This is a genomic window from Streptomyces sp. NPDC058086 (assembly GCF_042885015.1).
In the GTDB taxonomy this organism is placed as follows: Bacteria; Actinomycetota; Actinomycetes; order Streptomycetales; family Streptomycetaceae; genus Streptomyces.
This window is the reverse complement of record NZ_JBHVST010000005.1, coordinates 114,563-207,486: the sequence shown is the minus strand read 5'-3', so window position 1 is coordinate 207,486 and position 92,924 is coordinate 114,563. Positions and strand designations below refer to the sequence as shown.

The window sequence follows — 92,924 nt, the reverse complement described above, 5'->3', positions numbered from 1 at the left end:
CCCTTCAAATTTGGGGGGCCGCTTCTTTTGTTTATACGACCCCGCACTGCCCCCGTTGCGGGGCGCCCCCCCCGGGGGCGGGGGGCCCCCCGCCCCCCGGGCACCCGCGGCGTTTTCGGAGGACCGGCGGCGCCCGCCCCGGCCCAGCGCCGGGTTCCTCTTTCGCTGCGTATATGTCCTGATGGCGGGGTAGTTGACGGTGCTCGGGGGCGGGTGCTGGGCGATGGCTTTACGGGCACGGCCGGGGCGTGACGAGGACGAACGGGCAGCCGTTCGCAGGTTGTCGCGGGCACGAAGGGCTCCACGGGGTTGAGGAACTCCACAACAGGCATGGGGGGCTGGGCCGCCGGGCGATGAGGCGGGGACGCGGTTGACCCGCAACGGACATCCCTCACAGCATCCTGAACATTGATCAGTTGCCCGCCAAGCCCTGGGAGGGGCGGGCGGCCTGTGCATCCGTGCCCACGGCGCCCGACGCGGTCAGCTGAAGAACGGGTCGTCCACGACGTGAACCCAGCCGCCGTCCGGCTGGCGTCGGAGGATCTCGGTGGTGGTGGAGACCACCGGCTCCGGTCCGACCCCGGTGAGGGTGGCGTTGTTCGACACCAGGGCGACGTCGTCGACCTGTCGGATCTCGCGCGGTTCGAGCTTGAGGCGGGCACCGCTGTCGACCATCTGCTGCATGGCCTTGCGGATGGCGTCCGTGCCCACCAGATGGGTTCCGGGAGTGGGGACGAAGTGGGCGTTCGGCTCGTAGAGCGACACCAAACCCTCGACGTCACCGGCCTCCAGGTACTCCATGAACAAGGTCCCCACCTGCTCGGGCGTCTCGGCACGGCGCCTGGCGGTGACGCCGACCGGCTTGTCGCCCCAGCCGGCCGCGGCGATCAGGTCGTACCAGCTGGGATAGGCACCGTAGGGCAGGTGGCGACGCAGCATGTCGCCCATGAAGGTCGTCGGGGACACCTTGTGGGGCTTGGTCTTGGCCTGGGTGATGATGGCGTCGCTGAACCCGTAGGCCAGGTCCTGACGCGGCAGCAGGGCGTGCACTTCGTCGGCGAGGCCGGGCGGAAGGCTCTCACGCTGGACTCCGAGGATGTCGGTGGCGATACCCGCCTGGGCCAGCGCCACCTCCGTGCCCTTCCGCGAGGCGATGCCGTCCGAGGTGTGCAGAGCGATGGCGTCCCAGACGACGGCGATACGCCGTTCCTCGACACCACGCTCGCGAAGGAATGCCGCTGCGATGTCGGCGCCGTCGACCTCGAAACGCTGGTCGCCGTTGCTGCCCTCCTCGCTCAGTCCCATGTCGTGCAGGACGCAGCTGACGAACACCAGCTCGTCGTCGTAGTCGGTACCGGCGCGCAGACCCTGTTTCTGGGCATGGGCGCGGGCGAAGACGTAGCTGCGGACGCAGTGATCGTGAATGTAGGCAGGCGTGGCCTGTGCCGCAAAGGCGTATGAGTCCCGGGCGAGGCTCGTGTCGGGGAGGTCGAGCTGCTCGAAGACGGACAGGTGTGCGTCGGTGGTCATGATGTGTCTCCTTCATTTGGGCCCCGGTCCGGGGCCCATCGGCACGGTGGCCGGGCGGCACGCTCACGCGTGCCGGGTATGGGGGGTGCGGCTGCACGGCACGTGGAGTGACAGCCGATCGCCACACGGGGGGGTGTGCGGCTGGAGTGCTGCGCTTACAGCTGGGCGGCGAACGCGCCGATCTGCGCGGCCACCTGATCGGGCACCTCAAGGGGAGAGAGGTGGCCGGTGTCCTTCAGGACGGTCAGCGTGGCGGTCGGGATCAGCGGCAGCAGGTGGTCGGCGAGCACGGTCGGCGGGTCGACCTTGTCGTGGCTGCCCGCGAGAACCAGCACCGGCACCTCGATGGCTGAGACGCCGGCCGACACGTCCTGGACCAGGCCCTGGCGCGGCCACTCGAGACGGGCCTCGTCGCCGCCGCGCAGACTGTCCTCGACCACCTGCCGGCGCAGCTCGGAAGTCAGCCCGCCGCGGGTCAGCATCAGGTCGATGCTCTGAAGAACCGCCTCCTCGTTGTCGTAGGCGTGGGAAACCGTCTCCTGCACCTGCTCGGTCACCCCGATCGGCGCGGGCGGCGCGGGCGCCACGAGGACGACTCCCCTCAGACCGGCGGGCTTGCGTGCGGCCAGCATCTGAGCCACCTTGCCACCCATGGAATGCCCGACCAGTACATAGCGGGAGTGTCCGAGCGCGTCGACGACCCGCTGCGCGTCGTCCGCGAGCTGCTCCAGGTCATAAGGTCCCGGCACGCCCGCGGAGTCGCCCCATCCACGCTGGTCGTAGGCCACGAAGCCCTGCCCGGGATCCAGACGCTGCAGCACCGGGATCCAGGTGCGCCGTGAGCCTCCCCAGTAGTGCAGGAAGATCAGCGCCGGGCCGTCACCCTCGCGGACGTGGGCGTACACCTGGCCGCCCTGCACGTCGAAGAAGCGGCCCACCACATTCTGCGAAGTCATTGCCAACTCCTCGTCCACGGCCGGGGCTCTCGGACCGCTCCACCGGTGTGTGGAGTCGGCTGCCCCGCGCTCGCTCTTCGATCCTGCTCCGGAACCTCCCTTCCAGACCACGGCTCATCTGCCAGCATGCGCATCTTTTGGGCCAGAACGTGCAGATGGATCCTTGCTTTCCGGCCACACGATCAGCGGCTTGATCAGGGGATTTATCCCGAGAGCATTCTTGAGTCAGGGCATGGCGGCTCCCTGACCCTCCCTGCGGCATTGATGTCGGACGTAATATTGCGGCCATGAACAAGCACCGGGTCATGGTCCTGGCGGTCGACGGCGTGCTGCCCATGGATCTGGGGATCCCCACGCAGATCTTCAACGCCCGTCCGAACACCCCCTACGAGCTCACCGTGTGCGGCGACACCGAGGAGGTCGTGACCACGAGCGCCGGTTTCACCCTCGGGCTGAGCGCGGGTCTCGAGGCGCTCGCCGAAGCGGACACGATCATCGTCCCGGGCTTCGAGGACTTCCGGCGCCCTCCGCACCCGCGGGTGAGGGCCGCTCTCAAGCTCGCCGGCCGCGCCGGGATACGCATCGCTTCCATCTGCACCGGCGCCTTCGCCGTCGCCTCGGCCGGACTGCTCGACGGCCGCACCGTCACCACCCATTGGGCCATGGCGGATGACCTCGAAGAGCTCTACCCCCGGCTGCGCGTCGACCGCAACGTCCTCTACATCGACAACGACACCATCCTGACCTCCGCGGGCGTCACGGCCGGCATCGACCTGTGTCTGCACCTGGTCCGCAAAGACCTCGGCGCAGCCGTCGCGAACGACATCGCCAGGGACATCGTCGCCGCCCCACACCGCGACGGCGGACAGGCCCAATACATCAACAGGACCCTCCCCACCCCCCAGGCCACCACGCTTGCCGACACCCGTGAACGGGCCCTGCTCCACCTCGAAGAAGACCTCACCATCCCCCACCTCGCCGACCATGCCGGCGTCTCCCCACGCACCCTGACCCGCCTATGGCGCCAGGAAACCGGCGTCAGCCCCCACCAATGGCTCCTGACCGCCCGCATCAACCGCGCGCGAGAACTCCTGGAGACCTCCGACCTCCAGGTGGAACAGATCGCCACCCGGTGCGGCCTCGGCAGCGGCGCCAACATGCGCGCCCGATTCCGTGACGCCCTCGGCATCACGCCCACGGCCTATCGCCGCACCTTCCAGCACCAGGCCGCCTGACGGCGAAGGCCGGACTGCGCGGTCACGGAGTCCTCCGACCCAGTCGCGCGTCCACCCCGGCAGTGTCCAGGGCGGAAAGATCGCCTCACGGCAGGGCGTCGAGGCCGTCCGGCCGATCCAGGACGCCATCGAACAACGGGTGCGCGGCCTGCTCGCCGAACTCGGCATCTCGGCATCTCGGCATCCGCATGACCGCAGCGCGGGGCACGGTCAGGCCACGAGGCTCATGCCGTCCGGTGAACCGACGCCACAGTGACCACCGGCGTGCGGTTGCGCCGTCACGCCTCGGTTTGCTGTGCCGTGGGGCGGTGGATGCGGCGCGTGTCAACTGGGCTTCCAGCAAGACGAGTTGGTTGCGCCAAGCCGCCGTGTTCGCCTCGGTCAAGGCGGAGTTGTTGCAGGCCAGGGGTCTGTACTCGGGCAGGGATGAAGCGGATCCGGTCGCCGAACTGCTCCAGCCGCCGAGGCCGGCGGCGAGGCCGGCTCGACGATCCGGCTGTTCGACGGCAACGGCACCGGACTGCATTGAGCCGCGAGAACCTACAGCGTTGCGCTCGCGGCCCTGGTCGCACGGTCGGGGCGCGGAGGAGGTCGCGGGCAGCCGCAAGGCGGGGCCGGATCAGGCGGGCGGTGGGGCGTTGGGCGGGGCTTGTTCGGTGGGCTGGTTCATTGCGGAGAGCTTCTGTTCCGTCCAGATGACCTTTCCGCCGGATGTGTAGCGAGTACCCCAGCGGTCGGCGAACTGGGCTACCAGGAAGAGTCCCCGGCCGCCTTCGTCCATGGTGGTGGCTCGGCGCAGGTGCGGAGAGACGCTGCTGCCGTCGGAGACCTCGCAGATGAGGCTGCGGTCACGGATCAGGCGCACACCGATGGGACCGGTTGCGTGCCGGATGGCATTGGTGACCAGCTCGCTGAGGATCAACTCCAGAGTGAACGCTTCCTCTTCCATGTCCCAGTCGCCCAGGAGCCGGGTGGCGGCAGCACGCACGCCGGCAACGGCCGAGGGGTCGGACGGTACGTCCCAGGACGCGGTGCGATTGCCGTCGAGCAGCCGAGTGCTGGCGACAATCAGGGCTACGTCGTCGCGTGGCGCTACGCGGACCATGGCATCCATCGCTGCCCGGCACACCTGGTCCGGCGTTTGCCCGGCGTGTGCAACAGCACGACGCAGGAGCTCGATGCCCTCATCGATGTCACGCTGCCGGTCTTCGATCAGGCCGTCGGTGTAGAGGACGATGGCGCTGCCCTCGGGCAGAAGTACCTCGGTCTTTTCGTAGGGCAGTCCTCCCAGCCCCAACGGCGGGCCGGCCGGTACGCCGGGCAGGTCCGCATGCCCGTCCGGGCGCACGATGATGGGTTCCAGGTGGCCCGCCCTGGCCATGGTGCAGAGACGGGAGATCGGGTCGTAGATCGCGTACAGGCAGGTGGCGCCCGTGAGTGTCGGTGTTTCACCGTCGCCGTCCCGGTCCTGGTCGATGCGGGTGACAAGTTCGTCCAGGTGCCAGAGCAGCTCGTCAGGTGGCAGGTCGAGCGTGGAGAAGTTGTGGACGGCGGTGCGCAGTTGTCCCATGGTGGCGGCGGCGTGCAGTCCGTGCCCCACAACGTCGCCCACCACGATGGCGACGCGCGCTCCGGAGAGGGGTATGACGTCGAACCAGTCGCCGCCGACACCACCGAGTCCTGCCCCTGCCGGAAGATAGCGGTGGGCCACGTCGACCGCGCTCTGGTCGGGGAGCGCGTGCGGCAGCAGGCTGCGTTGCAGCGTGACCGCCGTGGTGTGCTCGCGGGTGAAGCGACGGGCGTTCTCGATACTCACCGCCGCGCGGGCGACCAGTTCCTCCGCGAGCGAGAGGTCTTCCTGAGTAAACGGTGTCGGCTCCTTCGAACGCCAGAACGTCGCCATGCCGAGAATCACTCCGCCGGCTCGCAGGGGAGCAGCGATCATGGAGTGGATGCCGTATGCCACCAGTCTGCGAGCTCGGTCGGGGTCCTGTACCTGCCAGCCGGAGAAGGCTGCCAGGTCGGCCTCCAGCACGATCTGCCCGGAACCGAAGCCGGATGCCTGTGGTGTTGACGGGTCGAAATGGATGAGCTCACCGGGAGGGTAGAGCGGCGCATCCTTGCGTATGCCGTCCACCGCGACACGACGTAGTTCCGCTGCACGCAACGGGTTCGGTTCGTCGCCGCGCAGCACGGCATCGACCAGGTCGACGGTGACGTAGTCGGCGAACCTGGGCACGGCGAACGCCGCCAGTTCCTGAGCCGTGTGGGTCACGTCGAGAGTGGTGCCGATGCGTATACCGGCGTCGTACAGAAGTTTGAGCCGTTCCTGGACTACTTCCACCCGGCCCATCAGTGCGCTGAGTTCGGTTGTGTCACGCAGCGTGGCGACCCAGCCTCCCAGCCCGGGCTGCTGCGCCATGGGGCGTTGGCTGACGGCCAGGATCCGGTCGCCCACCTCGATGACCTCGTCCGTGGTCGCCCTGCCCGACAGGAGAAGCTGCTCGGCCTTCGGTTCGAGCCCCAGATCCGTGACGGGCCGCCCGTCCCCGTCGACCCTCAGCCCGAGCAGGCGCCGTGCTTCGTCATTGGCCAGCAACAGACGACCCTGGGAATCGACGATCAGAACACCCTCCCGTACCGTGTGCAGAACAGCATCGTGGTGCTCGTACATACGGGTCATCTGCGTCGGGCCGAGGCCGTGTGTCTGACGGCGCAGGCGCCTGCTGATCAGCGCTGTCCCGCCGGTGGCCGCCGAGAGCACCACGCCGGTTGCCCCCAGGACGAGTGGCACCTGCCGCTCGGCTGCCAGGCTCACTTGCTTGACCGTGATGCCCGCGGAGACGAGACCGATGACCCTCCCGTCACCTGTGGTGACGGGAACGACGGTGCGGACCGAGGGGCCCAGCGTCCCGGCAGTCGTCTCGGTGACAATCCCGCCGTGCTGCGCTGCCGCGATGCTGCCGATGTAGTGCCGGCCGATCTGCGCGGGGTTCGGATGGGTGTAGCGGATGCCCGTGGGACTCATCACGACGACGAAGTCCACGGCGGTGCGTCGGCGGGTTTCTTCGGCCTGCGGCTGAAGCACGGCGGTCGGATTCGGCTTGGACAACGCCTGTCGCACGGCGGGGGAGGCGGCGACTGCCGAGGCAACGGCCAGTGACCGGTTGCGGGCCTCGCGCTCGGCGTCGGCCCGGTACTGGAGCATCAGGGTGGCGACCGCCGCTGCCGCAAGGGCCAGGATCAAAACGGCCTGCAAGAGGAAGACCTGGCCCGCGACGGTGGGCAGCCGACGCCAGGACCGCATGCGTCCGATCAGCTGATGCATATGCCCATATAACATCGCGGATATGTCAATATCACCCCTAGGTGATACACAGCCTTACCAACGGTTCGGAACGTGCCCGGATGTGTACGCATAGTGAGTGCGAGTCCTACCCGATGTCGCCGTCGGCCCAGGTGAGCACCCGGATCCCCGTCTCCGTGCAGTCGGCGCGCTTGGCAGGAAGGGCGCCGTGCCGGGGCGAGCCCGTGCACCCGGGGTGCGAGAAGAAGGCGCAGGCCGTCACGGCAGACCGGTGGGAAGCGAAGCAGAAGGAGCGCCGAGGCCGTTGCGCGGGGTCGGGTCGACTGGTCCATGGTGAGCGTGGACTCCACCGTTCACCGCTCTCACCAGCATGCTGCTGGGGCTCCAAAGCAGGCACCGCGGATACCCGGCACGCGCAGTCGGCCTGCCCCACACCGCCCCGATGAAGCTCTCGGCCGCTCCCGCGGAGGGCTGAGCACGAAGATTCACCTGGCTGGTGAAGACGGGCTGCGACCTCTGGCTCTTCTCGCTACACCCGGTCAGTCGGGAAACGCTCCGCAGATGATGCCGGTCCTGGACCGAATCCGCGTTCCCCGCTCCTCAGGCGGGAGCCCGCGCGCCCGACCAGACCACCTGGGTGGTGACAAAGCGTACAGCTCCCGCCGCAACCGCCTTACCTGCGCCGTCGACCGATCAAGCACACCATTCCTGAACGCCGTGACCAGCGAGCGCACCACCGCAACCGCGGTAGCAAGGGTGGAAGTCGCCGCGATCCAGTTGTGGCTCCGGAGATGACCTGAGTCTGGCGGTTACGCCTCGCGCACGATGAAGAGCGGGAGCTGCCCGTGCAGCACGTCTGTCCGCGGCAGCCGCAACCGGAAGTGCTCCTCGATCGTCAGTACGCTCAATCGGCGGACCCGTTCGGCATCGGCTTCGCGGAGATCCGGCTGTGCCGGCAGGACTCCCACCTCGGTGAGAGCTGGGACCAGCACGTCAGGGCTGTGGCCCCACCGACGGGCTTCTTCCCCGATGCCGAACGAACAGATGTGGTTGCGGTCACGGTAGTAGGTGAACATCGACGGCGGCTGCCACGGAGTCAGGAGGAAGTTGACCGCCTCCACACCCTCGGCTGAGACAGCCCCCAAGCCGGTGGCGGTGGGGCCGACCGCATCGCCGTACTCGACGGCGAAGGACCAGTCGCCGGCGCGGCCCACCCTGGCAACGCTTTCGACGCCATCACCGGCGAGCAGATCTACCGCGTCGTCAGCAGAGGCGCGATGTGCAAGCTGACCTGGGCGTGCTCCCAGCCGAGATGCAAGGTCGACCGGATCGATGTCACGAGCAAACGTCACGCACTCGATCAGATAAGGCTCCAGAAACCACGCGATGCCGTCAGCCACACTCTCCCCCTCGACGCGAATGTAACTCGCATACTCTCCTGCGCCACTGACAGCTTCAGGCAGCCCCGCCCCCGCACAGCCTGACCCACCGGACACGGCCTGATGCAACGAGCTGCACAGCGTTGCCCTTCAAGCAGCCACCCGACCAATTCGCAGTGGCATGACTGGTGTTGGCGCTGCGGGGCTCACGGCCGAACCTGTGCTAGCTTTTTTCCGGACGTACAAAAGTCACGGTCCGGTGGGTAGTCCGGATGGCGGTCATGCGCTCGTACAGTGCCGTTGAGGCACGTCCGGTGCGTCCCTTTTCGTTTCATCTTCGAGAAGGGACACAGTTGTGTCGGATCTGCATGTCATCATCGCCGGAGGCGGGCTGGGCGGCCTGGCCCTCGCGCAGGGGCTTCGTCAGGCGGGGATCAGCGTCGCGGTGTATGAGAAGGACTCCACTGCGGCCTTCCGCAACCAGGGCTACCGCATCCGCATCAACTCCGACGGCATCACCGCGCTCAGGGCGGTGCTGACGCCGCAAGCCTATGAGGTGTTCGCGGCTACCGCCGCCACCCCCGGGTCACGCATGGACGCGTTCGACCACCAGCTGAACCTGCTGCACGCCCAGGAACTCCCGCCCGTCCCGGACCTGCCCGGCGGCGGGCACTTGGGGGTCAACCGCATGACCCTGCGGCAGATCCTGCTGTCCGGCCTGGACAAGGCGGTGCACTACGGTGCCCGGCTGACCCGCTACGACACCGACCGGTCGGGCTCGGTGACCGCGCACTTCGCGGACGGCACCAGCGCCACAGGCGATGTCCTGATCGGCGCTGACGGGGTCAACTCGGCCACCCGGAGGCAGTACCTGCCCCAGGCTCAGGTCGTCGACGCCGGACTGCGGCTGCTCTACGGCAAGGTCCCGTTCGCCGGTGACCAGGCACGAGCCCTGGTCCCGCCCGAACTGCTCGGACTGTGGACCACCGTCATCGGCCCGGGCAAGCGCTTCGTAGGACTCGCTCCCGTGCAGTACCGCGAGCCCCTGCACCAGGCGACGGCCCGACTGGCTTCCGACATCGAGCTCAGCGACGACAGCGACTACCTCGCGTGCGTCTTCGGCACCCGCCGCGAGCAGATTCCTTGCACGGACGAGGAGTTGTTCGCGATGAACGGCGCGGAACTAAAGGCACTCACGCTCTCCCTGGTGGAGGGATGGCACCCTGAACTGGTCGAGATCGTGTCCCGTCAGGACCTCGCCTCGATCTTCCCGGTCTCGGTGCGCACCAGCGTGCCCGTCGCGACGTGGGAGACCACCGCGGTCACCCTGTTGGGCGATGCCATCCACGTCATGAGCCCTGCCATCGGCGTTGGCGCGAACACCGCACTCCGTGACGCGCGGGTACTGACCGCTCGACTCGTTCAGGCCGCCGGTGGTCGGCCGTTGGCCGAGGCCCTGCACGCGTACGAGGAAGAGATGATCGACTACGGCTTCGACGCCGTGCGCGAATCGGCCGCCCGCGGGCACAACCTGGTGGGACAGGACCCGCTGCCCTCCACAGGGGTGTAGGCGTCTGCGTCTGGCGACCGCCCGCACACCGAACCGTGCGAACCCACTTCTGGCCTGCGAAGTGATCCAGATACGTTCGCGCCATAAGCGATCGGGCCGAAGCGAACCTGGACTCGCGGCCTCGTTCGCCAACGCCACGCGGTTGACCTTGGAAGGCCGCGCGTCAGGGGAGACGGCCCTTGAGGATCAACGGCCGGAAATCTGGCGCCGAGCCGGTGTTCGCACGTCGACGTCCTGCCCGTTGTAGGCGGTGTAGGCCCTCGACAGAAGTTCTTCCTCGGCGCTCACGACGGCCTCCTGGTCCTCGGATCGCCGGCCCGGCTCGTGCGCGGCTGCCGTCACAGGCTCAGCAGCAGGTCCCGGACCGCGGCGGGCTGGGACAGGAACGGGTGGTGGCCGGCCTCGAGTTCGACGACGCTGCCGGCCCGGCGGGCGAACTCGCGCTGTAGGCGCGGCGGGGTGCCGCGGTCCTGAGTGCAGACGAGGTACGTCGAGGGCGCCTGCTGCCATGCGGCCGCCCCGACCGGCTGCCCGGTCACCTGCACGCTCTGCCGGGCGAGGTGGTGCGCCGCCTGCGCCTGGACCTCAGGGTCGCAGTCCTGCAGGAATGTGTCCACGAGCAGTTCGGGGCGGACCCCGAACGTGCCGGCGTCGGGGTCGACGTCGAGGAACGGGGCGGGGCTGCCGTCCCCGAACTCCGACAGGCTCTGCCCGACCTCGGGCAGGTAGCTGGAGACCAGCAACAGGTGGCGTACCGACCCGATTCCCGCAGCGGCTTCCGCGGTGATGATGCCGCCGTAGCTGTGGGCGACCACGACGGTCGGCTCGTCGCCGGCCTGCAGCGCCTGTCGCACCGCGGCCACATCCTCGGACAGCCCCGGACCGCCGACGCCGCCGGGCAGGCCCGCCTCGCCGCAGCTCGGCAACGCCGGGGCCACGCTCGGCACCCCTCGCTCCTGCAGCAGCCCGGCGGTGCGGTGCCACCACCACGACCCGTCCCGCACGCACGCCCCATGCACGAACACGACCCTCATCGCTACCTCCATGTCTGCCCTGACCGCCTTTCGATCAACGGTAGACGTAGCCATCGTTACGTGAAAAAGTCGGGCCGTGGGCAGACGACCGCAACCGCACATCAAGGAGAGGCTGCTCGATGCCTGCGCTGATCACGCCCTCGCGCACGGCCTCCCCGACCGTCTCGAGCCGCTGGCCACCGCCACCGGCACCTCAGCCCGCATGCTGATCTATCACTTCGGCACCCGCGACGCCCTGCTGCGGGCCGTCCTCGGGCACGCGCGTCAACGCCAACTCGACACATTCGGCGACCTCCTGCGGGTGCGACCCGACGAGCCCTACACAGCCACCCTGAACCGCGCCTGGACCTCCATCACCGGCCCGGACGGGCGACCGTACCTGCGGATGTTCGGTCAGCTGCGCGAGAGTGCGGAGCAGCAGTTGTGGCCCGACTTCCGGCGCACCGCGACGACCGACTGGCTCGGGCCGCTCGAGGACGGCCTGCGCAGCATCGGTCGGCCGGATCTCGCGACGCTCGTGCTCGCTGTCATCCGTGGTCTCCTCATGGACCTCGACGCCACTGGCGACACCACCCGCACCGACCGGGCCTTCCTCGACTTCCTCGACACAGTCGAGCACCTGTCCAGCGGCTGCCGCTCAACCGCATACCGCTCCCAGGAGCGTTGTCAGAACCCGCAGACATCACCCTCCAGCGAAACCGGGCGCTTTCCACGCTGAGCAACAAACGCTCTCGGATGCCACTCACGGATCACCACCTCGGCCCCAGGGCGGCTCACGCCGGCGCCCGAGGTGGCAGGGCAGACCGCTCTGTGGGGCGACAGCCTGCGCGAACCCAACGGCAGCCCGCGGGCATGTCGACATGCGGGCAGCGGCCCGAGGCGAGGAAGCCTGGGGCCGCTGCTGTCGTACGGACAGGGCTAGCAGCTTCGCGATACGCCACTCGCTTCCGGCGTGCTGCAGTGTGAACGCGTAGAAGCCGGTCGTGATCACGGTCGGGCTCCCACCTGCGTTCGACGTCAGCATCAGGTGGGCCCACACCACTGCCGTGTCGGCGTCAGCACGGTGGAAGGCCACGCTGATCAGGTTGTGCCGTCGCTGCTCGGCCTGCGCCTCCGTTGTATCTCGTACCAAGTCGAGAATCGCCGCGCGTCCGCGGAGCTATCCGCCCCCCACGCCGACTCCGTCAACTCCTCGTCCCACCTCAAGATCAATTATCAGACGCGCCCGAGTGCTCTGCTGTGCGTCGTTGGCGATGGCCACGAGAGGCGGGGGGGCCCGCACGGGCGGTTCCGGGCCCGGCCGTCCACTCTCAGCCCGTGTGGACGCCGCCTTCGGTGCGGGAGGCGCCCTCGGTCGCCGCCATGTCCTGCGTGCCGATGACGCCGAGCAGCTCAAGCTGAGCGGCGCCCTCGGTACCGGGCGGGGCCGTGAACCACAGGAGGCGCTGGCGGCCGTCCTCGCTGAACAGACTGTGGCAGTCCAACTCGATGACGCCCAGCGCGGGGTGCACGATGCGCTTGTGATCAGTGCGGCGCAGGCCGACGTCGTGGGTGTCCCACAGGGCAGCGAACTCCGCGCTGCGCCGCCGCAGTGCGGCCGTCATCCCGGCGACCTCGGTGTCGCGGCCCCGGCGGGCGGCGACTGCCTGCAGGTCAGCGACGAAGACCCGTGAATGATGCGGATGGTCCTCGGGCGGGTAGACCGCGCGTGCGGCCGGATCCGTGAACCAGCGGTACGCGAAGCCGGTGGCGGGGCCGCGCGGCTCCGGAGCCCGGCCGAGCAGTGCCGCGGCCAGCTCGTTCTGGACGAGGGTCTCGTGCAGGTCGGTGATGACCTGGGCCGGGGTGGTGGCCAGCCGGTCCAGCAGCCCGAGCAGGGCGGGCTGGACGTGCCGCGCGCTCGCACCGTGCGCCGATGCGGGCAGCGGCCGGTCGGCGAGATGGAACAGGTGGTCGCGCTGGTCACCGCCCAGCCGCAGCGCCCGGGCGAGGGCGGCGAGTGTCTGGGACGAGGGCTGGGCGCCACGTCCGCGCTCCAGCTCGGTGTAGTAGTCGGCCGACAGGCCTGCCAGTTGCGCAACCTCCTCGCGCCGTAGGCCCGGCACCCGGCGCCGGGGCCCGGCGGGCAGGCCGACGTCGGCCGGCCGGATCCGGTCACGCCGGGACCTGAGGAACGCCGCAAGCTCGGGAAGGTTCACCCACTCATCGTCGCCTCTCCGGCGGGGTCCGAGCCAGGGGCTGGTGACCCCTGGGTGGGCTCAGCCCTGGCCGGAGCAGGTGACTCGGACGGATGGTTGCCCCATCGGGGTCGACCTCCTGCTCGTCGTGAGCAGCTCCGGTGCCCCCGCACGAAGAGAGATCACCATGCCATTCGCGAACTTCAAGGTCCCCGCCGGCGCCCTCACCGCAGAGCAGAAGGAGCAGATCATCACGCGCACCACCGACCTGTACGCCGAGATCTTCGGCGACCGCGCCCGGGCCACCACCCTCGTACTGGTCGAAGAGGTCGCCGACGCCGGATGGGGCATCGGCGGCGGCGTCCTGACGCTTGCCAAGATCCGGCAGACGCCGCAGGAGTGACAGCCTTGCCGGTCTCCGCCCCTGGCGATTCCGGGGGTGCTGACGCCGCCCAGTCACCGTCCGGGGCGGGCGAGGGCCCAGGTCAGATGTGCGGAGTCCCGCCGCCCAAGGGGTGACGAGTGCGGTAGGCCTCCCGGTACGCGGCCGGGGGCGAGCCCAGTTGGCGGCGGAAGTGACCGCGCAGAGCGGCGGTCTGTGTGAGGCATCAACCATGAAGGTGCAGGACTCAGCCGGCTCTCCTGCTGTCTGGGTCGAGGCCCACTCGTCGAAGTCCACCGCCGAGCGCATGCTCCGGCCCACGCTGTCCGCTTGCTCTGGAACCGTGTCAGTCATTCTCCAGAGACCTTCCCGGTTCGTGTCGCCGCGCGAACCTGGCACGAGCGGCGTCGTGGGCGCTGCGTAGAAGCTGCACGGCCGTGTCCGTTGCCCTCTCACCAGGATTGACGACGGAGATCCAGCCAAGTGCCCCGTATACCGGGTGCGGCATCACGCTGTCGGCGGCTGCGTAGTCGCGAGGTCGGGTGAGGCTGCGCGGCTCCTCCCCCGTGAGCTCCCGGAACGTCGCACGGTCGGCGTGGATGTTCACGCGCCAGCGGCCCGGAGGGTCAAGGTCGGAAGCGGCGTCGTCGGGGTAGTTCTTGATGACGATCGTTCCGTAAGGCTGGACGTTCTGAGGCATCTGACCGTCGGGGGCGTAGTAGAAGAACGCATCCCCCCATGCGAGCTCGGGGAAGTCGCCGCCCGGCTCCGGGATAACCACGAGCGCGCCGGCGAAGCCTCGCACGGTCGCGATGATCTGTTCCATACTCATGGTTCAAGCATCACCTTCAAGTGCTTATGTGGGGTTGGCTGATGGGCGAGCTGGTGAGCGGTTCACAACGGGTGCCGCTCCGAACCGCCGATGTCGCCATGGAGTCGGGGTACTCGGTGCAACAGGTTCGCGACCTGGAGCGGCTGGGAGTCATTCCCCCAGCCGCTCGATCGAGCAACGGTTACCGTTCCTACACACCGCTGCACGTGCACGCCCTTCGCGCCTATCGAGGACTCGCAGGTGCTGTTGGGCCTGTCACAGCCCGGCAGATGCTCGCGGAGCTGCGAACAGAGACGATCACGGAGGCAGCCTCAGCGATCAACACGGTCCATGTTCGGCTCGCGCGGGAACGGGAGGAGGCCCTGCGCGCTCAACAAGCGTTGCGTGCGATCCAGGCCGAAGCGAACACACCCGAGTTCGAGCAGGAGAGTGACGCGATGACGATCACAGAGCTCGCCGGAGCGCTCAATGTACGTCCCTCCACCCTGCGGTTCTGGGAGCAGGAAGGGCTTGTCACACCTGAGCGAGTGACGTCACTGCAAGCACGCCGCTACGGTCTTTCAGCCGCCGGAGCGGCCCGAATCGTTGCGGCCCTCCGCAGCACCGGTTACAGCATTCCAGCAGTGCGCGAGATCATGGGCTCCCTGCACCAACTCGACGGCCCGGGAGAGACCCAACGCATCCTGCAACAGCGTCTTGACCAGATCGCCACACGGTCCGTGGCGCTACTCCGAGCGGGCGCAGACCTGGCAGCCGTCGTCACGGCCGCCCAGGCACCGACGACCACCGAGGCCGTATCAGGCAGCGTTTGCCCCGGCGACCACGGCTCGTAGGCGCTGGTCGTCGGTGTGGCGGTTGGGTAGAGGGTGCGCAGGTAGCGGCAGAACTCCAGGAACCTCGACCGGTTCTTGACCTTCTTGATGTGGCCGTAGAGCTTGTCCTTGGCCAGAGTGCAGATCAGACAACTACCAGCCGATACAGACCGCCCCGGCCCCAAAGCTCCTGTCGTTGCGTCCCCAACGCGTCCTCGATGAGGTCCCCCAGGGGCCAGACCGAAGACATGGAGGACGATCGCACCAGCTCGGAACGGGGTCTCGAACCCGCCCGCAGCGGACTGCCCTGCCCACGCACGACGGCTCCACCCCAGGTACCGGGATGGAGCCTCCTGACCGCATGCCGGACCGGAGGCATTGCGCCTGGCTCTCACCGCGCCGACCGAATCGCTGGAACGACCTCTGCGACCACGTCCTGGAGACGCTGCTGCCCTCCTCCGACTCCTGCCCGGGAGAACCCCCATCAGGTGAAGCGCAGCAGCGGGCCGAGACACAAGTCCACGGGGCGTCACCGAAGGTTTCGGTGACGCCCCTGATGTGTCGATCGGCATACCTGCTTTCGCGTATCCCGCGCCTTGATCCACTGGTCGAGGGTGGGGCCGCCGCTCTTGCGTGAGGGCGGGCATCCCTCGTCGTCCGGTTCAGGCTGTGGACAGCGCGCACTTGCCGCGGTCGGCCTTCATCGGACCGGCCGCGGTCGGCCGGACGTCGAAGTCGAACATGGCGGTGGGTACGTACAGCGAGCAGCAGGCGTTGGGGATGTCGACGATGCCGCTGATGCGACCCTCTATGGGGGAGGAGCCGAGCAGCAGGTAGGCCTGCTCTCCGCTGTAGCCGAACTTCTTGAAGTACTCGACGGCGTTGAGGCAGGCCCGGCGGTAGGCCAGTGTCGCGTCCAGGTAGTAGTTCGTGTCCGTGTCGTGGTCGACGGAGATCCCGATGAAGGTGAGGAACTCTGTGTACCTCGGCTCGACGTTGCCCGGAATGAACACGGGGTTGGTGGAGATGCCGTACGTCTCCATGCCGCCCTTGATCAGGTCGACGTGGAAGTCGATGAAGCCGCCCATCTCGATGGCGCCGCAGAAGGTGATCTCTCCGTCGCCCTGGCTGAAGTGCAGGTCGCCTCCGGAGAGCTTCGCGTCCTTGACGTGTACGGGGTAGAAGACTCTCGATCCCCGGGTGAAGTTCTTGATGTCGTGGTTGCCTCCGTTCTCGCGGGCCGGCACCGTGCGTGCGCCTTCCTCGCCGATGCGCCGTGCGAGGTCTCCGGTGGCCGTGCCGGCGAGGGCGTTGGTGACGTCCGGCGGGACGGCGAGCGGGGGGACCCGGTTCGGGTCGGTGTCGATCAGCGCCTGCTCGCGGGCGTTCCAGCGGGCGAGCATCTCGGTGGAAGGGGCGGTTCCGAACAGCCCGGGGTGGGTGATTCCGGTGAAGCGGATCCCGGGAAGGTGGCGGGAGACGGCCTGCTGTCCGTGGAAGTCCCATACCGCCTTGTAGGCGTCCGGGAAGTAGTCGGTCAGGAAGCCTCCGCCGTTGGCCTTGGCGAAGATGCCGGTGTAGCCCCAGCCTTGTCCTGCCGCGTCCCCGGTCTGCTGCGGCACGGGGCCGAGGTCGAGGATGTCGACGACGAGCAGGTCGCCGGGTTCGGCGCCCTCCACGCCTATCGGGCCGCTGAGCATGTGAGGGATGGTCAGGTCGATGTCGCGTACGTCGTTGGCGGTGTCGTTGTTGCCGACCTGGCAGTCGGTCCAGTCGCGGCACTCTACGCGGAACTCCGCTCCTGGCTTGACCATGGCGACGGTGGGGATGTCCGGGTGCCACCTGTTGTGGCCGGGCACGGCCTGGTCGCGCATCGACTTGCTGTGGTCCACGCTGAAGAGATTTTCAGGCATGAGAACTCCTCGTTTTTGATCCGGTCACGTTGGTGCGCCCACACCTCCGGCCCGCGGGGCGGCTGAGGTCGGCCGGGGCGTTCTATGGGTGCGTGGCCACAGCCCCGCGAACACCACGACGCCGAAGACCCCCAGTGCGATGGCGGTCTCGGTGGGGTGCTTCCAGTAGCCGGAGAGCAGCAGCCCCGCGGGAATCACGCCGGTGACCCAGCCTTCGATCGCCGTGACCCAACCGGTATAGATCGTGAGGCTGTCCTTCTTGAGACCGAGCAGCAGGAAGAACAGGAACCACAGGTAGGCCCAGTAGAGCCAGATGACCCCGAAGGGGTAGTCCTTGAAGAGCCGGAAATTGACGAACGAGTATCCCAGGGCGGCAATTGCCACAAACAGCGAGTAGTAGCCGACGCCGGTGCTGTCGAGACCGGCGAGCAGGCCGATACCTACGTAGAGGTAGGTGAAGCCGAAGAGGTAGATGCCGGATGCCGCCAGGATCTTCATGGGGTCGCCGTTGGCGGTGAAGACGAGGTAGGTCGGCGTCAGTACTTGCAGTGCGCCTACGAAAAGGTTGAACACCGCTGCTGCCTTGGCATCGACCTTCCCGAGCAGCAGCAATCCATTCATGAAGAGCACCGCACCGACAAAGAGCAGTCCCACGTTTCCCACGGGGACACACCTCCTAAGTCCGCGTGGGGGGAGGAATCACGTGACGCCCGGGCCGCCGATCACCTGCCGAGGATACGATTCGGCTCCCGGCGCGCGTTCCGCGATTCCGAATTTCGCGCACCGCTACGGGAACGACGTCGTGTTCCGATGTCGAAACCCGCATGAGACGTTCTGCCTTGTCGACCACCGCCCTCAGAGACGCGGCAGCCGCGAGAGTGCGGGGTGCGGGTGCCGTGGCACCCTTCTGCGTGGCGGCACTTGGGAGACTACTGCCGGGGCCTCACGCGCCTGCTCCTCCGAGAGATGGAGGGCGGCGACCGCATTCGAGGTCAGCGAGAGACCGGGCGAGGAATACACACGTCTCGCAGTGCCTGCGCAAACAGGGCAACCGTAAGCCTTGGGCGCCGTCCCGATTTCCAACTTCACATCGAAGGGCCCACAGCGGCTGCATTGATATTCGTAGGTTGCCATCAGCAGCCTCCGGATGTCGGTGGACGCTGGCCAACCCGAGCGGGTGTGACGTGCCCGGATAGGCGTACGCCACAGCATGTTTCCTATGTTCAAGGAGACGTCTCGTAAATCCACGTGTCAAGTCCCCGACGGCTGTGCCTTCCCTTTCTCAGAACGACCCGATGGCGAGTCCCGCCGCTGCCGCCGACAGACCCACCACGAGGCTTGAAGTGCCGTACAGCAGGGACCTTCTGACCTGTCCCTTCTCGCGCAGGTGGACCAACTCGTAACTGAATGTGGAGAACGTTGTATAGGCGCCACAGAATCCGACACCGACAATGTGCACAGCCTGCTCCGACAGCCCGTGCCGTGCGGCGAGGCCCATCACAATGCCCAGCACGTACGACCCGGTGATATTGATCAGCCACGTGCCGCGCGGGAACAGGCCCGGGCGTCTGTACTGCACGTACTGGTCGAGTACGTAGCGTGCGACTGCCCCGACCGCGGCCGCGGCACAGACGGCGAGCAGGATGATCACCGGACCCACCAGCCGTACCGGCGGGCGCGGCCGTGCCGCGCGGTGAGCCGCACCCGCCGGGCCAGGGCCATCCTGCCGATCGCCAGGCCCAGAGCGGTCGCGGCCAGTCCGGCGAACAGGCTGCCGAAGACGTTGAACGCCGCGACTGCGTAGTGGCCGAGACCCAGAAGGCGATCGGTGTCGACCATCCACGTCGAGAAAGTGGTGAAGGCGCCGAGAAACCCGACGCCGACGAACGGTCGCACGTACCGGGTCGGCGGCCAGATCTCGAGCACATACATGAGCAGCAGCGCCAGCAGGAACGCACCGGACACGTTGATGGCGAACGTCGTCAACGGAAACGCCGCCTGAGGCGTGGGAAACGTCAGTCCAAGTACGTAACGGGCTGCCCCGCCCAGAACGCCGCCGAGCGCGACCGCCGCCAGGACGCCCTTGCGCAGACGTGAGCGGAACGGGTTCGCGTGACGGCGCGGGATCGCCTCCTGGCTCGGGCTCGGCTCGCGGCTCGGGCTCGGTACCGGAGATGTATGTAGGCTCCCGGGATTCCCTCTCGGGCCCGGATTCGTCCGCCCGCATCAGAAGCCTCCGCACAGAATACGGATCGGTACGCTCTGTCGCCCCAACTCCTGGCGCAGGCCCCATCGATATCCGCATCCTTATCCACTGGCGCACCCCCATGATATCTGCGGGGATTGCAGCGTCGACGCATGCTCAACTAAAATTCAAGATCATCGGTATCCGACCGGTTCAGCCGGTGCGGAGGCCCCACCGATGGAGGACGGCCATGGCAAAGATCCTTGCGGTGCTCTATCCCGACCCCGTGGGCGGATATCCTCCCGGTTACGCCCGCGACGAGATTCCGGCCATCACCGGATATCCGGGCGGTCAGACAACGCCGACTCCACACACCATAGATTTCACCCCGGGGCAGCTTCTCGGCTGCGTCTCGGGAGAACTGGGACTGCGCCGGTTCCTGGAGGACCGGGGCGACACCTATGTCGTCACCAGCGACAAGGAAGCACCCCACTCCACCCTGGACCGCGAGCTGCCCGACGCCGACGTGGTGATCTCCCAGCCCTTCTGGCCCGCCTATCTGACCCCCGAGCGGATCGCCTCCGCCCCCCGGCTCAAACTCGCGATCACGGCGGGGATCGGGTCGGACCACGTAGACCTGCCCAGCGCCATCGACCACGGCATGACGGTGGCGGAGGTGACCTACAGCAACAGCATCAGCGTGTCCGAGCACGCCGTCATGCAGATCCTCACCCTGGTGCACAACTACCTGCCGGCCCACGACTGGGTGACCGCCAAGAAGGGCTGGAACATCGCCGACAGCGTCTCGCGCGCCTACGACCTCGAAGGCATGAACGTCGGCGTCCTGGGCGCCGGCCGTATCGGCCAGGCGGTACTGCGCCGCCTGAAGCCGTTCGACGTCACGCTGCACTACAGCGACGTGCACCGGCTGCCCAAGCAGGTCGAGGAGGAACTGGAGCTGACCTGGCATCCCGACGCCCGCTCGCTGGCCTCCTCGGTCGACGTGCTGTCGATCCACACTCCGCTGCATCCGCAGACGCACCACCTCTTCGACGACGACCTGATCGGCGTCATGAAGCGCGGTTCGTACATCGTCAACACCGCACGCGCGCTCATCGTCGACCGGGACGCCGTGGTCCGGGCCCTCAGCAGCGGCCGGCTGGCCGGATACGCCGGTGACGTCTGGTATCCGCAGCCGCCACCGCCCGACCATCCCTGGCGCACCATGCCCCACGAGGCGATGACCCCGCACGTGTCCGGTTCGACCCTCTCGGCGCAGGCCCGCTACGCCGCCGGAACCCGGGAGATCCTGGAATGCTGGTTCGACGGACGCCCCATCCGCCCGGAGTACCTGATCGTCGACGGCGGCGGACTCGCCGGAACGGGAGCGCGCTCCTACACGGTCGCCGGATAACACACATCGAGCCGGAACGGCGCTGTTGCCGCCAAGCATGGCGACGCCTCTGGTCGGCGCCTTGCTGACAGGCGTCCTGACAATTCCGGCTCGATAACAGGCGGCGAACAAGAAATCAGCAGAAGATCCATTGGGACATACAGCCGAAGATCCACCACATGAGTGGGCAATGGACCTTCGGCTATGTCGTGCCTGTTGCGAGCCCATGTCTCCTGTGAGCCGACTCACCCCGAATTTGCTGGCGGGGTGCGGCCGAAACCCTTAGTTTGCTAAACAGACAGATTTTTCTATGCGGACGCACCGGCGCCGCGCATACTGTTTCGCAAGATAATCAAGGCGAACGCCGGGAAGGTGGATCAGTGAGCAGCATGGACGCCGTATGGGTCCGGGGCGTGAACGGCATTCAGTTGCATCACGTGACCGATCTTCAGGATGCCGGCCGGTTTTTGGGCAACGCAGCGATGGCACTGCGGGCCGCACACGTAAGGACCGGCGCCGACCGGTACTCCAGCATCGCCGCCGAGCTGAAGAGCCTGGTGGAGCGAGTGCGGGAACTGGAGGACGAGGCGCGGTCGGGCATGCACGACCTGCACTCCACCGACCCTGAGCGGTTCGCTCGCTGCCGGGACGGTCACGAGCCGTGGCCTGGTGAGATCCCGGCGGGATTCATCCCGCGCCACACCTGCAAGGACGAGTGCCTCTACCACGATCGTGAGGTCCTCGACGCCATCATGCAGTGCACCTGTGGCCGGCCGCCGTGCCGGGCATGCGAGATCGGCGGAAAGCTCTGAGAATCCCGAGCCTGAGCGGGTGCGGAGGAAGCAGCCCCCCAGCCCCCAAAGGCTCCGTAGGCTCCGTCCGCACTCGCTGACGTCGAACGGCGGCGTCCGTTCTGCGGTTGAAAAGGGGACACGAGCATGGGTTCGGTGCCGAACCTGCCGGTTCCCACGAAGGGGACCCACGCGCGTGTCCCGTCGAGGATCCCCGACTGAAGGGATCCGTCCCGAGATCGACACCCTTGTTCAGCGGCGACCGGTGCCGTCGGCCAACCACAGCCGGTGCCGGTCATAGGGCTCTCCGGATGAAGCGTGCCGGTTGCCCGGCAGGGGCCGGCCAACCACAACGACCCGCCGGGTATCGGCATCAATAACGACCTGATGGGCCGTGTCTGATCAGACCTGGTCACAGACGCCTGCCCGCTGCAAAAGCATGACCGCAGGTCAACGCACCCGACCCCGCGACAGCGGCGGGACTTCCGGAGCGGGCAGTGGGGCGCCCCCGTAGCCATGTACCTCGCCGAAGCGAGTCCCCTCCATCCAGTCCTTCCGGCCCTGTTCGATGCCCTGCCGGGAGCGCCCGATGAAGTTCCACCGCGCGACGATCCCCTCCACCGAATGCACCCCCGAGGGCTGCGGCCACCCTGCGCTCCGACCCCTCTCACGACATCTGGCAGCCAGCCAGAATTTCGGGGATGCTCGGTTCAGCGGGCCGCAGCAGACTTCTCCACCACCAGGCCCGCATGGAATGGGGAACACGCCGAGCCTGGGATCGAGACACGAAGTGCTTACTACACTCGCGCCGGAGCCCTCCGCGCCTCCGATGAACACTCCGTCGGACAGTGTCTCCACAGTCCACCCCGAGGGCGGGCTTCGCCCGGCAGCCGGACAGCCGCAGACGCTTCCGTTCGCATCCGCGCAGATGACCACCGCATCCCCGGCGCCGCCCCTTCCCGGAGCAGGCTTCTCGGGTCGATCCGCATCCATGCCAGCCACGTCGGACACCCTCGACACCCTGTCACCAAAGTCAGCAACAGGTCAGCATCAGCACCGCCAAAACCCGCTTCCGACCGGCATGAACCGCCAAGATCATTTGCGAGCTCAACGTGGTCTGACCTGCAAAAACAGGGGTCAGAGGCTCATCCGTTAGTCTCACCAGGAGGTACCCGTGAAGATGCTCATCAACGTGGCGGAGACAGTGGTCGCGGACGCGCTGCGGGGTATGGCGGCCGCGCATCCCGAGCTGACGGTGGATGTGGACAACCGGGTGATCGTACGGCGGGACGCGCCGGTGCCCGGCAGGGTGGGACTCGTCTCCGGCGGCGGGTCGGGGCACGAACCGCTGCACGGCGGTTTCGTGGGCCCCGGGATGCTGTCGGCGGCCTGCCCGGGCGAGGTCTTCACGTCACCGGTGCCTGACCAGATGCTGCGCGCGGCGGCGGCCGTGAACAGCGGCGCGGGCGTGCTGTTCATCGTGAAGAACTACACCGGGGACGTGCTCAACTTCGACATGGCGGCCGAGCTCGCCGAGGACGAGGGCATCCAGGTGGCGAAGGTCCTCGTCAACGACGACGTCGCCGTCACCGACAGTCTGTACACCGCCGGGCGGCGCGGCACCGGCGCGACCCTGTTCGTGGAGAAGATCGCGGGCGCCGCGGCCGAGGAGGGCGCCCCGCTGGAGCGAGTGCAGGCACTGGCCCGGCAGGTCAACGAGAACTCCCGCAGCTTCGGTGTCGCACTGAGCGCCTGCACCACGCCGGCCAAGGGCAGCCCCACCTTCGACCTCCCGCCCGGGGAGCTGGAGCTCGGCGTCGGCATCCACGGCGAGCCGGGCCGGGAGCGGCGCGCGATGATGACCTCGCACGAGATCGCCGACTTCTCGGTGCACGCGATCCTGGAGGACCTGAACCCGCGCAATCCCGTCCTGCTGCTGGTCAACGGCATGGGTGCGACGCCGCTCCTGGAGCTGTACGGGTTCCACGCGGAGGTGCAGCGGGTGCTCACCGAACGCGGGGTACCCGTGGCACGCACGCTGGTCGGGAACTACGTCACCTCGCTGGACATGGCGGGCTCCTCGGTGACGCTGTGCCAGGTGGACGAGGAGCTGCTGCGGCTGTGGGACGCGCCGGTGAAGACGCCCGCGTTGCGCTGGGGTGTGTGAACCCCGGCGGCATCGGCATCATGTCGGCGTTCCGCCCGGTCAACGTTCGTACCACGCAAGGAGATTCTGTGCTCGACGCCGAGTTCTTCCGCCGTTGGATGACGGCGGTCGCCGCGTCCGTGGACCGCGAGGCGGAGCGGCTCACCGCTCTGGACTCGCCGATCGGCGACGCCGACCACGGCAGCAATCTGCAGCGCGGGTTCACCGCCGTGGTGGTCTCGCTGGAGAAGGAGGCGCCGGACACCCCCGGTGCCGTTCTCACCCTCGCCGGACGCCGGCTGATCTCCACGGTCGGCGGCGCGTCGGGGCCCTTGTACGGCACCTTGCTCCGCCGTACGGGCAAGGCTCTGGGGGACGCCGCGGAGGTCACCGAGGAACAGTTCACGGACGCGTTGCGCGAGGGCGTGGACGCGGTGATGGCGCTGGGCGGAGCCGCGCCCGGCGACAAGACCATGATCGACGCGCTGGTGCCCGCGGTGGACGCGCTCGCCGAGTCCTTCGCCGCGGCGAAGACGGCCGCTGAGGAGGGCGCCGTCGCGACGACACCGCTCCAGGCCCGCAAGGGCCGGGCCAGCTATCTGGGCGAGCGCAGCATCGGGCACCAGGATCCGGGTGCCACGTCCTCGTCCCTGCTGATCGGCGCGCTCCTGGAGGCCTCCGATGAATGAATCCCCGGGCAGCACGGACAACCTCGTCGGCATCGTGCTGGTCTCCCACAGCGCCGCCGTCGCCGTCTCGGTCGCCGAGCTGGCGACGCGACTCGCGGGCGGCGACACGACCGCTCCCGTCGCCGCGGCCGGCGGCACGGTGGACGGCGGTCTCGGCACCAGCGCCGAGCTCATCTCCGCGGCGGCCGCCTCGGTGGACCGCGGCGCCGGGGTCGCGGTGCTCACCGACCTGGGCAGTGCGGTCCTCACCGTGAAGGCCCTGCTGGCGGAGGGGGACGAGCTCCCCGACAACAGCCGCCTGGTGGACGCGCCCTTCGTCGAGGGCGCGGTGGCCGCGGTCGTCACGGCCTCGACGGGAGCCGACCTCGCGGCGGTCGAAGCGGCGGCCACGGAGGCGTACACCTACCGGAAGGCGTGAGAAAGCAGGCGCCAGAAGGTGTGAGTGCGGGGGCCGGAAGGTGCGGGGGCAGGGGCCGGAAGGTCTCAGTGCGGGGGCCGGAAGGTCTCAGTGCAGGGGCCGGAAGGTCTTTCAGTGCGGGGACAAGAAGATCTGAGTGCAGGCGCACGAAGGCCTCGTCGGCCGGGCGCCGACCGCGGTCGAGCGGCGCCCGGCCCAGCTCTCAGGCGAGTCCTTCCGCGACGATGGCGAGGGCCGAGCGCACGGTCGACACCAGTTCGGCCTCCGCCACCGCGGGGTCGGGCTGCTCCTCGTCCGTGCGCCACGCGTAGTGCTCGACCGCCGTGCGCAGGGCGCTGTTGAGCATGGCGGCCTGGATCTCCGAGCGAAGGTCGACGGCGGGCAGGCCGGCCCTGTCGGCAAGGGCACGGGCGAAGGCAGGCTCGGCATCGTCGTGCGCCTGAAGCCAGACGGCACGCAGGCCCGGCTCGGTCCGGGTCAGTCTCATCAGTGCCCGGATCTTGGGAAGGTGCGGTCGGGGCATCGTGGGGTCGCCGGTCGTGGCCGCCCGTTCCAGGGCGTCCTCGAGCGGCCGACCGGAGCGCCATTCCCGCAGCGAGGCGGCTATCGCGTCGATCCCGGCGGCGAACAGCGGGCTCACGCAGCTTTCCTTGCTCGGAAAGTAACGCCACACGGTCCGCGCGGAGACCCCGACGGCCTGCCCGATCTGCTCGCCGGTGGTCGCGGCCACCCCTTGGGCGACGAACAGTTCCACCGCGGCGCGGGCGATCTCCAGCCGGATCTCGGCCTTGCGCTGCTCGGTCAGCGGCGGCCGGCCCGTACGGCCGCCGCCCCGGCCGGGTGGTTCGGTGATCGCGCCGTCCGGCACTGACGACTCCTCGACTCGACTACGGGCGGCTGCCGCCCGGGGCTGCCGTGATTCTAACGATCTCGAAAACGGCCCCAGACTTTATGTCATTGAGAGACATTAAGTCGTACTGTGTGTGCGACGACCTCGTCGCCCTACACACGCACTTCTGGGAGCACGTCATGAGCACCACTGGACTGGCCGGCCGCAGCGTCATCGTCACCGGAGCGGGCTCCGGAATCGGACGGGCCACCGCCCTGGCCTTCGCCGCGGAGGGCGCCCGGGTCCTCGTGGCCGACCTCAACGCCGAGGGCGCCGAGAAGGTCGTCAAGGAGATAGCGGCGGCCGGCGGCACCGCCGTGGCCGTGACGGGCGACCTGAGCGAGCAGGCCGTGGTCGACCGGGTGACCGCGACCGCCGTGGAGCAGTTCGGCGGGGTGGACGTGCTGGTCAACAACGCCGGGATCATGGACCGCATGTCGGCGGTCGGTGAGGTCGGCGACGCGGAGTGGGAGCGGGTCATCCGGGTCAACCTCACCGCTCCCTTCCTCCTCACCCGGGCGGTGCTGCCGCACATGCTGGAGGCGGGCAAGGGCGCCATCGTGAACACCGCCTCCGAGGCGAGCCTGCGAGGCAGCGCCGCGGGCGCCGCGTACACCGCCTCGAAGCACGGCATCGCGGGTCTCACCAAGTCCCTCGCCGTGACGTACCGCGACAAGGGCATCCGGGCCAACGCCATCGCCCCCGGCGGCACGAGGACCGCCATCACCGTGGACGCCGACCGCGACGCCCTCGGCCCGCAGGTCCTCGCCTCGTACATGGGCAATGTGGGCACGGCGGCCGAGGCCGAGGAGCAGGCCGCCGCCATCCTGTTCCTCGCCTCGGACGCGGCGAGCAACATCAACGGCGCGATCCTGCCCGTCGACAACGGCTGGGCGGCGGTCTGACACCCTCGAGCGCCTGAATGAACCGACACCGCGGACGCTCAGCCGCCGCGCACGAACTCCCGGGCCAGTCGCTCACCCGCCGTCACGGCTGCCGCGTGATCCTCGATGGGCGACACCCGGGAGTTCTTGAAGGCGATGTAGGTGACTCCGGAACTCGTCCCGCCGCCGTGCGGGCCGGGGCGGATGCCGAGCGCCTTGGCGGTGGCGTACGAGGCCTCGCCGATGATTTCGTGCGGTCCGGTGTCGCCGACGATGGCGTACTGGACCCGATCCCGGTAGATCACCGCGACCACCGAGCCTCCGCGGATGCCGTGGGCGCGGTAGTCCCAGATGCCACTGGGTGTGGGCACGACGACGTACGGGAGGGTCTCGGCGCTGAGGTACCGCCCGTCGGACTGCTGATACGCGGTGGCCCCGGAGAAGAGCGGGTCGGTCCGCTCGTTGCACAGAAGACCGGGGCGGCCGTCGCAGTCGATGTCCATGTCGGCCTTCCAGAACACCGCGCCCCGCGCGCCGCAGACAGGAATCTCGGCGCGGGCGCCGGCGTCGGAGCGATAGCGCCCCTTCGAGACGGGCACGCAGTTACGGACCTTGGCGAGCAGATCGGCGGCACGCACCTTCCCCTCCCGCACCGCCACGGGCGGGCTCGGACGGGCGGCGGGAAACGGGGCGGGAGCGAGCAGGGCCACGCCGGCCGCGGCCAGTGTCAGCGACTGAACACGCACGATAGGAGACCCTCTCCTGGGCGACATTGACGGTCATTTAGCAAAATTTGGCGTGTTTCTGACGATGCGTCCACTGGGAAGGGGCCGGACGGCGCACAGCGGGCCCGGCGGGGGCACGACGGACTCGGCGGGAGCCCGGCGGACTCGACGGGGGCCCGGCGGACTCGACGGGGGCATTGCGGCCGAGGGCCCGAGCCGTGGTCGCCCCGGGCCTCTCGACCGCCCTCGCCGGCGCGGCATCAGCGACGACAGCGATCCGCGCCGTGGGTACGAACTCCCCTGTCGAGAGGGTGAGTTCACACCGCGTCAGGCATCAGCATACGTAGCCCGAGGACGGTCCGACGAACGGCCACCGCCCCCTTGATGTGGCCGCATCGTCCGTGTCTTATAGGTACAGACCAATCCCGTCGAGGGAAGGCAGGCCCGTGCGACGCGTTTCCCCTGGGTTGATCTGCGGCTCACTCCTCGTCCTCACCGCGTGCGGAGGAGGTGCGGGGGCCGACGCCGGGGGCGAGCGGCTGCCCCCGGCCCCGATGGGGGTCACCGCGACGGCGGGCAGCGCGACCAGCGTGCACGTCATGTGGAACCGCGTCTCGGGGGACGTGAAGGTCACCGGCTACGAGGTGTACCGCGGCACCACACGGGTCGAGCGGGTGCCCGGCGACGAACACATGGTGGACGTCACCAGACTGGTCCCGTCCACGAAGTACGTCTTCACGGTCCGGGCGCTGAACGCCGACGGGAACCCCGGACCGCCCAGCGAGCCGGTGCGCGCCACCACACCGGTCGAGGTGGCCGCCGACCGCACACCCCCGACCCGCCCCGGACACCCGCACGGCAGGGCGGTCGGGAGCCGGGCGGCCCAGTTGGAGTGGTCGGCGTCGACGGACTCCCGGGGCGTGGTCTCGTACGACGTCTACCAGGGCGGCTCGAAGATCCACAGCGTGGGCGGCGGACAGACGGCGACCGTCGTCACCGGGCTGAGACCCGGCACCGCGTACGCCTTCACCGTGCGAGCCCGCGACGCGGCGGACAACCTCTCCCCCGCGAGCGCCGTCGTCCGGCTCACCACCGCGCCGGGCGCGGACGACGGCCGCGGCACCGCGCCGACCGGGTTCCGCGCGACCTCCCACCGCACGGACGGGGCGTACTACCTCGACCTGTCCTGGCTGCCACCGCGGACGGACGGGGTGATCACCGAGTACCGGATCGACCTGGACGGCCGACAGGCGACCTCGCTCGTCTGGGGCGGCACACCGCCCAGCGGCAGGGCCACCTACAGCTTCTACGTGGGACGGGAGGCCGGGGTCGCGTACCGGGTGCGGATCAGGGCGAAACTGCCGGACGGCACCTGGGGCGGGTTCTCCGTGGAGCGGACGGTGACGACGGGCTCCGCGACGGACGGGAATGCGGGCACTCCGAAATAGGCGAACCGTAGGCTCACCCCTGTGCCCCATAGCGAACCCGATACCTCGACGGCTCCCCTGGACATCTCCCTGCTGCGCACCTTCCTCGCCGTGCACCGCGCGGGGTCGTTCACGGCCGCCGCGCGGCTGCTCGGTCTGTCCCAGCCGACGGTGACGACGCAGATGCGGTCGCTGGAAGAGCAACTGGGACGGGAGCTGTTCGAACGGCAGCCACGAGGAGTGGTGCCCACGTCGGTGGCGGACGAACTCGCCGCGCAAGTCGCGGCGCCCCTGGACACGCTCGCGGCGGTCGCGGACCGCCGCGGGGCCGGCGCCGACCAGCCACCGGACCCGGTGCACCTGGCAGGCCCGGCCGAGCTGCTGTGCACGCGCGTCCTGCCCGCGCTGGCGCCGCTGACCGCACAGGGCGTACGTCTGCGCGTCACTCCCGGCCTCACCGACGAACTGCTGGCCGGGCTGCGCGGCGGCCGCTTCGACCTGGTCATCGCCACGACCCGGCCGCGCGGCCGCACCCTGACGGCCGTGCCGCTGATGGACGAGGAGTTCGTGCTGGTCGCCGCCCCGTCGTGGGCCGAGCGCATCGACCCGGCCCGGGTGGCGGCCGAGGGGCCCGCCGCGCTGCACGGGGCACCCCTGGTGACGTACGCCGAGGATCTGCCCATCGCCCGGCGCTACTGGCGGCACGTGTTCGGCGTACGGCTGACCGGCCACGCCTCGATCACGGTGCCCGACCTGCGGGGCGTGCTGGCCGCGGTGGTCGCGGGCGCCGGGATCACCGTGCTCCCCCGCTATCTGTGCCTCGACGCACTGGCCTCCGGTGCCCTGGTGCCCCTGCTGTCCCCCGAGGAACCGCCCATCAACACCGGGTACCTCACCCAGCGGCCGGGTGCGTCGGACAACCCGCATGTGGCGGTCGTCCGGGAGCGGCTGCTGCAGGCGGGCCGCGCGTGGTGATGACGGATAGCAGATGACAGGTAGCAGATGACAGATATCGATATCCGTCACCCGTCATCTGTCATCTGTCATCTGTCATCACCACAGAGAGAATCACCCGCAAAACGCGGGATTCATCCGCCGGACGAACGAATTCGTCACCTGCCCGGTCCCCGTCCACGTGCGCCCCGAGCCCAGGGCGCATTGGCTCTCCCTGAGGCAGCACGGGCCTTTCCAATCCTCGGCGGCGCATGGGATGTACCGCCAACCGTGCCGCTGGAGGGCAGTCCTATGCGTACTTCTCAGATATTTCTCCGCTCCGGCCTGACCGTGGCCGCCGTCGCTGCGCTTCCGCTCACCCTGACCGCTCCGTCGGCCGCCGCCTTCGGTTCGGGGATCTCGGTGAGCACCAGCGGGTCCAGCGTCTCGGTCACCACCAATTCCTGCCCGAGCAAAGGCAGCAGTTTCGGCGGCGCCTCGCTGCTCGCCAGTGGGCAGCTGAACTTCTCCCAAGGCCGCCAGATGCCGTTGTCCGGAACGAGCACCACTCAGTCGGCGGTCTGGTCCAACGTCAGCGCCGGCACCTATACCGTCATCGTGGTCTGCCAGGACGGGACGACGGCCGGCACGCAGTCGATCATCGTCTCGACCAGCGCGGTCCCCAAAGTCTCCACGCCCCCCAGAATCTCCTCGACCTCCTTGCCCTCCTCGCCGTCGCGCGGCGTGTTGGGCGGTCTCGGCGGGGCCACCAAGGACTACAGGACCGCCACGCTGGTGGGCGGCGGTGTGCTGGTGACGTCGGGCGTCGTGGCGACGGCCTGGTTCCTGCGCCGCCGGGCCAAGCCCCACCGGCTCTGAGCTCCGATCCGGGGGTTCGTCGCACCGGCGGCCGTCCGTCCGACTCCGGTCCGTTGGACGGCCGACTCCGGTCGAGAGGACGGCCCCTATTCGCGTACGTCTTCAGGCACGGCATCAGGCACGGCTTCGGGGGCGGTTTCCAGCACGGCTTCGGGTGCGGGTGACTGCTCTTCGAGGTGCTCGAACTCGTCCAGCGCATGGGTCAGCCATTGGGTCCAGAAGGTCTCCAGGTCGATTCCGGCCCGCAGTACCAGATGCCGCAGCCGGTCCTGGGGGGCGTCCTTGCCGGGCGGGAAGTCGCGCTTCTGGATCTGCTCGTACTCGGCCAACTGCCTTTGGTGCAGGTCGAGATGGCGGCGCAGGTCCGTCCCGATGCCCGCGGTGCCGACGACGGCGGAGGCGCGCAGCCGCAGCAGCATCGTGTCCCGCATGGGCTTCGGGTCCTGGGATGCCGAGGTCCAGCGGGCCAGTTCGTCGCGGCCCGCCGGCAGCACCTCGTAGCTCTTCTTCTGCCCCCGGGCCGGCTGTTCGGACGGCAGGGCGCGGATGTAGCCCTCGGACTCCAGTCTTCCCAGCTCGCGATAGATCTGCTGATGCGTCGCCGACCAGAAGTAACCGATCGACTTGTCGAACCTCCGGGTCAGTTCGAGGCCCGACGACGGCTTCTCGAGCAGGGCGGTGAGGATCGCGTGCGGGAGTGACATGGGGTCATCCTAGGGACGCCGGACCGAGGCCCCGGGCGCGACCGCCCCGGCCGCGGCTCGCCCGGTCACAGCGCCGCCGCCAGCTCCGTGCCCTGCTTGATGGCGCGCTTGGCGTCCAGTTCGGCGGCCACGTCGGCACCGCCGATGAGGTGCACGCTGCGCCCCGCCGCGGACAGTTCCTCGTACAGGTCGCGGCGCGGCTCCTGGCCGGTGCACAGCACGACGGTGTCGACCTCCAGGACCTGGCTGTGGCCCTCGACGGTGACGTGCAGTCCGGCGTCGTCGATCCGGTCGTACTGCACGCCCGGAACCATGGTGACGCCCCGGTGCTTGAGCTCGGTGCGGTGGATCCAGCCGGTGGTCTTGCCGAGTCCGGCGCCGACCTTGGAGGCCTTGCGCTGGAGGAGGTGGACCGTGCGCGGCGGGGCGGGGCGCTCGGGTGCGGCGAGGCCGCCGGGTGCCTGGTAGTCCATGTCGACGCCCCAGTGGCGGAAGTACGTCGCCGGGTCCTCGCTCGCCTTGTCGCCGCCGTCGGTCAGGTACTCGGCGACGTCGAAGCCGATGCCGCCGGCGCCGAGGATCGCGACCCGGTCGCCGACGGGGGCGCCGTCGCGCAGGACGTCGAGGTAGCCGACGACGCTGGGGTGGTCGACGCCGGGGATCTCGGGGGTGCGCGGGCTGACGCCGGTGGCGACCACGACCTCGTCGTAGGCGGAGACGTCCTCGGCGGCGACGCGGGTGTTCAACCGGACGTCCACGCCGTGCAGTTCGAGCTGGGTGCGGAAGTAGCGGATCGTCTCGTCGAACTCCTGCTTGCCGGGGACCTTGCGGGCCACGTTGAGCTGGCCGCCGATCTCGCTCGCGGCGTCGTAGAGGGTGACGTCGTGGCCGCGTTCGGCCGCGGAGACCGCGCAGGCCAGGCCGGCGGGCCCGGCGCCGACCACGGCGACGCGCTTGCGCAGCCGGGTCGGTGCGAGGACGAGTTCCGTCTCGTGGCAGGCGCGCGGATTGACCAGGCAGGAGGTGATCTTCCCGCTGAAGGTGTGGTCGAGGCAGGCCTGGTTGCAGCCGATGCAGGTGTTGATGGCCTCCGGCTGCCCGGCCGCCGCCTTGGCCACGAAGTCGGGGTCGGCGAGCATCGGTCGGGCCAGCGACACCATGTCCGCGTGGCCGTCGGCGAGCAACTGCTCGGCGAGTTCGGGGGTGTTGATGCGGTTGGTGGTGACCAGGGGGATGGAGACCGCGCCCATGACCTTCTTGGTCACCCAGGTGTAGGCGCCGCGCGGCACGGAGGTCGCGATGGTGGGGATACGGGCCTCGTGCCAGCCGATGCCGGTGTTGATGATCGTCGCTCCGGCCGCCTCGACGGCCCGGGCGAGCGTGATCACCTCGTCCAGGGTGGAGCCGCCCGGTACCAGGTCCAGCATGGAGAGCCGGTAGATGATGATGAAGTTCTCGCCGACGGCCTCGCGCACGCGCCGCACGATCTCGACGGGGAAGCGCATGCGGTTCTCGTACGAGCCGCCCCAGCGGTCCTCGCGCTTGTTGGTCTGGGCGGCGATGAACTCGTTGATCAGATAGCCCTCGGAGCCCATGATCTCGACGCCGTCGTACCCGGCCCGCTGTGCGAGCCCGGCGGCGCGGGCGTAGTCGTCGATGGTCCGCTCGACCTCGGCATCAGTGAGCGCGTGCGGCGGGAAGGGGCTGATCGGGGCCTGCAGGGCGCTCGGGGCGACCAGGTCCTGGTGGTAGGCGTAGCGCCCGAAGTGCAGGATCTGCATCGCGATCTTCCCGCCCTCGCGGTGCACCGCGGCGGTGATCTCGGTGTGCTGCTCGGCCTCCGCCTCGGTGGTCAGCTTCGCGCCGCCCTCGTACGGCCGTCCCGCGTCGTTGGGCGCGATGCCGCCGGTGACGATGAGACCGACGCCGCCGCGGGCCCGGGTCGCGTAGAACTCCGCCATGCGCTCGAAACCGCGCTCGGCCTCCTCCAGGCCCACGTGCATGGAGCCCATGAGTACGCGGTTGGGCAGCGTGGTGAAGCCCAGGTCGAGCGGGTTCATCAGGTGCGGGTAACGGCTCATCGGGCCCTCCGTGCGCGGTGTCGTGTGTCTGTTGTAGACGACGGACAACGCCTTATGCAACTAGTTGCACAATGACGGAGGTCACTCGACGAGGGCCGACCGCGCTCTGGGGCGACGGGCGACCCTGCTCCGTGGCGACGGCCGTCCCCGTTCCATGGCGACGGGCGGGCCCGGGCGCTCGCCGAGCCCGCCTCGCGGGTCAGGCCGCCCGGGACCTGATGCCGATCACCACGTTCGCGTACAGCTCGTCGCAGACGGCCAGAGTGGCGGTCAGGCCGCCGCGGGCGAAGGCCTCGACGGCCGCGGGTGCCTGGCGCTCGCTGGTCTCGACCAGGAGGCAGCCGCCCGGGGCCAGCCAGCGGGCCGCCTCGGCGGTGACGCGGCGCAGGATGTCGAGGCCGTCCGCGCCGCCGTCGAGGGCGACGAGCGGTTCATGGTCGCGGGCTTCCGGGGGCAGCAGGCCGACCTCGTGCGTCGGAACGTACGGCACGTTGGCGGTGAGGACGTCGACACGGCCGCGCAGGGTGTCCGGCAGCGCCTCGAACAGGTCGCCCTGGTGGACGTGCCCGCCGAAGGGTGCGACGTTGCGGCGCGCGCAGCGCACGGCGGCCGGGTCGATGTCCGCGGCGTGCAGTTCGGGCCCGCCGAGGGTGGCGGCCAGTGCGGCGCCCACCGCGCCGGAGCCGCAGCACAGGTCCACAACAAGGGAGGCACCGCGCGCGAGAGCCACGGCCTGGTCGACGAGGAACTCGGTGCGCCGGCGGGGTACGAAGACGCCCGGCTCGACGAGGATGCGCAGGCCGTGGAACCCGGCCCAGCCGAGGACGTGTTCGAGGGGAAGTCCCGAGACACGCCGGTCCACCATGGCGGTGACCTCGTCCGGGGTGCGGGCGGTGGAGAGGATCAACTCCGCCTCGTCCTCGGCGAAGACACAGCCCGCGGAGCGGAGCGCGGCGACAACGGAATCGGAAAGAGGGGGCATGACAGCCGAGAAGCCTTTCGGTGAGCCGAAGGGCGCTCTCGCGGTCACCTACAGGCGGCGATCCGCAGGGTCCTGAGGTGAGAGCACCCGACCTGACACAGCGGTAATGGGTCTCACCTCCTCGGCAACTCCCGGGCTGGGGTGGTCCGCAGCCAGGACGGTCACCTTACAGGAAGGGCCGGACGGTGACGGAGGCCCTCCCTCGCCTCCGCCGGCCACGGACCACCAACTTTCCGCCGGCCACGGACCGCCGAGCCTCCGCCTGCCACAGACCACCAAGTTGTACTATGCAACTAGAGAGGCAAGGAGCTCCCGTGAATGCAGCCGACGCGTCTGTCGAGACCATCCAGCGCGAGATGACGGCCTTCGCCCGCCGCGCCCGGGCCTCGGCGGGGCGGATGCATCCGGAGCTGTCGCTGGTCTCGTACACCCTGCTGGGTCATCTGGAGGAGAGCGGCGGCTGTCGTGCCACCGACCTCGCCGCGCACTACGCCTTGGACAAGTCCACGGTGAGCCGGCAAGTAGCGGCCCTGGAGCGGGCCGGGCTCATCGAACGCCGAGTCGACCCCGAGGACCACCGGGTGCAGGTGCTCCAGCTGACGGAGGCGGGCACCCGCATCCTCGCCCAGGTCACCGACAGCCGCCGGATCGCGTTCCGTGAGCGGCTCGCGGACTGGCCGGCGGTGGACCTGGAGCGGTTCGCCGCCTATCTGGTGCGGTACAACACGGCGGCCGGGGCGCCGCCCGCCGCGAAGGCCTCCGGGAGCTGAGGCTTCACCACCACAGGCCTTCGGGAGCCGTCAGCGGACCCCCACGGCCTGGCCGTCCGTCAGGTGCTCCGGAACCCGTGCCGCCATGAACCTGGTGCTGCGGCGCAGCTTGAAGCCCAGGGACTCGTAGAGCCGGATGGCGTTGGTGTTGCTCGCGGCGGTGTGCAGGAAGGGGGTCTCGCCGCGTTCACGGATGCCGTGCGCCACGGCCAGGATCAGGCGGGAGGCGAGCCCCTCGCCGCGGAAGTCCGGGTCGGTGCAGACCGCGCTGATCTCGGTCCAGCCCGGCGGGTGCAGCCGCTCCCCCGCCATGGCGATCAGCGCGCCGCCGCGCCGGATGCCGAGATAGGTGCCGAGCTCGACGGTGCGCGGCAGAAAGGGGCCGGGCCTGGTGCGCTCCACCAGATCCAGCATCTCGGGTACGTCGGCGAGGCCGAGCCGCACCGCTTCGGCGTCCGGCGCCGCGGCGAGTCCGTCGTCGACGAGCTGGACGCCGTCCAGGCTGAAGGTCACCTCCCAGCCTTCCGGGGTCGGCCCGTTGAAGCCGGCCAGCGGGGCCTCGCCGCCGGGGCCGACGAGGGCGGCAAGGTCCGCCCAGTCGTCGTCGGTCGGGTGGTCGGGCAGGGCCAGCCAAGGCGACACGTCCACGGGATAGCGCAGGACGCTGCCCCGGCGCTCGGCGAAGTGGGCGTGCGGGCCGGTCAGCGAGGCGAGGGCGGGGTTGTCCAGCGGGTGCGCGGCGCCGGCCGGCGGACGGGGGCTCGTGATGCGACGGTCGCTCATCGGGCGACCTCGATCACGATCTTGCCGCGGGTGTGGCCGTCCTCGACCGTGCGCAGCGCCTCGGCGGCCCGGTCGAGGGGGAAGGTCCGCGTCACGAAGGGCCTCAGCCGACCGTCGACCACCAGGCGCGCCACCTCGTCGAGGACGGCGGCGGTGCGGGCGCGTTCGACGGGTCCGCCCCCGAGCCGGGCGGCCGTCTCCCGGTCGGCACCGGTGATCAGCTTCGTACGGTCGTCCAGCAAGGTCGCCGCGGCTTCCAGCACCTCGCCCCCGACCAGGTCGAAGACGGCGTCCACGCCGTCCGGCGCGACGGCCCGCACCCGCTCGGCCAGATCCGACCCCGACGGGACGTGTACGGCCCCGAGCTCCTCGACGAGGTCCTTCTTGCCCTCGCTCGCGACGCCGACCACGGTGAGCCCGAGGGCGCGCGCGATCTGCGTGGCCGCGACACCGACGCCACCGCCCGCACCCGTGATCAGCACGGTGGCGCCTGAGGGCAGGCCGAGCTGGTGGATCCCGTCGTACGCGGTCGCCGCGGCGATGGGCAGGGCCGCCGCGTCCGTGAAGGAGAGGGCGGCGGGCTTGTGGGCGGTGACCGCGGTCGGCAGCAGGGCGTACTCGGCGTATCCGCCGGCCACCGGGTTGCCGAAGACCTCGTCCCCCACGGTGAACCCGCTCACGTCGGGACCGAGCTCCTCGACGACGCCCGCGACCTCGTTGCCGAGGACGGCGGGGAGCTCGCGTGCCCCGGCGCCGGGGCGGGCGTATCCGGTCCGCTGCTTCCAGTCGACGGGGTTCACGCCCGCCGCGCGGACCGCCACGAGTACCTGGCCGGGGCCCGGGCTCGGCCGGTCCTGCTCCACCAGGGCCTCGGTCTCCGGTCCGCCGTACCGGGTGAAGACGTACGCCTTGGGCATCTGCTTCCTCACTCTCCTCCGCCGTCACCACCACGGGCGGCACTATCGGCAAGGAAGATCACGGCGCGGCTATTCCCGGGTCCCGGGAGAGTTCATACGGCCGCAATGATCGGGACCGCGCCCGGGCCCGGAGCACGGCCCGCGGTCACGTACGGTTGAACCGCCACGTACGGTTGACTGCGTACGCACCGATCACGCTCGGCCGCGGGCCGCCGCACCCGACGGCCTGGAGGCACCACCGCCATGAACGTCACCCGAGCCTTCACCGGGCGTCCCCGCGTCGACAACGCCGGACTGCCGCCCGGCCAGTACGACGCGGGCGACGACTGGCCCGTCCTGTCCGCCGAGGTCACCCCCGACCTGGCAGCCGCCGACTGGACCTTCCGGGTCGACGGCCTGGTGGCCGAGCCACGTACCTGGACCTGGGAGCAGGCGCACGCGCTGCCCGCCTCGGCGTACGAGGGCGACATCCACTGTGTGACGAGCTGGTCGAAGTTCGGGGTGCGCTTCGGGGGTGTCTCCCTGGACGCGTTCCTGGACACCGTGCGCCCGGACGCGTCCGCCACCCACGTGGTCGCCTACTCGCACACCGGGTACACCACGAACCTCCCGCTCGCCGACATCACCGGCGGTCGTGCCTGGATCGTCTGGGAGTACGACGGGAGGCCGCTGCCCGCCGAACACGGCGGCCCGGCGCGGCTGATCGTGCCACACCTGTACTTCTGGAAGAGCGCCAAGTGGATCGCGGGCCTCAGGCTCCTGGACCACGACGAGCCGGGCTTCTGGGAGCAGAACGGCTACCACGCACGCGGCAACCCCTGGGAAGAGCAGCGCTACTCCGGTGACTGAGACGATGACGGACACGTTCGTACCCCCCACCCGGTTCGCCGTGCCCGGGCGGATCGCGGTGAGCAACCGGGCCGCCGCCACCTGGCAGACCGCCACGCTCACCGAGATCCGCCGGGAGACGCCGGGCGCCGCCACGTTCCGCTTCGCGGTGCCGGAGTGGGCGGGGCATCTGCCCGGGCAGCACCTGATGCTGCGGCTGACCGCCCAGGACGGTTATGTGGCGCAGCGTCACTACTCCCTCGCGTCGCCGCCCGAAGACACCGGACACATCGAACTCACCCTCGACCACGTCGAGGGCGGCGAGGTCTCCGGCTGGTTCCACACGGTGGCGAAACCCGGTGACTCGGTCGAGGTGCGCGGCCCGCTCAGCGGGTTCTTCGCCTGGCCCGGCGACCGGCCCGCGCTGCTCGTCGGAGCGGGCTCCGGTGTCGTACCGCTGATGTCGATGCTCCGCCACCACCGCGCCCGCGCGCTGGACGTGCCGCTGCGGCTGCTCGTCTCCGCGCGCGGCCCCGAAGAACTCATCTACGCGCGGGAGTACGGCGCCGAGACCACGCCCGTCTTCACGCGCACCGCCCCCGAGGGGGTGGCCGTGGGACGGCTCGCGGCGGCACATCTGGCGCCGCTGCTGGCCGAGCGGCCGCCCGGTGGGTGGGAGGCCTATGTGTGCGGCTCCAACGGGTTCGCGGAGCACGCCTCGCGGCTGCTTGTGGAGGCCGGGCAGCCGGTGGACCGCATTCGTATCGAACGCTTCGGCTGAGACGTCCCCATCCGTCGGACCCGGTCGGCTGAGACATCCTCACCCGTCGAGCCCGGTCAGTCGTGCGGAACGACCGCCACCGGGCAGCCGGCGTGCCGGATCAGCGACCGCGCGGCGCGGCCCGGGCCCCGGCCCGTGCGGCGCCCGACGACCAGCAGACCGGCCCGCGCGGACGCCTCCAGCAGACGGGGGCCGGGATCGCCGCCCACGCGGTGCTCGCTGACCGTGGTCCCGGGGAACCTGTGGCGCCACGGCCGCAGCGTGCTGGTCGGCACGGCCCACGGGTGCACCACGTGCAGCGGCGCCGCGCGGACGGCGGCCGTGTAGAAGGCGTAGCCGATCAGATCGTCGGCCGAGGCGTCCGGATCGAGTCCGAGGACGACCGGCAGGTAGGGCGCCGTAGTCGGCGATGAGCCGTCGGCGACGGGCATCCGTTCGTCCTCGGGGAGTTCGCCCGCGCGCACCAGCACGACCGGGCGGTCGGCGCGGGCCGCGACGCCGAGGGCGACCGAGCCGACCGGGAACCCCGCGCTCCCCGTACGGCCGCGCGAGCCGAGGACCAGCGTCTCCGCCTCGACGGCCGCGGCCAGCAGCGCCGGGACCGGCGGTGTCGCGGTGCGGCGGGCGATGATGTCCAAGGCCGGGTGGGCGTAGGAGAGTTCGATGGCGGCCCGGTCGAGTGCGGCGCGGGTGCGCCCGGCGGGAACGTCGACGTCGCGGACGCGGCCGAAGACGGCCGGTTCGGTCCCCGCGTGCAGCAGCCGCAGGGGGAGTCGGCGGCGCTGCGCCTCGCGGGCGGCCCAGTCGGCCGCGTCCAGGCTGGGCCGCGAGCCGTCGATGCCCACGGTGATCGTGCGCGTGCCGGTGCTCATGGCTCCTGCCTTCCTTGGGGGTACGACCTCGGGCAACTGCCGTTCGTGCGGGGGTCGGTTACGCGCCAGTGCGCGTCGAGTGCTGCTGGATGGGCACAGGTCATGGTGGCTCCTGTTCGCTGCGCGGAGTGGTTCGCGGGTTCCACAGAAGGCACGGATCAGTCACGCCGGGTGAGCCGAATCGTCCGGGTACGGGGGTCCGTTCGGCCCTCCGCGGGCAAGGCCGTGGAGGCGAGGAGGTGAAGATGCGTACCCGGGTACCCGGTTGGCGCTGGCGCCGCAATCCGCTGCGCCGCCGCTCGGACGTCGTTGAGGCGTGGACGGTACTGGCCGTCGCCGCGCTGTTGTTCGTCGGTGCGCCACTGGCCGGAGCCGCTGTGGGGTGGTGGCGGTACGACAGCGCGCAGGCACGGGCGGCGGCGCAGCGGGCCGAGCGGCACCGGGTCAGCGCCGTACTCGTCGAGACCGCGCCCGCGGCCGTGCCCTCGCCGCAGGGTGCCAGGCTGCCCACCTTCCGGGTGAAGGTGCGCTGGACCGAGCCGGGCATGGGGCCGCGGACCGGCGAGGCCCTGGTCCCCGCGGGCGGGCAGCGGGGCGACCGCGTCGCCGTCTGGCTCGATGCGCGCGGCCGCAACGTCGGTCCGCCGGTGAGCGCCGGCGCGGTCTGGCAACACGCGCTGACGACGGGCGTGTCGACCGCCGCGGGGGTCGTGGCCGTCGTACTCGCCTGGCATTTCGCCGTACGGCGGATCGCCGCGCGTCGCCGGCTGGCCGAGTGGGAGCGGGACTGGGCGTGTACGGGGCCCAAGTGGCGACGGCACACGGCGTGATGGCGGGGGTGCCACCCGTCTTGATGGCGGAGGGGTACCAGCCGTCCTGCGTCTTTTTCGCGCACCCCGTACTGCGGTCCGGCGGTGGACGCGCCTACGGTGTCGACAGCGGCCGGTGCGCCATCGACACGGGAAGGACGCCATGCCCACGCTGATCAACCTGTGCGAGGAGCCCGACTTCTGTCTTCGGTTCGTCAACGGGGGCCCGATGGCCGACCGCGCGGTCGATTCCGTACGCGCCCTGTCACTGGCCGCGACCGCGGGCGGCTCGCTGGGTGACCTGAGGGACGCGCTGGTGGTGATCGGTGACTTCTGGGCTTCCGGGCGCACGTCCGTGCACGAGGGGGTCGAGCCGTTGCTGCGTGAGCTGTCGCGGCAGCGGGCCGCCGGACTCGCCGTGGTGGTCGGGCAGCACGGCGCGCAGTCCGTTCCGGTGGTGATCCGCAGCTCGGCCGTCCGCCTCGGCGTACCGCTGCTGACCACGACGAAGGAGCTGCGCGACTGGCACGAACTGATCCCGCGGCTGCGCGAGTACCGCTACCAGCAGGCCGAATGGCACGCCGATCAGCTCACCGCGCTGCTGAACCGGCTTCCGGACCGGCTCGCCGACGCGAACCGGGACCCGGATGCGGACACGGACGCGGACACGGAGGCGATGCAACGGATCGCGGACTGGCTGGCGGCCGCCGTGGACGCCGATGTGGTGATCAGTGATCCCCTGCGCGGTGTACTGGCCGCGGCGCCCGACATCCGCACTCGGCGGACCCCTCGCATCGCCTCCCCCCGGACGCGGACGGAGTCGCTCCCTCTGAGCGCCGCCGGTTCCGGCGCGGTGCTGTCGGTGACCGCCCGCCGTCCGCTCGACGACGTGCGCACCGAGTTGCTGGGGCACGCGGCGAAGGCGCTGGGTCTCATCGACCGGACTCGGTTGCGGGACCAACTGGCGGAGACCCGGCGTGAGGTGCAGCTGAGCGTCCTGCAACTGCTGATGGTGGGTGAGGAAGTGGCGGCCCAGCGCGTGCTGGCCGGCCTCGCACCGGGGCTGCTGGCGACCGAGTCGGTGCGTGTCCATGTGATCGACTGCGCGCGGGAGGACCGTGAGGTGGCCCTCCGGCGGGCGGAGGACGCGCTCGCCGGACGCGCGCTGCTGGCGCGGTGCCCGGTGTTCAATCACCTGATCGTGGTCGATCCGCTCCAGACGGACGAGGACGCTCCGGGCGGTGTGTGGCACACGCTGGAGGCGGTCGTCGCCGCACTGCCCGGGCACTGCATGGGCGGCAGCCGGGTGTACGCGCTGAGCAGTGTGGCGGACGCCTACACGCAGGCGGCCGGAACCCTCGCGACGGCGCGCCGGTTGCCCGGCCGGGTCGCGCTCGCCGAACAGCGTGCCGACCTGATGGACGTCCTGCCGCCGGCCGCGGCCCGGCGGTGGGCGGGCACACTGCTGCGCCCGGTGCTCACCCTGCCGGCCGGGCAGCGCGAACAGCTCGTACGGACACTGGAGTTGGGGCTCGAGTTCCCGCACACGGCCGTCGGCCGGCTGCTCGGCATCCACCGCAACACGGTGACGCACCGCATCAGCAAGGGCTTCGGTCTGCTCGGCCTCGACCGCGGCCAGGTCCTGAACCGGGTGGTGGTCTCGACGGCGCTCCAGGTCGTCGTGAAGTACGGTCATGACGCGCACTCGGCGGACCCGGCGGCGGACTTCACCGCGATGGTGTCCGCTCCGGAGGTCCGCGCCTGGGCCGACTCGTTCCTCGAGCCGCTGCGGGCCGACCGCCGTGATCTGCTGCGCACGCTCCGGGTCTGGCTGGAGAACGACACCCACACCGGGCGGACGGCCGCCGCGCTGGACCTGGCGCCGGTGACGGTCCGCAGTCACCTGCGGGCCGCCGCGCCGCTGATCCAGCGCGACCTGCCGGCGGGCCCGGACGAGACGGAGGCGCTCGACGGGAACGAGCACGAGCAGGCGCTCAGCGGCGTACGCCCGTTGGCGTTCGCGCTGCACGCCGGCACCGGCCGCCCCTTCCTGCCATCCGCCTGAGCCCGCCTCTCACCGGCGGCGGACTGTGCACCGGTGAGGGGGTGCGCCCGCCCTCTTGTGCACCGCAACGGCCCCCGTCCGCCCCGGCGGCGCGTCCGACGGCGCGACTGTGCACGCGTGACGTGGCACGGCGGGACAGCGCTTCCTAACGTGGCGCTCGCCCGCCCGACGCCGCGTCGGAGCCGGCGCGAAGGAGGCCGCCGTGAACGCCAACCGCTGGTCGCGCAAGAGTGAGGACGACCGGGCCGGGCGCCGTGACTGCGGTTGGTCCGTGGCCCGGGCCCACGGCCCCGGTGCCTGACCGAAGGGAGGTCTGGCGGCCCTCCGGCGTCACACGTACGGTGTGATCATCCGCACCCGTGACGTCAAAAGGTGGTCCTTCATGGCCCAGTTCGACCTCCCCCTCGACGAACTTCGCGAATACCGCAGCGCGTCCGCCGAGCCCGAGGACTTCGACACCTTCTGGGCCAAGACCCTGCAAGAGGCGCGCGAGCACGACCTCGACGCCCGCTTCGAACCCGTCGAGACGCCGCTCAAGACGGTCAAGGTGTACGACGTGACGTTCGCCGGGTTCGGCGGGCACCCGGTCAAGGGCTGGCTCACGCTGCCCGCCTGGGCGAACTCCCCCCTGCCCACGGTCGTCGAGTTCGTCGGATACGGCGGCGGTCGCGGCCTCTCGCACACGCATCTGCTGTGGGCCTCGGCGGGCTTCGCGCACTTCGTGATGGACACCCGTGGCCAGGGCAGCGCCTGGGGCGGCGGCGAGACCCCGGACCCGGTGGGCAGCGCGCCCGCGTACCCCGGCTACATGACCCGTGGCATCGACGCCCCCGAGAACTACTACTACCGCCGGGTGTTCACGGACGGTGTGCGCGCGGTGGAGGCGGCCCGCTCGCATCCGCTGGTCGACGCGGAGCGCGTGGCGGCCGTCGGTGGCAGTCAGGGCGGCGGGATCACCATCGCGGTGGGCGGTCTGGTCCCCGACCTGGCCGCGATCGCGCCCGACGTACCGTTCCTGTGCGACTTCCCGCGTGCGACGACGCTGACGGACCGGCACCCGTACCGGGAGATCGGCAACTACCTCAAGACCCACCGCGGCCGTACCGAGGACGTCCTGCGCACGCTGTCCTACTTCGACGGGGTGCACTTCGCGGCGCGCGGGCGGGCGCCGGCCCTCTTCTCGGTCGCGCTGGAGGACCAGACCTGCCCGCCCTCCACGATCTTCGGGGCCTTCAACGCCTGGGACCACGAGGACAAGAAGATCGAGGTCTACGACTTCAACGACCACGAGGGCGGCGGCCCCTACCAGGAGGCGGCCAAGCTTGCCTGGCTGCCCGCGTACCTCTGACGCGCCGTGGAGAGGTGACGGCCGGTGCTCAGCCCGCCGTCCCGCGCGGTACGACCGTCGACAGGACCGCGGGCAGGGGGTACCAGTCCGCCGAGACCACGCTGGCGTGCTGTCGGGCGAGGAGGGCGACGCGGTCGAGGGCCTGGGCCTGGGTGGGGTTGGTGGCGTCGATGGCCGGGGGCACGTTCTGGCCGTCGGTCATGACGACGAGGTAGTGGCGGTCGTCGTACCAGGCGGTGTCGATGGTGCCGTTCGCGTAGGTGGCGGCGTCGCCGTCGAAGATCACGAACCAGGGGCGGATGGTCGGGTCCGTGTAGCGGGTGCGCGGGTCGCCCGTGGCCGCGTTGTGCACGGCGGGGAAGGCGGCCGCCTCGCGCAGGCGCCCGGCCGCGGCGAGGTCGCGGAGGTACGTGGCGTACTCGCGGTCGGTCCAGAGCGAGTCGAGGGGGTTGCTCTCCTCGACGGTGCCGGGGATCAGCTCGACCATGAACTTGCCCGCGAGGGCCGAGCGGGCGGGCCAGCCGTCGGCGCGTACGGCCGAGTCGAGGTCGCCGTGGGAGCCGACGACGTCGGCGGGGCGCAGCAGGGCGTCGCCGAGCTTCGCTGTGAGCAGGGCGTCCAGCTGGGCGGGGCCGCGGCCGTGGTTGGCCTGGAAGCCGTCCTTCATCTCGATCTTCAGCTGGATCGGCCGGTGGCCCGGGTGTGCGTCGTGCCAGGACTTGATGTCGGAGAGGCAGCCGGCGAGGTCGCGGTTGCGGGACTTGGTGCGCAGTTCGGAGGCGTTCGCCGCGTTCTCGCAGTTGTTGTCGTTGCCGATCGGATTGCTGTGCGAGACGCGCCAGGAGGCGCCGAACACATTGGTCCACACGTCGAGTTCGAGCATTCCGGCGCCGGAGTCCAGCGCGTCGGCGAAGTACGTGTACTTGGCCTTGTCGTAGGAGTTGTGGACGCCGACCGAGGTGCTGGCGGAGTACGAGAGGTCTGCGGCGGTGGCGCCGGGGGCCGTGGTCAGGGCGAGGGCTCCCGCCGTCGCCACCGCGATCCCGGTACGCGTCAACACCCTCACATGTCTGTGCATGTTCCCCCTGCCTCCTGTGTCTCGGTGGTCAACCGACGTGCAGCGTAGGGGTGTTGGGTGACATTCGGAAGATGCCGCGGTGAAGGGACGACGGGCGACGCGACACGTACGGAAGACGGATGCCGTCACATCGCTTCCCTCCAGTCCGACCAGTCGGTACGTTCGGGGCCGGAGTCCCGATGGATGACGGAGGTCCCATGACCCAGCCCACGCCGCGTGTTCACGGCCATTGCGACGCCCGCTTCGCGGCGGTGCGCACCGCGTTCGAGGAGAACTTCCAGGGCCGCGACGAGCTCGGCGCGGCCGTGACCGTCACGCTCGACGGCGAGACGGTGGTCGACCTGTGGGGCGGTTGGGCCGACGCAGCGCGTACCCGGCCCTGGGAGCGCGACACGCTGGTCAACGTCTGGTCGACGTCCAAGGGGCCGACCTCGCTGTGCGCGCACATCCTGGCCGATCGCGGGCTGCTCGACTTCGACGCCCCGGTGGCCGCGTACTGGCCGGAGTTCGCGGCGGCGGGCAAGGAGTCCGTGCTCGTACGGCATCTGCTGTCGCACCGCGCGGGGCTGGCCGGGCTGCGCGAGCCGCACGATCTGGCCCAGCTCTGCGACTGGGAGCTGACCGTCGAGCGGCTGGCGGCTCAGGAACCCTGGTGGGAGCCGGGGACCCGGTCCGGGTATCACGCGCTCACCTTCGGCCACCTGGTGGGAGAGGTGGTGCGTCGCGTCTCCGGGCTGCGGCCTGGCGCGTTCCTTGAGCGGGAGGTGACCGGGCCGCTCGGAGTCGACTTCACCATCGGGCTGCCGGAGAAGGAGGCCGACCGCGCGGCCGAGCTGGTGCATCCGCCGGTCGCGTCGAGCAGTGAACAGGCGGCGATCTTCGCCCAGTTGGCGCCCGCGGCCGTGGCCGCCCTCACCAACCCGCTGGTCGGCGCCACCGAGGCCAACACGGCCGGGTGGCGGGCTGCCGAGATACCGGCGGCCAACGGCCACGGCACGGCCCGCGCGGTCGCGGCGCTGTACGGGATCTTCGCCGGGCGCGGGGCGTACGGCTCCCGGCAGGTGCTCTCCCCGGAGGCCGCGGAACGGGTGCGCGAGGGGCAGGGCAGCTGCCGGGACCTGGTGCTCGGCGCCGGGTTCGAGCACGAGACGGAAGCCGGCCTCGGGCTGTGGCTGAGTGGACCCAATGGCTCGTACGGCCCCAACCCGAGGGCTTTCGGACACGACGGCTTCGGCGGCTCCTGCGGTCTCGCCGACCCGGAGTCGGGCCTCTCCCTGGGGTACGTCATGAACCGGATGGGCCCCCACATCGCCGACGACCCAAGGAAGATGGCGCTTGTGGACGCCCTGTACAGCGCGCTCTGAGCGCGCCCGCGACGCCCGGTGGGTGCGGGCTGAAACCGGCCGAACCGTCCGACCGCTCTTCCCTCGTGGTTTAGACCAATGCTAGATCTGGTGGCACACAGAGCCCGCACGGCTACGTCTTGTCACCACGATCAGCACGATCACCCCGCTCACCACGGTCACCTCGCAGGAGGCGCGGACATGGCCCGCACCACCAGTCCATCCAGCACCCACCCGTCCGACCAGGAGCCCCGTTACGCGCGCATCGCCGCACAACTGCTCGGCGAGCTGCGCGACGGGACCGTTCCGCCCGGTGAACGACTCCCGGGGGAAAGGGAGTTGGCCACGCGCTTCGGCGTCAGCCGCGAGACGGTACGGCAGGCGCTGCAGCGGCTGCGGCGAGACGGCCTCGTCTCCACCGACCGGCGCGGCAGCCACGCGACCCTGACCGGCACCACCGCCGAGCACATCCCCTCGCTCGACTTCCCCGTCGGCGCGCACACCGCCGAGCCGTGCGCCGTCCACCGCGCCAGCGTCACCTGGGAGGCTCCCCCGCCCGAACACGCCGAGGCACTGGGGCTCGCGCCGGCCCGGCCGACCCTCGTCCATCGCTACGAGTCGGCCGCGGCGGACGGCAGCGGACTGCGTACGGCCGTCACCTCGTTCTCCGCCGTCGCCGTGACCGAGGTCGAGGAACTCGCCCGCTACCGCGACCGCGCGGACGGCGCCGCGTCGGCGCAGCTGCGGCGGGCGTACGACTGGATGCGCAAGGCCGGACTGACCCTGCACCACCGGGACGCGATCACCCGGCTCCCGCAGTCGGTGCGGGTCACCCGGCGCGTGCACGACCAGTACGACCGGCCCCTGGAGATCACCGAACTGGTGGTGGAGGCGCAACAGGACGCCCTCGTCTACGAGTTCACACTGCCGGCGGCGGGGTGAAACCGGTCCGAGGACGCAGTCACATGACAGATCCCGCCGGCGCCGTACGCGACTGGCTTCGAGACATGACCACCGACGACGCACAGCAGATCGAGCGAGCCAATGCCACGGGCCGCGTCCCGGTCGTCTTCGTCCACGGCCTGTGGCTGCTGCCGAGCAGCTGGGACCGGTGGGCCGCGCACTTCGAGCAGGCGGGCTACGCGCCGGTCTCCCTGACCTGGCCCGACGACCCCGACACGGTCGAGGAGGCCAACACCCACCCGGAGGTCTTCGCCGGCAAGACGGTCGGGCAGGTCGCCGACCACCTGGAGACACTGATCGGCGGCCTGGAGAAGAAGCCGGCGGTCATCGGCCATTCCTTCGGCGGACTGCTCACCCAGATCCTCGCCGGCCGGGGCCGGTCCGCCGTCTCGGTGGCGATCGACCCGGCACCGTTCCGGGGCGTGCTGCCGCTGCCGATCTCGTCGCTGCGCTCCGCCGCGCCGGTCCTGGGCAACCCGGCCAACCGGCACCGGGCCGTCCCGCTCACCTTCGACCAATTTCGCTATGGCTTCGCCAACGCGGTGAGCGAGGAGGAGGCCAAGGAGCTGTACGGCACGTTCGCCGTACCCGCGCCGGGCGCCCCGCTCTTCCAGGCCGCCACGGCGAACTTCAACCCGTGGACCGAGGCCAAGGTCGACGCCGAGAACCCCGACCGTGGCCCGCTGCTGATCATCTCGGGCGAGAAGGACCACACCGTGCCGTGGGCGATCGCGAACGCCTCGTACAAGAAGCAGCAGCACAACCCGGGCGTCACCGAGATCACGGAGATCCCGAACCGTGGCCACGCGCTGACCATCGACCACGGCTGGCAGGAGGTCGCCGACACCGCGCTGGAGTTCGTCCGCCGCTTCGCCTGACCTCCCAGGACAGCGCGGGTCAGCCGGAACCGGAAGCGGCATCCGAAGCGGCGGAGGAGGCGCCGCCGATTCGGGTGGCCACCACCATCCGGCATCGCGGACTGCCGTCACGCCGCCAGCCGAACTCGGGCAGCGCCAGGAGCTCCACCTCGAACCCCGCCCGCCTCAGCTCCCGCTGTACGTCGCCGAGCCGGAACGCCCGGTAGTACATGACGAACGGCGGCCGCCAGACGGCGTTGCGCACCCGCATCGCGGCGTCGAAGCCCAACAGAGCCCAGTACCAGGGCGAACTCGGACGCGGCGGGGCCGTGACCGGGAACGCGAAGTGCCCGCCCGGTCGCAGTACGGAGTGGACCTGGCCGAACAGACCCGGCAGCTCGCGCGGCAGGAAGTGCCCGAACGCGCCGAAGCTGACGACGAGATCGAAGACGGGGCCGAAGGGCAGAGCGCGCGCGTCACCCCGTACCCATGCGAGGCGCGGCGACGTCCCCCGACGCACGCCCTCGTACGATCCGGGGCGCGCGACCCCCGGCGCGTCCGCATCCGTACGCTTCAGTTTCCCCGTACCCGCCCGCTCCCGCCCCACGGCCAGCATCCCCGCGCTGATGTCGACCCCGGTGACCCTCTCCCGGCAGAGTTCGCTCAGCACCTCCATGCCCGCGCCCGTGCCGCAGCACAGGTCGAGACCGTGGTCGAACGGGCCGATGGGGCCCAGTGCACGGGCCACGGCGTCGAGGATCGCGTCCGGAGTCCGGAACGGCGTGTGGTCGAACTTGGGTGCGAGCAGGTCATAGCCGTGCTCGACGGAGGACAGGGCCTGCGCGGCCAGTTCGCGGAGGGTGGGACCTTGCGGGGTGAACATCGCCCTCAGCTTAGGGGCAGCGCGCGCCCCGGGCGCCGGTCTAGGGTCCCGTTCATGACTTCGTTCCGTCCTGCCCCCGTCTGGCTGGCCGACGCCGTCTTCTACCAGATCTATCCGCAGTCCTTCGCCGACTCGAACGGCGACGGCATCGGCGACTTCAACGGGATCGCCGAGCGCCTCGACCACCTCGCGTGGCTGGGCGTGAACACCGTGTGGCTGAACCCGTGCTTCGTCTCACCGTTCCACGACGCCGGGTACGACGTCAGCGACTACCTGGCCGTCGCACCGCGCTACGGCTCCCTCGACGACCTGGCCAAGCTGGTCGACGAGGCGGGCCGGCGTGGCATCCGGGTCCTGCTGGATCTCGTGGCGGGGCACACCTCCGACGAGCACCCGTGGTTCAAGGCCGCCGCGCATGATCCGACCGACGACCGGTACATCTGGGCGGCCGAGGGCCGTCCCGACGGCTTCGTCCCCTCCCCCGGCACCCGCCCGGGCGCGTACCTGCCGAACTTCTTCGCCTTCCAGCCCGCCCTCAACTTCGGCTACGCGCGGGCGAATCCGGCCGAGCCCTGGCGCCTGCCGGTCGACGCCGAGGGGCCGCGCGCCAACCGGGCGGCGCTGCGCACGATCATGGACCACTGGCTGGGGCTCGGCCTGTCCGGCTTCCGTGTCGACATGGCCGCCTCGCTCGTCAAGGACGACCCGGACAAGACGGAAACCGCCAAGGTCTGGGCCGAGTTGCGCCACTGGCTGGACGACGCGCATCCGGACGCGGTGCTGCTCTCGGAGTGGGGCGAGCCGGAGGTGTCCGTCCCGGCGGGCTTCCACGCGGACTTCTTCCTCCAGTTCGGCGGCCCCACCGACGGCCTCGCCCTGCGCTCGCTGTGGAGCAACGGCGAGGGGACGGTCAACGAGAGCTGGGACCCGCTCGACTGCTTCTTCGACCGCAGCGGCCGGGGTTCGCCGCGCCCCTTCCTCGAAGCCTGGGAGAAGGCGTCCACCGCGCTCGGCGCGAGCGGCTTCATCTCCCTGCCCACCGCCAACCACGACTTCTCCCGCCTCAACTGCGGCCCGCGCACACCCGAGCAACTGCCCGCCGCCTTCGCGTTCCAGCTCACCTGGCCGACGCTCCCGGCGATCTACTACGGCGACGAGATCGGCATGCGCTACCTTCCGGGCCTGCCCGACCAGGAGGGCAGCGTCCTCGGCCTCCGCTACAACCGCGCGGGCTCCCGCACACCGATGCAGTGGGACGAGGGCCCGAACGCCGGTTTCTCCACCGCCGCGCCGGACCGCCTCTACCTCCCCGTCGACCCGTCGCCCACCCGCCCGACCGTCGCCGCCCAGCGCGCCGACGAGACCTCGCTCCTCCACCTCGTACGCCGCCTCGTCACCCTGCGCACCCACACCCCGCAGCTCGGCTCCCGGGGCTCGGTGGAGGTGCTGCACGCCGGCCATCCGTTCGTGTACCTGCGCGGCGGAAGGTACCTCGTGATCATCAACCCACAGGAAAAGAGGGCGAGTTACGCCTACGACGGTGCTCGCGCCGGAACGCCGGTAGAGGCCGCCGGGGTCACGGTGAACGGCCCCACGATCACCGTCGAGGGTTTCGCGTACGGGATCTTCGACCTGGGCCCCGGTCGCTAGCCAGCGTCCCTGCCCTTGTCCAGGCACGCGCACACCGCCTCCGTGAACGCCTGAGGCGCCGCGCTGTGGATGAGGTGTCCGACGGGGATCGTGACGACTCGCCCGCCGGGGACGCGGCGGGCGAGCTCGGCGATGCCGTCCTGGGGCACATGGCTGCCCGGTCCGCCGCCCAGCACCAGTGTGTCGGCGGTGATCCTGCTCAGTCCCTCGAGCCACGCGGGGTCGGGCGTGTCGATCTGCGTCCTGATGGCCGTCACCATGTCCCAGTCGAAGGTGAGCTCGCCGTCCGGCCTGGTCGGAGTGGTCTTCTCGCGAGGCCGCGGAACCGGCACGTCCTCCAGGACGAGCCGGCTCACCCGCTCCGGTCGCTCCTGCGCGAGCAGGTAGGCCACGACCCCGCCCATGGAGTGTCCGATCAGGTCCACCGTGCCGAGTCCCAGCACATCGAGGGACCGGAGCACATCGGCACGCATGAGTTCGAGCGAGTACTCCCCCGGCCAGTCGCTCCGTCCGTGGCCGCGCAGATCGAGGGCGTACACCCGTCGCCCGCGGGCGAGGGCGGGCATCACCTCGACCCAGTCGGTACTGTCCTCGCCGAGCGCGTGCAACAGGACGAGCGGCGGAGCGGACTCCTGGCCCCACACCTGGCAGACGAGCCGGACCCCTCCCACATCAACCGTAAGACGATCAACCATGCGGGAGAGGATATGCGTCGGTCATCGCCCGCCGGGCTTCGGCCCCGGACGCCCCCGGCTGCTCAGCCGACCGTGAGGACGATCGCGCCGGAGTAGTCGCCGCCTGCCTCGAGGGCCGTCTGCGTGCCGTCGACCGTCATGGCCACGGACTTGCCGCTCGCCGCCCGCACCGCCGCGTCGGCGGCGACAGTCAGCCTGGTCAGGTACGAGGTGCCGGTCACGGTCCAGGCCGAGCCGCTGTTCAGCTGGACGATCACGCCGTTGTTGACGGCGGGTTGGACGGTGTTGGTGACCTGGCCCAGCTCGTAGAAGTTCGAGGAGTCGATCGTGCTGACGCGGTGCTCGGCCTTCGTGGCCGAGATGACGCCCCGCACGGTCGAGTCCTCGAAGGTGAGGACCATGTTCTTGCCCGCGCGCATGCCGTTGTAGAAGTCGCCCGCCAGCGCGATGGAGGTGAAGGTGGCGGCGCCGTCGGCCGTGTGAACCGAGGCGGGGTCGAAGGAGGCGTCCTTGGCTGGGTCGCCCGTGGGCTCGGTGTAGACGCCGACGTTCATCATCTTGCCGTCGACGTTCACCGGGCCCGGGTCGTCGCTCTCGATCATCTGCAGGATGATCCCGTTGCCGGGGTTGAGCTGCGCGCCGTCCGATCCGTCCACCGTGATCGAGGTCTGCTGGCCCTTGTTGAGGAAGGTGGTCTGCGCGGAGGTGACGACCGTGCCGCCGTCCACCTTCAGTGTGCCGGTGCCGAAGAACATGAAGCCGAAGTGGCCCGAGTTGACGACCGTGATCCGGGCCGGGATGGCCGCCAGTTCGGCCTTGGTCAGTCCGAGGCCGAGCGAGGAGTTGAGTGCCGCGACGGCTTCGCGAGTGCTGTCGCCGTAGTGGATCGAGGCGGCCGGGCCCGCACAGATGGTGGCGTAGGAGCCGACATCGAACTGCGAGCCGAGCACCCGGACGGTGGCGTCCCCGATGGCGTAGGTGCCGTAGCCGTACGTTCCCGTGTTGCCGACGCTGGTGTTGATCGCTGTCAGCTGGAGCCCGCTGCCGCCCTCCACCGACAGGGCTCCCCAGGTCTCCGACTGCACGGTCGAGTTGATGTACGTCGCCTTGGTGCCGGCGCCGATGAGGTTGGTGGCGCGGACATTGCCATCGAGGCCGAGCATCCACGGCACGGACTCCATGTACGGGGTCTCCACGGTCGCCTGGTAGTCGGCGGGGAGCGTGCCGTTGCGGGCCCGCAGGCGGGAGTTCTTCACGATGACGTTGGCGCCGTCGTCCGCGATGACCGTCGTGCGCACCACGCCCTTGTTGGTGATCCTGGCGCCGTCCACGACGAGTGTCGTGGCCGAGCCGGTGCCGACGACCGCGGCGCCGTATCCCGCGAAGTCGCAACGCCCGTTGCCCGTGAGGGAGATGGCGGAGCTCTTGAGCGTGTAGGTGCCGTTCTTCACGAAGACCCCGTCGAAGCACTCGCCGGTGGAGGTGATCGCGACGTTGCGGGCGAGGGTGTCGGTGAGCGTGCCGCCGACGACGCCGGACAGGACGGACTTGGCGCGGTCCACACCGTCGGCGCCCACGTAAAGGGCCTGCCGGAAGGGGAAGGTGACGGTCTGATAGGTGACCGCGTTGGCCTCCGCAACGGTGAGCACGATGTCACCCTGGTAGGTGCCGGCGGAGATCAGCGTCTCGGTTCCGCCCGTCTCGGTGAGGAGCTGCCCGGTCTCGCCCCCGTCGACGGTGAGGGTGACGTTGTACCCGTCGGGCGCGGTGATCTTTCCTCCTTCGGCTATGGACAGCTCGCTCACGGCCGTGGTCGCGGAGAGCTGGTACGTCTCGCCGGCTCCCACGGAGATCTTGCCCGCCCTGGTCGCCTTCGGCGCGGGCCCCGCGGCCAGGGCGGGCGCCGCCGGAACGAGCAGGGCTCCGGCCGTGGCCGTACCGGCGATCAGGAACGAACGTCGGGTGATCAGCGTCATTGCATGCCTTCCCAGAGATCGAGTGCGCCGTCGCGCAGCGTGACCGGCCGGCCGTCGGATTCATGGGGGCGACGGGTCGGGCGGAGGCACCAAAGGTGCGCGTGGGAAAGTGAATCAGCCCTGTGCACAAGCGAGTAGTCGCCTTGCGGACACATACGGGAGGGCGATGTCTCCGATCGTGCGGCCCGGTTCATGGCCGTCACACAGCGTGGTCACAGACGGGACTGCGGGGAACGCACGACGGTGCGGCGGACGGTCTGGACCGTCCGCCACACCGTGCGCGCCACACCGTGTTTGCCGCGCCCGGGACTACGCCGGTGCGATCATCCCCGCCGACAGGTCGATGTCCGCCCCGCACAGCCCCGGCATCGCGAGCATCGCCACCAGCGTCCGGGCTACCTCGTCCTCCTCCACGAGCCGGCCCAGCGCGGCGCGCGAGGCGAAGTCCCGCTCGGCGGCCTCGACGCTCGTACCGGTCAGCTCGGCCGTCAGCCGGAAGTTGCGGTCCATGCGCGGACCTCGAACCGGCCCGGGGGAAAGGGAGTTGACCGCGACGCCGTATGGTCCGACCTCGCCCGCCAGCGTCCGGGTCAGACCGAGGAGCGCCATCTTCGAGGCGGTGTACGGGGTGCGGTTCAGCAGCGGCCGCTTCCCGCTCACGGAGGCGATGTTGACGATGTCACCGCCTCCGGCCGCGATCATGGGCGGCAGAAAGGCCCGGCACATCAGGTACACCCCGCGGACGTTGGCGGCGAACACCTCGTCCCACTCCTCGGGCTCGATGTCGGTGAGCGGACGTACTGGTCCCGCGACTCCGGCGTTGTTGACGAGCAACGACACCTCCTCGTCGGCGAGTTCGAGGGCCAGGGCGCGCACCGACTCCGGGTCGGAGACGTCACACACCGCCGTACGGGCCCCTCCGCCCTCCTCGGCCACCAGCGCCGCCGCGTCGGCCAGGGCCCGCTCGCTCCGGCCGACGAGGACCACCCGGACCCCGGCTCGCGCCAGGGCGAGCGCGAAGGCCCGCCCCAGCGGTCCGCCGCCGCCCGTGATCAGCGCCGTACGCCCCTGGAGGGTCATGCCTGGTTCCACGGCAGTTCGTCGCCCGCGGCCTTCGCCGCCCGTACGTCACCGGAGCGGGCGTGCCCCTCGAACAGCTCGACGCGGGAGGCGCGCCCGCACAGCCGGCCAAGCAGGGCCCCCGAGCCGGTGTCCGTGACCTCCTGGTAGGTGACCGTCTTGAGGTACTTCCCCACCCACAGGCCGCCCGTGTAGCGGGCGGCGCCCCGGGTCGGCAGCACATGGTTCGTGCCGATGACCTTGTCGCCGAAGGACACACAGGTGCCTTCGCCCAGGAAGAGCGCGCCGTACTGCGTCATCCTGCGCAGGGCCTCGCGCGGCTCGGCGGTCAGGACCTCGACGTGCTCGAAGGCGAACGCGTCGGCGAGCGCGTACAGCTCGTCGAGGGAGTCCACGACATGCACCTGCCCGTGGTCGCGCCAGGCGGGCCCCGCGAAATCGCGTGTGGGCATGCCCGGCAGGAGCCGCTCGACCTCGGCGATGGTCTTCTCGGCGATCTCGCGGGAGGTGGTGATCAGGACGGCCGGGGAGTCGGGGCCGTGCTCGGCCTGGGAGAGCAGGTCGACGGCGCACACGAAGGGGTCGGCGGCGCTGTCGGCGAGGACCAGGATCTCCGTCGGGCCCGCGAAGAGGTCGATGCCGATCTCGCCGAACAGCTGGCGCTTGGCCTCGGCGACATAGGCGTTGCCCGGACCGGCGATCAGGTTCACCGGCTCCATCGTGTCCGTGCCGACGGCCATCGCGGCCACGGCCTGCACCCCGCCCAGCAGCCAGATCTCGTCCGCGCCCGCGAGGTGCGCGGCGGCGACGGTGGCCGCGGGGATCTCGCCGTGGATCGGGGGCGTACAGGCGACGACCCGTGGCACGCCCGCGACCTTCGCCGCGACGATGGTCATGTGCGCGGACGCGGTGAGCGGGTAACGGCCGCCGGGGATGTAGGCGCCGGCCGCCCGCACCGGGATGTGTTTCTGCCCGAGCCTGACGCCCGGCAGGGTCTCCACCTCGAACTCGCCCATCGAGTCGAGCTGATGGCGGGCGAAGGAGCGCACCTGGTCCTGGACGAAGCGGATGTCGTCGATGACCTGCCGCGGGACCGAGGCGACGATCTTCTCGATCTCCTCGGCGGAGAGCCGGAAGGCCTCGGGGCTCCACCGGTCGAACTTCTCGGAGTACGCGCGCACGGCCGCGTCGCCGCGCTCGCGGATGTCCGCGATGACGCCCGCCACGGTCTCGCGGACCTGGTCGAGCGAGGCGGTGACCTCCGCCCCCGGTACGGCGTGCTTCAGGATCGTTGCCACAACTGCGGCCTTTCTGAGGGTGGTTGACGGCTACACGGGGGGTGCGACGAACAGCACGTCGGGGTCGTTGAACTGCTCCTTGGCGACCGACTCGCTCATCGGGTCGGCGGTGCCCCACTGGTCCTGGGTGATCGGATCGTCCACGTCGTGGCGGCCCGGGTGCCACAGGTCCTCCTCCAGGACCGCGAGTTCGGTCGTGTACTCGACCGTGTTGCCGTGCGGGTCGTGGAAGTAGGAGAAGGTGTTGTCGCCGGCGAGATGGCGGCCGGGACCCCAGGTGAGCCGGGTACCGGCGCGCAGCGCCCGCCCCGTACCGCGCATGTACTCCTCCACTCCGCGCATCTCGAACGAGGCGTGGTGCAGGGAGACATGAGGGCCGCGCGCGATGGCGAAGGAGTGGTGGAGCGGGCTGCACCGCAGGAAGTACATGAGGTCGCCCATATGCGCCGAGTACAGGGTGTCGGTGAGCCGGAAGCCGAGGTGCCGGACGTAGAAGTCCCGTAGCCCCTCCGGGTCCTGGGAGTTGACCACGCAGTGCGAGAGGCGCACCGGGATCGCCTCGCGCTCCTCGATCCTGCGGTGTGCCCGCGTCTCGACGTCGGCGGACACCTCCACGACCCTGCCGTCCGGGTCGAAGAAGCGGAAGCCGTAGCCGCCGCCGGGCGTGTCCAAGGCCCCCGGTTCGCCGATGAGTTGGACTCCCGACCGCCCGAGGCGCAGATGCAGCTCGTCCACGGCGACCGGCGAGACGGCGCCGAAGGCGACCAGGTCCATCCGCTTCCGCTCGTCCTCGCGGATGCGGACGATGTACTGCTCGGGACTGCCCTCGGCGGCGAAGAAGGCGATCCCGCTGTCGTTCGCGACTTCGGTCAGGCCCCAGGTGGTGCCGTAGAAGGCGCGCTGCCTGGCGAAGTCCGGTACGGCCAGGTCGACATGGCGGAGATGGGTGATGGGCTGGAAGGTGCTGGTCACTGTCCGCTCCTGACGGTGTTGCGCTGGTGGCCGAGGCCCGTGATCTCCGCCTCCATGACGTCTCCGGCCTTGAGGAAGACGCCCCAGTGCGCGCCGTTGCCCGCCGGGGAGCCGGTGAGCAGCAGGTCACCGGGGCGCAGGGTGGTGGTCGTGGAGACGTAGGCGATGAGCCGGGGAATGTCGAAGATCATGTCCTTGGTGGACTCGTCCTGGCGCACGACTCCGTTGTGGCGCAGGGTGATCCGGACGTCCGCGTCTTCGGTGGGGTTGCCGACGAAGGCGGCCGGCACGAGGAAGGGCCCGGTCGGCAGGAAGGTGTCGGCGTTCTTGGCGGTGAACCAGTCGGTGCCGATGGCCTTGAGGTCGGGCCGGTAGAGCCGGTCGCGGGTGGTGAGGTCGTTGCAGATGGTGTAGGCGGCGACGTACGACATCGCGTCCTCGACCAGGATGTTCTTGCCCGTCCTGCCGATGACGAGGGCGAGTTCGAGCTCCCAGTCGTGCTGTTCACCGAGCGCGGGCAGCACGATGTCGTCGTACGGGCCGCAGATCGCGCGGGGCGAGCCGAGGAAGACGTACGGGACGCCGCTGCGGATCCGCTCGTCCATCATCCGCTCGGCGTCCGCGCGGGCATCCTCGGGCGTGGCGCCGTGCACGCTCTCCTTCTCGGCGGCGACCAGGTCCACCACGTGCTTGCGGTAGTTGGCGCCGCTCTGCAGGATCTGGCCGGGCTCGATGGGGGCGAGGACGCGCAGGTCGGCGAGGTCGTGCCAGGCGTCGGCGGTCTCCTGGGCAAGGTCGACCAGGCGCGGGAAGAGGGCCTCCCAGTCCTCGACGACCGCGCGCAGGGACGGGGCCAGGTCGGACAGGTCACGTACCCGGGGCCCGACGACCAGGCCCGGGAAGACCCGGGAGCCGTCCCCGAAGGTGCCGAGGGCGAACGGCCCTGTGTGGGAGGGAATTCGGTCGAGCACAGGCTGTCTCCTCGTACGGCGGGTGGCTTGCCGTCGACGCTAGGCAGCGCCGGGGCGGGGCGGAAATGACGATCCGCGATGCCTGCCATCAGGGGGCCGGAGGCCGTGTGATCAGCGGCCCATCGTCGTACGGGATGGATGACGTCCCCCTTGCCGATGCCTCGATCCGTTGACCCTGCAACGACCCTCCGAGCAGGCTCGGAGCACCATCGGACCCGAGGAGCGAGTGTGATCGTCGAGCATGCCGAGCTGACCGTGGAAGCCGGTCGTGAACGAGTTTTCGAGGCCGTCTTCGACAAGGCCCGCGAAGTGCTCGCCGAGGCGGACGGGTTCCGCTGGACCGAGCTGCTGCGCTGCGAGGAGCGCCCGGACCGCTATCTGCTGCTGGTCGGCTGGACATCCGTGGAGGCGCACACGGTCGGCTTCCGCAGCTCCGAGCGCTTCCAGCGGTGGCGCTCCCTGGTCGGCCCGTTCTTCGCCGCGCCACCCGCCGTCGAGCACTACCGCACGCTCGGCGACCGCTTCACCGCCTGACCACACCCCTCCTCCTTCTTCTTCTACGTTCGCAAGGATCGCCCATGCCCGTACACAAGGTGCTCGTCGTCGGCGGCGGCATCACCGGTAGCGTGCTGTCGCTCGCGCTCGCCCAGCGGGGCGCCGAGGTCGAACTCGCCGAGGTATCGCCCCAGTGGTTCGGTGTGGGCCACGGCATCACTGTCCAGGGCAACGCGCTCAAGGCGCTGCGCTCGGTGGGCGTGCTCGACCGGGTGCTCGCCCGGGCCGTCCCGTTCGACGTGATGCGGCTGCGCCGGGCCGACGGCGGACTGCTCGCCGAGCTGCGCACCCCGCACACCGGCGGCGGTGAGCTGCCGTCGACGGCGGGCGCGCTGCGCTCGGACCTTCAGGACGCGCTGTGCGACGCGGTCTACGCGCAGGGGGTACGCGTCCGGCTCGCGCTGAGCGTGGCGAAGCTCGACCAGTCCCCCGGCCATGTGGACGTCACGTTCACCGACGGCACCAGCGGCCGCTACGACCTCGTGGTCGGCGCCGACGGCATCAACTCGCGGATGCGGCAGCTGATCGGGATCACCACCAGGCCCCGCCCGGTGGGTATGTCGATCTTCCGGGTGGTCGCGCAGCGCCCGCCCGAGATGGACTGCGCGGAGGTGTACTACGGTGGCCCGCGCTACAAGGCCGGCTACAGCCCCATCTCGCCCGACCAGTGCTACGCCTACCTGCTCGACGAGAACCTCGACGCCTCGCTGATCGGCCCGCGCGCCCCGCTGTCGCTGCTGCGTGAGCGCGGCGCCGGGTACGGCGGCACCTGGGGCAGGATCCTCGCCTCGCTGCCGGACGACGCCCCGGTCGACTACCGGTGGATCGAGGCGATCCTCGTCGACGAGCCCTGGTACCGGGGCCGTACGGTGATCATCGGGGACGCCGCGCACGCCTGCCCGCCGCTGATCGCACAGGGCGCCGCGATGTGCGCCGAGGACGCGGTCGTGCTCGCGGAACTCGTCACCGGTGGGGCGCCGCTCGACAAGGCGCTCGACACGTTCATGGCGCGCCGGCTGCCCCGGGTGCGGGTGGTGCTGGAGAACTCGCTGCGCCTCGCCGACTGGGAGATCCATCCGGAGACGCCCGGCGCGGACCCCGGCCGGATCATGTCGGAGACCCTGGACTATCTGACGGCCGCCGCATGAACGTTCCCGTCGTGGACTTCCACGGTCACCTCGCCGTCCCCGCCGCCGACGCGCTGTGCGCGGGCACGCCCGGCCTGGCCGCCGAGCTGGCCGCCGAGCAGCGGGCGCACTCCCCCACGTCACTGGCGGTCAACCGCGCCCAACTCCAGCACCTCGCACCGAAGTTGACGGACGTCACGACCAGGCTCGCGGACCTGGACGCAATGGGCGTCGACCTCCAGGTGGTCGGCCCGATGCCGATGCACCACTACTGGGCGGACGCGGATCTCGGCATACGCCTGGCGCACACGGTCAACGAGGCCGTGGCCGCGCACTGCGCGGTCGCGCCGGAGCGGCTGTACGGCCTGGGCACGGTCCCGCTCCAGCATCCGGACCTCGCGGTCGCGCTCCTCGACAAGGCGGTCACGGAGTACGGCCTGTACGGGATCAGCGTGTCCACGACCGTGGACGGGGCGGAGCTCGCGGACCCGGCGCACGACCCGGTGTGGCGGCGGGCCGAGGAGCTCGGCGCGGTCGTCTTCGTGCACCCCTGGGGCTGCTCGCTCGGGGAACGGCTGGCCACGCACTACCTCGGCAACACGGTCGGGCAGCCCGTCGAGACGACGGTCGCGCTCTCGCACCTCATCTTCACCGGTGTCCTGGACCGCTTCCCGCGACTCAAGCTCGTCGCCGCGCACGGCGGGGGCTATCTGCCGACGTACATCGGCCGCTGCGACCACGCCTGGCACGTGCGCGAGGACGCGCGCGGCTGCGCGGAGCCGCCGAGCGCGTATCTGCGCCGCATGTGGTTCGACGCGCTCGTCTACACCCCGGGCGGCCTGCGCCATCTGGTCGAGGAGGTCGGCGCGGACCGGGTCGTCCTCGGCACCGATCACCCTTTCGACATGGGCGTCGAGGACCCGGTGGCCCGGCTGGACGCCGCCGGACTGGCCCCGGCCGACCGTGTCGCCGTCGCCGGGGGCAACGCTCTCGACCTGCTACAGAATGGACGTACTCGATGAGCCTGGGTCCGATTGAGGAAGAGCTCGCCAAGGCCCGTTCCGCCTACCGGAACTGGGGCCGTTGGGGTGAGGACGACGTGCTGGGCACCCTCAATTTCATCGACGACGCGATACGGGCGCACGCGGCGGGCCTGGTCCGGCGGGGCCGGTCGTTCTCGCTCTCCCAGGAGTTCAACGAGAGGGGCCCGCAGCGCGGTTTCCGTGGCCGGATCAACCCCGTCCACTACATGAAGGACACCGGTTCGGACGCGGCCGCCGGGACGCAGGGCTTCCCGCACGGCTTCGGGGGCGCCGACGACCATGTGGTGATGCCGCTCCAGGCCTCCACCCAGTGGGACGGCCTCGGGCACATCTACGACAACAAGCAGGCCTGGAACGGCCGTCCGTGCACCATCGTCAACGGCGACGGGGACTCGGTCACCGGCATCGAGCACATGAAGGACGCCTTCACCGGCCGCGGTGTCTTGCTCGACGTGGGCCGCGCGGTCGGCGACGAACACGGCGAACTCCCGGACGGTTTCCCGATCCTGGAGGAGCATCTGCGCACCACGATCGAGGCGCAGGGCGCCACCTCGTCCGTACGGCGCGGCGATCTGGTCCTCGTCAGGACCGGGCAGTTGGGGCGGGTACGGCGACTCGGCGCGTGGGGTGGGTACGCCGCCGGGGACGCCCCGGGCCTCTCCTTCACCACGCTCGGCTGGCTGCACCGTACTGAGATCGCGGCGATCGCCTCCGACACCTGGGGACTCGAAGTACGCCCGTACGAGTTCGCCCAGCCGGCGATGTCCCCGCTGCACCAGATCGCGATCCCCAACATGGGCCTCCCGCTGGGCGAGATGTGGGACCTGGAGGAGCTGGCCGAGGACTGCGCCGCCGACGGTGTCCATGAGTTCCTGCTGATCGCGGCGCCACTGCCGGTGACCGGCGCGGTGGGCGCTCCCGTCAACCCGATCGCGGTCAAGTGAGTACGAGCGTGCACGTCAACCGTTTCTCAGGCGCCCTCCACTTCCCCGGCGACGAGGACTTCGAGGAGGCGTGTTTCGGCCGGGTCTTCAACGCCCGCCGCCCGTCGGACCGCACCCCCGCGGCCGTGCTGACGGCCGCGTCCGAACGGGACGTCGTCGACGGCGTACGACTCGCCCTGGAGCGGGGCTGGCAGGTCGCGGTCCGCTCCGGCGGGCACAGCTGGGCCGCCTGGTCGGTGCGCGAGGACGCGCTGCTGATCGACCTCGGGGGCCTGCGCGAGATGGCGTACGACCCGCGGACCGGGATCGTGACGGCGACGCCCAGCGTCAAGGGCGGCGACGAACTCAACCCGTACCTCGCGGAGTTCGGCCGCTTCTTCAACGGCGGGCACTGTCCCTCCGTCGGCATCGGCGGCTTTCTGCTCCAGGGCGGGCAGGGCTGGAACGCGCGCGGCTGGGGCTGGGCGGCCGAGAACGTCGTCGCGATCGACGTCGTCACCGCCGAGGGCGAGCTGGTGCGTGCGGACGAGACGCACCACAGCGACCTGTTCTGGGCGGCGCGCGGCGCGGGCCCGGGGTTCTTCGGGGTCGTCACCCGCTTCCATCTGCGCACCCGCCCGCTGCCGAAGCATCTGGCGCACACCGTGCACGCGTACCCGCTCGCCCTCTTCGACGAGGTCATGACCTGGCTGCACGGCATGCACCACACCGTCTCCGACCTGGTCGAGATCGTCGCCCTGACACAGACCCCGCCCGCCGGGGACGGGCCGGTGCTGCTGGTCACGGGCGTGTCGATGACCGACACCGCCGAGCAGGCCGCCGAGGCACTGGCCCCGCTGCACGCCAACCCGTACGCGGACCGGGCGCTGTTGCGGATCGAAGCGCAGCCGACGACCCTCGCCGAGCAGCTTCAGGGCCAGCGCCTCGCCAACCCCGAGGGGCACCGCTACCTCGTCGACAACGCCTGGCTGACCGGGTCCGCCGACGAGGTCGTGCCGGCGATCCGGAAGGCGTTCACCGAACAGCCGACCCGGCAGACCTTCACCATCTGGTTCTCGATGGCCCCGCTGCGTGAACTCCCGGACATGGCCTTCTCCTTGCAGTCCGAGATCTACAGCGCCACCTACGTCATCCACGACGATCCCGGGCGCGACGCCGAGCTGCGCGGCTGGCTCGACGAGGCGATGGCGGCGATGCGGCCGGTGACCGCGGGCCAGTACCTCGGGGACTGCGACTTCACCGTGCGGCAGCTGAGGTTCATGGGTGACGCGCAGTGGGAGCGGCTTCGGGAGATCCGGGCGGCGCGCGACCCGAAGGGCCTCTTCGTGGGCCATCTGAGCGCCGGGACCGTCACCAACACCAACGACTGGGAGCGATAGGGCATGCGGTTCACGACATACGCGTACGAGGGCGTGGAACACGCCGGGGTCGTCCGGGAGGGGATCATCCATCCGCTGCCGCCCGGCACCACCGTCCTGTCGCTCGTCGAGCAGGAGGCGCTGCATGCCGCCGGCAGCGAAGCGCTTTCCATCAAGAGCGACTTGACGGTGGATCAGGTACGGCTGCTGCCCCCGCTGACGCCGCCGTCCATCCGGGACTTCGTCGGTTTCGAGGCGCACATCGAGGGTGTCGCCAAGTCGCTGGACGGTCTGGAGCAGGTGCCCGAGGAGTGGTACCGGGCGCCGAACTTCTACTTCACCAACCCGCACGCGGCCTACGGCGCGCACGACGACGTTCCGGTACCGGCGGGCTGCTCGGTGCTCGACTTCGAGCTGGAGGTGGGCGCGGTCGTCGGCCGCGCGGGCCGGGACCTCACGCCCGAGCGGGCCCGCGAGCACATCGTCGGCTACCTCGTCTTCAACGACTGGTCGGCGCGTGATCTGCAGAAACCGGAGAAGAACCTCGGGCTCGGCTTCTCCAAGGGCAAGGACTTCGCGAACACCCTCGGCCCGTACCTGGTCACGGCCGACGAGGTGGCGGACCGGCGTGACCCGGACGGCTTCCTCGACCTGGAGATGACGGTCGCCCTCAACGGCGAGCTGATCGGCCGCGACACCCTCGCCAACGTCTCCTGGACCTTCGAGGAGATGGTCGCCTACGCAGCCCGCGACACCTGGGTGCGCCCCGGCGACATCCTCGGCTCGGGCACCTGTGGCTGGGGGGCGCTCGCGGAGTTCTGGGGACGCGTCGGGGAACGTACGCCGCCGCCCCTGAAGCCCGGCGACGAGGTGACGCTCGCCGTGGAACGCCTGGGCAGCGTCTCCAACCGGATCGTCCCCGGGCGCACGGACGTGTACCTGCCACGGGCCCGCAAGCGCGGCCGTACGCCCCGGCCGTAACCCTCCGTCCCCCTTTCGACCTGCACACATCCGGGGATCCGATGGCTGCCATCGGATCCCTGTGAGTTGCCTCCCGGACCTTTCCTCGGCGGGAACCCGGTCGTTACGCTCCCGTTTCACCGAGCTTCAACGACGCGGCCGGAAGGAGACACACATGGGTCTCGGAGCGATCGACCTGAATCTCCTGGTGGCGCTGGAAGCCCTCCTGGAGGAGAAGAACGTCACCCACGCGGGGGTGCGGCTGTCCACCAGCCAGTCCGCGATGAGCGGCTCGCTGGCGCGGTTGCGGCGGCACTTCAACGACGAGCTGCTGGTGCGGGTGGGGCGTGAGTACGAGCTGACGCCGCTCGCGGAGCGCCTCCTGCCGGTCGTCCAGGCCTCCCTGCACAAGGCCGAGGAGGCGCTCTCGCTGACCCGGCACTTCGAACCCGCACGCAGCCGGCAGCGCTTCTCGGTGGTGATGTCGGACTATGTGATGACGGTGTTCGTGGAGCCACTGCTGCGGGCCATCGCGCAGGAGGCGCCGGGCGTCCGTATCGACTTCCACCCCATCGTGGACGGGCAGCTGGAGACGGAGACTCATCTGCGCTGTCACGACCTGATGATCGTGCCGCTCGGGTATCAGCTGCCGGGCGTCAGCGAGGCCGTGATGCACGACCGGTTCGTGTGTCTCGTCGACCCCGACAACCCGCGCCTGGTGGACGGGCGGCTCGCCCTGCGCGATCTGGCGGAGATGCCGCACGCGGCGTGCGGCATCGGCAAGCTCACACCCGCCGACCGCCAGCTGGAGACGCTCGGCATCACGCCCCGGGTGCAGGTCAGCACGCCTGGCTTCAACGTGCTGCCGTTCCTGGTGAGCGGCACCGATCTGGTCGCCCTGGTGCCCGAGCGGCTCGCCCGGCGCTACGAGGGCTTCGCTCGCTGTGCCGTCGTACCGACGCCTTTCCCGGACGTGCCGCTCGTGGAGGCCATGTACTGGCACCACAACCGGCACGCGGATCCCGCGCACCGGTGGCTGCGGGAGACGGTCCGCAAGGTGGGCGCGTCGCTGGACGATCCCGCGCCCGCGGAGATCGTCGGCGTGGATGCCAGCCATGGCGAACATGCGTTTCCGGAGCTGGCCCCGGTTTCCTAGCGTGGGGAGCGAACCCACGCCCCCTTGGAGGAAGCCGTGAGCCGTACGCGCCTGGCCGGTCGTACCGTCGTCATCACCGGAGCCGCACAGGGCCAGGGAGCCGTGGAGGTGGCGGCGGCGGCCCACGAGGGGGCCTCGGTCGTCGCCACGGACGTCCTCGACGAGCCCGGCGAGAAGCTCGCCGCCGCCCTGCGCGCCGACGGCCTCGACGTGCGCTACCACCACCTGGACGTGTCGTCCCCGGACGACTGGGCGGCCCTGGCGAGCTCCCTGGAGGCCGTGCACGGGCTCGTCAACAATGCCGGGATCCCGATGCGAGCCCGTCTCGGCGCGGTCGAACTCGCCGACTGGAACCGGGCGTTCGCGGTGAACACCACCGGCCCGATGCTCGGCGTCCAGGCCCTCGCCCCGCTGATGCCCCCCGGGTCCTCGATCGTGAACGTCGGCTCGGTGGCCGCTCTCACCGCCCATCACGCGGTCGCGTACACGGCGAGCAAGTGGGCGCTGCGCGGCCTGTCGAAGGTGGCCGCGCTGGAGCTGGCGCCGCGCGGCATCCGTACGAACGTCATCCACCCCGGCTACATCGAGACCCCGCTGATGGCGACGGCCAACCCGGTCTTCACCCGGGCGCACCTCTCGATGACTCCGCAGGGCCGCCCGGGCAGCTGCGAGGAGGTCGCGCCGCTGGTCGTGTATCTGCTCTCCGACGAGTCGTCCTACGTGAACGGCGCCGAGATCACCGTGGACGGCGGCTACTCGGCGCACGGCGGCGTGAAGGCGATCACGAACGCGCTCGACTCGGTGTGACCGCCCGGTCCGGGGACGGTCGCCGTGACCGCCCGGTCCGGGGACCGTCGCCGGGGACGGGTCCTACGCCGATCGGCACTCCGCGAGCCGCTTCTCCAGAAAGCGCCGCTCGGCCGTGTTCTCCACGAGCTCCAGCGCCCGGGCGTACGCCTCGGCCGCCTCCACCGGGCGTCCCATCCGTCGCAGCAGGTCCGCGCGGGTGGCGGCCAGCAGGTGGTAGCCCTCCAGCTCGCCCTCCCGCTCCAGCTCCGCGACGAGCGCCAGCCCCGCTTCCGGGCCCTCGGACATGCCCACCGCCACCGCACGGTTGAGCCGTACCACGGCGGAGGGCACGAAACGCGCCAGTTCCCCGTACAGCGCGGCGATGTCGGCCCAGTCCGTGTCCTCGGCCGTCGCGGCGGTGGTGTGGCAGGCGGCGATGGCGGCCTGGATCTGGTAGGGCCCCGGGCGTCCGCGGCGCAGGGCGGTCTCCAGGAGGGCGGCGCCCTCGTCGACGGCGGCCCTGTCCCAGGCCGTACGGTCCTGGTCCTCCAGCGTCACCAGCTCGCCGGCCGTGTCCACCCGGGTGGCGCGCCGGGCGTCGTGCAGCAGCAGGAGGGCGAGCAGACCGAGGACCTCGGGTTCGTCGGGCATCAGGCGGGCCAGGACACGGGCGAGCCGGATGGCCTCCGCGCAGAGGTTCGTACGCACCAGATCGGCGCCGGACGTGGCGGCGTACCCCTCGTTGAAGAGCAGGTAGACCACGCCGAGGACGCCGGTGGTGCGTTCGGGCAGCAGATGCGCGGGCGGTACGCGGTAGGGGATGCCGGCGTTGCGGATCTTCCGTTTGGCGCGCACCAGGCGCTGCGCCATGGTCGCCTCGGGCACCAGGAAGGCGCGGGCGATCTCGGGGGTGGTGAGCCCTGCGAGGGTGCGCAGGGTCAGTGCCACCCGGGCTTCGATGGGGAGCGCCGGGTGGCAGCAGGTGAAGATCAGACGCAGACGGTCGTCGCGGACGCCGCTGTCGTCGCCGTCGTACTCCGGGTCGCACGGCCCGTCGTCCCGCGCCAGCACGGCCACCTCCCGCAGTTTCTGGGCCCCCGCCGCCTCGCGGCGCAGCACGTCCAGGGCCCGGTGGCGCGCGGTCGTGGTCAGCCAGGCGCCGGGGCGGCTCGGCACTCCATCGCGCCGCCACCGGTCCAGGGCCTGCGCGAAGGCGTCCTGCGCGCACTCCTCGGCGAGGTCCCAGTCGCTGGTCACCCGGATCAGGGTGGCGACGACCTGGCCCCATTCCTCGCGGAAGGCGGCGGTGACCGCCGCCTCCACGTCACCGATGTCGCTCACTCCCAGACCGGCCGCACCTCGACCGAGCCGCCGCCCAGCGCCGCCGGATGCCGGGACGCGAGCGCGATGGCCTCGTCGAGGTCGGCGACCTCGATGAGGTCGAAGCCGGCCACGTACTCCTTGGACTCCACGAATGGGCCATCGCTGAGCAGGACTTCGTCGCCCTGGACACGGACGGTGGTGGCGTCGGTGGACGGCCGCAGCCGTGCGCCGCCCTTGACGATGTCGCGGCTTCGGACCTCGTCGATGTACGAGGTGAAGCGGGGGTCGTCGGCGATCTCGGCGGGGCTCAGCTCCTCGCCGCCGACGGGGGTGCAGATGAACAGGACGTACTTCATGACCGGACCTCCTCGATGCCCGCGTCGAACGGGACCGACGCGTGCTCGTGGGCGATCAGCCAACTGTCTCCCACGGCACGGTAGCCGGTCGTCACGCGCACTGTGCTGTCCAGCGGCTCGCCCGTGGTGAACGTGCCCCGGATCCGGACGAGCCCGTGGCTGAAGGCGACGCTTTCGTCGACGCGGAGACGGAAGGCGAGCACCTCGCGGCGTACGGGCCCGGTCACGGTGGAGTAGAACCACTCCTGGGCCTTGCGGAGGGCGTCGGTTCCGCTTTCCTCCAGGCCGCTCATCGGGTGGAACACCTCCGTGTCCGGCGTGTAGCAGGCCAGCCACCGGTCGACGTCCCGCTCACGGAAGGCCGCCGTCAGCTCGTCGTCGAGTCGGCGGATCTCCCCCTCGGCGTCCTCGTCCTCCCAGAACGCGCGCACCTCCATGGCCCCCACGGTTGCCACGGGGTGCTTGGCGGCCGCCTCGACGGCCTCTTCCATACTGTCGCACTCGAGGATGTCGTATCCGGCGACGTACTCCTTCGTCTCCGCGAACGGCCCGTCGGTGCGCAGCACCTCGCCGCCGCGCACCCGTACGGTGACCGCGTCGGCGGGATCGCTGAGGCGGTGGCCGTGCAGCCGCACGCCCCGTTCGGCGCCGAGCTCCTCGACCCAGGGTTCGACGGGTGCCATGCCGGAGGCGTCGGCCGTGTCGTCGCCGCAGACCAGCAGCATGTACTTCATGGTTCCTCCCGGTGCTCATGAACTTCCTACACCCCACCGACGAACGGGACCGCGCCGAATCGACACCCCGGGCACACGAAGAGGCCGGGACCCGGGTCCCGGCCTCTTCGTGAAGATCCGCGCTACGCGGTGGCCGTCCGCGCCGACGGCTCGCTGGTGGCGCCGACAGCTGCTCGGGCGGTGTTCTTGCGCACCAGCAGGAGGGTGACCAGCGCACCGAGCAGGGAGGCGCAGCCGCAGATCACCACGCCGAGGGCCATGCCGTGGCCGAGCGCGGTCTGCGCGGCGGCCCTGGCGCTGTCGCTGCCCGCGTTGACGACGGCGAGCGGGCCCGCGGCGGCCTCCATGCCGGCGTCCGCGCCGTTGAGCTTGCCCACCAGGGCGGAGGACGCGGCGCTCATCGCGATGGTGCTGATGACGGCCGGGCCGAGGCCCTGGCCGAACTCACGGACCAGGCTGGTGGCGCCGCTGGCCATGCCGGTCATGTGGATCGGTACGGCGTTCACGGCGGCCGAGGTCAGTGAGGAGACGACGCAGATGAAACCGACGCCGAGCAGCAGCACCGGGCCGATGAAGGCGGGGAGGGAGGTCGTGGTGATGGGCAGCGCGGCGATCCAGAACTGTCCCGCGGCCATCGGCAGCAGTCCGCCCATCAGGAGCCAGCGGGCGTCGACGCGGGTGAGCATCCTGCTGAGCACCGGTGCCAGGAGCAGCGGGATCAGCTGGAGGATCACGAACGGCATGCTGGCGCGCAGCGCGCTCAGATGCATCACGGCGCCGAGGCGGATGGAGACGCAGTACGCGGTGCCGATGAAGCCGAACATGCCGGCCAGGGCGACGACGGCCGCCGCGGCGAAGGACGGGATCCTCAGCAGGTCCAGGTTGAACATGGGTGAGGCGGCGCGGGTCTCGGCGACGACGAAGCCGACGAGGGCCACCGCCGCGAGGGCAAGCGCGCCGACGATCGCCGCGCTGCCCCAGCCGCGGTCGCCGCCCTCGATGATGCCCCAGAGCAGGGCGGTGAGGCCGACGGCGATGGTGATCTGGCCCGGCCAGTCCAGGGCGCGGCCTTCGGGGGCCTTGGAGTCGGTGACCAGTTTCCAGCAGGCGACGGCGACGGCCAGGCCGAGGACGACGGGCGGCACGAACGCCCAGCGGAAGTCGGCGACGGTGGCGAGCACACCGGAGGACAGCGGTCCCACCGCGGAGGCGAGGGAGATGCTGAGCGCCCAGGTGGAGACCGCCTTGGCACGGTCCTTCCCGTCCGGGGTGGCGGCCGCTATGACCGCGAGGGAACTGGGGAAGAGCGCCGCGGCGCCGATACCGGCCAGCGCCTGCCCGATCCACATCATGGTGATGTTCTGGGAGGTGGCATTAAGAAGTTCGCCGAACGCCAGGACGAGCCCGCCGAGCACCAGCAGGCGCTTGCGGCCGAAGAGGTCTCCGACCACACCGAAATTCAGTTCAAGAATGGCGGTGGGGAGAATGAAGGCGGACGTGACCCAGGCGACCTGGGAACCGGACGCCCCGAAGGCGGCCTGGATTTCGCCATTGATGGGGGACGGAACGGTAATGCACAGTTGCGCGGCGGCGACTGCGAGACAGCAGGCTATGAGTGTTCCGAGGTCCAATTTCTTCAAAGAGCTCGTGGAGATCGAATCCGTCATCGTGCGTGCCCTCACTCTGCGTTTTTCTCTATGAGTTCGATGAGATTTCCCTCGGGGTCGGTGACCCAGGCCATGCGAATACCGGGTTCGGGGGAAGGACCCGGTTTCATGGCCTCGCCCGCTCCGTGCGCCACCAAGGCCGCGTAGACGGGGTCGAGTTCGGGGGTGGTGACCGCGAAGTGTCCGTATCCCTCGGTGAGGGCGGCGGTCAGCGGGTCCGGGGCCCGCAGCCCCGGCGCGGATCCGGGCCTGGCGAGGAGTTCGACGCGCCAGCCGTGCGGATGCTCCAGGACGACGGCGCTCAGACCGGGTCCTTCGAGGGTGAACTCGAAGACGGTCCTGAGCCCGAACGCCCCCTGGTACCAGATGGTTTGGGCGGGCAGATCGCGTACGTTGACGCCCACGTGGTCGAGTCGGACGGTCACCGGCGCTCAGCCCGCCATCGCGCTGTCGCCGCCGTCGACCATCAGGTTGGCGCCGTTGACGAACGCCGCCTCGTCGGAGCAGAGGAAGGCGGCGGCGCGCGCGATGTCCTCGGGCTCGCCCACCCGGCCCACCGGGATCCGTGCCTCCAGCTGCGCCTTCGGTCCGTCGGGGTCGTCGAGGAAGGGCGCGGTCGCGGCCGTGCGGGTCATGCCGGGGGCGATGGTGTTGACCCGGATGTGGTGCGGGGCGCCGGCCGCGCACAGGTGCTTGCTCATCGCCAGCACCCCGCCTTTGGCGGCGCCGTGCGGGACCATCGGCATGAAGGGGGCGCCCCGGACGGCGGCCACCGAGGCGACGTTGAGGACGGCTCCGCCGCCGCGGGCGATCAGGTGCGGCCAGGCCGCCTGCGTGCAGAAGTAGGGGATGTCGAGCTCGTTCTTGATGGTGAAGTACCAGTCCTCGGCCGGCATGGTCGCGAACGGCCCGTTCCGCAGTGCGGAGGCGTTGTTGTAGAGGATGTCGATCCCGCCGAGGGCCTCGATCCCCGCGTTGATCCACTCGCGGGCGCCCGCCTCGGTGGAGAGGTCCACCGGAGCAAGGGACCGCATGACGCCGCCGGCCTTCTCGACGAGTTCCACCGTTTCCGCGGCGGCGTCGGCATCGAGGTCGCAGCCGAATACGGTGGCGCCTTCCGCGGCGAATACCTGGGCCGCGGCCCGCCCTATTCCGGCCCCCGTTCCGCTGATGAAAGCGATTTTTCCGGCCAGTCGACCCATGATTGCCATGTCCCTTGTCCAGTACCGCCGGTGTGCGGTGCTGGCAGCGTAGGGACGGCCATTGCCGAGAACAAGAAAAGGGTCGGCGCGGGGGCATCGCGGTGTCGTATGGCTGGTATGCGGCGCGGTGTCGTACGGCGGTATGCGCGCGGTCAGCCGTGGGAGGTGCCGAGCCGTACCGGAAGTGCCCGCACGCTGTTGCCGACGAAACTGGAGTGCCGGGAGAGTTCCGCCTCCGTCACGGCGAGGTCCAGGTCGGGGAAGCGGGTGAACAGCCGCTCCAGCGCGATGGTCGCCTCCATGCGCGCCAGCGGGGCACCGAGGCAGTAGTGGGCGCCGTGGCCGAGGGAGAGGTGCCGGGCGGCGCCGGGCCTGCCGGGCCGGGTGACGTCGAAGCGGTCGGCGTCCGGACCGTGCACGACCGGGTCGCGCCCCGCCGCCGAGTAACCGGCCAGCACGGGCGTCCCCTTGGGGATCACCGTGCCGTCGACGGTCAGGTCCCGCAACGGATAGCGGAAGGGGAAGTAGCTGACGGGCGCGTCCCAGCGCAGGGTCTCCTCGACCACGTCCGCCCAGCCCACCCCGCCCTCGCCCTTCATGACCAGCTCCAGCTGGTCCCGATGGCCGCAGAGCGCCCGTACGGCGTTGGTGAGGAGGTTGAGCGTGGTCTCGTGCCCCGCGATGATCATCAGTACCAGGGTGCCTATGAGCTCCTCCTGGCTGAGCCGGTCGCCCTCCTCGTCCCGGGCGGCGATCAGCGCGCTGGTGAGGTCGTCGCCCGGCCGCTCGCCCCGCGCGACGGCCACGGCGGCGAGCACGGCGACGAGTTCACGGTTGGCCGCCAGGGCCTTCTCGGGGCCGATGTCGGTGGCGACCACCTGGTTCGACAGGTGGTGCAGCCGGTCGCGGTGCTCCGCGTCCACTCCGAGCAGTTCCCCGATGACCCCCATGGGCAGCGGCATCGCGAAGTGCCGCCGCAGATCGGCGACTCCGCCGTCCCGCTCGGCCGCGGCCCGGAGGTCGTCGAGCAGTCCCGCCGTCAACGCCTCGATCCGGGGCCGCAGTTCCTCGACCCGGCGCGCGGTGAACGCCTTGCTCACCAGCGACCGCAGCCGCCGGTGGTCCGCACCGTCCGCCGTCGTCATCCCGCGTACGGTCGCGAAGGTGGCGAGCGGCCACCCCGGCGCTATCCGCCCCTCCCTCAGCTCGGTGAAGTGCTCGGCGCCCTTGGCGACTTCGGGATGCGCGAGGAACTCCTTCAACGCCTCGTGCCCGAGCACCGCCGTCCCCTCCACCTCGCCGGGCAGCACCACCGCCGCGACGGCGCCGCGCTCGAGCAGCCGCGCGTTGTCGGCGTGCGGGCAGCCGCCGGCCGGGTCCATGCGGTGCGGCGTGCCGGGAGAGGTGTCCACCGGATGTCTCCTTGTGGGGGTGGGGAGTCGGGCGCAGGCGCCGCGAGCCGTTACGACGAAGGATTCTGCCCGCTCGACCGCGTGACCGACAGCGATGGCGTACGCGCCGATCCGCGGTTCCTGCCCCGGATCCCCCTCCGTCCACGGTTGGATGGTTCCATGACCGACGAGCACGAGCGGATGATGCGGGCCAACCAGGCCAACTGGGACGCGCGGACCCCCGTCCATCTCGCCAGCCGGTTCTACGGGCTGGGCGAGAAGCTCGACCCGGCGCGCTGGTTCGCCGCCTTCGAGTGGGAGGACCTCGGGGACCTGACCGGCCTCGACGTGCTCCATCTCCAGTGCCACCTCGGCACCGAGACGATCGCCTTCGCCGAGCGCGGCGCGCGGACCGTCGGCCTGGACATCTCCGAGGCGTCCGTGACGGCCGCGGCCGACATCGCGGCACGGGCGGGCGCCGACGTGACGTACGTACGAGCCAATGTGTACGACGCCGTCGAAGCCCTGGACGGGCGGCGGTTCGACGTGATCTACACCGGCAAGGGCGCCCTGTGCTATCTGCCCGACCTGGACCGCTGGGCCGCTGTCGTCGCTCGACTGCTGCGCCCGGGAGGGCGGTTGTACATCGCCGAGTTCCATCCGCTGCTCAACGCGCTGGGCCCCAAGCCCGCCGAGGACGAGGGCACCGAACTGCTGCTGCGCCACGACTACCTGGGCGGCCGGGACGCCGTGCACAGGAACGCGACCTACACGTACACCGACGGACCGGCCGTCGAGGGCGCGACCGACAGTTACGAGTGGATGCACGGAATGGACGAGGTCGTCAACGCGTTGACGGGAGCGGGACTGGGTATCCGCCGGCTCCGGGAGAGCGACGAGCTTCCCTGGCCGCGCTGGCCGCAGATGGTCCGTACGCCGTCCGGCTGGTGGCGCCTGCCGGAGGACGAGCCGCGCATTCCGCTGTTGTACGGCCTCCTGGCGAGCCACTGAGAGACGGATCACAGCCACTTCACCACAAGTCGTGGTAGTCTGCGGTGAGCACTTGTGTACGCCCCGTCTCGGGCGCCGGTGCCGATTCTCTTCCCTTCGCTGACACGCCCGTAGCTTTTCGGACCGGGCGACCAGCTTCTTCGCATCACCTTTCGAGCACGGTCACCCGTAGCTCTTTCAGGTGATCTTCCCCGCCGCACCGAGGCGTGAGCACGCCGCCTCCCCCCGGCACATCCCCTCCCTTCCTCATGACCTCATGAATCCGTCCTCGAAAGGACCCCCTCTCATGACCACCACACTCGAACACCCTCCCGTACAGAAGCAGCTCCCGGCCCACGCCACCGGTGTCCTCGACATCGCGCACAACGGGCAGGGGTACCTGCGCGCCGCCGAGAGCTGCCTGCCCACGCCGACCGACGTCCAGGTCTCCGCCGCACTGATCCGCCGTCACGGCCTGCGCAAGGGCGACACCGTCGAAGGCGTACGCGGCGGACCTCGCGCACTCGCCGAGGTCGAGCGGATCAACGGCCGCACCCCCGAAGAGCTGCGGCGCCGCCCGCACTTCGGCGACCTCACCCCGCTGCACCCGCGCGACCGGCTCCGCCTGGAGCACCCGGCGAGCGGCATGGCCGGACGCGTCGTCGACCTGGTCTCCCCCGTCGGCAAGGGCCAGCGCGGGCTGATCGTCGCCCCGCCCAAGACCGGCAAGACGGTACTGCTCCAGCAGCTCGCCGCCGCCGTCGCGGGCAACCACCCCGAATGCCATCTGATCGTGCTGCTCCTCGACGAGCGGCCCGAAGAGGTCACCGACATGCGGCGCTCCGTCCGCGGCGAGGTCTACGCCTCGACCTTCGACAAGACGCCGAAGCAGCACATCGCCCTCGCCGAGCTCGTCGTCGAGCGCGCCAAGCGGCTCGTCGAACAGGGCGAGGACGTCGTCATCCTGATGGACTCGCTCACCCGGCTGTGCCGCGCGCACAACAACGCGGCCGCCTCCGGTGGCCGCACCCTCAGCGGCGGCGTCGACGCCGCCGCGGTGCACGGTCCCAAGCGGTTCTTCGGCGCCGCGCGCCTCGCCGAGGAGGGCGGCTCGCTCACCATCCTCGCCACCGCCCTGGTGGAGACCGGCTCCCGCGCCGACGACTACTTCTTCGAGGAGCTCAAGAGCACCGGCAACATGGAGCTCCGCCTCGACCGGACCCTCGCCTCACGGCGTGTGTTCCCGGCCGTGGACATCACCCCGTCCGGCACCCGTCGCGAGGAACTTCTCCTGCCCGGGGCCGAGTTGACGGCCGTACGCGGCTTGCGACGCGCCCTGCAGACCCGGGACGCCCAGGCCGCGCTGGAAACCCTGCTGGAGCGGCTGCGCGCCACGCCGGACAACGCGACCTTCCTGCGTCAGGTCCAGCCGACCCTGCCCACCGCCTGACCCCACCGCGAATCCGCCGCGCCGGACCTCCCGAACCTCTCCCGCGTGTGGCATCCGGGTACTGCATCCCCTCGCTCGGGCCTGGCACCCCGGTGCACGCCGACTCCGTTCCTACGTTGGCGGTATGACAATCGGATTCCCATCCCGGATGGTCGTCTCGTTGACCGCCTTCTCCTGCTCCGCCCTCTGTGTGGCCGGAGCACTGGCCCTCTCGCCGAGTCCGGCCCTCGCCCGCCTCGGTACGGGCCTGCCGAGACCCATGGCCGCCCAGACGCCCTACCTCCAGCGGGCCGGGACGCAGGTACGCACACGGTCCGACGCCCCCGCGCTGCCGGACATCTCGGCGCTGTCGTGGGTGGTGGCCGACTCAGGTACCGGCGAGGTGCTCGCCGCGCACGACGCGCACCTCAAGCTGCCGCCCGCCAGCACTCTCAAGACCCTCTTCGCGCTCACCGTGCTCCCCTCGCTGCCCGCCGGCACCCAGCACACCGTCAGGGAGGAGGAACTGGAGGGCATCGGCGACGGCAGCAGCCTGGTGGGCGTGGCCGCGGGCCACACCTACCGCGTGTCCGACCTGTGGCGCGGTGTCTTCCTCAACTCCGGGAACGACGCCGTGCACGTACTGGCCGCGATGAACGGCGGCTGGCACCGGACGACGGCCCGGATGCAGGCCAAGGCCCGCTCGCTGGGCGCCCTCGACACCCACGTCGAGTCACCCGACGGCTACGACACCCCCGGCCAGGTCTCGTCGGCGTACGACCTCGCGGTCTTCGGACGGGCCGGCCTGCGCAACCCGGAGTTCGCACGCTACTGCTCCACCGCCGAGGCCACCTTCCCCGGCGACGGCTACCCGTACGAGATCCAGAACACCAACCGGCTGCTGACCGGCGCCGACGGGGTGGCGCCCTATCCGGGCCTGATCGGCGTCAAGAACGGCTACACCACCAACGCGGGCAACACGCTCGTCGCCGCCGCACACCGGGGCGGACGCACCCTCGTCGTCACGGTGATGAACCCTCAGGCGGGCGGCGGCACCACGGTGTACGAGGAGGCCCGCTCACTGCTCGACTGGGGCTTCGCGGCCGCCGGACACGTCGAACCCGTCGGATCGCTCCCCGACACCCGGTCCGTCCCGGCGGCGGGCGCCTCGCCCGTACAGGCGAGGACCGGGTCCGCGGACGGCCCCGACGGCGGCTGGCCGGAGACGGCCGGGATCCTGGGCGCCGCGGGTCTGGGCGCGGGCGGCGTGGCCCTCGCCCTGCGACTCAAGGGCGTGCGGGCCACCCGCGACTGACCGGCCGGCAGCCACAGCAACAGCCCCAGCGTGATCCACGTGTACGTGTTGCTGCCGAGGAATCCGTCGAGGCCGGAGGAGTCGTCGAACCAGAGCCACACCACGCTGCTGCACAGCACCGCGTACAGGGCCGCCGCGACCCGAGCACGGTGCCGGTGCAGCAGTACGGCGAAGGACGGCAGCAGCCAGACGAGGTGGTGCACCCAGGTGATCGGACTGAGGAGGCAGGCGGCGAGACCGGTGAGGGCGAACGCGGCCGTCCAGTCCTCGTCGGCCAGCGCCCACGAGGTCCGCCACGCCCACACGCACAGGATCAGCAGGGCGGCCGCCGCCCACACGGCCCGACTCGGTTCGCCCGGTGCGGCGAGCCGGGCCAGGACGCCCTGCACCGACTGGTTGGAGACATAGGCGAGACGTCCGATGCGGTTGGTGTCCCACAGCGCCTCGGACCAGTAGAAACGCGAGGCGTCCGGCGCCGCCCAGGCCGCAAGACCGGTGGCCGCCGCGGCGACGGCCGTCGCGACCCCGGCGGCGCGCCAGCGGCGGCCGAGCAGCAGCAGGCCGATGAAGAGCGCGGGGGTGAGCTTGATCGCGGCGGCCAGCCCGATGCCGACGCCCGCCCGGCGTCCCCGGCCGGTGGACAGCAGCCAGGCGTCGCTCAGGACGAGGGCCAACAGCAGGAGGTTGACCTGCCCGAAGCTGAAGGTGTCACGGACCGGTTCGAGCAGGGCCAGCAGACAGGCCGCGAGGGCGCAGCCGTACCAGCCGTAGCGGCGCAGCGCGGGCCCGACCAGGATCCACACCACGACCGCCAGCGCCGCGAGATTGAGCACCACGGAGACGGCGATCGCCGTACGCAGCCCGATCAGCGCCATCGGCAGCATGGTCAGGGCCGCGAACGGCGGATAGGTGAATCCGTACGTGGTTCCCGGCACCCAGTAGTCGTAGATCCGGCCGCCGTGGTGGACCCAGGCGTCGACGGTGCCGTAGTAGACGCGCAGATCGAACCAGTCGCGCAGCAGCGGCACGGTCGCGGTGAACACGCCCACCGCGACGACGAGTGAGAGCAGGCCGAGCAGCCGTCGGCCGTCGGTGTCCAGATGTCTCATGCCGTGCGCCCCAGCACCGGCGGCCGCGCCGGCTCCTCGGCCCGGGCGGCCTGATGGGCCTGCCAGAGCACGACGAGGGCGAGCGCACCGCCGGAAACGGCCAGCACCACCTGATCGACGTCCGGCGGGCCGCCGCTGGGCAGTACGGCTAGCGCGAGTACCGCACTGGCCGCCGCGACCCGGTGGCGCACCGAGCCGTTGGGCGCCGCGGCGGCGATGAGGAACAGGCCCCACAGCGCGTACCAGGGCCGGATCGCGGGGCCGAACACGGCGACCGCACCCAGGCTCAGGCCCAGCGCGTAGATGGGGCCCGGCCGCAGACGCAGCCATATGAACAGGACGACCAGGACCGTCACCACCAGCCCGGTCGCGTGCCAGACGGGCATCGCCAGCGGGGCGAGGCCGCTGCCGAGATCCTTCAGCAGGGCGCCGGTGGCGCCGCCGAGCACGCTGGTGGGGGACCAGTTGTGCGGGGAGACGGGGGTCTTCAGGGCCGCGATCCAGCCGTACCCCGTGCCCGCCACGGCGGTCACCACGGCCGTGGTGGCGAGCGCGACCCCGGTCGTGGTCAGGACCGTGCGCAGTACTCCGCGACGCCCGCGCAGCGCCACCACCGCCAGCAGGCCGAGCACGGCCGGCGCCTTGACCAGTGCGGCGAGGGTGATGAGGACGACGCCCAGGAGGTGCCATCGGCCGCGCGCGGCGACCAGGCCGACGCCGAGCAGTCCCAGCATGATGGCGTCGTTGTGCGCACCGGCCACCAGGTGCAGCAGCACGAGCGGGTTGAGCGCGCCGAGCCACAGCGCGGCGGCCGGATCGGCACCGCTGTGCCGGGCGAGGCGGGGCAGCGCCGCCGCCATCAGGCCGACGCCGAGCAGCGCGACCAGCCGCATGCCGAGAAGCCCGGCCGGTATCTCGCCGCGGGTGAGGCCGGACAGCGCGGAGGCGACGGCGAGGAAGACCGGACCGTACGGCGTCGCGGTCTGCTGCCACACCGGTGCCACCTCGTCGGCGAGCGGCCCGCCGAGCTGCGCGGGCCCGTTGGCGTACACGTCGATGTGTGCGTCGACCATGGCGCCCTGCGCGAGGTAGCTGTACACGTCCCTGCTGAACAGCGGCGGCGCGAGCAGCAGCGGCGCCGCCCACGCGGCGAGCACCAGCAGCAGTGCGCGCGGCGTCGGCGGCTCGGGACCGCGTACGACCTTGCCGAGCAGCACCCACGCGGCGATCAGCAGGACGACGCCGAAGTAGACCCCGACCACGCCGAGTACGGCACGCGCGGAGCCGGGGTCGAGGAAGTCCCGCGTGGGCAGGGCGCCGGCCGTCTCACCGCCGAGCGCGAGGAAGGCGGTACCGGTCAGGCCCAGGGCCTGACAGCGGTGGAGATCGAGGGGAGCCTTGGCCAACACTTGGCAAGCGTGTCAAGGGCGGGTGGCCGGAAGGCGACGTCGTGCCTTCCCGGCGGGGTCCGTAGAGTTACCTCCGCGTGGTGCTTCGTCAGGTGCGGGTGCATTGTGGCTTGTCGCGCCCACGCGGCGGAGCCGCATATTGTCACAGCCCCGCACCCCTGACGGGGCGCTCTGCCGAGCCGGGATGGGGTAAACCCCGCCCGTACGGACTCAGAACACCGAAACGCCCGTCAGTGTCGTGAAGCGGTCCAGGGCCGCCACGCCCGCCACCGAGTTGCCCCGCTCGTCCAGACCTGGGCTCCACACGCACAGGGTGCAGCGGCCGGGGACCACCGCGATGATGCCGCCGCCGACGCCGCTCTTGCCGGGGAGGCCGACGCGGTAGGCGAAGTCGCCCGCCGCGTCGTACGTGCCGCAGGTCAGCATGACCGCGTTGACCTGCTTGGCCTGGCTCTGGGTGAGCAGTCGGGAGCCGTCGGCGCGGATGCCGTGGCGGGCCAGAAAGCCCGTGGCGAGGGCGAGGTCGGCGCAGGACGCCTCGATCGAGCACTGACGGAAGTACTGGTCGAGCAGGGCCAGCACCGGGTTGTCGATGTTGCCGTACGAGGCCATGAAGTGGGCGAGGGCCGCGTTGCGGTCGCCGTGGGTGGCCTCGGAGGCGGCCACCTCCTTGTCGAAGGTGAGGTCGGCGTTGCCGCTCTCCGCACGGAGGAAGGCCAGCAGGGTGCCGGCCGCGTCGCCGGTACGGGTCTGGAGCCGGTCGGTGACGACCAGGGCGCCCGCGTTGATGAAGGGATTGCGCGGGATGCCGTTCTCGTACTCCAGCTGTACCAGCGAGTTGAAGGGATTGCCGGAGGGCTCACGGCCGACGTGTTCCCACAGTTCGTCGCCCTCACGTGCCAGGTCGAGGGCGAGCGTGAAGACCTTGGTGATGGACTGCGTGGAGAACGGCTGGCGCCAGTCCCCCACGCCGTACACCGTGCCGTCGAGCTCGGCCACGGCCATGCCGAAGCTCCGTGGGTCGCAGGCGGCCAGCGCCGGGATGTAGTCGGCGGGCCGCCCGCGGCCGGGTGTCTGCCCGATCTCGGTGGCGATGCGCTCCAGGACCGGCTGGAAGGTCGGGGACGACGGATACGACGAAGCAGCCATGATCACCATTGTGCCGCCGGGCCGGTCCGGATGCGCATCGGGTCACACCGCCTGCGGGGTGCCGCTGCCCGCGATCACCTCGGGCCGCAGCAGCGCCGCCAGCCGCTCGGCGGGCAACAGGCCCTTCTCCAGGACGAGTTCGGCGACGCCGCGCCCGGTGGCGAGGGCCTCCTTGGCGACGTCGGTGGCGGCCGTGTACCCGATGTGCGGGTTCAGGGCGGTCACCAGGCCGATGGAGTTCTCGACCGCGGCGCGCAGCACCTCCGTGTTGGCGGTGATCCCCATGACGCAGCGCTCGGCGAGGGTCAGGCAGGCGGTGCGCAGGTGGGTGATGCTCTCGGACAGGGAGTGCAGGATGATCGGCTCGAAGGCGTTGAGCTGAAGCTGCCCCGCTTCCGCGGCCATGGTGATGGTGACGTCGTTGCCGATCACCTCGAAGGCGACCTGGTTGACGACCTCGGGGATCACCGGGTTGACCTTGCCGGGCATGATGCTCGAACCGGCCTGCACCGGCGGCAGGTTGATCTCGCCCAGGCCCGCGCGCGGCCCGGAGGACAGCAGCCGCAGGTCGTTGCAGCTCTTCGAGAGCTTCACGGCGATCCGCTTGAGCACGCCGGACATCTGGACGAAGGCGCCGCAGTCCTGGGTGGCCTCGACCAGGTTGGCGGCGGTGACCAAGGGCAGCCCGGTGATCGCGGAGAGGTGGCGGCGGGCGGATTCGGCGTATCCGGCGGGCGCGTTGAGGCCGGTGCCGATGGCCGTGGCGCCGAGGTTGATCTCGTGGATCAGCTCGACGGCCTCGGCGAGACGGCTGCGGTCCTCGTCGAGCATCACCGCGTACGCCGAGAACTCCTGCCCGAGGGTCATCGGCACCGCGTCCTGGAGCTGGGTGCGCCCCATCTTCAGCACGTCACGGAACTCGAATGCCTTGGCGGCGAACGCGTCCTGGAGCACGGCCATCGCCTTGAGCAGCTCGCGCACGGCGAAGACGGTGGCGACCTTGACGGCGGTGGGGTAGACGTCGTTGGTCGACTGGCCGAGGTTGACGTCCTCGTTGGGGTGCAGGTACTGGTATTCGCCCTTGGCGCGGCCGAGGAGCTCCAACGCCCGGTTGGCGACGACCTCGTTGGCGTTCATGTTCGTCGAGGTGCCGGCGCCGCCCTGGATGACGTCGACCACGAACTGGTCGTGCAGTTTGCCGGCGCGGATCTCCCGGCAGGCCGCGACGATGGCCATGGCCTTCTCCGGTTCGAGCAGGCCGAGTTCCTCGTTGGCACGGGCGGCGGCCTCCTTGACGGCGGCCAGGGCCTCGATCAGATGCGGATAGGCGGAGATCGACGTTCCCGTGATGGGGAAGTTCTCGGTGGCGCGCAGGGAGTGGATGCCCCAGTACGCCTCGGCCGGGACGTCACGGTCCCCGAGCAGATCGTGTTCACTGCGGTGCGCTGCGGCGACGGTCATGACTGAGCGGTCCTCTTTCGGAGGGATGAGGGTGGGTTGGGTGAGGCGTAGGGGCGGGGCAGGCGACAGAGACTTCGGGGACGCTCCCGGCCGGACAGCGGAGGCGAGCCCCTGATCCAGGCCTGAGGAGCACGAACCTAAGGGGCGCGGGACTGTGACAAGATGCGGCTCCGCCGCGTGGGCGCGACCAGCCACGACGAACCCGCACCCGGCGATGCACCCTCACGACCAGGTCGCACGCCGCTCAGCCCGGGAGCGGATCGAGCACCCGGGCCGGGCGAAGCCCGCCCACAACGGCACCGCCCCCGAGCAGCGGCACGGATCCGAACTCCGCGAGCAACGCCGGGGCGACCCCCGCGCGCGCCAGCGCCGCCGCGGCCACCGGCCCCCGCGCCCGGTCCGCACCGTCGGCGATCTTCACGGCGACGGCCCGGCCGTCCGGCAGCGCGGCCATCTGGACGCCTTCGAAGCCGTCCTTCGTGAGCAGCCCCGGCACGGCCCGCATCAGCGCCGCGACATCGCGGCCGGAGCCGGACGCCATCTCGGCGTGCTCACGCATCGCGTCGGCGACCCGCGCCTCGGGGGTGCCGGCCGGTGCGGTGGTGATCCGGGCGGCGGCGCGGGCGAGCCCGTGCAGCGAGACGGAGAAGAGGGGCGCGCCGCAACCGTCGACGGTGACCTGGGCGATCGCCTGCCCGGTGAGGTCCTCGACGATCTCCGCGATGGCCTGCTGGAGGGGGTGGCCCGGGTCGAGGTAGTCGTCGAGGGACCAGCCGTTGAGCCGGGCGGTCATCAGCATGGCGGCGTGTTTGCCGGAGCAGTTCTGCGCGAGCCGGGACGGCAGCCGCCCCTCGCGGATCCAGGCGTCCCGCACGACCGGGTCGTACGGCAGGTCGGGCACGTTGCGCAGGTCGTCCTCGGTGACACCGGCCAGTTCCAGGATCCGCCGGGTCCCGACGAGGTGCCGTTCCTCGCCGGAGTGACTGGCCGCGGCCAGCGAGAGCAGTTCGCCGTCCAGCGGCAGTCCCGCCCGCAGCATCGCCACCGCCTGGACGGGCTTGAGCGCCGAGCGCGGGTAGAACGCGGCCTCGATGTCCCCGATCTGGAGGTCGACGCCGCCGTCGGCGGCCAGCACGACCACCGAGCCGTAGTGGACGCCTTCGACGACTGAGCCGCGGACGAGCTGGGCGACGGGAGCGTGCAGGGGTTCGCGGATCACCGGGGCGGCGGCGATCGAAGCGGCGTACGTCATGCTCGTGCTCACGCGTCCACTCCGTCACGGATGCCGGAGACCCGGCGGCGCACCCCGTACCACCCGGCGACGAGCGCCACGGCGATCAGCGGCAGACACAGCACGGTGGTGCGCCCCGCGCCCCCGTCGGCGTACATCAGGACGAGGACGGAGACGAGGAAGCCGATCGTCACGATCTCGGTCCACGGGGAGCCGGGCAGGCGGTAGCCCGGCCTGGTCAGCTCGCCGCGCTGGGTCTTCCGCCAGAACAGCACATGGCAGAGCATGATCATGCCCCAGGTGGCGAGGATGCCGATGGCGGCGAAGTTCAGGACGATCTCGAAGGCGTCGGCGGGGACCACGAAGTTGAGGCCGACACCGAGGACGCAGATCCCGCTGGTGAGCAGGATGCCGCCGTACGGGACCTGGCTGCGGCTCATCACGCCGGTGAACCTGGGCGCGGAGCCCGACATCGCCATGGAGCGCAGGATGCGGCCGGTGGAGTAGAGGCCGGAGTTGAGGGACGACATGGCCGCGGTGAGCACGACCAGGTTCATCACGCCGCCCGCCGCCGGGATGCCGATGTGCGACAGGACGGTCACGAAGGGGCTCTGGCCCGCGCTGTACTTGTTCCAGGGCAGCAGCATCGAGAGCAGGACGACCGAGCCGACGTAGAACAGGCCGACACGCCACATGATCGAGTTGATCGCCTTCGGCATGATCTTCTCGGGGTTCTCCGTCTCGCCCGCCGCGACACCGACCAGCTCGACGGAGGCGTAGGCGAAGACGACGCCCTGGATGATCAGCAGCATCGGCAGCAGGCCGTTGGGGAAGATTCCGCCGTTGTCGGTGATCAGGGACGGGCCGGGGGTGGTGCCGTCGACCGGGTGCTGGGTGACCAGCAGGAAGATGCCGATGAGCATGAAGACGACGAGCGCGCTCACCTTGATGATCGCGAACCAGAACTCCAGTTCGCCGAACATGCGTACGGATATCAGGTTCACCGTGAGGACGACGGCGAGCGCGATGAGCGCGATCACCCACTGCGGGATGTCGGAGAACATGCCCCAGTAGTGGGTGTAGACGGCCACGGCGGTGATGTCGGCGATCCCGGTGGTGGCCCAGTTCAGGAAGTACATCCAGCCGGCGACGTACGCGCCCTTCTCCCCCAGGAACTCCCGGGCGTACGACACGAAGGCGCCGGAGGACGGCCGGTACAGGACGAGTTCGCCGAGCGCGCGCACGACGAGGAAGGCGAAGACGCCGCACACCGCGTACGCGACGAAGAGGGAGGGGCCGGCGTCGACGAGCCGTCCGCCCGCGCCGAGGAAGAGACCGGTGCCGATGGCACCGCCGATGGCGATCATGTTGACGTGCCGGGACTTCAGCGACTTGCTGTAACCCGCGTCTCCGGCGTCGACGTGCGCGGCCGGTTTGCCGGCCGATGTGGCCTCGCCTTTGAGGGACTGCTCGCTCACGCCTCGGGTCCGCCTTCCGTGGGGGTGTCCGTACGCGCGGGGCGCACGATGTCGGTGAGGGTGGTCTCCACGCGGTCGAGGTGATGGGACATCGCCTCCACCGCGTCGTGTTCACTGCCGTCGATCAGCGCTTCGACGATCGCCCGGTGCTCGCGGTTGGACTGTTCGCGCCGTCCGCCGAGCTCGTTGAGGAAGGCGGACTGGCGGGCCAGCGCGTCCCGGATCTCTTCGATCACCCTGCGGAAGACCGGGTTCTGCGAGGCCTCGGCGACCGCGATGTGGAAGATCGTGTCCATCGCGACCCACGCCGTGGTGTCGGTCTCCCGCTCCATCCGGTCCAGCAGATGGGCCAGGTGGTCGAGGTTCTCCGGGGTGCGGCGCACCGCCGCGTAACCGGCGACCGGGATCTCGACGTGGCGGCGCACCTCGAGCAGGTCGCTCGCCGCGTAGTCGCCGAAGGTGGGGTCCTCGACCGTGTTGGCGACCACGAAGGTGCCCTTGCCCGTACGGGACACGGTCAGGCCCATCACCTGCAGGGCCCGCAGCGCCTCGCGGAGCACCGGCCGGCTGACCTCCAGGCGGCGGCACAGCTCGGCCTCGGAGGGGAGTTTGTCACCGATGGCGTATTCGCCGCGCTCGATGGCGCTGCGAAGGTGGGTGAGCACCGCTTCCATGGCGCTGACGCGCCGCGGTACCGATCCACCTGTCTGGCTGTCTGACAGGTTCACGGGGTGATCCTGCGGGTGACAAGAGGGAGCTGTCAAGGGGAGTGAAAAGAAACATTCAGGGGGTGCGAAGCCTGTAAACCGGCTTCGCACCCCCTGTGAGCTGCTGTTTCCGCGATCAGCCGGCGAGGGTCCCGCTCGCCAGCAGCCCGAACAGTGCCAGACCGATCACGATCCGGTAGATCACGAAGGCGTTGAAGGAGTGCTTGGCGACGAACTTCAGCAGCCAGGCGATCGACCCGTAGGCGACGACGAAGGAGACGACCGTGCCGACCGCGAGCGGCGCGGCGCCCACCCCCGTACCCAGGGCGTCCTTCAGCTCGTACAGACCGGCGCCGGTGAGGGCGGGGATGCCGAGGAAGAAGGAGAGCCGGGTGGCGGCGACCCGGTCCAGGTCGAGGATGAGCGCGGTCGACATCGTGGCGCCGGAGCGCGAGAAGCCCGGGAAGAGCAGTGCGAGGATCTGCGAACAGCCGACCAGCATCGCGTCCTTGAAGGACGTGTCGTCCTCACCGCGCTTGTGCCGGCCCATCTGGTCCGCCGCCCACATCACACCGCTGCCGACGATCAGCGAGCCCGCGACCACCCAGAGGGAGCCGAGCGCCCCGTCGATGAGCGGCTTGGCGGCGAGGCCCACGATCACGATCGGGATGGTGGCGTAGATGACCCACCACGCGAACTTGTAGTCGTGGTGCTGCCGCTCCTCGGGATTGCGCAGCCCCCGGCCCCACGCGGAGACGATCCGCACGATGTCCTTGAAGAAATACACCAGTACGGCGGCGATCGCGCCGACCTGGATGACCGCTGAGAACCCGACGACGGCCTTGTCGTCGACCGGGATGTTCATCAGCCCCTCGGTGATCTTGAGGTGGCCGGTGGAGGAGACGGGGAGGAACTCGGTCACTCCCTCGACGACTCCGAGGACGACGGCCTGACCGACGTTGATGACGCTCATGGGATCCAGTTCTAGGTCTGAGGGGCTGGTGGTGAGGAGGGTTGGTCGACAGTGCTGTAGACAGTCTTACTATGCGCGGGTGACGTCCAGTGCCTACGCCCACAACGCCTGGGCGAACGAGACACCCGCGAACGCCGCGCCGAGCCCGGCCGTCACGCTCACGAGCACGTTGGCCGCAGCGTAGAACCCCGCGCCGGTCTCGGTCAGCCGTAGTGTCTCGTACGAGAACGTCGAGTACGTGGTCAGCGCCCCGCACAGGCCGGTCCCGAGGAACAGCTGAAGGTGGGAACCCGCGGCCCCCGCGGCGACCGCGCCGGTCAGCAGGCCGAGGATCAGACAGCCGACGACGTTGACCGCGAAGGTGCCCCAGGGGAAGACGGTGTCATGCCTGGTCTGCACCGCACGGTCGGTCAGATAGCGCAGGGGTGCGCCGACCATTCCGCCGACGATCACCAGCAGCCAGTTCACAACTACCTCTTACCTTTCTTGCCCGTTTTGCCGGATTCGGCGTCTCGGCCGGCGTACCTGATGACCTCGCAGTCGTCGAGGATCACCAGCCCCTCCCCGACGAGTTCGTCGAGCTGGGGCAGGAAGGCACGGACGCGGTCCTCGGTGTCCACGATGACGATCGCCACCGGCAGGTCCTCGCTCAGTGACAACAGCCGTGAGGTGTGGATCAGCGAGGAGGCGCCGAAGCCCTCGATACCGCGGAAGACGCTCGCGCCGGCCAGGCCCGCCGCGTGGGCGCGGTGCACGATCTCCGTGTACAGCGGCTTGTGGTGCCAGACGTCGTTCTCGCCGATGAAGATCGTCACCCGTAGTGCGCTGCCCGTCAGCCGTGTCATCGCCGCCTCCGTACCAAGGCGCGGCGGGTCGCGGTCACCGCGAGCCACACCGCCGTGAGCGCCGCGCACAGAGTCGCGACGAGATAGGCGAGGCCGGTTCCGGGGTGGCCCGAGTCGACCAGTTTCCGGATGTCCACGGCGTACGTCGAAAAGGTGGTGAACCCGCCCAGCACACCGGTGCCGAAGAAGGGCCGCACGAGTCGGTGGGCCGCCCACACGTCCGTGATGACGACCATGAAGACGCCGATCACCGCGCAGCCGATGACGTTGACCCAGAACGTGGTCCAGGGGAACCCGCCCGTCTCCACGGGCCACAGCCGCGCGGCCCCGTACCGGGCGGTGGCGCCGATGGCTCCGCCGAGCGAGACCATCGCCACGACCGGGGCCTGGCCGTGCCAGGGGGACGCGGGGCGCGGGGTCGGCCGTGCGGCGGCTGCCGGCTCGTCGACGCGCTCGGGATGCGGGACTGTCATGACGTACTTCTCCTACTCGCCGGGCCCGGGCCCCCGGGCACACCTCATCGCAAGTAGGGACCGTTGGCGGCATCAGTGCCGCGGTTCGGGTACGGCGGGCCCCACCGCCGCGCCGCGACACATGATCGCGGCCGCTGAACAGGGTAACGCCGACCCCATCGCCCTCGCACACCCGATCGGGACGCGCGGCGCCCCCGCCGCCCCTCCCCCGCTTCCTCTCCCCGCCCTACCAGCCCTTCTCGAACAGGGACCGGACCTCGGCGATGCGGTACTCGTCGCGACAGTAGAGCGTGCGCCGCCCGACCTTTCTCGCGCGCAGCAGCCCGACCCCGACGAGGAGGTCGAGGTGGGTGCGGGCGGCGGCGTGGCTCACGCCGAGCTTGGTGGCGAGGGTGGCCGCGTCGACGCCGTCGACGAGAGAGCCGTGGCGCTCGGGCGGGAAGTGCGCGGCGGGGTCCCGCAGCCACTCCAGGATGTCCAGGCGTCGCCCGCCGACGGGAACCCTCAGCATCTCGTCCCCCCATGCTCTTCGTGATGGTGGCGCTGTGTCACCACTGTCCCGCAACCCGGGGCGGCACGCACGGGACTTCCGGGCCTTCGCGCGGCCCGGAACTCCCTGGGACAGCACAAGGGCCCGGCCGCCTCGGCAGCCGGGCCCTCATGTCATCGGCGGTGGCTGATCAGCGGTGGCCGAACTGCGACATGGCGGGCAGCGCCTTGTCGTCGAAGCCGAACAGCGCCTGGTTCTCCCAGCCGTTGCCGGACGTGGCGTCGGTCGGGTCCCAGCCGTTGCCCGTGACGGCGGTCCAGGTGGCCTCCCAGTAGAAGACACCGAGGCCGCGGCCGTTCGGGACGGCCTCCACGACGTTCATCACGTCCCGTAGCCACGCGGACTGTCCGGCGGTGGTGGCCGGGTAGCCGGAGACCAGCTCACCGGTCGTGTCGATCTGGTTGACGAGCGAGTCGTCGCTGTCGAGACGGAAGGGGTAGGCCGTCTCGGCCAGGAACACCGGCTTGCCGTAGCGCGCGGCCGCGTCGTCCAGGGTCGTCTGGAAGTCGGAGAGCGGGCCGTGCCAGTAGCCGTAGTAGGACAGGCCGATGGCGTCGAACTTCACGCCGTTGGAGACCGCGTTGTCGAACCACCAGCGGGTGCCGGCCAGGTCGCCGCCCTTGGCGAGGTGCAGCGCGACGGTCGTCGACGAGCTGACGGCCTTGACCGCGTCGTAGCCGGAGTTGAGGAGCCCGGCGAGCTGCGACCAGTTGTCGGTGGAGCCCTCGGACCACAGCATGCCGCCGTTGATCTCGTTGCCGACCTGGACCATGTCGGCGGTGGTGCCCTGCGCCTTCAGCGCGTTGAGGACGTCGTACGTGTGGTTGTAGACGTCCGTCTTCAGCTGGCTGTAGGAGTGGCCCGCCCACGCGGCCGGCTTGGTCTGGGCGCCTGGGTCGGCCCAGGTGTCCGAGTAGTGGAAGTCGACCAGGAGCTTCATGCCCTGCGCCTTGATGCGCTTGGCCATCGCCAGGACGCGCGCCTTGTTGTTGTAGCCGTCGGCGGGGTTCACCCAGACCTTCAGGCGCGCGTAGTTCATACCGGAGGACTTGAGGATGGCGAGCGCGTCACCAGTGGTGCCGGAGCTGGTCTTGTAGACGCCGCCGAGCGCCTCGCTCTTGGCGAGGGAGGAGATGTCGGAGCCCTTGACGGACAGGCCGGTGGCGCTGCCGGAGGCGAACGTCAGATCGTCGACGTTGATCCAGTTGCCCGCGTTGGCATCGGAGTTGATGCTGATCGTGCACTGGTTGTTGGTCACCGCGACGGGGACGACGAGGTGTATCCATCCGCTGCTGGAGACCGGCAGGTCGGTGCGCTGCTCGGTGCCGCCGCAGTTCTTCAGCGCGAGGTAGGCGGAGTTCTGGCCGCCGCCCGAACGCACCCAGGCGGTGAGCCGGTAGTTCCCGTTGGTCAGCCCGGAGAGGTACTGGTACGTCTCCACCTTGTAGGCGGCGGAGGAGTACTGCGTGAGGCGGTAGCTCCCGCTGTGACCCCCGGCCTCCACGTAGGAGGCGCCGGTGTCGCCGTACTCCGACCAGCCGGAGGGCGTGGCCGTGCCGGCGCCGTCGGCCTCGAATCCTGCGTTGGTGAGGGTGCTCGCCGCCTGTGCCGTCTGCGCGGGCAGGGCGGTGAGCGCCAGCCCGGCCGCGAGCGGCAGCAGCAGGGTCCTGAGTGTGCGTCTGGGATGGAACATCTTCGTCCGTCGTCCCTTCGACGTGATGGGAATGGGGGTGCCCCCGGAGTGGCTCTGGGGGACGACCCCTCCGCCCGCGGCTCTCGTGGCACTCACGGGCGGAGGGGAGTTCGGCTCGGCCGCCGGGTCCTGAGGCCCGGACGGCCGTCGGCTCAGCCGTCGAGTCGTACGACCCGGACGGCCCCCGCGGGCAGCGCGAGGCGGCCCGCGGCGCGTTCGCCCGTCAGCAGCTCGGTGCCGGCCGCGTCCAGGGGCACCTTGGCGTCCGACGAGGTGTGGTTGATCGCGAACAGGAAGGTGCCCGACTCACCGCTGCGGCGCACCACTTCGACATCGCGGGGCAGGTCGGCGCGCGGCGCGATCCGCGCGTCGTCGGACGCCCAGCCGATGAGGGCGTCCAGGCCCTGCGCGCCGAGGCGGGTGGAGACGTACCAGGCGGAGCCCGCGCCGAGGCGGTGGCGGGTGACGGCCGGGTGACCCGCGGTGAGTCCGTCGGCGTACGTCCACACGGTCTCGGCGCCGCGCGGCACCACGAACTCGGTCCAGACGTCGCCGGTGAGCTCGGAGCCGTCGGGGCCGGTGATCCGGACCCGGTCGTCCTTCAGGAGCGGTGAGAACTCCTCGACGGTCAGGCCGAGCACGTCCCGCAGCGCGCCGGGGTAGGCACCCTCGTGCACGGCGTCGTGCTCGTCGACGATGCCGGAGAAGTACGAGACGACGAGGGTGCCGCCGTTCTCGACGTACTCCCTGAGGTTGTTCCCGGCGGCCTCGGTCATCAGGTAGAGGGCGGGGACGACGACAAGGGGATAGGCCGACAAATCGGCTTCCGGGTGGGCGAAGTCGACCGTGAGGTGACGGTCGTAGAGCGCCTCGTAGAACGCGTCGGCGCGCTCGCGCGGATCGTGGTCCTCGCTGGGGCGCCAGTCGAGGGCCTGCGCCCACCAGGAGTGCCAGTCCCACAGCACGGCGGCGTCGGCAACGGTGCGGCTGCCCTTGACCGAGGTCAGCGAGTCGATGGACGCGCCGAGTTCGACGACCTCGCGCCAGACCCGGGAGTCGGTGCCGGCGTGCGGCAGCATCGCCGAGTGGAACTTCTCGGCGCCGCGCCGGGACTGGCGCCACTGGAAGAACAGGGCGCCCTCGGAGCCGCGCGCCACGTGCGCGAGGGAGTTGCGGGCCATCTGGCCCGGGGCCTTCGCGGGGTTGCGGGGCTGCCAGTTGACGCCGGACGTGGAGTGTTCGAGCAGCAGCCAGGGGGCGCCGCCCGCGACGGAGCGGGTGAGGTCGGCGGCCATCGCGAGGTTGACGTGGGTGCGGCGGCCGTCGGTGATCAGGTAGTGGTCGTTGGTGACGAGGTCGACCTCGCGGCCCCAGGCCCAGTAGTCGACGGAGTCGCACTGGCTGAGGGCGGCCATGAAGTTCGTGGTGACCGGGATGCCGGGGGCGAGGCGGTGCAGGATGTCCCGCTCGGCGACGAAGTTCTCGCGCATGGTCTCGTCGGCGAAGCGCTTGTAGTCGAGGGCCTGGGCCGGGTTGCCGACCGTGGGGGTCACGCGCGGCGGGTTGATCTGCTCGAAGTCCGCGTAGCGCTGGCCCCAGAAGGCGGTGCCCCAGGCCTCGTTGACCGCGTTCACGCTCCCGTACGTGCGGGCCAGCCAGCGCCGGAAGTGGGCGGCGCAGGAAGCGCAGTAGCAGGCGGAGACGGGGACGCCGTACTCGTTGTGGACGTGCCACAGGGCGAGTGCGGGGTGGCCGGCGTACCGGGTGGCGAGTGCGGTGGTGATGCTCGCCGCGGCGGCGCGGTAGTCGCTGTTGCTGTGGCAGATGGCGCCGCGCGAGCCGAACTCGTAGCGGGTTCCGTCGGCGGCCACCGGCAGCGCCTCGGGGTGCTCGCGGTAGAACCAGGCGGGGGGCGCGACGGTCGGGGTGCCGAGGTCGGCACGGATGCCGTTCTCGTGCAGCAGGTCGAGCAGTCGGTCCAGCCAGCCGAAGTCGTGAGTCCCGCGGACGGGTTCGAGCAGCGCCCAGGAGAAGATCCCGACGCTCACCATCGTGACCCCCGCCTCGCGCATCAGCCGGACGTCCTCGCGCCAGACGCTTTCCGGCCACTGCTCGGGGTTGTAGTCCCCACCGAAGGCGAGCCTGGTGAGGCCCTTGGGTGTGGTCTCCGGCATGGATCTTCTCCCGTTTAATCGATCATTTGGGAACGTGCACACACTCGATCAGCGGCGCGAGCCCAACATAACCGCACAGCAACAACCATTGACAAGTGTCCGGGATGTTTCTCTACTGTGAACGCTCACAGAAGCATGGCACGGTCGCCGCAGCAGGCGGGGACCCAGGTCAGGGGAGAAAGATCCATGCCAAACACGAAGCTGCGTTGCCTCGTGGCCACCTCCATCGCCGTCACGCTCGGCGGCACCGCACTCGCCGCCTGCGGCTCGTCGGACGACAAGAGCTCGTCCGAATCGGGTCCGGCGTCCCTGACGTACTGGTCCTGGACTCCGGGCATGGACAAGGTGGCCGACCTCTGGAACAAGGGGCCGGGCAAGCAGCAGAAGATCACGGTCACGGTGAAGAAGCAGGCGTCGGGCGACACGCTGGTCACCAAGATCCTCACCGCGCACAAGGCGAAGAAGGCCCCGGACCTGGTCCAGGCCGAGTACCAGGCGCTGCCGACCCTGGTCAGCAATGACGCGCTCGCCGACATAGCGGGCGAGTCGAAGGACGCGAAGAGCAAGTTCGCCGACGGTGTCTGGCAGCAGACGACGCTGGGCTCGGACTCGGTGTACGCGATCCCGCAGGACATCGGCCCGATGATGTTCTACTACCGTCAGGACCTCTTCAAGAAGTACGGCCTGACGGTTCCCACGACCTGGGAGCAGTTCGCCGAGACCGCCCGCGCGCTGAAGAAGAAGGCCCCGGACAAGGACCTGACCACCTTCTCCGCCAACGACTCCGGCCTCTTCGCCGGTCTCGCCCAGCAGGCGGGCGCCAAGTGGTGGACCGCCTCGGGCGACAAGTGGAAGGTCGGCATCGACGACTCGGCGTCGGAGAAGGTCGCCAACTTCTGGGGCGGTCTCGTCAAGGAGGGCGCGATCGACAACCAGCCGATGTACACGCCGTCCTGGAACAAGGCGCTGGACACCGGCAAGCAGATCGCCTGGGTCAGCGCGGTCTGGGCGCCCGGCACCCTCACCACCGCGGCCCCCGACACCAAGGGCAAGTGGGCGATGGCCCCGCTGCCGCAGTGGGACAACAGCACGGACGTCACCGGCAGCTGGGGCGGCTCCTCGACGGCCGTCACCACGGACTCGCAGCACAAGGCGGCCGCCGCGAAGTTCGCCACCTGGCTGAACACGGACCCGCAGGCGGTGGCCGCGCTGGCGAAGGAGGGTGGCATCTACCCGGCCGCCACCACCGCGCAGACCAGTGACGCCTTCTCCCAGCCGCCGGCGTTCTTCTCCAACCAGCCGGACTTCTACACGAAGGCCGCGGAGATCGCCAAGACCACCGCGCCCTCCGCCTGGGGCCCGAACGTGAACGTCGCCTACACGACCTTCAAGGACGCGTTCGGTGCCGCCGCCAAGGACAAGTCGGACTTCACCACCGCTCTGAAGAAGATGCAGGACGACACGGTCGCCGACCTCAAGAAGCAGGGCTTCGGGGTCGCTCAGTGACGACGGCACGTCGGAAGACGTACGGGGTCAAGGGGGCCCCGTACGCTTTCCTCCTCCCCGCGACGATCCTCTTCGCCCTCTTCTTCGCGCTGCCCATCGGCTACGCGCTCTGGCTGAGCCTGCACAAGGTGCAGGTCAAGGGCCTGGGCCTGGGCTCGGGCGCCCGCAAGGAAGTCTGGGCGGGGCTGGAGAACTACAAGGACGCCCTCTCCGACTCCGAGCTGCTGAGCGGCGCGGTGCGCGTGGTGGGCTACGGCGCCATCGTGATCCCGGTGATGCTCGGCCTCGCGCTGCTGTTCGCGCTGATGCTCGACACGGACAAGGTGCGCCTGGCCCCCTTCACCCGGCTCGCGATCTTCCTGCCGTACGCCATTCCCGGCGTAGTCGCCGCGCTGCTGTGGGGCTTCCTGTACCTCCCGGACGTCAGCCCCTTCTACTTCGTCCTCGACAAACTGGGGATGCCGCAGCCGAACCTGCTGGACGGCGGCCCGCTGTATCTCGCCCTGTCCAACATCGCGGTCTGGGGCGGCACCGGCTTCAACATGATCGTCATCTACACCTCGCTGCAGGCCATCCCGGCCGAGGTGTACGAGGCGGCGAAGCTGGACGGCGCCACGCCCCTGCAGATCGCGCTG

General features: G+C 70.4%; 87 protein-coding genes and 4 pseudogenes (1 of these 91 cut by a window edge). 38 read left to right on the top strand and 53 right to left on the bottom strand.

All coding sequences use genetic code 11. The features are described from left to right. Nucleotides 1-480: 480 nt before the first annotated feature. Together ACFVWD_RS06180 and ACFVWD_RS06175 are read right to left on the bottom strand one after the other, a co-directional pair. Nucleotides 481-1,530, bottom strand: coding sequence for an SgcJ/EcaC family oxidoreductase (locus ACFVWD_RS06180; protein WP_389594195.1), 1,050 nt, complete (start codon nucleotides 1,528-1,530; stop codon nucleotides 481-483). Between the two features lie 155 nt (nucleotides 1,531-1,685). Continuing rightward, a complete protein-coding gene (locus tag ACFVWD_RS06175) occupies nucleotides 1,686-2,486 on the bottom strand; it encodes an alpha/beta fold hydrolase (protein WP_389594194.1) in 801 nt (266 codons plus the stop codon). A gap of 287 nt (nucleotides 2,487-2,773) precedes the next feature. Between ACFVWD_RS06175 and ACFVWD_RS06170 the strand changes: the two genes are divergently transcribed. After that, entirely contained in the window at nucleotides 2,774-3,721 is a 948-nt protein-coding gene (locus ACFVWD_RS06170) for a GlxA family transcriptional regulator (RefSeq protein WP_389594193.1), read from the top strand. A gap of 85 nt (nucleotides 3,722-3,806) precedes the next feature. Here ACFVWD_RS06170 and ACFVWD_RS06165 read toward each other — a convergent pair whose 3' ends face one another. The 3 genes from ACFVWD_RS06165 to ACFVWD_RS06155 all read right to left on the bottom strand — a co-directional run bounded on the left by ACFVWD_RS06165 (nucleotide 3,807) and on the right by ACFVWD_RS06155 (nucleotide 7,290). Then, on the bottom strand, nucleotides 3,807-4,247 hold the full coding sequence (locus tag ACFVWD_RS06165; RefSeq protein WP_389594192.1) for a hypothetical protein: 441 nt from the start codon (nucleotides 4,245-4,247) through the stop codon (nucleotides 3,807-3,809). 93 nt (nucleotides 4,248-4,340) lie between these two features. After that, nucleotides 4,341-7,049, bottom strand: a complete 2,709-nt coding sequence (locus tag ACFVWD_RS06160; protein ID WP_389594191.1) for a SpoIIE family protein phosphatase — start codon at nucleotides 7,047-7,049, stop codon at nucleotides 4,341-4,343. A gap of 106 nt (nucleotides 7,050-7,155) precedes the next feature. Continuing rightward, on the bottom strand, nucleotides 7,156-7,290 hold the full coding sequence (locus ACFVWD_RS06155) for a hypothetical protein (protein ID WP_389594190.1): 135 nt from the start codon (nucleotides 7,288-7,290) through the stop codon (nucleotides 7,156-7,158). Between ACFVWD_RS06155 and ACFVWD_RS06150 the strand changes: the two are divergent. After that, nucleotides 7,272-7,789 (top strand): annotated as a pseudogene (locus ACFVWD_RS06150) (IS5/IS1182 family transposase); the annotation flags it as partial. The gene ACFVWD_RS06155 and the pseudogene ACFVWD_RS06150 sit on opposite strands and share 19 nt — an antisense overlap. 48 nt (nucleotides 7,790-7,837) lie before the next feature. Here the strand turns inward: ACFVWD_RS06150 and ACFVWD_RS06145 are convergent. Continuing rightward, nucleotides 7,838-8,428 (bottom strand): DUF6461 domain-containing protein, encoded by a 591-nt coding sequence (locus ACFVWD_RS06145; protein WP_389594189.1) that lies wholly within the window; start codon nucleotides 8,426-8,428, stop codon nucleotides 7,838-7,840. A gap of 334 nt (nucleotides 8,429-8,762) precedes the next feature. On the opposite strand from ACFVWD_RS06145, the gene ACFVWD_RS06140 reads away from it, so the two are divergent. Next, complete coding sequence (locus tag ACFVWD_RS06140; RefSeq protein ID WP_389594188.1) at nucleotides 8,763-9,977, top strand: FAD-dependent oxidoreductase; 1,215 nt, start codon at nucleotides 8,763-8,765, stop codon at nucleotides 9,975-9,977. Nucleotides 9,978-10,315: 338 nt separating this feature from the next. Here ACFVWD_RS06140 and ACFVWD_RS06135 read toward each other — a convergent pair whose 3' ends face one another. Then, nucleotides 10,316-11,011: an alpha/beta hydrolase gene (locus tag ACFVWD_RS06135; RefSeq protein ID WP_389594187.1), complete on the bottom strand. Its 696-nt coding sequence runs from the start codon at nucleotides 11,009-11,011 to the stop codon at nucleotides 10,316-10,318. A 76-nt stretch (nucleotides 11,012-11,087) separates the two neighbouring features. On the opposite strand from ACFVWD_RS06135, the gene ACFVWD_RS06130 reads away from it, so the two are divergent. After that, the gene (locus tag ACFVWD_RS06130) at nucleotides 11,088-11,729 is read left to right on the top strand and encodes a TetR/AcrR family transcriptional regulator (RefSeq protein ID WP_389594186.1); all 642 of its coding nucleotides are present in this window, start codon (nucleotides 11,088-11,090) and stop codon (nucleotides 11,727-11,729) included. Between the two features lie 24 nt (nucleotides 11,730-11,753). On the opposite strand, the pseudogene ACFVWD_RS06125 reads toward ACFVWD_RS06130, so the two are convergent. Together ACFVWD_RS06125 and ACFVWD_RS06120 are read right to left on the bottom strand one after the other, a co-directional pair. Continuing rightward, nucleotides 11,754-12,155, bottom strand: a pseudogene (locus ACFVWD_RS06125) (hypothetical protein); the annotation flags it as partial. 166 nt (nucleotides 12,156-12,321) lie between these two features. Then, nucleotides 12,322-13,209 carry a helix-turn-helix domain-containing protein gene (locus ACFVWD_RS06120; protein ID WP_389594185.1) on the bottom strand — a complete coding sequence of 296 codons (888 nt, stop codon included), beginning with the start codon at nucleotides 13,207-13,209 and terminating at the stop codon, nucleotides 12,322-12,324. Nucleotides 13,210-13,375: 166 nt separating this feature from the next. On the opposite strand from ACFVWD_RS06120, the gene ACFVWD_RS06115 reads away from it, so the two are divergent. Beyond that, entirely contained in the window at nucleotides 13,376-13,591 is a 216-nt protein-coding gene (locus tag ACFVWD_RS06115) for a 4-oxalocrotonate tautomerase family protein (RefSeq protein ID WP_057602221.1), read from the top strand. A gap of 325 nt (nucleotides 13,592-13,916) precedes the next feature. Here ACFVWD_RS06115 and ACFVWD_RS06110 read toward each other — a convergent pair whose 3' ends face one another. Next, nucleotides 13,917-14,396, bottom strand: coding sequence for a DUF6194 family protein (locus ACFVWD_RS06110; protein WP_389594239.1), 480 nt, complete (start codon nucleotides 14,394-14,396; stop codon nucleotides 13,917-13,919). 47 nt (nucleotides 14,397-14,443) lie between these two features. On the opposite strand from ACFVWD_RS06110, the gene ACFVWD_RS06105 reads away from it, so the two are divergent. Then, on the top strand, nucleotides 14,444-15,235 hold the full coding sequence (locus tag ACFVWD_RS06105; RefSeq protein ID WP_389594184.1) for a MerR family transcriptional regulator: 792 nt from the start codon (nucleotides 14,444-14,446) through the stop codon (nucleotides 15,233-15,235). A gap of 641 nt (nucleotides 15,236-15,876) precedes the next feature. Here the strand turns inward: ACFVWD_RS06105 and fmdA are convergent. From fmdA to ACFVWD_RS06080, 5 genes are all read right to left on the bottom strand, one after another. Next, nucleotides 15,877-17,127 carry a formamidase gene (gene fmdA / locus ACFVWD_RS06100; protein ID WP_389594183.1) on the bottom strand — a complete coding sequence of 417 codons (1,251 nt, stop codon included), beginning with the start codon at nucleotides 17,125-17,127 and terminating at the stop codon, nucleotides 15,877-15,879. 24 nt (nucleotides 17,128-17,151) lie between these two features. Beyond that, the gene (locus tag ACFVWD_RS06095) at nucleotides 17,152-17,790 is read right to left on the bottom strand and encodes an AmiS/UreI family transporter (protein ID WP_389594182.1); all 639 of its coding nucleotides are present in this window, start codon (nucleotides 17,788-17,790) and stop codon (nucleotides 17,152-17,154) included. Between the two features lie 192 nt (nucleotides 17,791-17,982). Then, nucleotides 17,983-18,261 carry an FmdB family zinc ribbon protein gene (locus ACFVWD_RS06090; protein WP_181649487.1) on the bottom strand — a complete coding sequence of 93 codons (279 nt, stop codon included), beginning with the start codon at nucleotides 18,259-18,261 and terminating at the stop codon, nucleotides 17,983-17,985. Between the two features lie 148 nt (nucleotides 18,262-18,409). Then, on the bottom strand, nucleotides 18,410-18,778 hold the full coding sequence (gene crcB / locus ACFVWD_RS06085; RefSeq protein ID WP_389594181.1) for a fluoride efflux transporter CrcB: 369 nt from the start codon (nucleotides 18,776-18,778) through the stop codon (nucleotides 18,410-18,412). Continuing rightward, the gene (locus tag ACFVWD_RS06080; protein WP_389594238.1) at nucleotides 18,775-19,203 is read right to left on the bottom strand and encodes a fluoride efflux transporter FluC; all 429 of its coding nucleotides are present in this window, start codon (nucleotides 19,201-19,203) and stop codon (nucleotides 18,775-18,777) included. Before ACFVWD_RS06080 ends, crcB (ACFVWD_RS06085) begins: the two co-directional genes overlap by 4 nt. A gap of 359 nt (nucleotides 19,204-19,562) precedes the next feature. Between ACFVWD_RS06080 and ACFVWD_RS06075 the strand changes: the two genes are divergently transcribed. Continuing rightward, complete coding sequence (locus ACFVWD_RS06075) at nucleotides 19,563-20,726, top strand: NAD-dependent formate dehydrogenase (RefSeq protein WP_389594180.1); 1,164 nt, start codon at nucleotides 19,563-19,565, stop codon at nucleotides 20,724-20,726. 368 nt (nucleotides 20,727-21,094) lie between these two features. After that, complete coding sequence (locus ACFVWD_RS06070; protein WP_389594237.1) at nucleotides 21,095-21,517, top strand: hypothetical protein; 423 nt, start codon at nucleotides 21,095-21,097, stop codon at nucleotides 21,515-21,517. Nucleotides 21,518-21,814: 297 nt separating this feature from the next. Here the strand turns inward: ACFVWD_RS06070 and ACFVWD_RS06065 are convergent. Further along, nucleotides 21,815-21,892 (bottom strand): annotated as a pseudogene (locus tag ACFVWD_RS06065) (IS5/IS1182 family transposase); the annotation flags it as partial. Nucleotides 21,893-22,670: 778 nt separating this feature from the next. Here ACFVWD_RS06065 and dhaK point away from each other — a divergent pair. The 3 genes from dhaK (at nucleotide 22,671) to ACFVWD_RS06050 (ending at nucleotide 24,749) form a co-directional block, all read left to right on the top strand. Next, nucleotides 22,671-23,663 (top strand): dihydroxyacetone kinase subunit DhaK, encoded by a 993-nt coding sequence (dhaK, locus tag ACFVWD_RS06060; RefSeq protein WP_389594179.1) that lies wholly within the window; start codon nucleotides 22,671-22,673, stop codon nucleotides 23,661-23,663. A gap of 68 nt (nucleotides 23,664-23,731) precedes the next feature. Next, entirely contained in the window at nucleotides 23,732-24,331 is a 600-nt protein-coding gene (gene dhaL / locus ACFVWD_RS06055) for a dihydroxyacetone kinase subunit DhaL (protein ID WP_389594178.1), read from the top strand. Beyond that, complete coding sequence (locus ACFVWD_RS06050; RefSeq protein WP_101407418.1) at nucleotides 24,324-24,749, top strand: PTS-dependent dihydroxyacetone kinase phosphotransferase subunit DhaM; 426 nt, start codon at nucleotides 24,324-24,326, stop codon at nucleotides 24,747-24,749. The genes dhaL and ACFVWD_RS06050 overlap by 8 nt, the downstream gene beginning before the upstream one ends. Before the next feature lie 202 nt (nucleotides 24,750-24,951). Here ACFVWD_RS06050 and ACFVWD_RS06045 read toward each other — a convergent pair whose 3' ends face one another. Then, complete coding sequence (locus ACFVWD_RS06045; protein ID WP_389594177.1) at nucleotides 24,952-25,617, bottom strand: TetR/AcrR family transcriptional regulator; 666 nt, start codon at nucleotides 25,615-25,617, stop codon at nucleotides 24,952-24,954. A 161-nt stretch (nucleotides 25,618-25,778) separates the two neighbouring features. Between ACFVWD_RS06045 and ACFVWD_RS06040 the strand changes: the two genes are divergently transcribed. After that, nucleotides 25,779-26,543, top strand: a complete 765-nt coding sequence (locus ACFVWD_RS06040) for an SDR family NAD(P)-dependent oxidoreductase (RefSeq protein WP_389594176.1) — start codon at nucleotides 25,779-25,781, stop codon at nucleotides 26,541-26,543. A 38-nt stretch (nucleotides 26,544-26,581) separates the two neighbouring features. Here ACFVWD_RS06040 and ACFVWD_RS06035 read toward each other — a convergent pair whose 3' ends face one another. Then, nucleotides 26,582-27,268, bottom strand: a complete 687-nt coding sequence (locus ACFVWD_RS06035; RefSeq protein WP_389594175.1) for a glycoside hydrolase family 75 protein — start codon at nucleotides 27,266-27,268, stop codon at nucleotides 26,582-26,584. A 425-nt stretch (nucleotides 27,269-27,693) separates the two neighbouring features. Between ACFVWD_RS06035 and ACFVWD_RS06030 the strand changes: the two genes are divergently transcribed. From ACFVWD_RS06030 to ACFVWD_RS06020, 3 genes are all read left to right on the top strand, one after another. Beyond that, nucleotides 27,694-28,695, top strand: a complete 1,002-nt coding sequence (locus ACFVWD_RS06030; protein ID WP_389594174.1) for a fibronectin type III domain-containing protein — start codon at nucleotides 27,694-27,696, stop codon at nucleotides 28,693-28,695. A 21-nt stretch (nucleotides 28,696-28,716) separates the two neighbouring features. After that, nucleotides 28,717-29,649 (top strand): LysR family transcriptional regulator, encoded by a 933-nt coding sequence (locus ACFVWD_RS06025; RefSeq protein WP_389594173.1) that lies wholly within the window; start codon nucleotides 28,717-28,719, stop codon nucleotides 29,647-29,649. 270 nt (nucleotides 29,650-29,919) lie between these two features. Further along, complete coding sequence (locus tag ACFVWD_RS06020) at nucleotides 29,920-30,486, top strand: hypothetical protein (protein WP_389594172.1); 567 nt, start codon at nucleotides 29,920-29,922, stop codon at nucleotides 30,484-30,486. Between the two features lie 86 nt (nucleotides 30,487-30,572). Here ACFVWD_RS06020 and ACFVWD_RS06015 read toward each other — a convergent pair whose 3' ends face one another. The 3 genes from ACFVWD_RS06015 to ACFVWD_RS06005 form a co-directional block, all read right to left on the bottom strand. After that, the gene (locus tag ACFVWD_RS06015) at nucleotides 30,573-31,190 is read right to left on the bottom strand and encodes a PadR family transcriptional regulator (protein ID WP_389594171.1); all 618 of its coding nucleotides are present in this window, start codon (nucleotides 31,188-31,190) and stop codon (nucleotides 30,573-30,575) included. Nucleotides 31,191-31,255: 65 nt separating this feature from the next. After that, nucleotides 31,256-33,271, bottom strand: a complete 2,016-nt coding sequence (locus ACFVWD_RS06010) for an FAD-dependent oxidoreductase (protein ID WP_389594170.1) — start codon at nucleotides 33,269-33,271, stop codon at nucleotides 31,256-31,258. A 199-nt stretch (nucleotides 33,272-33,470) separates the two neighbouring features. Then, nucleotides 33,471-34,253, bottom strand: a complete 783-nt coding sequence (locus tag ACFVWD_RS06005; RefSeq protein ID WP_389594169.1) for a putative protein N(5)-glutamine methyltransferase — start codon at nucleotides 34,251-34,253, stop codon at nucleotides 33,471-33,473. Between the two features lie 356 nt (nucleotides 34,254-34,609). Between ACFVWD_RS06005 and ACFVWD_RS06000 the strand changes: the two genes are divergently transcribed. After that, nucleotides 34,610-35,023, top strand: coding sequence for a MarR family winged helix-turn-helix transcriptional regulator (locus ACFVWD_RS06000; protein WP_389594236.1), 414 nt, complete (start codon nucleotides 34,610-34,612; stop codon nucleotides 35,021-35,023). A 30-nt stretch (nucleotides 35,024-35,053) separates the two neighbouring features. On the opposite strand, the gene ACFVWD_RS05995 is transcribed toward ACFVWD_RS06000, so the two are convergent. Continuing rightward, nucleotides 35,054-35,806, bottom strand: coding sequence for a GNAT family N-acetyltransferase (locus ACFVWD_RS05995; RefSeq protein WP_389594168.1), 753 nt, complete (start codon nucleotides 35,804-35,806; stop codon nucleotides 35,054-35,056). Further along, nucleotides 35,803-36,723: an NADP-dependent oxidoreductase gene (locus ACFVWD_RS05990; protein ID WP_389594167.1), complete on the bottom strand. Its 921-nt coding sequence runs from the start codon at nucleotides 36,721-36,723 to the stop codon at nucleotides 35,803-35,805. The genes ACFVWD_RS05995 and ACFVWD_RS05990 overlap by 4 nt, the downstream gene beginning before the upstream one ends. A 243-nt stretch (nucleotides 36,724-36,966) precedes the next feature. On the opposite strand from ACFVWD_RS05990, the gene ACFVWD_RS05985 reads away from it, so the two are divergent. Both ACFVWD_RS05985 and ACFVWD_RS05980 read left to right on the top strand, forming a co-directional pair. Beyond that, nucleotides 36,967-37,572, top strand: coding sequence for a sulfite oxidase-like oxidoreductase (locus ACFVWD_RS05985; protein WP_389594166.1), 606 nt, complete (start codon nucleotides 36,967-36,969; stop codon nucleotides 37,570-37,572). Nucleotides 37,573-37,576: 4 nt separating this feature from the next. After that, complete coding sequence (locus ACFVWD_RS05980; RefSeq protein WP_389594235.1) at nucleotides 37,577-38,332, top strand: ferredoxin reductase; 756 nt, start codon at nucleotides 37,577-37,579, stop codon at nucleotides 38,330-38,332. 56 nt (nucleotides 38,333-38,388) lie between these two features. On the opposite strand, the gene ACFVWD_RS05975 is transcribed toward ACFVWD_RS05980, so the two are convergent. After that, complete coding sequence (locus tag ACFVWD_RS05975) at nucleotides 38,389-39,204, bottom strand: universal stress protein (RefSeq protein ID WP_389594165.1); 816 nt, start codon at nucleotides 39,202-39,204, stop codon at nucleotides 38,389-38,391. Between the two features lie 245 nt (nucleotides 39,205-39,449). Here ACFVWD_RS05975 and ACFVWD_RS05970 point away from each other — a divergent pair, with 245 nt between their 5' ends. From ACFVWD_RS05970 to ACFVWD_RS05960, 3 genes are all read left to right on the top strand, one after another. Continuing rightward, on the top strand, nucleotides 39,450-40,034 hold the full coding sequence (locus tag ACFVWD_RS05970; protein ID WP_389594164.1) for a hypothetical protein: 585 nt from the start codon (nucleotides 39,450-39,452) through the stop codon (nucleotides 40,032-40,034). A gap of 142 nt (nucleotides 40,035-40,176) precedes the next feature. Beyond that, the gene (locus tag ACFVWD_RS05965) at nucleotides 40,177-42,078 is read left to right on the top strand and encodes a helix-turn-helix domain-containing protein (protein ID WP_389594163.1); all 1,902 of its coding nucleotides are present in this window, start codon (nucleotides 40,177-40,179) and stop codon (nucleotides 42,076-42,078) included. A gap of 382 nt (nucleotides 42,079-42,460) precedes the next feature. Beyond that, nucleotides 42,461-43,426 (top strand): acetylxylan esterase, encoded by a 966-nt coding sequence (locus tag ACFVWD_RS05960; protein WP_389594162.1) that lies wholly within the window; start codon nucleotides 42,461-42,463, stop codon nucleotides 43,424-43,426. A 28-nt stretch (nucleotides 43,427-43,454) separates the two neighbouring features. Here ACFVWD_RS05960 and ACFVWD_RS05955 read toward each other — a convergent pair whose 3' ends face one another. Further along, nucleotides 43,455-44,504, bottom strand: a complete 1,050-nt coding sequence (locus ACFVWD_RS05955) for a phosphatidylinositol-specific phospholipase C domain-containing protein (RefSeq protein WP_389594161.1) — start codon at nucleotides 44,502-44,504, stop codon at nucleotides 43,455-43,457. 197 nt (nucleotides 44,505-44,701) lie between these two features. Here ACFVWD_RS05955 and ACFVWD_RS05950 point away from each other — a divergent pair, with 197 nt between their 5' ends. The 3 genes from ACFVWD_RS05950 (at nucleotide 44,702) to ACFVWD_RS05940 (ending at nucleotide 47,688) form a co-directional block, all read left to right on the top strand. After that, nucleotides 44,702-45,868, top strand: a complete 1,167-nt coding sequence (locus ACFVWD_RS05950; RefSeq protein ID WP_389594160.1) for a serine hydrolase domain-containing protein — start codon at nucleotides 44,702-44,704, stop codon at nucleotides 45,866-45,868. A gap of 180 nt (nucleotides 45,869-46,048) precedes the next feature. Then, nucleotides 46,049-46,789, top strand: a complete 741-nt coding sequence (locus tag ACFVWD_RS05945; protein WP_101407439.1) for a GntR family transcriptional regulator — start codon at nucleotides 46,049-46,051, stop codon at nucleotides 46,787-46,789. 65 nt (nucleotides 46,790-46,854) lie between these two features. Continuing rightward, on the top strand, nucleotides 46,855-47,688 hold the full coding sequence (locus ACFVWD_RS05940) for an alpha/beta hydrolase (protein ID WP_389594234.1): 834 nt from the start codon (nucleotides 46,855-46,857) through the stop codon (nucleotides 47,686-47,688). Between the two features lie 19 nt (nucleotides 47,689-47,707). Here the strand turns inward: ACFVWD_RS05940 and ACFVWD_RS05935 are convergent, their stop codons facing one another. Next, nucleotides 47,708-48,550 (bottom strand): class I SAM-dependent methyltransferase, encoded by an 843-nt coding sequence (locus tag ACFVWD_RS05935; protein ID WP_389594159.1) that lies wholly within the window; start codon nucleotides 48,548-48,550, stop codon nucleotides 47,708-47,710. Nucleotides 48,551-48,604: 54 nt separating this feature from the next. Here ACFVWD_RS05935 and ACFVWD_RS05930 point away from each other — a divergent pair, with 54 nt between their 5' ends. Further along, a complete protein-coding gene (locus tag ACFVWD_RS05930) occupies nucleotides 48,605-50,200 on the top strand; it encodes an alpha-amylase family glycosyl hydrolase (RefSeq protein ID WP_389594158.1) in 1,596 nt (531 codons plus the stop codon). Here the strand turns inward: ACFVWD_RS05930 and ACFVWD_RS05925 are convergent. From ACFVWD_RS05925 to ACFVWD_RS05900, 6 genes are all read right to left on the bottom strand, one after another. After that, entirely contained in the window at nucleotides 50,197-50,895 is a 699-nt protein-coding gene (locus ACFVWD_RS05925; protein WP_389594157.1) for an alpha/beta fold hydrolase, read from the bottom strand. The two genes, ACFVWD_RS05930 and ACFVWD_RS05925, sit on opposite strands and share 4 nt — an antisense overlap. Nucleotides 50,896-50,957: 62 nt before the next feature. After that, entirely contained in the window at nucleotides 50,958-52,871 is a 1,914-nt protein-coding gene (locus tag ACFVWD_RS05920; protein WP_389594156.1) for a hypothetical protein, read from the bottom strand. A gap of 309 nt (nucleotides 52,872-53,180) precedes the next feature. Next, the gene (locus tag ACFVWD_RS05915) at nucleotides 53,181-53,951 is read right to left on the bottom strand and encodes an SDR family NAD(P)-dependent oxidoreductase (protein ID WP_389594155.1); all 771 of its coding nucleotides are present in this window, start codon (nucleotides 53,949-53,951) and stop codon (nucleotides 53,181-53,183) included. Next, a complete protein-coding gene (hisD, locus tag ACFVWD_RS05910; RefSeq protein ID WP_389594154.1) occupies nucleotides 53,948-55,249 on the bottom strand; it encodes a histidinol dehydrogenase in 1,302 nt (433 codons plus the stop codon). Before hisD ends, ACFVWD_RS05915 begins: the two co-directional genes overlap by 4 nt. A gap of 30 nt (nucleotides 55,250-55,279) precedes the next feature. Further along, the gene (locus tag ACFVWD_RS05905) at nucleotides 55,280-56,221 is read right to left on the bottom strand and encodes a VOC family protein (protein WP_389594153.1); all 942 of its coding nucleotides are present in this window, start codon (nucleotides 56,219-56,221) and stop codon (nucleotides 55,280-55,282) included. After that, a complete protein-coding gene (locus ACFVWD_RS05900) occupies nucleotides 56,218-57,192 on the bottom strand; it encodes a fumarylacetoacetate hydrolase family protein (RefSeq protein WP_389594152.1) in 975 nt (324 codons plus the stop codon). The genes ACFVWD_RS05905 and ACFVWD_RS05900 overlap by 4 nt, the downstream gene beginning before the upstream one ends. A gap of 228 nt (nucleotides 57,193-57,420) precedes the next feature. Here ACFVWD_RS05900 and ACFVWD_RS05895 point away from each other — a divergent pair, with 228 nt between their 5' ends. The 8 genes from ACFVWD_RS05895 to ACFVWD_RS05860 all read left to right on the top strand — a co-directional run bounded on the left by ACFVWD_RS05895 (nucleotide 57,421) and on the right by ACFVWD_RS05860 (nucleotide 65,142). Continuing rightward, nucleotides 57,421-57,726, top strand: coding sequence for an antibiotic biosynthesis monooxygenase family protein (locus ACFVWD_RS05895; RefSeq protein WP_389594151.1), 306 nt, complete (start codon nucleotides 57,421-57,423; stop codon nucleotides 57,724-57,726). Nucleotides 57,727-57,770: 44 nt separating this feature from the next. Beyond that, the gene (locus ACFVWD_RS05890; RefSeq protein WP_389594150.1) at nucleotides 57,771-58,895 is read left to right on the top strand and encodes an FAD-dependent monooxygenase; all 1,125 of its coding nucleotides are present in this window, start codon (nucleotides 57,771-57,773) and stop codon (nucleotides 58,893-58,895) included. After that, complete coding sequence (locus ACFVWD_RS05885; protein ID WP_389594149.1) at nucleotides 58,892-59,896, top strand: amidohydrolase family protein; 1,005 nt, start codon at nucleotides 58,892-58,894, stop codon at nucleotides 59,894-59,896. The genes ACFVWD_RS05890 and ACFVWD_RS05885 overlap by 4 nt, the downstream gene beginning before the upstream one ends. After that, a complete protein-coding gene (locus ACFVWD_RS05880) occupies nucleotides 59,893-60,861 on the top strand; it encodes a cyclase family protein (RefSeq protein WP_389594148.1) in 969 nt (322 codons plus the stop codon). The genes ACFVWD_RS05885 and ACFVWD_RS05880 overlap by 4 nt, the downstream gene beginning before the upstream one ends. Nucleotides 60,862-60,869: 8 nt before the next feature. Next, complete coding sequence (locus tag ACFVWD_RS05875) at nucleotides 60,870-62,240, top strand: FAD-binding oxidoreductase (RefSeq protein WP_389594233.1); 1,371 nt, start codon at nucleotides 60,870-60,872, stop codon at nucleotides 62,238-62,240. Nucleotides 62,241-62,243: 3 nt separating this feature from the next. After that, nucleotides 62,244-63,200 carry a fumarylacetoacetate hydrolase family protein gene (locus ACFVWD_RS05870; RefSeq protein ID WP_389594147.1) on the top strand — a complete coding sequence of 319 codons (957 nt, stop codon included), beginning with the start codon at nucleotides 62,244-62,246 and terminating at the stop codon, nucleotides 63,198-63,200. A gap of 154 nt (nucleotides 63,201-63,354) precedes the next feature. Continuing rightward, on the top strand, nucleotides 63,355-64,335 hold the full coding sequence (locus ACFVWD_RS05865) for a LysR family transcriptional regulator (protein ID WP_168506193.1): 981 nt from the start codon (nucleotides 63,355-63,357) through the stop codon (nucleotides 64,333-64,335). 36 nt (nucleotides 64,336-64,371) lie between these two features. Continuing rightward, the gene (locus ACFVWD_RS05860) at nucleotides 64,372-65,142 is read left to right on the top strand and encodes an SDR family NAD(P)-dependent oxidoreductase (RefSeq protein WP_389594146.1); all 771 of its coding nucleotides are present in this window, start codon (nucleotides 64,372-64,374) and stop codon (nucleotides 65,140-65,142) included. A gap of 63 nt (nucleotides 65,143-65,205) precedes the next feature. Here ACFVWD_RS05860 and ACFVWD_RS05855 read toward each other — a convergent pair whose 3' ends face one another. The 7 genes from ACFVWD_RS05855 to ACFVWD_RS05825 all read right to left on the bottom strand — a co-directional run bounded on the left by ACFVWD_RS05855 (nucleotide 65,206) and on the right by ACFVWD_RS05825 (nucleotide 71,788). After that, nucleotides 65,206-66,465: an RNA polymerase sigma factor gene (locus ACFVWD_RS05855; protein ID WP_389594145.1), complete on the bottom strand. Its 1,260-nt coding sequence runs from the start codon at nucleotides 66,463-66,465 to the stop codon at nucleotides 65,206-65,208. After that, a complete protein-coding gene (locus tag ACFVWD_RS05850; protein ID WP_168506197.1) occupies nucleotides 66,462-66,803 on the bottom strand; it encodes a YciI family protein in 342 nt (113 codons plus the stop codon). Before ACFVWD_RS05850 ends, ACFVWD_RS05855 begins: the two co-directional genes overlap by 4 nt. Then, nucleotides 66,800-67,537: a nuclear transport factor 2 family protein gene (locus ACFVWD_RS05845; protein WP_389594144.1), complete on the bottom strand. Its 738-nt coding sequence runs from the start codon at nucleotides 67,535-67,537 to the stop codon at nucleotides 66,800-66,802. Before ACFVWD_RS05845 ends, ACFVWD_RS05850 begins: the two co-directional genes overlap by 4 nt. A gap of 122 nt (nucleotides 67,538-67,659) precedes the next feature. Then, complete coding sequence (locus ACFVWD_RS05840) at nucleotides 67,660-69,204, bottom strand: MFS transporter (protein ID WP_389594143.1); 1,545 nt, start codon at nucleotides 69,202-69,204, stop codon at nucleotides 67,660-67,662. A gap of 11 nt (nucleotides 69,205-69,215) precedes the next feature. Next, complete coding sequence (locus ACFVWD_RS05835) at nucleotides 69,216-69,629, bottom strand: VOC family protein (RefSeq protein ID WP_212727891.1); 414 nt, start codon at nucleotides 69,627-69,629, stop codon at nucleotides 69,216-69,218. A 6-nt stretch (nucleotides 69,630-69,635) separates the two neighbouring features. Then, nucleotides 69,636-70,415 (bottom strand): SDR family NAD(P)-dependent oxidoreductase, encoded by a 780-nt coding sequence (locus tag ACFVWD_RS05830; RefSeq protein WP_389594142.1) that lies wholly within the window; start codon nucleotides 70,413-70,415, stop codon nucleotides 69,636-69,638. Between the two features lie 143 nt (nucleotides 70,416-70,558). Further along, the gene (locus ACFVWD_RS05825) at nucleotides 70,559-71,788 is read right to left on the bottom strand and encodes a cytochrome P450 (RefSeq protein WP_389594232.1); all 1,230 of its coding nucleotides are present in this window, start codon (nucleotides 71,786-71,788) and stop codon (nucleotides 70,559-70,561) included. A gap of 189 nt (nucleotides 71,789-71,977) precedes the next feature. Here ACFVWD_RS05825 and ACFVWD_RS05820 point away from each other — a divergent pair, with 189 nt between their 5' ends. The 3 genes and pseudogenes from ACFVWD_RS05820 to ACFVWD_RS05810 form a co-directional block, all read left to right on the top strand. Further along, nucleotides 71,978-72,808 (top strand): class I SAM-dependent methyltransferase, encoded by an 831-nt coding sequence (locus ACFVWD_RS05820; protein ID WP_389594141.1) that lies wholly within the window; start codon nucleotides 71,978-71,980, stop codon nucleotides 72,806-72,808. Nucleotides 72,809-73,094: 286 nt separating this feature from the next. Beyond that, entirely contained in the window at nucleotides 73,095-74,237 is a 1,143-nt protein-coding gene (gene rho, locus ACFVWD_RS05815) for a transcription termination factor Rho (RefSeq protein ID WP_389594140.1), read from the top strand. 124 nt (nucleotides 74,238-74,361) lie between these two features. Beyond that, a pseudogene (locus ACFVWD_RS05810) lies at nucleotides 74,362-75,195 on the top strand (D-alanyl-D-alanine carboxypeptidase family protein); the annotation flags it as partial. A 59-nt stretch (nucleotides 75,196-75,254) separates the two neighbouring features. Here ACFVWD_RS05810 and ACFVWD_RS05805 read toward each other — a convergent pair. The 14 genes from ACFVWD_RS05805 to ACFVWD_RS05740 form a co-directional block, all read right to left on the bottom strand. Then, nucleotides 75,255-76,640, bottom strand: coding sequence for a glycosyltransferase 87 family protein (locus ACFVWD_RS05805; protein ID WP_389594139.1), 1,386 nt, complete (start codon nucleotides 76,638-76,640; stop codon nucleotides 75,255-75,257). Continuing rightward, entirely contained in the window at nucleotides 76,637-78,049 is a 1,413-nt protein-coding gene (gene mptB, locus ACFVWD_RS05800; RefSeq protein WP_389594138.1) for a polyprenol phosphomannose-dependent alpha 1,6 mannosyltransferase MptB, read from the bottom strand. Before mptB ends, ACFVWD_RS05805 begins: the two co-directional genes overlap by 4 nt. A 210-nt stretch (nucleotides 78,050-78,259) precedes the next feature. Then, complete coding sequence (locus ACFVWD_RS05795; RefSeq protein ID WP_389594137.1) at nucleotides 78,260-79,207, bottom strand: glutaminase; 948 nt, start codon at nucleotides 79,205-79,207, stop codon at nucleotides 78,260-78,262. 33 nt (nucleotides 79,208-79,240) lie between these two features. Next, on the bottom strand, nucleotides 79,241-80,659 hold the full coding sequence (gene aspA / locus ACFVWD_RS05790) for an aspartate ammonia-lyase (RefSeq protein WP_389594136.1): 1,419 nt from the start codon (nucleotides 80,657-80,659) through the stop codon (nucleotides 79,241-79,243). 244 nt (nucleotides 80,660-80,903) lie between these two features. Further along, nucleotides 80,904-81,911 (bottom strand): asparaginase, encoded by a 1,008-nt coding sequence (locus ACFVWD_RS05785; RefSeq protein ID WP_389594231.1) that lies wholly within the window; start codon nucleotides 81,909-81,911, stop codon nucleotides 80,904-80,906. Between the two features lie 8 nt (nucleotides 81,912-81,919). Continuing rightward, nucleotides 81,920-83,368, bottom strand: coding sequence for an amino acid permease (locus ACFVWD_RS05780; RefSeq protein WP_389594135.1), 1,449 nt, complete (start codon nucleotides 83,366-83,368; stop codon nucleotides 81,920-81,922). Next, nucleotides 83,365-84,042, bottom strand: coding sequence for a FadR/GntR family transcriptional regulator (locus ACFVWD_RS05775; protein ID WP_168500854.1), 678 nt, complete (start codon nucleotides 84,040-84,042; stop codon nucleotides 83,365-83,367). Before ACFVWD_RS05775 ends, ACFVWD_RS05780 begins: the two co-directional genes overlap by 4 nt. 169 nt (nucleotides 84,043-84,211) lie before the next feature. Beyond that, nucleotides 84,212-85,048, bottom strand: coding sequence for an undecaprenyl-diphosphate phosphatase (locus tag ACFVWD_RS05770; RefSeq protein WP_389594134.1), 837 nt, complete (start codon nucleotides 85,046-85,048; stop codon nucleotides 84,212-84,214). 93 nt (nucleotides 85,049-85,141) lie between these two features. Beyond that, nucleotides 85,142-85,516, bottom strand: a complete 375-nt coding sequence (gene crcB, locus ACFVWD_RS05765; RefSeq protein ID WP_143600619.1) for a fluoride efflux transporter CrcB — start codon at nucleotides 85,514-85,516, stop codon at nucleotides 85,142-85,144. A gap of 2 nt (nucleotides 85,517-85,518) precedes the next feature. Continuing rightward, entirely contained in the window at nucleotides 85,519-85,893 is a 375-nt protein-coding gene (locus tag ACFVWD_RS05760; RefSeq protein ID WP_075025641.1) for a DUF190 domain-containing protein, read from the bottom strand. Then, nucleotides 85,890-86,366, bottom strand: a complete 477-nt coding sequence (gene crcB, locus ACFVWD_RS05755; RefSeq protein ID WP_389594133.1) for a fluoride efflux transporter CrcB — start codon at nucleotides 86,364-86,366, stop codon at nucleotides 85,890-85,892. Before crcB (ACFVWD_RS05755) ends, ACFVWD_RS05760 begins: the two co-directional genes overlap by 4 nt. Nucleotides 86,367-86,592: 226 nt before the next feature. Further along, complete coding sequence (locus ACFVWD_RS05750) at nucleotides 86,593-86,877, bottom strand: ArsR family transcriptional regulator (RefSeq protein WP_389594132.1); 285 nt, start codon at nucleotides 86,875-86,877, stop codon at nucleotides 86,593-86,595. Nucleotides 86,878-87,046: 169 nt separating this feature from the next. Next, complete coding sequence (locus ACFVWD_RS05745) at nucleotides 87,047-88,609, bottom strand: glycosyl hydrolase 53 family protein (RefSeq protein WP_389594131.1); 1,563 nt, start codon at nucleotides 88,607-88,609, stop codon at nucleotides 87,047-87,049. Nucleotides 88,610-88,761: 152 nt separating this feature from the next. Beyond that, nucleotides 88,762-90,783, bottom strand: coding sequence for a beta-galactosidase (locus ACFVWD_RS05740; RefSeq protein ID WP_389594130.1), 2,022 nt, complete (start codon nucleotides 90,781-90,783; stop codon nucleotides 88,762-88,764). A 186-nt stretch (nucleotides 90,784-90,969) separates the two neighbouring features. On the opposite strand from ACFVWD_RS05740, the gene ACFVWD_RS05735 reads away from it, so the two are divergent. Further along, on the top strand, nucleotides 90,970-92,289 hold the full coding sequence (locus ACFVWD_RS05735) for an extracellular solute-binding protein (protein ID WP_389594129.1): 1,320 nt from the start codon (nucleotides 90,970-90,972) through the stop codon (nucleotides 92,287-92,289). Then, on the top strand, nucleotides 92,286-92,924 hold the 5' portion of the coding sequence (locus ACFVWD_RS05730) for a carbohydrate ABC transporter permease (protein ID WP_389594128.1). It continues 285 nt past the right edge of the window; only the first 639 of its 924 coding nucleotides appear in the window; its start codon is at nucleotides 92,286-92,288; its stop codon lies beyond the right edge, outside the window. The genes ACFVWD_RS05735 and ACFVWD_RS05730 overlap by 4 nt, the downstream gene beginning before the upstream one ends.

Bases quoted from the DNA above. Each gene is read 5' to 3' on its own strand.
- ACFVWD_RS06180 (WP_389594195.1), bottom strand. From the start codon at position 1,530: ATGACCACCGACGCACACCTGTCCGTCTTCGAGCAGCTCGACCTCCCC.
- ACFVWD_RS06175 (WP_389594194.1), bottom strand. From the start codon at position 2,486: ATGACTTCGCAGAATGTGGTGGGCCGCTTCTTCGACGTGCAGGGCGGC.
- ACFVWD_RS06170 (WP_389594193.1), top strand. From the start codon at position 2,774: ATGAACAAGCACCGGGTCATGGTCCTGGCGGTCGACGGCGTGCTGCCC.
- ACFVWD_RS06165 (WP_389594192.1), bottom strand. From the start codon at position 4,247: ATGCAGTCCGGTGCCGTTGCCGTCGAACAGCCGGATCGTCGAGCCGGC.
- ACFVWD_RS06160 (WP_389594191.1), bottom strand. From the start codon at position 7,049: ATGCATCAGCTGATCGGACGCATGCGGTCCTGGCGTCGGCTGCCCACC.
- ACFVWD_RS06135 (WP_389594187.1), bottom strand. From the start codon at position 11,011: ATGAGGGTCGTGTTCGTGCATGGGGCGTGCGTGCGGGACGGGTCGTGG.
- ACFVWD_RS06115 (WP_057602221.1), top strand. From the start codon at position 13,376: ATGCCATTCGCGAACTTCAAGGTCCCCGCCGGCGCCCTCACCGCAGAG.
- ACFVWD_RS06110 (WP_389594239.1), bottom strand. From the start codon at position 14,396: ATGGAACAGATCATCGCGACCGTGCGAGGCTTCGCCGGCGCGCTCGTG.
- ACFVWD_RS06105 (WP_389594184.1), top strand. From the start codon at position 14,444: ATGGGCGAGCTGGTGAGCGGTTCACAACGGGTGCCGCTCCGAACCGCC.
- fmdA (WP_389594183.1), bottom strand. From the start codon at position 17,127: ATGCCTGAAAATCTCTTCAGCGTGGACCACAGCAAGTCGATGCGCGAC.
- ACFVWD_RS06090 (WP_181649487.1), bottom strand. From the start codon at position 18,261: ATGGCAACCTACGAATATCAATGCAGCCGCTGTGGGCCCTTCGATGTG.
- ACFVWD_RS06075 (WP_389594180.1), top strand. From the start codon at position 19,563: ATGGCAAAGATCCTTGCGGTGCTCTATCCCGACCCCGTGGGCGGATAT.
- ACFVWD_RS06070 (WP_389594237.1), top strand. From the start codon at position 21,095: ATGGACGCCGTATGGGTCCGGGGCGTGAACGGCATTCAGTTGCATCAC.
- ACFVWD_RS06050 (WP_101407418.1), top strand. From the start codon at position 24,324: ATGAATGAATCCCCGGGCAGCACGGACAACCTCGTCGGCATCGTGCTG.
- ACFVWD_RS06040 (WP_389594176.1), top strand. From the start codon at position 25,779: ATGAGCACCACTGGACTGGCCGGCCGCAGCGTCATCGTCACCGGAGCG.
- ACFVWD_RS06020 (WP_389594172.1), top strand. From the start codon at position 29,920: ATGCGTACTTCTCAGATATTTCTCCGCTCCGGCCTGACCGTGGCCGCC.
- ACFVWD_RS06015 (WP_389594171.1), bottom strand. From the start codon at position 31,190: ATGTCACTCCCGCACGCGATCCTCACCGCCCTGCTCGAGAAGCCGTCG.
- ACFVWD_RS06010 (WP_389594170.1), bottom strand. From the start codon at position 33,271: ATGAGCCGTTACCCGCACCTGATGAACCCGCTCGACCTGGGCTTCACC.
- ACFVWD_RS06005 (WP_389594169.1), bottom strand. From the start codon at position 34,253: ATGCCCCCTCTTTCCGATTCCGTTGTCGCCGCGCTCCGCTCCGCGGGC.
- ACFVWD_RS06000 (WP_389594236.1), top strand. From the start codon at position 34,610: ATGACGGCCTTCGCCCGCCGCGCCCGGGCCTCGGCGGGGCGGATGCAT.
- ACFVWD_RS05995 (WP_389594168.1), bottom strand. From the start codon at position 35,806: ATGAGCGACCGTCGCATCACGAGCCCCCGTCCGCCGGCCGGCGCCGCG.
- ACFVWD_RS05990 (WP_389594167.1), bottom strand. From the start codon at position 36,723: ATGCCCAAGGCGTACGTCTTCACCCGGTACGGCGGACCGGAGACCGAG.
- ACFVWD_RS05985 (WP_389594166.1), top strand. From the start codon at position 36,967: ATGAACGTCACCCGAGCCTTCACCGGGCGTCCCCGCGTCGACAACGCC.
- ACFVWD_RS05980 (WP_389594235.1), top strand. From the start codon at position 37,577: ATGACGGACACGTTCGTACCCCCCACCCGGTTCGCCGTGCCCGGGCGG.
- ACFVWD_RS05975 (WP_389594165.1), bottom strand. From the start codon at position 39,204: ATGAGCACCGGCACGCGCACGATCACCGTGGGCATCGACGGCTCGCGG.
- ACFVWD_RS05970 (WP_389594164.1), top strand. From the start codon at position 39,450: ATGCGTACCCGGGTACCCGGTTGGCGCTGGCGCCGCAATCCGCTGCGC.
- ACFVWD_RS05965 (WP_389594163.1), top strand. From the start codon at position 40,177: ATGCCCACGCTGATCAACCTGTGCGAGGAGCCCGACTTCTGTCTTCGG.
- ACFVWD_RS05960 (WP_389594162.1), top strand. From the start codon at position 42,461: ATGGCCCAGTTCGACCTCCCCCTCGACGAACTTCGCGAATACCGCAGC.
- ACFVWD_RS05955 (WP_389594161.1), bottom strand. From the start codon at position 44,504: ATGCACAGACATGTGAGGGTGTTGACGCGTACCGGGATCGCGGTGGCG.
- ACFVWD_RS05950 (WP_389594160.1), top strand. From the start codon at position 44,702: ATGACCCAGCCCACGCCGCGTGTTCACGGCCATTGCGACGCCCGCTTC.
- ACFVWD_RS05945 (WP_101407439.1), top strand. From the start codon at position 46,049: ATGGCCCGCACCACCAGTCCATCCAGCACCCACCCGTCCGACCAGGAG.
- ACFVWD_RS05940 (WP_389594234.1), top strand. From the start codon at position 46,855: ATGACCACCGACGACGCACAGCAGATCGAGCGAGCCAATGCCACGGGC.
- ACFVWD_RS05935 (WP_389594159.1), bottom strand. From the start codon at position 48,550: ATGTTCACCCCGCAAGGTCCCACCCTCCGCGAACTGGCCGCGCAGGCC.
- ACFVWD_RS05930 (WP_389594158.1), top strand. From the start codon at position 48,605: ATGACTTCGTTCCGTCCTGCCCCCGTCTGGCTGGCCGACGCCGTCTTC.
- ACFVWD_RS05925 (WP_389594157.1), bottom strand. From the start codon at position 50,895: ATGGTTGATCGTCTTACGGTTGATGTGGGAGGGGTCCGGCTCGTCTGC.
- ACFVWD_RS05920 (WP_389594156.1), bottom strand. From the start codon at position 52,871: ATGACGCTGATCACCCGACGTTCGTTCCTGATCGCCGGTACGGCCACG.
- ACFVWD_RS05915 (WP_389594155.1), bottom strand. From the start codon at position 53,951: ATGACCCTCCAGGGGCGTACGGCGCTGATCACGGGCGGCGGCGGACCG.
- ACFVWD_RS05890 (WP_389594150.1), top strand. From the start codon at position 57,771: ATGCCCGTACACAAGGTGCTCGTCGTCGGCGGCGGCATCACCGGTAGC.
- ACFVWD_RS05885 (WP_389594149.1), top strand. From the start codon at position 58,892: ATGAACGTTCCCGTCGTGGACTTCCACGGTCACCTCGCCGTCCCCGCC.
- ACFVWD_RS05880 (WP_389594148.1), top strand. From the start codon at position 59,893: ATGAGCCTGGGTCCGATTGAGGAAGAGCTCGCCAAGGCCCGTTCCGCC.
- ACFVWD_RS05870 (WP_389594147.1), top strand. From the start codon at position 62,244: ATGCGGTTCACGACATACGCGTACGAGGGCGTGGAACACGCCGGGGTC.
- ACFVWD_RS05865 (WP_168506193.1), top strand. From the start codon at position 63,355: ATGGGTCTCGGAGCGATCGACCTGAATCTCCTGGTGGCGCTGGAAGCC.
- ACFVWD_RS05850 (WP_168506197.1), bottom strand. From the start codon at position 66,803: ATGAAGTACGTCCTGTTCATCTGCACCCCCGTCGGCGGCGAGGAGCTG.
- ACFVWD_RS05845 (WP_389594144.1), bottom strand. From the start codon at position 67,537: ATGAAGTACATGCTGCTGGTCTGCGGCGACGACACGGCCGACGCCTCC.
- ACFVWD_RS05840 (WP_389594143.1), bottom strand. From the start codon at position 69,204: ATGACGGATTCGATCTCCACGAGCTCTTTGAAGAAATTGGACCTCGGA.
- ACFVWD_RS05830 (WP_389594142.1), bottom strand. From the start codon at position 70,415: ATGGCAATCATGGGTCGACTGGCCGGAAAAATCGCTTTCATCAGCGGA.
- ACFVWD_RS05825 (WP_389594232.1), bottom strand. From the start codon at position 71,788: ATGGACCCGGCCGGCGGCTGCCCGCACGCCGACAACGCGCGGCTGCTC.
- ACFVWD_RS05820 (WP_389594141.1), top strand. From the start codon at position 71,978: ATGACCGACGAGCACGAGCGGATGATGCGGGCCAACCAGGCCAACTGG.
- rho (WP_389594140.1), top strand. From the start codon at position 73,095: ATGACCACCACACTCGAACACCCTCCCGTACAGAAGCAGCTCCCGGCC.
- ACFVWD_RS05805 (WP_389594139.1), bottom strand. From the start codon at position 76,640: ATGAGACATCTGGACACCGACGGCCGACGGCTGCTCGGCCTGCTCTCA.
- ACFVWD_RS05795 (WP_389594137.1), bottom strand. From the start codon at position 79,207: ATGGTGATCATGGCTGCTTCGTCGTATCCGTCGTCCCCGACCTTCCAG.
- aspA (WP_389594136.1), bottom strand. From the start codon at position 80,659: ATGACCGTCGCCGCAGCGCACCGCAGTGAACACGATCTGCTCGGGGAC.
- ACFVWD_RS05785 (WP_389594231.1), bottom strand. From the start codon at position 81,911: ATGACGTACGCCGCTTCGATCGCCGCCGCCCCGGTGATCCGCGAACCC.
- ACFVWD_RS05775 (WP_168500854.1), bottom strand. From the start codon at position 84,042: ATGGAAGCGGTGCTCACCCACCTTCGCAGCGCCATCGAGCGCGGCGAA.
- ACFVWD_RS05770 (WP_389594134.1), bottom strand. From the start codon at position 85,048: ATGAGCGTCATCAACGTCGGTCAGGCCGTCGTCCTCGGAGTCGTCGAG.
- ACFVWD_RS05760 (WP_075025641.1), bottom strand. From the start codon at position 85,893: ATGACACGGCTGACGGGCAGCGCACTACGGGTGACGATCTTCATCGGC.
- crcB (WP_389594133.1), bottom strand. From the start codon at position 86,366: ATGACAGTCCCGCATCCCGAGCGCGTCGACGAGCCGGCAGCCGCCGCA.
- ACFVWD_RS05750 (WP_389594132.1), bottom strand. From the start codon at position 86,877: ATGCTGAGGGTTCCCGTCGGCGGGCGACGCCTGGACATCCTGGAGTGG.
- ACFVWD_RS05745 (WP_389594131.1), bottom strand. From the start codon at position 88,609: ATGTTCCATCCCAGACGCACACTCAGGACCCTGCTGCTGCCGCTCGCG.
- ACFVWD_RS05740 (WP_389594130.1), bottom strand. From the start codon at position 90,783: ATGCCGGAGACCACACCCAAGGGCCTCACCAGGCTCGCCTTCGGTGGG.
- ACFVWD_RS05735 (WP_389594129.1), top strand. From the start codon at position 90,970: ATGCCAAACACGAAGCTGCGTTGCCTCGTGGCCACCTCCATCGCCGTC.